This window comes from Micromonospora sp. NPDC005163 (assembly GCF_053599835.1).
Genome location: NZ_JBSFYP010000009.1, coordinates 57,672 through 142,199, shown reverse-complemented (window position 1 = coordinate 142,199; position 84,528 = coordinate 57,672). Strand labels below are relative to the sequence as shown.

General features: G+C 72.7%; 80 protein-coding genes, 4 pseudogenes and 1 riboswitch (1 of these 85 cut by a window edge). Of the genes and pseudogenes, 40 read left to right on the top strand and 44 right to left on the bottom strand.

The annotated features are described in order from the left end of the window. Positions 1–400: pseudogene (locus ACWD6N_RS09820) on the top strand (SWIM zinc finger family protein); the annotation flags it as partial. A gap of 66 nt (positions 401–466) precedes the next feature. Here the strand turns inward: ACWD6N_RS09820 and ACWD6N_RS09815 are convergent. After that, on the bottom strand, positions 467–2,077 hold the full coding sequence (locus ACWD6N_RS09815) for a metallopeptidase domain-containing protein (protein ID WP_387327107.1): 1,611 nt from the start codon (positions 2,075–2,077) through the stop codon (positions 467–469). Positions 2,078–2,223: 146 nt separating this feature from the next. Between ACWD6N_RS09815 and ACWD6N_RS09810 the strand changes: the two genes are divergently transcribed. After that, the gene (locus tag ACWD6N_RS09810) at positions 2,224–3,312 is read left to right on the top strand and encodes a DNA glycosylase AlkZ-like family protein (protein WP_354966032.1); all 1,089 of its coding nucleotides are present in this window, start codon (positions 2,224–2,226) and stop codon (positions 3,310–3,312) included. 44 nt (positions 3,313–3,356) lie between these two features. On the opposite strand, the gene ACWD6N_RS09805 is transcribed toward ACWD6N_RS09810, so the two are convergent. Genes ACWD6N_RS09805 through ACWD6N_RS09795 form a run of 3 tightly spaced genes read right to left on the bottom strand, consistent with a single transcriptional unit; the run spans position 3,357 to position 5,661 of the window. Next, complete coding sequence (locus ACWD6N_RS09805; protein ID WP_354966031.1) at positions 3,357–4,346, bottom strand: transporter; 990 nt, start codon at positions 4,344–4,346, stop codon at positions 3,357–3,359. Then, a complete protein-coding gene (locus ACWD6N_RS09800; protein WP_354966030.1) occupies positions 4,343–5,233 on the bottom strand; it encodes an ABC transporter ATP-binding protein in 891 nt (296 codons plus the stop codon). Before ACWD6N_RS09800 ends, ACWD6N_RS09805 begins: the two co-directional genes overlap by 4 nt. 20 nt (positions 5,234–5,253) lie before the next feature. Next, on the bottom strand, positions 5,254–5,661 hold the full coding sequence (locus tag ACWD6N_RS09795; protein ID WP_354966029.1) for a GntR family transcriptional regulator: 408 nt from the start codon (positions 5,659–5,661) through the stop codon (positions 5,254–5,256). Positions 5,662–5,881: 220 nt separating this feature from the next. On the opposite strand from ACWD6N_RS09795, the gene ACWD6N_RS09790 reads away from it, so the two are divergent. Both ACWD6N_RS09790 and ACWD6N_RS09785 read left to right on the top strand, forming a co-directional pair. Next, the gene (locus tag ACWD6N_RS09790) at positions 5,882–7,150 is read left to right on the top strand and encodes an Nramp family divalent metal transporter (RefSeq protein ID WP_354966028.1); all 1,269 of its coding nucleotides are present in this window, start codon (positions 5,882–5,884) and stop codon (positions 7,148–7,150) included. 82 nt (positions 7,151–7,232) lie between these two features. Then, on the top strand, positions 7,233–7,856 hold the full coding sequence (locus ACWD6N_RS09785; RefSeq protein ID WP_354966027.1) for a hypothetical protein: 624 nt from the start codon (positions 7,233–7,235) through the stop codon (positions 7,854–7,856). 41 nt (positions 7,857–7,897) lie between these two features. Here ACWD6N_RS09785 and ACWD6N_RS09780 read toward each other — a convergent pair whose 3' ends face one another. Next, complete coding sequence (locus tag ACWD6N_RS09780) at positions 7,898–8,170, bottom strand: hypothetical protein (RefSeq protein ID WP_354966026.1); 273 nt, start codon at positions 8,168–8,170, stop codon at positions 7,898–7,900. 192 nt (positions 8,171–8,362) lie between these two features. Between ACWD6N_RS09780 and ACWD6N_RS09775 the strand changes: the two genes are divergently transcribed. Beyond that, positions 8,363–8,884, top strand: a complete 522-nt coding sequence (locus tag ACWD6N_RS09775) for a SigE family RNA polymerase sigma factor (RefSeq protein WP_354966025.1) — start codon at positions 8,363–8,365, stop codon at positions 8,882–8,884. Then, positions 8,884–9,792 carry a hypothetical protein gene (locus ACWD6N_RS09770; protein WP_354966024.1) on the top strand — a complete coding sequence of 303 codons (909 nt, stop codon included), beginning with the start codon at positions 8,884–8,886 and terminating at the stop codon, positions 9,790–9,792. Before ACWD6N_RS09775 ends, ACWD6N_RS09770 begins: the two co-directional genes overlap by 1 nt. Before the next feature lie 105 nt (positions 9,793–9,897). Here the strand turns inward: ACWD6N_RS09770 and ACWD6N_RS09765 are convergent, their stop codons facing one another. After that, positions 9,898–10,416 (bottom strand): hypothetical protein, encoded by a 519-nt coding sequence (locus ACWD6N_RS09765; RefSeq protein ID WP_387327115.1) that lies wholly within the window; start codon positions 10,414–10,416, stop codon positions 9,898–9,900. An 18-nt stretch (positions 10,417–10,434) separates the two neighbouring features. After that, complete coding sequence (locus tag ACWD6N_RS09760) at positions 10,435–10,860, bottom strand: hypothetical protein (protein WP_387327117.1); 426 nt, start codon at positions 10,858–10,860, stop codon at positions 10,435–10,437. 224 nt (positions 10,861–11,084) lie between these two features. Between ACWD6N_RS09760 and ACWD6N_RS09755 the strand changes: the two genes are divergently transcribed. The 5 genes from ACWD6N_RS09755 to ACWD6N_RS09735 all read left to right on the top strand — a co-directional run bounded on the left by ACWD6N_RS09755 (position 11,085) and on the right by ACWD6N_RS09735 (position 15,542). After that, positions 11,085–12,206: an SMP-30/gluconolactonase/LRE family protein gene (locus ACWD6N_RS09755; protein ID WP_354966022.1), complete on the top strand. Its 1,122-nt coding sequence runs from the start codon at positions 11,085–11,087 to the stop codon at positions 12,204–12,206. Between the two features lie 4 nt (positions 12,207–12,210). Further along, on the top strand, positions 12,211–13,260 hold the full coding sequence (locus ACWD6N_RS09750) for an NAD(P)H-dependent flavin oxidoreductase (RefSeq protein WP_387327120.1): 1,050 nt from the start codon (positions 12,211–12,213) through the stop codon (positions 13,258–13,260). Between the two features lie 54 nt (positions 13,261–13,314). Continuing rightward, positions 13,315–14,409, top strand: coding sequence for an SRPBCC domain-containing protein (locus ACWD6N_RS09745; RefSeq protein ID WP_387327123.1), 1,095 nt, complete (start codon positions 13,315–13,317; stop codon positions 14,407–14,409). Positions 14,410–14,537: 128 nt separating this feature from the next. Continuing rightward, the gene (locus ACWD6N_RS09740; protein WP_354966019.1) at positions 14,538–15,164 is read left to right on the top strand and encodes a CG0192-related protein; all 627 of its coding nucleotides are present in this window, start codon (positions 14,538–14,540) and stop codon (positions 15,162–15,164) included. 36 nt (positions 15,165–15,200) lie between these two features. Further along, complete coding sequence (locus ACWD6N_RS09735; protein ID WP_089016864.1) at positions 15,201–15,542, top strand: MmcQ/YjbR family DNA-binding protein; 342 nt, start codon at positions 15,201–15,203, stop codon at positions 15,540–15,542. Between the two features lie 51 nt (positions 15,543–15,593). Here ACWD6N_RS09735 and ACWD6N_RS09730 read toward each other — a convergent pair whose 3' ends face one another. Continuing rightward, positions 15,594–17,624 (bottom strand): glycosyl hydrolase family 28-related protein, encoded by a 2,031-nt coding sequence (locus ACWD6N_RS09730; protein WP_387327128.1) that lies wholly within the window; start codon positions 17,622–17,624, stop codon positions 15,594–15,596. 205 nt (positions 17,625–17,829) lie between these two features. Here ACWD6N_RS09730 and ACWD6N_RS09725 point away from each other — a divergent pair, with 205 nt between their 5' ends. Beyond that, positions 17,830–18,921 carry a PIN domain-containing protein gene (locus ACWD6N_RS09725; protein ID WP_354966017.1) on the top strand — a complete coding sequence of 364 codons (1,092 nt, stop codon included), beginning with the start codon at positions 17,830–17,832 and terminating at the stop codon, positions 18,919–18,921. Positions 18,922–19,119: 198 nt separating this feature from the next. After that, complete coding sequence (locus ACWD6N_RS09720) at positions 19,120–19,338, top strand: hypothetical protein (protein ID WP_074318338.1); 219 nt, start codon at positions 19,120–19,122, stop codon at positions 19,336–19,338. Between the two features lie 100 nt (positions 19,339–19,438). On the opposite strand, the gene ACWD6N_RS09715 is transcribed toward ACWD6N_RS09720, so the two are convergent. Together ACWD6N_RS09715 and ACWD6N_RS09710 are read right to left on the bottom strand one after the other, a co-directional pair. Further along, positions 19,439–19,636: a DUF397 domain-containing protein gene (locus ACWD6N_RS09715; RefSeq protein ID WP_354966016.1), complete on the bottom strand. Its 198-nt coding sequence runs from the start codon at positions 19,634–19,636 to the stop codon at positions 19,439–19,441. Next, positions 19,629–20,495, bottom strand: a complete 867-nt coding sequence (locus tag ACWD6N_RS09710) for a helix-turn-helix domain-containing protein (protein ID WP_387327132.1) — start codon at positions 20,493–20,495, stop codon at positions 19,629–19,631. The genes ACWD6N_RS09715 and ACWD6N_RS09710 overlap by 8 nt, the downstream gene beginning before the upstream one ends. A 212-nt stretch (positions 20,496–20,707) precedes the next feature. Here ACWD6N_RS09710 and ACWD6N_RS09705 point away from each other — a divergent pair, with 212 nt between their 5' ends. From ACWD6N_RS09705 to ACWD6N_RS09695, 3 genes are all read left to right on the top strand, one after another. Further along, on the top strand, positions 20,708–20,884 hold the full coding sequence (locus ACWD6N_RS09705) for a hypothetical protein (RefSeq protein WP_354966014.1): 177 nt from the start codon (positions 20,708–20,710) through the stop codon (positions 20,882–20,884). Continuing rightward, complete coding sequence (locus ACWD6N_RS09700) at positions 20,881–21,135, top strand: hypothetical protein (RefSeq protein WP_354966013.1); 255 nt, start codon at positions 20,881–20,883, stop codon at positions 21,133–21,135. The genes ACWD6N_RS09705 and ACWD6N_RS09700 overlap by 4 nt, the downstream gene beginning before the upstream one ends. A 150-nt stretch (positions 21,136–21,285) precedes the next feature. Further along, a complete protein-coding gene (locus tag ACWD6N_RS09695) occupies positions 21,286–21,444 on the top strand; it encodes a hypothetical protein (RefSeq protein ID WP_354966012.1) in 159 nt (52 codons plus the stop codon). A gap of 69 nt (positions 21,445–21,513) precedes the next feature. Here the strand turns inward: ACWD6N_RS09695 and ACWD6N_RS09690 are convergent, their stop codons facing one another. The 3 genes from ACWD6N_RS09690 to ACWD6N_RS09680 all read right to left on the bottom strand — a co-directional run bounded on the left by ACWD6N_RS09690 (position 21,514) and on the right by ACWD6N_RS09680 (position 24,628). Further along, positions 21,514–22,584, bottom strand: a complete 1,071-nt coding sequence (locus tag ACWD6N_RS09690) for a Gfo/Idh/MocA family oxidoreductase (protein WP_387327136.1) — start codon at positions 22,582–22,584, stop codon at positions 21,514–21,516. Positions 22,585–22,682: 98 nt separating this feature from the next. Next, positions 22,683–23,348 (bottom strand): response regulator transcription factor, encoded by a 666-nt coding sequence (locus ACWD6N_RS09685; protein WP_354966010.1) that lies wholly within the window; start codon positions 23,346–23,348, stop codon positions 22,683–22,685. After that, positions 23,336–24,628: a sensor histidine kinase gene (locus ACWD6N_RS09680; RefSeq protein ID WP_354966009.1), complete on the bottom strand. Its 1,293-nt coding sequence runs from the start codon at positions 24,626–24,628 to the stop codon at positions 23,336–23,338. Before ACWD6N_RS09680 ends, ACWD6N_RS09685 begins: the two co-directional genes overlap by 13 nt. A gap of 185 nt (positions 24,629–24,813) precedes the next feature. On the opposite strand from ACWD6N_RS09680, the gene ACWD6N_RS09675 reads away from it, so the two are divergent. From ACWD6N_RS09675 to ACWD6N_RS09660, 4 genes are all read left to right on the top strand, one after another. Continuing rightward, a complete protein-coding gene (locus tag ACWD6N_RS09675; RefSeq protein ID WP_354966008.1) occupies positions 24,814–25,509 on the top strand; it encodes an SDR family NAD(P)-dependent oxidoreductase in 696 nt (231 codons plus the stop codon). A gap of 35 nt (positions 25,510–25,544) precedes the next feature. After that, on the top strand, positions 25,545–27,137 hold the full coding sequence (locus ACWD6N_RS09670; RefSeq protein ID WP_387327141.1) for an MFS transporter: 1,593 nt from the start codon (positions 25,545–25,547) through the stop codon (positions 27,135–27,137). Positions 27,138–27,198: 61 nt separating this feature from the next. Continuing rightward, on the top strand, positions 27,199–27,963 hold the full coding sequence (locus tag ACWD6N_RS09665; RefSeq protein ID WP_354966006.1) for a TetR/AcrR family transcriptional regulator: 765 nt from the start codon (positions 27,199–27,201) through the stop codon (positions 27,961–27,963). Between the two features lie 118 nt (positions 27,964–28,081). Then, the gene (locus ACWD6N_RS09660) at positions 28,082–30,238 is read left to right on the top strand and encodes a hypothetical protein (protein WP_354966005.1); all 2,157 of its coding nucleotides are present in this window, start codon (positions 28,082–28,084) and stop codon (positions 30,236–30,238) included. A 38-nt stretch (positions 30,239–30,276) separates the two neighbouring features. Here the strand turns inward: ACWD6N_RS09660 and ACWD6N_RS09655 are convergent, their stop codons facing one another. From ACWD6N_RS09655 to ACWD6N_RS09645, 3 genes are all read right to left on the bottom strand, one after another. Then, entirely contained in the window at positions 30,277–30,672 is a 396-nt protein-coding gene (locus ACWD6N_RS09655; protein WP_387327145.1) for a hypothetical protein, read from the bottom strand. Next, a complete protein-coding gene (locus ACWD6N_RS09650; RefSeq protein ID WP_354966003.1) occupies positions 30,669–31,118 on the bottom strand; it encodes a hypothetical protein in 450 nt (149 codons plus the stop codon). The genes ACWD6N_RS09655 and ACWD6N_RS09650 overlap by 4 nt, the downstream gene beginning before the upstream one ends. A 364-nt stretch (positions 31,119–31,482) precedes the next feature. Next, the gene (locus tag ACWD6N_RS09645; RefSeq protein WP_354966002.1) at positions 31,483–32,361 is read right to left on the bottom strand and encodes an alpha/beta fold hydrolase; all 879 of its coding nucleotides are present in this window, start codon (positions 32,359–32,361) and stop codon (positions 31,483–31,485) included. 174 nt (positions 32,362–32,535) lie between these two features. Here ACWD6N_RS09645 and ACWD6N_RS09640 point away from each other — a divergent pair, with 174 nt between their 5' ends. The 3 genes from ACWD6N_RS09640 to ACWD6N_RS09630 all read left to right on the top strand — a co-directional run bounded on the left by ACWD6N_RS09640 (position 32,536) and on the right by ACWD6N_RS09630 (position 39,013). Continuing rightward, positions 32,536–35,862 carry a BTAD domain-containing putative transcriptional regulator gene (locus ACWD6N_RS09640; protein WP_387327149.1) on the top strand — a complete coding sequence of 1,109 codons (3,327 nt, stop codon included), beginning with the start codon at positions 32,536–32,538 and terminating at the stop codon, positions 35,860–35,862. A 125-nt stretch (positions 35,863–35,987) separates the two neighbouring features. Next, the gene (locus tag ACWD6N_RS09635) at positions 35,988–37,565 is read left to right on the top strand and encodes a Na+/H+ antiporter (RefSeq protein WP_354966000.1); all 1,578 of its coding nucleotides are present in this window, start codon (positions 35,988–35,990) and stop codon (positions 37,563–37,565) included. Positions 37,566–37,939: 374 nt separating this feature from the next. Continuing rightward, the gene (locus ACWD6N_RS09630) at positions 37,940–39,013 is read left to right on the top strand and encodes a hypothetical protein (RefSeq protein WP_387327152.1); all 1,074 of its coding nucleotides are present in this window, start codon (positions 37,940–37,942) and stop codon (positions 39,011–39,013) included. A 59-nt stretch (positions 39,014–39,072) separates the two neighbouring features. Here the strand turns inward: ACWD6N_RS09630 and ACWD6N_RS09625 are convergent, their stop codons facing one another. The 4 genes from ACWD6N_RS09625 to ACWD6N_RS09610 form a co-directional block, all read right to left on the bottom strand. Continuing rightward, positions 39,073–39,816 carry an amino acid ABC transporter ATP-binding protein gene (locus tag ACWD6N_RS09625; RefSeq protein WP_354965998.1) on the bottom strand — a complete coding sequence of 248 codons (744 nt, stop codon included), beginning with the start codon at positions 39,814–39,816 and terminating at the stop codon, positions 39,073–39,075. After that, a complete protein-coding gene (locus ACWD6N_RS09620; RefSeq protein WP_354965997.1) occupies positions 39,813–40,589 on the bottom strand; it encodes an amino acid ABC transporter permease in 777 nt (258 codons plus the stop codon). Before ACWD6N_RS09620 ends, ACWD6N_RS09625 begins: the two co-directional genes overlap by 4 nt. Before the next feature lie 43 nt (positions 40,590–40,632). Beyond that, complete coding sequence (locus ACWD6N_RS09615; protein ID WP_387327157.1) at positions 40,633–41,535, bottom strand: ABC transporter substrate-binding protein; 903 nt, start codon at positions 41,533–41,535, stop codon at positions 40,633–40,635. A 268-nt stretch (positions 41,536–41,803) separates the two neighbouring features. Next, a riboswitch (SAM riboswitch) is annotated at positions 41,804–41,915 on the bottom strand. Between the two features lie 86 nt (positions 41,916–42,001). Beyond that, positions 42,002–43,954, bottom strand: a complete 1,953-nt coding sequence (locus ACWD6N_RS09610) for an APC family permease (RefSeq protein WP_354965995.1) — start codon at positions 43,952–43,954, stop codon at positions 42,002–42,004. 229 nt (positions 43,955–44,183) lie between these two features. On the opposite strand from ACWD6N_RS09610, the gene corA reads away from it, so the two are divergent. Further along, positions 44,184–45,314, top strand: a complete 1,131-nt coding sequence (corA, locus tag ACWD6N_RS09605) for a magnesium/cobalt transporter CorA (protein WP_387327160.1) — start codon at positions 44,184–44,186, stop codon at positions 45,312–45,314. A 15-nt stretch (positions 45,315–45,329) separates the two neighbouring features. On the opposite strand, the gene ACWD6N_RS09600 is transcribed toward corA, so the two are convergent. The 4 genes from ACWD6N_RS09600 to ACWD6N_RS09585 form a co-directional block, all read right to left on the bottom strand. Continuing rightward, positions 45,330–45,521: a hypothetical protein gene (locus tag ACWD6N_RS09600; RefSeq protein WP_354965993.1), complete on the bottom strand. Its 192-nt coding sequence runs from the start codon at positions 45,519–45,521 to the stop codon at positions 45,330–45,332. Positions 45,522–45,747: 226 nt separating this feature from the next. Further along, complete coding sequence (locus tag ACWD6N_RS09595) at positions 45,748–46,074, bottom strand: hypothetical protein (protein WP_354965992.1); 327 nt, start codon at positions 46,072–46,074, stop codon at positions 45,748–45,750. A gap of 10 nt (positions 46,075–46,084) precedes the next feature. Further along, positions 46,085–48,463 carry a CHAT domain-containing protein gene (locus tag ACWD6N_RS09590; protein ID WP_354965991.1) on the bottom strand — a complete coding sequence of 793 codons (2,379 nt, stop codon included), beginning with the start codon at positions 48,461–48,463 and terminating at the stop codon, positions 46,085–46,087. A gap of 183 nt (positions 48,464–48,646) precedes the next feature. After that, the gene (locus ACWD6N_RS09585; protein WP_354965990.1) at positions 48,647–49,162 is read right to left on the bottom strand and encodes a 2'-5' RNA ligase family protein; all 516 of its coding nucleotides are present in this window, start codon (positions 49,160–49,162) and stop codon (positions 48,647–48,649) included. Positions 49,163–49,239: 77 nt separating this feature from the next. On the opposite strand from ACWD6N_RS09585, the gene ACWD6N_RS09580 reads away from it, so the two are divergent. After that, positions 49,240–49,749 (top strand): mycothiol transferase, encoded by a 510-nt coding sequence (locus ACWD6N_RS09580; RefSeq protein ID WP_354965989.1) that lies wholly within the window; start codon positions 49,240–49,242, stop codon positions 49,747–49,749. A 19-nt stretch (positions 49,750–49,768) separates the two neighbouring features. Here ACWD6N_RS09580 and ACWD6N_RS09575 read toward each other — a convergent pair whose 3' ends face one another. Beyond that, positions 49,769–49,936 (bottom strand): hypothetical protein, encoded by a 168-nt coding sequence (locus ACWD6N_RS09575; RefSeq protein WP_354965988.1) that lies wholly within the window; start codon positions 49,934–49,936, stop codon positions 49,769–49,771. Positions 49,937–50,003: 67 nt separating this feature from the next. On the opposite strand from ACWD6N_RS09575, the gene ACWD6N_RS09570 reads away from it, so the two are divergent. Both ACWD6N_RS09570 and ACWD6N_RS09565 read left to right on the top strand, forming a co-directional pair. After that, positions 50,004–50,393: an SCP2 sterol-binding domain-containing protein gene (locus ACWD6N_RS09570; RefSeq protein ID WP_354965987.1), complete on the top strand. Its 390-nt coding sequence runs from the start codon at positions 50,004–50,006 to the stop codon at positions 50,391–50,393. Next, complete coding sequence (locus ACWD6N_RS09565) at positions 50,390–52,471, top strand: amylo-alpha-1,6-glucosidase (protein ID WP_354965986.1); 2,082 nt, start codon at positions 50,390–50,392, stop codon at positions 52,469–52,471. Before ACWD6N_RS09570 ends, ACWD6N_RS09565 begins: the two co-directional genes overlap by 4 nt. 14 nt (positions 52,472–52,485) lie before the next feature. Here the strand turns inward: ACWD6N_RS09565 and ACWD6N_RS09560 are convergent, their stop codons facing one another. The 3 genes from ACWD6N_RS09560 to ACWD6N_RS09550 all read right to left on the bottom strand — a co-directional run bounded on the left by ACWD6N_RS09560 (position 52,486) and on the right by ACWD6N_RS09550 (position 54,703). Continuing rightward, a complete protein-coding gene (locus ACWD6N_RS09560) occupies positions 52,486–53,181 on the bottom strand; it encodes a Pr6Pr family membrane protein (RefSeq protein ID WP_354965985.1) in 696 nt (231 codons plus the stop codon). A gap of 88 nt (positions 53,182–53,269) precedes the next feature. Then, a complete protein-coding gene (locus ACWD6N_RS09555) occupies positions 53,270–54,076 on the bottom strand; it encodes a hypothetical protein (protein ID WP_354965984.1) in 807 nt (268 codons plus the stop codon). 123 nt (positions 54,077–54,199) lie between these two features. Beyond that, positions 54,200–54,703, bottom strand: coding sequence for a DinB family protein (locus ACWD6N_RS09550; RefSeq protein WP_354965983.1), 504 nt, complete (start codon positions 54,701–54,703; stop codon positions 54,200–54,202). Between the two features lie 132 nt (positions 54,704–54,835). Here ACWD6N_RS09550 and ACWD6N_RS09545 point away from each other — a divergent pair, with 132 nt between their 5' ends. Then, positions 54,836–55,765 (top strand): DUF72 domain-containing protein, encoded by a 930-nt coding sequence (locus ACWD6N_RS09545; protein WP_354965982.1) that lies wholly within the window; start codon positions 54,836–54,838, stop codon positions 55,763–55,765. 54 nt (positions 55,766–55,819) lie between these two features. On the opposite strand, the gene ACWD6N_RS09540 is transcribed toward ACWD6N_RS09545, so the two are convergent. After that, positions 55,820–56,191 carry a hypothetical protein gene (locus ACWD6N_RS09540; protein ID WP_354965981.1) on the bottom strand — a complete coding sequence of 124 codons (372 nt, stop codon included), beginning with the start codon at positions 56,189–56,191 and terminating at the stop codon, positions 55,820–55,822. A gap of 166 nt (positions 56,192–56,357) precedes the next feature. Further along, on the bottom strand, positions 56,358–56,987 hold the full coding sequence (locus ACWD6N_RS09535; RefSeq protein WP_354965980.1) for a hypothetical protein: 630 nt from the start codon (positions 56,985–56,987) through the stop codon (positions 56,358–56,360). Between the two features lie 196 nt (positions 56,988–57,183). On the opposite strand from ACWD6N_RS09535, the gene ACWD6N_RS09530 reads away from it, so the two are divergent. Next, a complete protein-coding gene (locus ACWD6N_RS09530; protein ID WP_354965979.1) occupies positions 57,184–57,354 on the top strand; it encodes a hypothetical protein in 171 nt (56 codons plus the stop codon). Positions 57,355–57,393: 39 nt separating this feature from the next. On the opposite strand, the gene ACWD6N_RS09525 is transcribed toward ACWD6N_RS09530, so the two are convergent. Together ACWD6N_RS09525 and ACWD6N_RS09520 are read right to left on the bottom strand one after the other, a co-directional pair. Then, entirely contained in the window at positions 57,394–58,257 is an 864-nt protein-coding gene (locus ACWD6N_RS09525; protein ID WP_354965978.1) for an alpha/beta hydrolase family protein, read from the bottom strand. A gap of 112 nt (positions 58,258–58,369) precedes the next feature. Next, positions 58,370–59,626, bottom strand: coding sequence for an SGNH/GDSL hydrolase family protein (locus ACWD6N_RS09520; RefSeq protein ID WP_387327170.1), 1,257 nt, complete (start codon positions 59,624–59,626; stop codon positions 58,370–58,372). A gap of 96 nt (positions 59,627–59,722) precedes the next feature. On the opposite strand from ACWD6N_RS09520, the gene ACWD6N_RS09515 reads away from it, so the two are divergent. Next, on the top strand, positions 59,723–60,340 hold the full coding sequence (locus ACWD6N_RS09515; RefSeq protein ID WP_354965976.1) for a nucleoside/nucleotide kinase family protein: 618 nt from the start codon (positions 59,723–59,725) through the stop codon (positions 60,338–60,340). A 108-nt stretch (positions 60,341–60,448) separates the two neighbouring features. On the opposite strand, the gene ACWD6N_RS09510 is transcribed toward ACWD6N_RS09515, so the two are convergent. After that, positions 60,449–61,042: a hypothetical protein gene (locus tag ACWD6N_RS09510; protein ID WP_387327174.1), complete on the bottom strand. Its 594-nt coding sequence runs from the start codon at positions 61,040–61,042 to the stop codon at positions 60,449–60,451. A gap of 274 nt (positions 61,043–61,316) precedes the next feature. On the opposite strand from ACWD6N_RS09510, the gene ACWD6N_RS09505 reads away from it, so the two are divergent. The 4 genes and pseudogenes from ACWD6N_RS09505 to ACWD6N_RS09490 form a co-directional block, all read left to right on the top strand. Then, positions 61,317–63,374 (top strand): DNA gyrase/topoisomerase IV subunit B, encoded by a 2,058-nt coding sequence (locus ACWD6N_RS09505; protein WP_354965974.1) that lies wholly within the window; start codon positions 61,317–61,319, stop codon positions 63,372–63,374. Positions 63,375–63,406: 32 nt separating this feature from the next. After that, positions 63,407–63,808 (top strand): annotated as a pseudogene (locus ACWD6N_RS09500) (DNA gyrase subunit A); the annotation flags it as partial. A gap of 3 nt (positions 63,809–63,811) precedes the next feature. Further along, positions 63,812–64,702, top strand: a pseudogene (locus ACWD6N_RS09495) (LAGLIDADG family homing endonuclease); the annotation flags it as partial. Between the two features lie 393 nt (positions 64,703–65,095). Continuing rightward, a pseudogene (locus ACWD6N_RS09490) lies at positions 65,096–67,177 on the top strand (DNA gyrase subunit A); the annotation flags it as partial. A 55-nt stretch (positions 67,178–67,232) separates the two neighbouring features. Here the strand turns inward: ACWD6N_RS09490 and ACWD6N_RS09485 are convergent. Continuing rightward, positions 67,233–67,391: a hypothetical protein gene (locus tag ACWD6N_RS09485; protein WP_450004653.1), complete on the bottom strand. Its 159-nt coding sequence runs from the start codon at positions 67,389–67,391 to the stop codon at positions 67,233–67,235. Between the two features lie 104 nt (positions 67,392–67,495). Further along, positions 67,496–68,104, bottom strand: coding sequence for an alpha-ketoglutarate-dependent dioxygenase AlkB (locus tag ACWD6N_RS09480; RefSeq protein ID WP_354966130.1), 609 nt, complete (start codon positions 68,102–68,104; stop codon positions 67,496–67,498). Positions 68,105–68,295: 191 nt separating this feature from the next. Between ACWD6N_RS09480 and ACWD6N_RS09475 the strand changes: the two genes are divergently transcribed. Next, entirely contained in the window at positions 68,296–70,269 is a 1,974-nt protein-coding gene (locus ACWD6N_RS09475) for a hypothetical protein (RefSeq protein WP_354965972.1), read from the top strand. Positions 70,270–70,326: 57 nt separating this feature from the next. Here the strand turns inward: ACWD6N_RS09475 and ACWD6N_RS09470 are convergent, their stop codons facing one another. Genes ACWD6N_RS09470 through pseB form a run of 6 tightly spaced genes read right to left on the bottom strand, consistent with a single transcriptional unit; the run spans position 70,327 to position 76,975 of the window. After that, a complete protein-coding gene (locus tag ACWD6N_RS09470) occupies positions 70,327–71,379 on the bottom strand; it encodes a PseG/SpsG family protein (RefSeq protein WP_354966129.1) in 1,053 nt (350 codons plus the stop codon). Beyond that, positions 71,376–72,107 carry a glycosyltransferase family protein gene (locus ACWD6N_RS09465; protein ID WP_354965971.1) on the bottom strand — a complete coding sequence of 244 codons (732 nt, stop codon included), beginning with the start codon at positions 72,105–72,107 and terminating at the stop codon, positions 71,376–71,378. The genes ACWD6N_RS09470 and ACWD6N_RS09465 overlap by 4 nt, the downstream gene beginning before the upstream one ends. Before the next feature lie 31 nt (positions 72,108–72,138). After that, on the bottom strand, positions 72,139–73,953 hold the full coding sequence (locus tag ACWD6N_RS09460) for a class I SAM-dependent methyltransferase (RefSeq protein ID WP_387327179.1): 1,815 nt from the start codon (positions 73,951–73,953) through the stop codon (positions 72,139–72,141). Then, positions 73,943–74,785: a hypothetical protein gene (locus tag ACWD6N_RS09455; RefSeq protein WP_354965970.1), complete on the bottom strand. Its 843-nt coding sequence runs from the start codon at positions 74,783–74,785 to the stop codon at positions 73,943–73,945. Before ACWD6N_RS09455 ends, ACWD6N_RS09460 begins: the two co-directional genes overlap by 11 nt. A gap of 10 nt (positions 74,786–74,795) precedes the next feature. Continuing rightward, positions 74,796–75,956 carry a DegT/DnrJ/EryC1/StrS family aminotransferase gene (locus ACWD6N_RS09450; RefSeq protein WP_354965969.1) on the bottom strand — a complete coding sequence of 387 codons (1,161 nt, stop codon included), beginning with the start codon at positions 75,954–75,956 and terminating at the stop codon, positions 74,796–74,798. Then, entirely contained in the window at positions 75,953–76,975 is a 1,023-nt protein-coding gene (pseB, locus tag ACWD6N_RS09445; RefSeq protein ID WP_354965968.1) for a UDP-N-acetylglucosamine 4,6-dehydratase (inverting), read from the bottom strand. Before pseB ends, ACWD6N_RS09450 begins: the two co-directional genes overlap by 4 nt. Positions 76,976–77,182: 207 nt before the next feature. Between pseB and ACWD6N_RS09440 the strand changes: the two genes are divergently transcribed. The 5 genes from ACWD6N_RS09440 to ACWD6N_RS09420 are packed head-to-tail and all read left to right on the top strand — an operon-like array spanning position 77,183 to position 81,809. Beyond that, entirely contained in the window at positions 77,183–77,425 is a 243-nt protein-coding gene (locus ACWD6N_RS09440) for an acyl carrier protein (protein WP_354965967.1), read from the top strand. Then, positions 77,406–78,155, top strand: coding sequence for an SDR family NAD(P)-dependent oxidoreductase (locus ACWD6N_RS09435; protein WP_354965966.1), 750 nt, complete (start codon positions 77,406–77,408; stop codon positions 78,153–78,155). Before ACWD6N_RS09440 ends, ACWD6N_RS09435 begins: the two co-directional genes overlap by 20 nt. Then, the gene (locus tag ACWD6N_RS09430; protein ID WP_354965965.1) at positions 78,152–79,546 is read left to right on the top strand and encodes an AMP-binding protein; all 1,395 of its coding nucleotides are present in this window, start codon (positions 78,152–78,154) and stop codon (positions 79,544–79,546) included. The genes ACWD6N_RS09435 and ACWD6N_RS09430 overlap by 4 nt, the downstream gene beginning before the upstream one ends. Then, complete coding sequence (locus ACWD6N_RS09425) at positions 79,540–80,589, top strand: LuxE/PaaK family acyltransferase (RefSeq protein WP_354965964.1); 1,050 nt, start codon at positions 79,540–79,542, stop codon at positions 80,587–80,589. The genes ACWD6N_RS09430 and ACWD6N_RS09425 overlap by 7 nt, the downstream gene beginning before the upstream one ends. Next, complete coding sequence (locus tag ACWD6N_RS09420; protein WP_354965963.1) at positions 80,586–81,809, top strand: acyl-CoA reductase; 1,224 nt, start codon at positions 80,586–80,588, stop codon at positions 81,807–81,809. Before ACWD6N_RS09425 ends, ACWD6N_RS09420 begins: the two co-directional genes overlap by 4 nt. A 63-nt stretch (positions 81,810–81,872) precedes the next feature. Here ACWD6N_RS09420 and pseI read toward each other — a convergent pair whose 3' ends face one another. The 3 genes in view from pseI to ACWD6N_RS09405 are tightly spaced (each overlapping or abutting the next) and all read right to left on the bottom strand, a layout consistent with a single transcriptional unit that may run on beyond the window. Next, complete coding sequence (gene pseI, locus ACWD6N_RS09415) at positions 81,873–82,919, bottom strand: pseudaminic acid synthase (RefSeq protein WP_354965962.1); 1,047 nt, start codon at positions 82,917–82,919, stop codon at positions 81,873–81,875. Beyond that, complete coding sequence (locus ACWD6N_RS09410; protein ID WP_354965961.1) at positions 82,916–83,419, bottom strand: GNAT family N-acetyltransferase; 504 nt, start codon at positions 83,417–83,419, stop codon at positions 82,916–82,918. The genes pseI and ACWD6N_RS09410 overlap by 4 nt, the downstream gene beginning before the upstream one ends. Next, positions 83,416–84,528 carry the 3' portion of a glycosyltransferase family 2 protein gene (locus ACWD6N_RS09405; RefSeq protein WP_450004652.1) on the bottom strand. 12 nt of this gene lie beyond the right edge of the window, so 1,113 of the gene's 1,125 nt are visible here — the last part of the coding sequence; the start codon falls outside the window, past its right edge; the stop codon is at positions 83,416–83,418. Before ACWD6N_RS09405 ends, ACWD6N_RS09410 begins: the two co-directional genes overlap by 4 nt.

Sequence of the window (84,528 nt, the reverse complement as noted above, 5' to 3'; positions counted from 1 at the left end):
GCCGGACGCCGCCCGGTTGGCGGCCCGCGCGCCGCGTTCGCCGGCGGTCGAACGCCTGGCCGAGGCCACCGGCCGGGCGGCCGACCTGCCCCGGGCCATTCGAGCCTGGGAGTACGGCGGCACGGCCGGCGTCAACGTCCTGGACGCGGTGTTCACCCCGCCACCCGAGGTCACCGCCCGGGTCACCGAGACGCTGCGTGCGACGGGCAACGACGAGGTGAAGACCTGGCGCAACCGGTGGACCGTCGGCCGGGACGTCCAGGTGCGCTACGGCCGGGACGGGCACTGGTATCCGTTCCGGCGCCACGGCGGTGCCTGGTGGCCGGCGGGTCCGCCCCGCACCGACCCGGCTGACGCCCTGCTCGACCTGCCACCGGACCGGCCCAGCGGCCTCCGGTGACCGGCTCAGTGTTCGTGCCGGCACCCGATCGGGCGGGGGATGCCCGCCCGATCGGGACGCCAGCGGTCAGCCCGCGGGGCGCAGCACCCGGCCGGGCCCGGCGGCGTTGTCGGCCGCGGCCTGGCTGCGCTGGGTGCCGGTGACGCAGATGTCGTCGCCGAGGAACGCCTCGCGCCACACGTAGCCGGCGACGCAGGTGTGCGGACCGTACGGGCCGCTGACCCAGCGGCTCGCGGCGACCGCGTTGTCCGCGAGCACCTGGGAACGGGTCGTGCCGGTCACGCAGACGTAGTCCGACTGGTCGGCGTCGCGCCAGACGTACCCGCTGACGCAGGTGTTCGGGCCGGACACCAACCGGGCGGGGTTGCGCCGGGACGCGGCGGCGGCGTTGTCCGCGGCGGCCTGGCTGCGCTGGGTGCCGGTGACGCAGACGTCGTCCCCGGCGTACGCCTCGCGCCACACGTAGCCGGCGACGCAGGTGTGCGGACCGTACGGGCCGTTCACCCAGCGGCTCGGCGCGGCGGCGTTGTCCGCCCACACCTGGCTGCGGGTTGCGCCGGTGACGCAGACCAGGTCACCGGGGCGGGCCTCCCGCCAGACGTACCCCTGCAGGCAGCGGTTGACCACGTCGGTGGTCACCGTCACCGACGCGTTGTTGCCGGACACCCAGTTCACGCCGATCTGCACGCCGTTGGCGTTGAGCGACTGGGCCGGTCCGCCGCCGGGCCCGGTGCGCAGCAGGGTGGGGGTGCCGTTGCGGACCTCGTGCAGCAGCACCGTGTCCCCCGGGATGCCGGCGCTCCAGCCGGTCTTCCGGCGGAACTCGACGGTGTAGTAGTGGAACGCATCGGCCGGGTCGAACGGGATCCGGACCAGCTGCGGGCCGCTCGCCGCGGGCACCTCCAGCGGCGCCAGGGTGAGGGTGCGCGAGCCCACCCCGTCGGCGGCCATGGTGAACACCCGGTTCTTCGGCAGCCAGCCCAGCTCGTCACGGTGCGGCCCGTTGAGCCCGACCGCGCTGGTGCCGTAGTTCGCGGTGCCGAAGGCGTAGATGTGCATCGCGCTCATCTCGTCCCACGGGTCGTCGTACTCGCCGGGCTGGGACCACGGCGCGTTCTGGTACGTGGTGTCGTTGGAGAACGAGTGGCCCAGGTTGTAGCCGTGCAGCATCTCGTGCGCGGCGAAGCCGACGTTCCAGGCGCCCGGGTCGAGCAGCACCCGGCCGCCGGCCGCCCCGGAGTCCACCCAATCGTTGAGCATGACCGCGATCCGGTTGCCGGCGGGCACCCCGTAGCCGGCGGCCGCGGCGGTGTCCACGCAGCGTTGGATCCGGGTCCACCGGTCGATCGACTGGAACTGCGCGAGGGTGTACGGCATCGTGTACCAGCCCCGGACCACTGAGCCGACCAGCGAGACGCGCCCACCGGACTGGTCGGCCAGGTAGTCCGCCACCCCGCCGGTGCCAATCCCGGCGGCGGTGAGGAAGTTGGCGAAGTGCGCCGGCGTCTTCGGCTCGGCCGGCTTGTCGCTGAACTTGCACAGCAGCACCGACCAGGCGGTCGCGTTGCGGATCGGGCTGGCGGCCGCCGGGGCGGCCGGCAGTGCCACCGCGCCCAGCGCGGCGCAGGCGAGCGCCACGGCCGACGCGGCGACCCGACGGAGGATTCTGGACTTCACGCGTACGCTCCCATCCCTGCGGCCCGCGGGACGCGGGCCCTGCGGTCCACATCGGAGCACTGATCGTGATCGGACCGGCACGTTCAGTCGCGTTGGCGACGGGCCGGAATCCGACTTCGTCGGAGGGCGCCGCTAGGCTCGGCGGCGTGGTGGTACACCAACTCGACCGGGCGCAGGCGCGACGGATCGCCGTCCGGGCCCAGCTGCTCGCCGCGCCGCGGCCGACCGACCTGCTGGCCGTGGTGCGTCAGCTGACGCTGTTGCAGATCGACCCGACGGCTGCCGTGGCGCCGAACGCGGACCTGGTCGCCTGGAGCCGGCTCGGCTCGTCCTACCAGCCGGCCGAGTTGCCGCGGGCGCTGGAGCGGGACCGGTCGCTCTTCGAGCATCACGCGATGGTGCGGCCGATGGACGATCTGGGGCTCTACCTCGCCGCCATGGCGGCTTCGCCGAGTCACGAGCGGCAGCGTGAGTGGCTGCGCGCCAACGACTCGTTCCGCCGCGACGTGCTCGATCTGCTCGGCCGGTCCGGGCCGCTGCTCTCCCGTGACATCCCGGACACGTGCGTGGCGCCGTGGCCGTCGTCGGGGTGGACCAACAACCGCAACGTCACCCAGATGCTGGAGTTCCTGGTCCTGCGCGGGGAGGTCGCGATCGCCGGCCGTCAGGGTCGGCAGCGACTCTGGGACGTGGCGGAGCGGGTCTACCCGCCCGACACCCCCGTCGTCCCGCTGGAACAGGCGCTGCGGCTCCGCAACGAGCGGCGGCTGCGGGCGTTGGGCATCGCCCGGGGGCGGGCGGTGGTCGTCCCCGGCGAGCCGGCGGATGTCGGCGCGGCCGGTGAACAGGCGGTTGTCGAGGGTGTTCCGGGGGTCTGGCGGGTGGACCCGGCCGCGCTCGGGCAGCCCTTCACCGGGCGTACCGCGGTGCTGTCGCCCTTCGACCGGCTGGTGCACGACCGGGTCCGCCTCGCGGAGCTGTTCGAGTACGAGTACGTGCTGGAGATGTACAAGCCGAAGGCCAGCCGACGGTGGGGCTACTTCGCGTTGCCGATCCTGCACGGCGACCGGCTGGTCGGAAAGGTCGACGCCACGGCGGACCGCCGGCGCGGCGCCCTCACGGTGCACGCCATCCACGAGGACCTGCCGTTCAGCCGGGACGTGACCCGGGCCGTGCACGACGAGCTGCACGACCTCGCGGGCTGGCTCGAGCTGACCGCCGAGGGCCTGCGCTGACGGGTGGTCGCCGGCCCCGTGGCCCGGCGACCACCCGACCCGAGCTACGCGATGCGGCGCACCCGGCGGACGGCGAGGTAGAGCAGGAGCAGGGCCAGCGCCACGAAGATGCCGGTCTCGATGCCCTGGAACAGCCAGAACCGGTCCGCCGGCTGGTAGAGCTGCCAGTTGTACGCGCCCGGCTCGATGCCCAGCTCGGAGCCGCAGGCCCGCCCGTCCGGTCCCTTGCCACCCGGCGGGCACTGGATCCGGGTGTCCGGTGCCACCATCGTCCCGTCGGCGTTGCGGACGCCCTGGGCGAGGATCCAACCGCCGCGCTCGGTCTGCGGCTCGGTGACCCCTTCGATCGGGAAGGTGAGGGTCTTGGCGGGTTGGTAGTGCGGTCGTGCCAGGACCGCCACGGCTGCCCGTACGCCAATGAACCCGGCCAGGGTGATGCCCATGGCGGGCAGCATCCGCTTCCACACCGTGCCCGCGAAAATGCCGAGCGCCACGGCGAAGAGGGTGTACCCGATCGGGGCGACGCCCTGCAGGTCGAAGACGATCACGCCCAGCCGACCCTCGTGGGCGGTCTGGGTCAGCGGGTCGACCCACCACGACATGCCCAGGCCGTAGCAGACCGCCGCGAGCAACGTCGCCCCGCCGACCAGCCCGAACTTCACCAGCGCCCAGCGGATCCGGCCGACGCCCTGGGTCCAGACGAAGCGGTGGGTGCCGTGTTCCACCTCGCGTGCGACCAGCGGGGCGCCCCAGAACAGGCCGACCAGCACCGGCAGGGTGAGCAGCAGCACGGCCACCAGGTTCAGGCTGCCGTAGCGGTTGCTGAAGCGGTGGAAGCCCGCGTCGCAGCCGTCCCGGGTGGCCGCGGCCACGTTCGGGTCAGCCAGCTGGCGCGCGCAGTCGGCCAAGCCGAGGTCGGCGTATGTGTGCCGCATCGACAGGCCGATGGGCACCATCAGGGCGGCGAGCGCCGCGAAGCCCAGCAGGGTGAAGAACGCCTGCTTGCGGTGTTGCCGCCAGGTCAGCCAGATCATGCCGGCACCCCCCACTCGCTGTGACTGGTCTGCGTGTTGCCGTCGGCCAGGTAGGCCAGGACGACGTCCTCCAGGCCGACCTCGCGGACCGTCCAGGCCGGATCGGTGACCGGGCCGTCGGTGCGCACGAGCAGCGTGGACTGCCGGTCGGTGTGGCTGGCCCGGACGACGGCGGCGACGCCCCCGATCGGGCCGCCCTCGTGCCGGGGTCCGATCAGCTGCCGGTGGCCGGCCACCAGATCGTCGACCGTGTCGGCGAGCTGCACCTCGGCGGCGTTGAGCACGATCAGGTAGTCGCAGACGCGTTCCAGGTCGGCCAGCAGGTGTGAGGAGAGCAGGACGGTGGTGCCGGAGTCCGCGACGCTGCCCATCAGTGACTGGAGGAACTCCCGTCGGGCGAGGGGGTCGAGGCTGGCGACCGGCTCGTCGAGCAGCAGCAGCCGGGGCTGTTTGGCCAGCGCCAGGGCGAGCGCCACCTGGGCGCGTTGCCCGCCGGAGAGTTTCCCGACCGGCCGGTCCGGCGGTATGCCGAGTTGCGCCAGCCGGGTACGGGCCAGCGGCGCGTCCCACCGGCGGTTCAGCTTGCCGCCGGCGGTGACCAGTTCGGCGGCGGTGAAGTCCCGGTACAGCGGGGTGTCCTGAGCGACGAACCCGATGTCCGCCAGGCCCTCCGTGTCTCCGTACGGCGATCTGCCGAACACCCGTACCGTGCCCGCGTCGGGCTTGAGCAGCCCGACGGCCAGGTGCAGCAGCGTGCTCTTGCCCGCCCCGTTCGGCCCGACCAGTGCGGCGATGCGGCCGGCCGGCAGGTGCAGCGAGCAGTCCCGCAGCGCCCAGGTGCTGCCGTACCGCTTGCCCAGCCGGTCGGCCTCCAAGACCATGTCCATCCTCTGTCCTCTCGTTCCTCTCACGCGGGCTCCTTCTGAGGGGCGTCGTCGGCGAGGGTGGCTCGCAGCGTGGTCTCCACCAGGGCGACGACGTCCTCGGCCGTGAGGCCGGCCGACTGCGCCCGGTGCAGCCACGCGACGAGGTCTTCGCGCAGCTCGGCCTGGTTGGGCAGGGACGCGCCGGCCAGGGTGCGCTGGACGAACGTGCCCACCCCGGGTCGGCCGCCGACCAGACCTTCGATCTCCAACTCCCGGTACGCCTTCAGCACCGTGTTCGGGTTGATCGCCAGCGACTGCGCGACGTCCCTGACCTTTGGCAACTGGTCGCCCGGCACCAGCAGGCCGACCCGCAGCGCCTGTTTCACCTGCTGCACGAGCTGCATGTAGGTGTTCACCTTCGACCGGCTGTCCAGCACAAACTCGATCACTCGAGACGATCCTCCCTGTTGTCCTACGACAGTAGGACTAATAGACAGCTTCACCGGGAGCCGGACCGCTGTCAAGAGAGGCCCGCGGAGTTGCCCCGAACGCGTGGGTCGCCGGGCTGGTCGGGGGGTGTTGGCACCGGAAGGCCAGCAGGTGGCACCGACGGGTCAACCGGCCGGGAAGGGAACGGGCACGTGATCCGTCTGGATGAGGAGGTGTTCGATGGTCACCAGCGAACTGACGACGTCGAGACCGACGCCGCTCCAGGTAGCCCGCGCTCGGGGCCGGCTACGCGGACGGCTCATCCTGCTCGGCCCGGCCTTCGTCGCCGCCGTCGCCTACGTCGACCCCGGCAACTTCGCCACCAACTCGGCCGCCGGCGCCCGCTACGGCTACCTGCTGGTCTGGGTCGTGGTGGTGGCCAACCTCATGGCGATGCTCGTGCAGACGCTCACCGCCAAGCTCGGCCTGGCCACCGGGCGCAGCCTGCCCGAGCTGTGCCGGGAACGCCTGCCGAAGCCGGTGAACCGGGTCATGTGGGTGCAGGCCGAGCTGGTTGCCATGGCCACCGACCTGGCCGAGGTGATCGGCGGCGCCGTCGCCCTGTACCTGCTCTTCGGCATCCCCCTGCTGCCCGGTGGGATCATCATCGGCACCGCCGCGTTCGCCGTGCTCGCCCTGCGCTCGCGTGGATTCCGCGCCTTCGAGATCGCCATCGCCGTGGGGCTCGGCGTCATCGTCCTGGCCTTCGCGGCGAACCTGCTCGCCGCCGGCTCCGACCCGGGCTCCGCCGTGGCCGGCCTGGTGCCCCGGCTCCAGGGCACCGACAGCGTGCTGCTGGCCGCCGGCATCCTCGGCGCCACCGTCATGCCGCACGTCATCTACGTGCACTCCGCGCTCACCCGTGACCGCATCCCGGCCACCGACGACACCGAGCGTCGTACGCTCTTCCGCGGTCAACGCGCCGACGTGCTGCTCGCGCTGACCGCCGCCGGCGCGGTCAACCTCGCCATGCTGCTGATCGCCGCGGCCAGCTTCCGCGGCGGCGGCCCGGTCGGCGCCGACAGCCTGGAGGGCGTGCACGCCGGCCTCGGCCAGACCATCGGCACCGCCGCGGCGTTCGGCTTCGCCATCGCCCTGCTGGTCTCCGGGCTCGCGTCCACCAGTGTCGGCACCTACGCGGGTGAGGTGATCATGCAGGGCTTCCTGCGCCGCCGGATCCCGCTGCTGCTGCGCCGGCTGGTCACCCTGCTGCCCGCGCTGGCCGTGCTCGCCATCGGCCTCGACCCGACCCAGGCCCTGGTGCTGTCCCAGGTCATCCTCAGCTTCGGCATCCCGTTCGCGCTGATCCCGGTGGTCGCCTTCACCCGCCGCCGGGACCTGATGGGCAACCTGGTCAACCATCCGCTCACCACCGCCGCCGCGTCCCTGGTGGCCGCCCTGGTCGTCGCACTCAACGCCTTCCTGCTCTGGCAGGTCGTCACCGGCTGAGCCGGTCGGGCGGGTGCCGACCGTGGCGTGTAGGCCGGGTCGGAGCGGGTACCGCGATCGGGCTGGTCCGGGGGAGTGACCGGTGACGAGCCGAGCCGCCGTACTGGGGAAGGGTCCTGCCGTGGGGTCGTACCGGATCGGGTGGACGGGCGGAGGCCGGGTACGACCGGATCGGGCGGCCCGGCGGCCGCTGACCAGGCTCGCCACGGCGGGGCTGGCGGCGCACGTCTTCTTCGAGTTGGGCTCCGGTGTCGGCATGCCGGCGGCCTCCGTCCTGGGCCCGGTGCCCGCCGCCGGGCTGTGGACCCTTGGCGCCGGGACGCTGTGGCGGGCGGCCGGTACCCGCCCGGCGTCCAGCGACCGGATCTTCGCCGTCGGCAACGGCGTCGGGCTGGCCGCGGTGATCGCCCACCTGCGCGGCTGGCCCGGCCGGCGGACCCGCCTCGGCGTGCCCTGGCTGCGCGAGTGCGAGGGGATGGGGCCGGAGCTGATGCGGTACTACAACCCGATCCTGTACGTGTCGGGCGCGGCCGCCCTGGGCGCGCTGCTGCGGGAGAACCGTTCGGCCCCGCGCTACCTGCCGCTGCTGGCGCTCGGCCTGGTGCCGCTGCTCATCGTCACGCAGCACGCCGAGCACTGGCGGCTGCGTGCGATCGCCGGCCAGCGGCCGGGCTGGTGGAACCGCAGGCTGCGGGCACTCGGCTGAGCCGCGACCGGGCGGGGCTCAACCGGCCACGGCCGGCCCGGTCACGTCCGCCGACCCTCGTCGCGGGTGGGGATCGCCTGACGCTGTTCGAGGGCGTCCGCCGCGTTGGCATCGGCCGGAAGCGACGTCGCCTCGTCGAGCGTGCCCGCCGGTAGCGCGCCCTGCTCGGCCAGGTCGGCCTCGGACGCCTCCGGGTCCACATCACCCGACATGCGGTCCGGTGGCCCCGTGTCGATCGCGTCCTGCCGTTGCTCGAGGGCGTCCGCCTCGGGCGGGGGAATTGGATCACTCTGCTCGTCCCGGTACGTGCTCATCGCGGTCTCCTACCCGGCGGGTGTCGACATGCCGCCGGGCCGCTGCCTACCCGTCACCGTCCGATTCACGCCACATCGCTGCGCGGTGGCCGACACCCGGCGTGGGCCGACACCCGGCGTGCGGAAAGTTGCGGACGGCAGTCAACCTGTGCCCCGGAGCCGTCGTCCTTGGTTGCGACGGAAGGAGAGCCCGTGCGGTGGAAGAAACGCTTCGAGGGGTTGGACACGCTCGTCGCCGATCGCGGCAGTGCCCTGCTCGCGACGGCGGTACTGCTGACCGGCAACCGAGCCGCCGGCGAGGACCTGGTGCAGGCGGCGCTGGAACGGCTGATGCGGCACTGGAGCCGGGTGCACGGTGACAAGGAGGGCTACCTGCGCCGGACGCTGTACCACCTCGCGGTGGACCAGTGGCGCAGCCGCCGACGCCGCCCGGAGGTGCTGGCCCAGGTGGAGCCGCCCGGCGAGCCGGACGGCACCGAGGCGCTGCACCTGCGCCAGGCGCTGATGCAGGCGCTGGCCACGCTGCCGCCCCGGCAGCGGGCGGTGCTGGTGCTGCGGTACTGGGAGCAGTGCAGCGAGGCGGAGGCCGCCGAGATCCTCGGTTGCTCGATCGGCACCGTCAAGTCCACCGCCTCCCGGGGGTTGTCCCGCCTCCGCGAGGTGACCGCCGCCTGGACGGTCGACGACGTCCCGGCCTCGAACGGAGCGAAATGATGACCAGCGACATCGAAGAGCAGTTGACCATCGGAATGCGCCAGGAGGTGGCGGGCCTCGCGCTCGACACGGACGTGCTGGGCGCGGCGACCCGGCGGCACGGGCGACGGGTCACCGTGCGGCGAGCCTCGTACGCCGCTGGCGTGATGGGCCTGGCCGGGGCGCTCGCCGCGGTGGTGGCGATCGGTGGGCCCGGCGCCTCGGCGCCGGGAGGCAACGCCCCGGGTGCCTCGGCGCCGGGTGGCAACCCGCCGCCGGTGGCCAGCGCCGACTCGCCACAGCTCCAGCTGGCCTCGGCGATCACCGCCAGCGAGGCCGTCAGCTACCGCCTGAAGATCACCGTCGGCAGCAGGGAGGACCCGGACGCCGGGGGGACCGCGGAGGCAGCCTGGGACCCGGACCGTTCCACCGGCTGGCTGACCTCCTCCATACCCGGTGGAGGGGCCTACTACCAGCGGATGATCAACGGGACGTTCTATGTCGGATCGAGTGGCTCGGCGACCTGGAAGCAGGAGCCGAACAACGGCTATCTGGAGTACGGCGACGTCCTCGGTGGCGCGGCCGGCGCGTCGGCCGATCCGAAGGAGTTGTTCGCGGCGCTACGGGAGGCGCACGCCAAGATCACCCGAACCGGCGACGGCCGGTACCACTTCGAGAGCACCCGCTCCTACGACGACGAGCACAGCGCCGGCACCCGAACGCTGGTCGGGGACGTGACCGTCGGCGCGGACGGCCGCGTCGCGACGGTGACCTACCTGTCGTCGAACAAGGCCCGGATCAAGGCTGGGGTGAAGAGCCCCAAGAGTGGGCTCACCATGGAATCGCATCAGCGGCTGACCCTGGAGCTGTCCGACTACGGCGTCCCGGTGCGGGTGCAGAAGCCGACGAACGTGATCGTCGCCCGCTGACCGAAAGGCCTTAGGTCACGGCCCCGCACTGCCCGCCGCACCGCGCGGCGGGCAGTGCGTCAGCCGGCATTGGCCGGTCGGGTCCTCAGTGGATGTCGCGGCGGATCAGTCGGTGAGCGTCACCGGGGACCGGTCGCGGCGGGATGCGGCGGCCAGCCCCAGCGCCAGCAGCGCGCACACCGCGCCGACCAGGAAGAGCAGCGAGGCCGCCAGTTGGCCCAGCCACTCCCACAGCGGGTGCCACGCCGGGTGCGGCTCGTCGAGGTGGTGCTTGAGCAGTTGGGGCGCGGCGAGGAGCACCGGCAGCCACCACAGCACCATGGTGACGCCGAACAGGAATTTCGCCGTGCCGCCGCCCAGGCGTTCCTCGGTGCGTCGGCTGGCCCAACCGAAGACCAGCCACCCGGCCAGCGCGCCCAGCAGCGCGCCGATCACCCCGGCGGGGACCACCGCCGGCGGCGGCGCGCGGTGCAGTTCGACCGACAGGTACGTGCCGTCACCGGTGGTCTGTGAGGGGATGGAGGCGTTCAGGATGGTGTCGCCGCGCCGAGCCAGCATGGTGGTCGTGGTGCTCACCATCGGGGTAGCGCACAGCTTGTCCGAGCAGATCGTGTCCTCGACCACCACGGGGTCGTACAGCCGTCAGCCGGTTTCGCGCAGGCGCTGCCGGGCCACCGTGACGATCTGCTCGGCCGGCACCGATGGTGCGCCGACGGAGGTGACGCCGGTGGCGCTCTCCTGGTACTCGCCGCCGTCGCCGAGCAGCACGGTTTTGAGGTTGCTCAGCCGCAGGGGGTGCCCGTACACGACGAAGAGCGCGGGTGGGGTGTCGATCTCGCCCAGGTCATGTCCGGGAAAGACCTCGGTCAGGATGGCGCCGGCCTCGGCGCGGTCGGGCTGCGGTCGGGAAGTCTCCCAGGCGACCCGGCTGGCCAGCGCGCCGGCGAAGAGGCCGCAGATGAGCGCGGCCAGCGTGGCCCAGGCGACGACGCTGTAACTGGCGGGGCGGCCGAGCCGGCGGCGCAGCAGCCGCCAGTACCGGCGGGCCAACAGGTCGGTCGTCGGCATGGCCATCCTTCGGGTCCGGCGTCAGGCGGGGCGGGAGGCGTAGGTGCCGCAGTCGCGCCTCGGCGGCGGTGGTGAGCCGGCGCAGCCGGTGCCGGCACTATAGATAGATCGTTTATGGATGGGCAAGGATGTGGGTGTCATCCCCGCGATAGCCACCACCGGTGGCCGGGATCGGCCAGGATGGGCGAGGCGGCCGGCCACGGCCGTGGCGAGGAGGGCGGGCGATGCGGGTGCGGGCGCGGGTGACCCGGGGGCGGCACGCCCGGGCGGGAACAGCGCTGGCCACCCTGCTCGTCTGGGCGGTGCCGCTGGCACTGGTGCTCGCGCCGGGCGCGGCGCTGGCCGGCGCGCCGGGCGCCGGAACGGCGGTCTGCCAGGTGCGCGACGATCGGCTCCGGGAGATGTCCGGGATGGTCGCCACGGACGACGGGTACGTGGTGGTCAACGACGGCGCCGACGACGAGGCCCGCCGCCGGATCTTCTTTCTCGACCGCCGTTGCGCGGTGGTGCGGACGGTCGCCTACCCGTCCCAACCACGCGACACGGAGGACCTGGCCGTCGGCCCGGATGGCACCATCTGGGTCGCCGACATCGGCGACAACGACCGCACGCGGGAGACGATCGCGCTGTGGCGGCTCGCGCCGGACGCGGACCAGCCGGTGCTGCACCGGATGACGTACCCGGACCGCCCGCACGACGCGGAGGCGTTGCTGCTCGACGCGGATGGCCGGCCGCTGATCGTGACCAAGGGGGGCAGCGGCACGGTCTTCCTGTACGCGCCGACCACCGCGCTGCGTCCCGCGGCGACGACGCCGCTGGCCTCGGTCGGTCAGGTGGCCCTGCCGGCCTCCACGACCAGCAACCCGTTCTCCTTTCTCGGCCGGGGTGTGGTCACCGGCGCGGCGAGCGCGCCGGACGGGCGTCGGGTGGTGCTGCGCAGCTACGCCGACGCCTTCGAGTACGACGTGCCCGACGGCGACCTGGTCGCCGCGCTGACCAAGGGCGTCCCGCGGGTCACCCCGCTGCCGGACGAGCCCCAGGGCGAGTCGATCACCTACAGCCGGGACGGCCGGTCGTTGCTCACCGTCTCCGAGTCCGCCGGCCAGCCGCAGGGCACCTACCCGGCGATCCTGCGGTATCCCGCCACGACGGGGACGGCCGCCACCCCAAGCCCGATGGAGTCCACCACCGCCGGCCCGCTGGCGCCCAGCGCGGTCCGCCCGGCGGCGGCGGACGTGGGCGGCGCGGGCGATCGGACCTGGCCGCTGGTGGCCGTCGCCGGGACGCTGCTGGCGCTGGTCGGGCTTGCCGGTGTGCTGTGGCGGCGACACACGGCCCGGCGGTGACGGGATGTCCGTGCTGTCCGCGTTGCGCCACCCGATCGTCGCCGCCCCGATGGCCGGCGGCCCGTCCACGCCGGCGCTCGTGTCGGCCGTCTCCTCCGCCGGCGGGTTGGGCTTCCTGGCCGCTGGGATGATCGACACCGGCCGGCTGGCCGCCGACATCGCGGAGGTCCGTGCCCACACCGACCGGCCGTTCGGTGTCAACGTCTTCCTGCCCGGCTCCGGCACCGTCGACGAGGCCGCCATCCGGGCGTACGCCGACCGGCTCGCCCCGCACGCCGGCCAGCGCGGGGTGGCCCTGGGCGAGCCGGTGGGCGGCGACGACGGATACCCGGACAAGCTGGCCATGCTGCTCGCCGACCCGGTCCCGGTGGTGTCCTTCGCCTTCGGGTTGCCCGACCGGGCCGCGGTGGCCGCCCTGCGGGAGCGGGGCACCGAGGTGTGGGCCACGATCACCCGGCCGGACGCCGCCACGGCTGCCGCCGAGATCGGCGTGGACGCCGTGGTGGTGCAGGGCACCGAGGCTGGTGGACATCGCGGTGGCCTGCCGGACGACGACGACTACGCGCTGCTGCCGCTGCTCCGGCTGGTCGCCGCCGGTGGTGACCGCCCGCTGGTGGCCGCCGGAGGCGTCGTCGACGGCCCCGGGGTGGCCGCGGTGCTGGCCGCCGGCGCCGCCGCCGCGCAGCTCGGCACGGCGTTCCTGCGCTGCCCGGAGGCGGGGAGTTCGCCGATGCACCGGTCGGCGGTGGCCAGCTCCGCGCCGACCGCTCTGACCCGGGCGTACACCGGCAAGCGGGCTCGCGGCGTGGTCAACGACTTCCTGCGCCGCCACGATGCCGCGGCGCCCGCCGGCTACCCGCAGGTGCTGCACCTGACCCGTCCGTTGCTGTCAGCCGCCCGGCGCGAGGGGGACGCGTCGGTGCCGAACCTGTGGGCTGGGCAGGCTCATCCCCTGGCCCGGGACCTGCCGGCCGCCGAGCTGGTTGGCGAGGTCAGCGCCGGGGCCCGGACCGCGTTGGCGGCGGCGGCGGAGCGGGCGACCCGCTGGGGTTGACCGGATCGCCGGCCGGCCCGGACGGGATGGCGGCGGAAGCCGTAGAGTCTCGCCGTGATCGAGATCGGCGCGCAGGTCGACCTGTCCCACCCGCCGGACCGGGTGTGGCTCGCATTGACGGACCGGGAGCTGCTCGGCCGGTGGTTCGCCGAGGCCGACGTGGCGGAAGTCCCGGACCGGCTGGTGCTGCACACGGCCGGGTTGCCCGGCTTCGACGCCAACGTCGAGGTCGAGGTGATCGAACGGCGTGTGCCCGAGCTGCTCACGATGCGCTGCGACGAGGCGGGCCGGCTCACCGAGGTGACCTGTGCCGTCACCGCCACGAAGCAGGGCTGCCGGCTGGCGGTCCGCGAGGTGACGACGCACGGCACCTGGTCCGCCGAGCAGCACGACCCACGCGAGCAGCAGCTCCGGCAGGCGCTGACCGTGCGCCTGCCGGCCATTCTCGACTGGCTCGCTTTCCAACAGGTCGACCTGCGGCGCGGTGAGGCCGGGATGACGGCCGAACTCCCGACGATCGGCGCGCTCCGGGAGGGCCCCGCCCGGGCCCGCCGCCGTCGCCGCACGGTGGTCGCGGTGCTGACCGGCGCCGTACTGGTCGCGGGGCTGGCGGCGTGGGTCGCGTTGCCGGGCGAGCCGGACACCGCTGCCGCCCCACCCCCGGCGACACCGTCACCGACGCAGGCGTCGGCGTCCGAGGCGGCCGTCGTGCCCACCGGCTCACCGAGGGCGACGCCCTCGGCGCGCCCCTCGCGGACCGCCGCGTCGGCGACCGCCCGCCCGAGCCGCACCCCGACGGTCAAGCCGTCGCCCACCCTCGCCTCGGTCCCGGCATCACCGCCGCTGACCGCCAGCTACCGCACCGACTCCAGCCGGCTGTTCGGCTACACGGGCGAGGTGGTGGTCGAGAACCCGGGCGGTGCACCGGTGGCGGACTGGGTCGTGGTGGTGACCCTCGCCGAGAGCAGCACCTTCGACGACGTCGACGGCGCCGACGTGAAGCGGGACGGGCGGACGCTCACCTTCAGCGGGCCGGCCGTGCCGGCCGGCGGGTCGAAGACGTTCCAGTTCGACGTCCGCGACAGTCGGCCGAAGGCCAGGGAGCCGGAGGGCTGCACGGTGGACGGCAATCGGTGCGCGGGCACGTGAACGCGGGCCGCGACGGGCGGCCCGAGCGCGGGGAGGGCCATCGTGCCGCGTCCACCGGTTCTCGCGGTCGTCCGGCAACGGCCCGACCCGGGAGCATGCGGGCGGGCGGTCGTCCCTAGGCTGGCGGCATGGCACTGCTGCACCGGGCGACCCTGCGCCCCTCGAAGCTCGACCTGCTGGCGACCTGGCTGCCCGCTCGACCGTGGTACCGGGGGCCGGCCGGCGCCGACGTGGTGACCCTGGGCGCCTACCGCTTCGACGACCCCGCTGGCGCGGTCGGCATCGAGACGATCCTGGTCGGCGCCGGCGACGGGCCGGTCCACCAGGTCCCGCTCACCTACCGCGCCGCGCCGCTCGACGGCGCCGACGACTGGCTCGTCGGCACCACCGAGCACTCGGTGCTCGGCCCGCGCTGGGTGTACGACGGCTGCGCGGACCCGGTGTACGCGACGGCGCTGGCCGACGCGATCCTCGCCGGCACCGGTCAGGCGGAGCAGTACTTCGAGGTCGACGGCCGACGCGAGCTGCGTGAGCCGAACATGACGATCCTCGGCAGTGGTGCCGCGCCGCTTCCGGTCGACGCCGCGGTACCGGTGGTCGATGAGGACGCCTCGCTGATCGTCACCGATTCCGTCGAGTTGGTCGTCGTACGTCGGCCCGGCGCCGGCGCGGTCGATGCCGCCGTGGCGGTCCTCAGTGGCAGCTGGAACGGCCAGCCGACGACCGTGCCGCTGGCGTACGCCCGAGCGCGCTGACGCCACGGCGGGCCGGCAGGGCGTTACGGTCGTGGTGTGATTACCGTCGCCGACGTGCGGGCCCTCGCCCGGACGCTGCCCCGCAGCAGCGAGCATCTGATCCGGGATCGGGTGAAGTTCCGGGTCGGGTCCATCGTGTACGTCGCGTTCTCCCGTGACGAGGCGACGATGGGCTTCGGGTTCCCCAAGCAGGAGCGGGCCGGGCTGGTCGCCGCCGAGCCGGATCTGTTCTTCCTGCCCGGCGAGTCGGACCTGCGCTTTCACTGGGTGTGCTGCCACACCGCCCGGCTGGAGCACGGGTACATGACCGAGCTGGTCACCGAGGCGTGGCGGATGGTGGTGCCGAAGTTCCTGGCCCGGCAGCGGCTGGGCGGCTGACAGGCGGCGAACTACGACGACGGGGGCCTGGTAGCGGGCCCCCGTCGCGTTTCACCACCGAGTCGGTGGGGGTGGCGGCGATACGGGCGGTCGGTCGTCGCAGGTGATGGTGTTCGGCAACAGCCACGGGGCCAACCAGCCGCCGTCGTTGCCGCCGAGGTCGGTCAGCGCGAACTCCGAGCCGGCCGGGGTGAAGTGGAACGACCCGCAGTTGTTGACGCCGACCGCACCCACGTTGCGGGCGTCCACGTTGGCGAACGAGGCCGAGCCGGAAGAGCGGGCGCTGACCACGGAGGTGCCGGTGCCGTCGACCCGGACGTTCCGGAAGTGCACGTTGGTGATCGAGTAGAGGTCCTTCACCGGCCAGTCGCTGACCACCATGATCGCGTTGTAGGTGTTGTCGAGGTATGCGTCGCCGACCACCTCGATGGCCGCGTCGATGCTCCGGTCCAGGGCGAAGATCCAGATCGCGCCCAACCCGATGTTCCAGTTCAGCTCGTACGTGCCGGCGCGGGCGGTGGTGTTGTTGGTGATCCGCAGGTGACCGGTGAACGGCTCCGCGCCGAAGCGCGAACCGGCGTGGATGCCGCTGCCCTCGCGCACCGGATCGGCGATGAGGTTGTGCGAGACGGTGTTGTCCCTGCCGCCGTAGATGGCGATGCCGTTGGCCAACGTCGGCGACTGCACGGTGTTGTGGTCGAACGTGTTCCGCGCGTTGGCCGTCGTCTCCGACCACATCGCCAGGCCGTCGTCGCCGGTGTTGCGGACGAAGTTGTGGGCGACGAGCGAGTTCGTGACGCCGGTGTGGAAGTTGAGCGCGTCCGCGATCTGGTCGACGATGATGTTGTTGGTGACGCGGACGTTCGTCATCGGCCCGTCGAACCACAGGCCCACCTTGGTGTGGTGCAGGTAGAGCCCGTCGATGGTCGAGTCACTCATCGCCCCACCGATCGCGTTGACCTGGTCGGTGTCGATGCGTTCCCGCACGTCCCCCTCGATGGCGAAGCCGGAGAGGTGGACGTTGCGGCTGCCGCCGTCAGCGGCGTCGCGGCCGTAGAAGCCGACGCCGGTGTGCACCGAGCCGTCCGGGGCCGGCGTCGGCAGGGCGACCTCGCGGCCCTTGATGATGGTGTACCAGCTGCCGGCGCCCTCGATGGTCACGTCGTCGACGGTGATGTGCCGGTTGACCTGGTAGGTGCCCGGCGGGATGTACACCTTCAGGTGGGCCCGCCGGGCGAAGGCGATGGCCCGGTCCAGGGCGGCGGCGGAGTCCCGCCGGCCGGTGGGGTCGGCGCCGAAGGCCAGCACGTTCGCGGCGAGAAGCCGGACGTGCGGCGGCGCGACCAGTTCGGAGTCGAGCAGGTCGATGACGGTCCAGGCGGCCGCGCTGCCGGGTGGCGCGGTGAGCCGGACCCGGTCGCCGGCCCGGTAGGTGCGCCCGAGCAGGAGCCGCTGCTCGTCGTAGAAGTGGGTGGGCCGGAACGGCGTGCTGATGGTCGGGTACGGCGTGGTGGCCGACGGCACGCACGAGCACTCGGTGATCCACCAGTCCGGGTTCAGCAGCCCGGCCTGGGGGTCGTTGGAGAACGGGTACTGGTTGTAGAGCCATGAGTACTGCGAGGTCAGCGTCATGCTGCGGACGTGCTTGCCGTTGACCGCGACGCCCAGCGGGGCGGTGATCCCGCCGCCGCGCGGCGCGTCCGGGATGCTGTACCGCACGGTGATCGCGTTGGCCGCGCTGGGCAGGGCGAACTCGACGTACTCCCCGGGGGTGAGCCGCACCGCCCGGCGGCCGGAGGCCTCCGCGGGCAGCGTGTAGGCGGACCGGTCGGGGCCGATGATCTCGCCGTTGGTGTGGGCGTTCTCCGCCTCCTGCTCGAGAAAGCCGACGTTCGCGCCGCGCCCGGCGACCAGCGCCGGGTCGAGGGCGGCCCGGGTGACCACCGGCTGCACGCCGGATGCTCGGGTGGCGGCTGCGGCGGGCCCACCGCCCAGCAGTGCGAGGGCGGTCACGGCCACGACCGCGCCCGCGGTCAGTGGCCGGTGGGGGCGTCGCCGCGCCGGGATCGTGCTCCGGGACATGGACTCTCCTCTGTGGTCCGCGGGCGCTCTCACCGGCGCTCAGCATCGACCGCCATGATGCCAGTGGCGTGCGTAACGTTGCAAGAGGAAGATGAAAACATGAAAAGTGACGACCGAGAAGCAGAAAGAAACCGACAACACGCTTCAATGCGCGCCGTCGGCCAGCTCCACCGGAGCGGCTCCCGACGGGCGTAGGCTGAACCGCGTGGATCAAGAAGACCGGATCGCCCTGTTCCTCGACTACGAGAACCTCGCGCTGGGGGCTCGCGACAACCGCGGCGGCATGGCCTTCGACTTCCGGCCCATCGCCGACGCCCTGGCCGAGCGGGGGCGCGTGGTGGTGCGCCGGGCGTACGCCGACTGGTCCTACTTCGACGAGGACCGCCGGATGCTCACCCGGTCCCATGTCGAGCTGATCGAGATCCCGCAGCGGATGGGCGCCTCCCGCAAGAACGCGGCCGACATCAAGATGGCCGTGGATGCCATCGAGCTGGCCTTCGAACGCGACTACATCTCCACCTTCGTGATCTGTAGCGGCGACAGCGACTTCACCCCGCTGGTGCACAAGCTCCGCGAGCTGAACAAGCGGGTCATCGGCGTCGGCGTCGAGGGGTCCACGTCAGCGCTGCTCCCGCCGGCGTGCGACGAGTTCCTCTACTACGACCGGCTGGAGGGTGTGGACATCCCGCCGACCCACGGCCGGCGTGGCCGTCCGGTGCGGCAGCCGGGCCCGGAGCTGCGTGCACCCGAGCCGGAGCGGGAGCAGGAGCCGGAGGAGGAGCGGCAGCCGACGGGGGAGGAGCCCGGCCGGGACGTGGACGCCCTCGCCGTGCTGGTGGCCCAGACGGTGGCCGGGCTCCAGGGCAGCGCCAGCGGCGAGGTGACCGCCTCCCGGCTCAAGCGCACCCTGCTGCGCAAGGACCCGACGTTCAGCGAGTCCGACTACGGGTTCCGCACCTTCGGCGAGTTGCTGCGTCACCTCGCCGCGCAGAGCGTGATCGAGCTGGCCGAGGGCCCCGCGAAGGGCGACCCGGAGGTCTCGTTGCCGGAGCATGGCGATCGTGAGGTGGCCTTCGGTCTGCTCCGTGGCGTTGTGGCGGACCTGGGCAGCGCGGGCAACCCGGTCGCCCTGTCCGGGCTGAAGAACCAGCTGCGCCGGGCCCGGCCCGACTTCAGCGAGAAGAAGCTCGGCTACCGCAGCTTCCTCCAGTTCTGCAAGGCCGCCGCCACCGGCGGTGTGGTCGACCTGCGCTGGAGTCCCGAAGCGGACGACTACCTGCTCACCGCGCAGGGGTGAGTGCCAGCCGGCTCCCTGGCCGGCATGCCCGAAGGCGCCTCGTCCCGGTTCTGATCCGCTGCTCAGGACGGGAGAAGTGCCGCGGCGGCTCCTCCATGTCTCGAGTTGACCCGAACTGCGCCCGAATCGCGGCTCTTGTCACGCTCTGAGCCCACCTGCGCCGTACCCCTTGCCGGGGAATTGCTATACGGTCGGCGAATGATGGTGGAGGAACACTGGTGGAACGGTGACACGACCCCGCGCGGGCGCCGGGACGTGTACATCCGTACTGACGGGCAGGGTTGGGAGGTCCGCGCCCAGATCGGTGGGGCGTCGGGTCGTGAGCGGGTGCAGCAGTGCCCCAGCCGGGCCTCGGCGGCCATCCTCGCCGACGCCTGGCGCGGCACCCACCCTTCCTGGCGCGAACTGACGCGCTGATCCGGCACCGGGCCGGGCCGGCAACGCTCCAGGGCTCCAGCCCGGCGCGGTCACCGGCCGGCCCGGCGCACGGCTCACCCGGCGGCGGCCGGAGACGGGGTCACGTCAGCCGGTCACTGCGCGTCGCTTCGACGAAGGTGCGCCACTGCTCGGGGCGGAACCGCAGTGCGGGGCCGGTCGCGTCCTTGCTGTCCCGAACGCCGATGACATCGGGCAGGTTGTCCGCCACCTCGACACAGTTGCCTTGAGCGCTGCTCCGGATGCTCTTGCGCCAAGCGGCGCCGGTCAGATCAACCATCGTGTCTCTCCTTGATGTCCTGCACGAGCTTGCGGGATTCCTGCACGCTCAGCGCCTCTGACGTGAGCGTCTTCCAGACCTCGGCGTACGCGCGGACCTCTTCGATCCGGTCGAGGTACAGAGCTCCCGACAGTCCCTCGCTGTAGACCGTCGTGGGCTCTGCGGACCTGGCACCGGTGGTGGGGAAGTCCAGGATGACGAAATTCCCTGCCACCGCCACCTGACTCAGCCTGCTGCCGAGCGGCAGAAGCCTGATGGACACGTTGGACGCGTTGCCGGCCTCGATGAGCCGATCTAGCTGCCCAGCCATGCCGGGAACGGCGCGGTGTAGTAGTGCCTCCTCAAGAATGACGTCCAACGTGGGCGCGGCCGGGCGCTTCCTGACCAGGATTCGCTGACGCTCGGTCCGCAGTTCCACCAGCTTGGCCACCTCGTCGTCCGAGGTTTCTGGTCGAGTCCGTCCTACCTCAGCCGCGTACTCCGGCGTCTGCAACAGGCCGGGTACCAGGGCATGTTCATAGGTTCGTATCCGGCTGGCCGCTGACTCCAGCCCCACGTACAGCTCGAACCACCTCGGGATGATCTCGCCGTAGGCGTGATACCAGCCCTTGCTTTTGGACTCGCTGGCCAGGCTCACGAGGACTTCGGTCATGTCCGCGGCGGCGCCGTAGAGGCGGCACATCTGGTCGACGTCCAGCGCCCGCACGGGGGTCTGCCCGGACTCGATGCGGTACATCTTGGCGCGGGACCACTCAAGGTCGGACGCAGCCGCCTCCAGCCCGATGCCTGCCTGCTCTCTGGTCTGGCGCAGCAGCCGGCCGAGCTGCCGCCGCGGCACCGTCGAACCAGCCTCGGTCATTCGCGCCGTCCTCTCCGTCTCGTCTTGACACGTCATCCGGCGTCGATTGGGACGCCACACGCATCATCACCCGAAACGTGCCGTGCGTAGTGAACATCTCACGGCGAGTGTTGCAGGAGGATTCACCGGCCCGGGATCGTGACAGGTATCAGGGCTGGTGGACGGGCCTCTACTGGCCGATCGAGCCCTCTCAGCCGGACGACCAGGAGGGGATGACGATGATTGAGCAGTACCGGCCCGAGCCGCCGTTCCTCGTGATCATGGCCGGTTACGTGATCGACCTCCATCACCGCAACGTCTGCCGCCTGTGCCGGCCTGACGGGACGTGCCCGAAGCTCGCCGAGGCCGCCGAACGCCTGACAGCCTGGCGGCAACGGACGATCAGATGAGGCTCCATGCGGCCGACCTCGTGCTGGTTGACCGGTCCGCGAGCCCGCAGTTCGTGGTGCCCATCAGATTCCGGCTGATCCGGGTCCTGGACCGCACCACCACCTACGACGGCTGGGCGTGGCTCGACGGGTACCAGGTGAACCGGACCGGCCAGGCGTTCGCCCGTCGGGAGATCTACGTGCAGCCGGAGAATCTCCGCAAGCTCACGGACCCGGCCGCGGTCGGCCGTTCGTCCCTGATCGGCGGCTGAGCCCAGATCCTCTCGATCGCCTGATGCTGTGTAGTCGTCGACGGGTCGATGCGACTACTCACCTGATCAAGCGGTTCCGTGCGATTCCGTGTCCCCCGCGTCAGGCGGGGTACACCGGGGCGGCCGGTTCGCGCGTGATGGAGGTCGCCCATGTCGCAGGGTCCCGACGAGGAGAACCTGAGGATCGAGGAGGAGGCGCGGGAGGCCGAGCACCGGCTGGCCGCGCTCGGCGACCGGTCCGAGGACGCGCTGACCGACGAGGAGGCCCGGGTGTCGGATAACGCCCGCACCGAGCAGGACGCCGGCTAGGGCCGGCCCGAGCAGAACGCCGGCAGAGAAGCCGGCCCGAGCCGGGCCGGCCCCTCTCGACGGCAGGGGTCAGGCGGCCTGGTCCTTCGGGACCGGGAGCACCACGCCCTCGGCAGCCGACCGGTGCGCCAGCTCGATCAACTCGACGGTGGCGACCGAGTCCCGCGGATCCACCGGCATCGGGGTGCCGTCCCGCAGCGCCGCGGCCACCTGCTGGTAGAAGCTCTGGTACGAGCCGGGCTCGGTGGGCACCGGCCGCAGGTCACCGTCGACGCCGAGCAGGCCGTACCGCTCCGGCGGAACCTCGCCCCAGCCCGGCTGGTCCGGCCGGCCACCGTCGTGCAGCGCCGCTTCCTGCACGTCCAGCCCGTACGTCGTGTAGCCGGCCCGGTCACCGAGCACCCGCAGCCGGGGCCCGAGCTGAGCGGTGATCGCGCCCATCCAGAGGTGCGAGTGCACCCCGTTGGCGTGGGTCAACGCCACGAACGCGTCGTCGTCGACCGCGGCGCCCTCGCGGCGGCGGTCGACCTCGGCGTAGACGCGGTCGACGGCACCGAAGAGCTGTAAGGCCTGGTCGATGAGGTGGGCGCCGAGGTCGAAGAGGGCGCCTCCGGCCTCCTCGGGGCCGGCAAGCTCCCGCCAGCCCGGCTTGATGGTCGGGCGGAACCGCTCGAACCGGGACTCGAAGCGGAGCACCCGCCCCAACTCGCCCTGCTCCACGAGGCGGCGTGCGGTCAGGAAGTCGCCGTCCCACCGGCGGTTCTGGAACACCGTCAGCGGCACTCCCCGGCGGTCGGCGTCCTCGACCAGCGCCCGACTGTCGGCGGCGGTGGGTGCCAGCGGCTTGTCGACGACGACCGGCAGGCCGGCCGCCACCGCCGCCCGGGCCATCGGCACGTGCAGCCGGTTCGGCGTCGCCACCACGACCAGGTCCAGCGCGTCGGGCGTACGCCACAACTCGTCGGCGTCGTCGACCAGGCGGGCGTCCGGGTGGTGCTGCCGGGCCTGCTCACGCTTCTGCGGATCGCGGGTCATGATGGCGTCCAGCCGCAGCCCGGGCGTCGCGGCGATCAGCGGTGCGTGGAACACCCGGCCCGCCAGCCCGTACCCCAGCAGACCGACCCGCAGCGCCTCCGCCATGCCGTGCTCCCGTCTCCCGGTCCGCGCCCTGGTGGCGGCGGTCCCGGTGATCGAATCTACGCCCCGGTCGGCCCGGTCCGGCCCGCGCCCGGCGCTGCTCAGCTGGCCGGGTCGGCGCGCAGGTAGGTGAGCACCGCGAGCACCCGGCGGTTGGTGTCGTCGCTGGGCGGCAGGTCGAGCTTCAGCAGGATGTTGCCGACGTGCTTGCCGACCGCCGCCTCCGTGACGTGCAGCCGGGCGGCGATCGACGCGTTGGACCGGCCCTCGGCCAGCAGCGCCAGCACCTCACGTTCCCGGGCGGAGAGCGCGGCGAGCGGGTCACGCGGGCGGTGCAGCAGCTGCCGGACGACGTCCGGGTCGATGGCGGTGCCGCCGGCCGTGACCCGGTGCAGCGTGTCGACGAACTCGGCGACCTCGGCCACCCGGTCCTTGAGCAGGTAACCCACCCGCTGGCCGTCGCCGCTGTCCAGCAGCGCCGCGGCGTACCCGGTCTGCACGTACTGGCTCAGGACCACGACCGGGAGCTGGGGTCGCTCGGCGCGCAACGCCACGGCGGCCCGCAACCCGTCGTCTCGCCGGCCGGGCGGCATCCGGATGTCGGTCAGCACCAGGTCCGGCCGGTGCGTGCGGGCCGCGTCCAGCAGCTCCGGAGCCGAGCCGACGGCGGCACACACCGTGAAGTCGAATCGGGTGAGCAGCCCGACCAGCCCCTCGCGCAGCAGCACCTCGTCCTCGGCGAGCACCACCCGGGTCAAGGACGACATGGCAGCTCCACCCGGACCAGGGTAGGCCCGCCGGGTGGGCTGGAGAGCAGCAGCCGGCCGTCGGCGGCGGCGACCCGGTCGGCGAGGCCGGTCAGGCCGGTGCCCCGGGTGGGGTCGGCGCCGCCGCGGCCGTCGTCGGACACCTCGACGACGAGGTCTCCGCCGGTCCGGGCGAGGCGTACCTCGGCGCGGGTCGCCCGGGCGTGCCGCGCCACGTTGCCCAGCGCCTCCGACACCACGAAGTAGGCGGTGGTCTCGACGATCTCCGGTAGCTCGCCGTCGAGATCGGCCCGTACGGTGACCGCGACGGTGGTCGCGTCGGCCAGCTCGCGTGCCGCACCGGCGAGACCGAGGTCGGTGAGGCTCTGCGGCCGGATGCCGTGCACCAACTGCCGGAGCATCACCATCAGGCCCCGGGCCTGGTCGTGCGCGACGGCCAGGGGCCGGGCCGCGGGGGAGTCCTCGGGCACGTCCAGCCGGGCCAGGCCCAGCTGGAGGGTGAGGCTGGTCAACCGGGGTTGGGCGCCGTCGTGCAGGTCGCGCTCGATCCGCCGCCGTTCGGCCTCGTACGCGCCGACCAGCCGGGTCCGGGACCGGGCGACCTCGCGAAGCGCCGCCGCGTCGACCGGCCAAGCCAGCGCCCATCGGGTCACGGCGGCCTGGGCGGCGGCGAGCAGCCCGGCCGCGTACCAGAGCACCGGGATGAGGAGCACACCCACGATCGCGTACGGGACCGCCTCGCCGGGGCTGTCCACCGTGCGCCAGATGACGACGGGCTGGTTGGCGTCACCGGCCAGCCAGGGGCTGGTGACCATCCCGAGGTCGAGCAGCACCACCAGCAGCAGCACCCAGTACGCGATCGGCACGAACCCGCCCAGCCAGAACAGGTACGCCACCTCCCGCCACCCGGCGGCGGTGCGGTAGCGGGCGGCCAGGCCCGGCCACGGCGACGCGGGCAGCGGGCGGCCGTCCACGAGGCCGAGCCGCCATCGCTCGACGGCGGCCACCGGGAAGCTCACAAGCGGCGCCAGCGTCAGCAGGACGAGGCTGCCGACCGTCAGGAACAGCAGGAGCGGGACCTCCGGCGGCCGGCCCTGCAGTCGTACGCCGTTGACGGCTGCCAGCAGGGGCGCGACGACGACGAGCAGCCCGACGGCGAGCACACCGGCGACCGGCACGGTGCTGACCAGGTAGACCAGCGCGCGCCAGGGCCAGGCGGAGACCAGCCAGCCGCGGCGGCGCAGCGCCTCGGCCAGGTGGCAGGGGTGTTCCGGGGTCATGACGCAGACGCTAATCGCCGCGCCCGGGTCGACCCAGCCGTCCAGATCCACTCCTGGGGTATGCCCAGCCCTACCGTCGCCGCCCGGACCGAGGCGGGCTGCGACGGGGTGTGGTGTGGCCGGAAACGGGAAGAACGCGCCGTCGCGCGATCCGCGTGACGTGTGCTGGCGGTGGCTGGAGAGACATGGGTGCCAGAACCTTCGTGGTGGTCGGCGCTACCAGCGGGCTCGGCCTCGCGGTGGCCCGGCTGCTGGTCGACGAGCACCGGGTGGTGGTGCTCGGTGACGTCGCGGCCGAGATCGCCACGGTGACCGACGAGCTGGGCTGCGCCGGGGCGGTGTGTGACGTCTCCTCCCACGAGCAGGTTCGCGACACGTTCGCCGAGGTTGTCGAGCGTTACGGCACGATCGACGGGGTGGCGGCCTGTGCGTCGATGTGGGCGGGTGGCGACCTGGCGGACCTCTCCGTGGAGCACATCCGGCGGGCCGTGGAGATCAACGTTCTGGGCGTCACGTACGTACTCCGGGAGGCGTTGCAGCACCTGCACCGGCAGGGCCACGGGAACATCGTGTACATCGGCGCGATGGCGGTGACGTCCCCCCGGCCCGGCATCCCGGTCTACCGGGCGACCAAGAGCTACGGCAGCAGCCTGGTCGAGTCGCTGGCCGAGGCCCAGCACAGCAACCAGATCAAGGTGATGCAGCTGCATCCCGGGCCGATGCCGACCCGGCTGCAGGAACGGGTCGGCGCCGAGTTCCTGGACGAGGTGTACGCCCGTCCCGATCAGGTCGCCACCGAAGTCGTCCGGCTGCTGCTGCTCGAACCCGGCGATCTCTACGTCTCGGGAGAGCGCGTGCTGCGCGCGGACGGGCGGTGGTGACGGCGGCGGCCGGACCCGCCGACCGTCCGACCTCGGTGTGGGCGCCCCTGCGGACCGCCGTCTACCGCAACCTGTGGCTGGCTCTGCTCGCCGCCAACATCGGCACCTGGATGCAGACGGTCGGCGCGCAGTGGCTGCTGATCCACCACTCCAACGCCTCCACCCTGGTCGCCCTGGTCCAGACCGCGAGCCTGCTGCCGGTGCTGCTGCTGGCACTGCCCGCCGGCGTGCTGGCCGACAACTTCGACCGCCGGCACCTGCTGATCGCCGTACAGCTGTTCCTGGTGGTGGTGGCGGTGGCGTTGACCCTGCTCACCGTCACCGACCGGATGCCGCCCGCGCTGCTGCTCACCCTCACGTTCGCGTTCGGGGTCGGGCAGGCGCTCACCCTGCCGGCCTGGGCGGCGGTGATCCCGGAGCTGGTGCCGCAGGACCAGCTCCGGGCGGCCTCCGCGCTCGGTTCGATCAGCGTGAACATGGCGCGGGCGGTCGGGCCGGCGGTGGCCGGCGTGTTGATCGCCCAGACCGGCGTCGCCCCGGTCTTCGCGCTCAACGCCATCGCGTTTCTGATCTTCACGTACGCGTTGGCGCGCTGGAAACCGGGCAACGCCCGCGCGGTCGAGGTGCCCGAGCGGTTCACCGCGGCGCTGCGTGCCGGCAGCCGCTACGTACGGCACTCGCCGACTGTCCGCCGGTTGCTGCGCCGCGCGCTGGTCTTCGTGATCCCGGCCAGCGCACTGTGGGCGCTGCTTCCGCTGGTGGCCAACCGCCGACTCGGGCTGGGTTCCGGTGGGTACGGTCTGCTGCTGGCAGCCCTCGGGGTGGGAGCCATCGCGGGTGGCGTGCTGCTGGCTGTGATCCGGACCCGGCTGTCGGCCAACCAGTTGCTGTTCATCGCCGGGGTGCTGTTCACCGCCGCGCTGACGGTGGTCGGCACGGTGCGGGTGGTGCCGCTGGTGCTCATCGCCCTGCTGCCCGCCGGGTTGGCCTGGGTGACGGTGCTGGCCAACGTCAACGCCGAGATGCAGGTCTTCCTGCCGAGCTGGGTGCGAGCCCGAGGGTTGGCCGTCTACCAGATCTTCTTCGCCGGCGGGCAGGCGGTGGGCGCGTTCGTCTGGGGTCTGGTGGCCGACCTGGCCGGGCTGGTGGCGGCCTTCGTCGCCGCGGCGGTGTTCATGCTGGTCGGCACCGTGACCAGTCGGGTCTGGCCGCTGCCGGACCTGCCGACGGTGAACCGGGATCCGGCCAGCTACTGGCCCCAGCTGCACCTGGCGCACGACCCGGACCCCCGGGTCGGGCCGGTGCTGGTGATCGTGGAGTACACCGTCCGGCCGGAGCGGACACAGCCGTTCCTGGCGGCGATGGATCTGGTGCGCGGCGCCCGCCAGCGGACCGGCGCGATGCGTTGGGGGCTGTTCCGGCCGGCCGAGACCACGGACCGGTTCGTCGAGGTGTACATGGTGCCGTCCTGGGGCGAGCACCTGCGTCAGCACGGCGGCCGGTTGACGAGCGAGGACCGCGAGGCCGAGGAGCGGGCCCGGGAGCTGACCGACGGCGAACCGGAGGTGCGTCACCTGGTGCCGGCCGCAGCCGGCCCGACGCTGACCGACGACCGGCAGGCGCTCTGACGTTGGCAGCGGTCGGCAGGTGGCGTACGACGTACGGCCGCGTTGCTAGGATGGCCGCACCATGGCGAGTGAGCGCAAGGCGACCGCGGATCCGGCCCGCAGCCTGGCCATCCTGTGGCGCACCGGCGAGCCGACCAGCCGCAGCGCGGGGCCGGGGCTCAGTGTCGACCGGATCGTCCGGGCCGCCGTCGCCATCGCGGACGCCGAGGGCCTCGACGCGCTGACCATGCGCCGGGTCGCCGAGGCGCTGGGCGTCGGCACGATGTCCGTCTACACCTACGTGCCGGGCAAGGCCGAACTCGTCGACGTCATGATCGACACCGTGTACGGCGAGATGCCCCGCGCCGCCGTCGCCGGCGACTGGCGGGCCCGGCTGGAGCGGATCGCCCGGGACAATCTCGCCCTCTACCGGCGACACCTCTGGATGCTGCGGGCCGAGACGACCCGACCCGTGCTCGGCCCCCACCTGGTGGGCAAGTACGACCACGAGCTTAGCGCCGTCGCCGACATCGGGCTGACCGACGTGGAGATGGACGCGGTGCTCACCCTCGTCCTCGGGCACGTGAAGAGTGCCGCGCGCGCCGCGTCCGAGGTGGTCGACCTGGAGCGGGAGACCGGCATGACCGACGGCCAGTGGTGGCAGTCGCACGCGCCCTTCCTGGAGAGGGTCATGACGGCCGGCAGCTACCCGACCGCCGCCCGGGTCGGCACCGCGGCGGGCCAGCAGCACGGCGCCGCGTACGGGCCGGAGTACGCCTTCGAGTTCGGCCTGCAAAGGGTCCTGGACGGCATCTCGGTGGTGGTCGGCGAGCGGGCGGCCGGCTGACCCAGGCAGCCCGACCCGCCGCGACAGACGGACTGGCGGGCCCGGGAAACCGACCCGGCTCCGGCCCTGCGGGTGGTACGACTGGAGGCGGCGACACCGGGGGCCTGGAAGGATGGCGATGGCGAACGGGCTTCCGGGGCGGCGGCACGACGACGTCGTGGAGTTGCGGGTGCATGGCGTCTCCGGGGCGGGACCGGAGCGGGTGCTCGACCAGGCACACGTGCGGCAGGTCGCCGGTGACCGCAGTGGCGGGTTCCACCGTCGGGCCCCCCAGGCCGACGACACCGACCCGGACGGGGTCACGCTGGAGGCGTACCGGTGGGGCGATCTGCCCTCGGGCACCGTGGCCCGGACGCTCTCCCTGGTCTTCCTGCTGCCGTTCATGCTCAGCAACCTGGCGGTCTGGATGAGGCCGACGGGTCGGTGGAGCGGCCCCGGCGTCACCGTCCTGTGCCGGCTCGTCGCGCTCGACCTCACGGTGCTCTACGTGCTGTCGACGGCCGGTGTCGCGCTCGACCTGCTCGCTTGGCGCTGTCTCGGCATGGCCCGCTGCCCGGCGGGGCGTGGAGGGCTCGCCGGGCTCGACGACTGGTCGATCGGGCAGCGACTGGCGGTGCTGGCTCTGCTGCCGATTGCCGCCGTCGGACTTCTCCGGCTGCTCGGCGCCCGTCGGCGCCGTCCCGTCGACAACTCGCTGTGGGCCGTCGAGCCACTCGTCGGACGGCTGCGGGCGACCCACGTCGCCGCCGCGCTCGCCGTGGTCGACCTGGTGCTGCTCGTCGCCCGGTCGGCCGGCGGCCGGACGACCGCGACGACCGTGCTGCTCGCGCTCACCGGGGCGGTGCTGCTCGCCTCCGTCGTTCTGCTCGGCGTGCCGGGGCTGGTGGACGGCTCGGCGACCGCCCTGCCCGCCGGCCGGGTCGCCGGCGCGCTGCGCCTGGTGGCGTACGGCCTGAGCGTGGCCACCCTCGCCATCGTGGCCCTGGATTCGCGGGGCTGGCCGTCGTCGACCGGGCTGCCGGGGTACGGGCGGATCCTCGGCTCGGTGTCGCTCGTCCAGATGTCGCTGCTCGTGGCGCTGGGCGGGCTGGTGCTGTGGGACCACGGTCGAGGGGTCCCTCGCGGCGCACCGCGGCACGGGCTGGGCGCGGCGGTCATCGCGGCCATCGCGGTCGGCCTGGCCGGAGCGTTCTCCGCAGCCCTGGTCTACTGGGCCGGGAACTTGCTTGGCGGCATCGCCGGTCAGCCGCTGGCGTACAACTGGACCATCCTGGCCTTCTTCCTGCACGTCGTCGCGGCGGTGGTGCTGTGTGGTGCGATGACGCTGCTCTCGCGTGGCCGCCGGTGGCGTGCCGCGGCGACGATCACCGCCCGGGACTTCCCGACGGCACCGCCGGGAGCAGCCGATTATCTACACAGGGTGACGAAGATGATTGCCCGGGCCCGCTTCACCGAGTGGCTGGGGCTGCTCGCCGCGACCTATGCGGCGCTGGCGGTCATCGGTCTGACCACCAGCCTGCTGGGACAGTTCCGGCTCGAACCGGACCAGCTGGGGCGGGAGCTCCTCGGGCTGCCAGCCGGGTCCGTCGGCGTCGGCCTCGCCGTGGGCAGCTACTTCGTCGCCGCCCTGCTGCTCGCCCTGCTTTTGGGCGGGCTGTTCGCGTACCGGACGGCGTGGTTCCGCCGGTACGTCGGGGTGCTGTGGGACCTGGGCACGTTCTGGCCCCGGGCCGCCCACCCGTTCGCGCCCGCGAGCTACGCCGACCGCGCGGTGCCCGAGCTGGTCGACCGGATCACCCAGCTCACGCAGCGGCACGCCGGGGTGGTGCTCTGCGGGCACAGCCACGGCTCCGCGCTGCTGGCCCTCGCGGTGCTGCGGCTCCCGCCGGGCGTGCGTCAGCGGGTCGCGCTGCTCACCTACGGGTCCCCGCTGGACCGCCTGTACGCCCGGCTGTTCCCGGCGTACCTGAGCGAGGAGGTGCTGCGCCAGGTGGGGGAGCGGGTCGGGTGGCGGTGGTTGAACCTGTGGCGGGACACCGACCCGATCGGTGGCTGGATCTTCGCCGCGCACCGGCCCGGCGATCCGCCGCTCGACGTGACCAACCCCGCCACGCGGGTCGATCGGCGGCTGCGGGATCCTCGGGACCTGCCGGCGCGGCCAGGGGAGCGCCGGGCGCCGCCGCTGCGGGGGCACCACCCGGGCGAGTCCGACCCCGAGTTCCGGGCAGCGGTGCGCGAACTCGCCGGTCGACTACGCGACCAGGACGGTGACTGAGCGGTCGCCGATGGATCCGGGCCGTTCGGGGTCGGCCCTCACCGGTCCTCCGGCAGCCGTTCGGACTCCGCGACCACGGCACGGACCTTGCGCAGGGTGGCGTCGGGGGAGCGGATCGCGGCACGCCACCGGTCCAGCGTCCGGGTGAGCACCCGGACCACGAACTGCAACTGGTTGACCTGCTCGCGCAGCACCCCCAGCTCCGACCGGGCGCTCAGCGCCTCCTCCTCCAGCTCGGTGATCCGGGTCTGTAGTGGCTGTACCAGGGTGAGGGCGGCCTCGGTGAGGGTGTCGGCGGCGTCGGCCTTGAACTTGCCCCGCTGCACCACGACGGTGGCGATGGCGACCAGGCCGGTGCTTCCGCCGAGGATGCCGAACACGCTGAGCGCCACCTGCAGCCACGGGGGTGCGTCGGGCGCCGGTGTGGAGATCACGTGACACCGCCTTCTGCCGGTTCGACAGCGACGCACTGGCTGGCCTGGGCCAGCCGGCGCAGGTCGATGGCGATCTGAGCGGCCCGCCACAGCGACCCGACGGCGAGCGCGGTGATGAACGACGCCGCGGCGATGGCCTGCCGGCCCGACACGACCAGCAGCGCCATCGTGTACATGCCGCTGATGGTGCCGAACACCACGACCGACGCGAGCTCGATGCCGAGCCCGGTGGCGAGCCGGCCGGGCCACAGGATGCCCAGCAGGCCTCCGACGCCGACCAGGACCAGACCGAGCTCCCAACCGATCTGGATCGGGACCGGCATGGCCATCCGGACCGAGGTCGGCCGGCCCCCGAGCAGGAGCAGCAGAACACCGCAGACGGGAGCCATGGCCAGGGCGGCCACCTCGAAGGGTTGGTGCCGGGGCCGGATACGCAGGTACCCCACGGCGACTCCTTGGTCGATAACCGTCGTCAACCACCAGCGGCCGTTGGGTGCCGGTGGATCGATGGTGACCGCGCTGCGGTCCGTGCGGCGAAGCCCGACGGTGGTGAGGGTGCGTGTGGACGGTCGATGGTCGAGGAGGTGAGCGACTCGCCGTCGTTGGCTGGCCGATATCTGCCTGTGTAGCACCGATGAACCGCTGGCGTCCACTTTGTGTAACGTCATATATCCGCAGGTCAGAGCCCATTTCGGTGGCTGTCGGCCCGGGTGGCGCGGTGCGGGCCCCCGGTCGACCGGGCCATGTCGACGAGTGACGATAAGTGTCGAATATCTTACGTTCCGTCACATGGCTGCGGTCGACCCGTCGCTACCGTGCGAGCAGCGCGCGTAGCGCCCGGACCACCTCCGCGGGCGCCTCCTCGGCCATGAAGTGCCCGCAGGTGACGGTCTGGTGTGACAGGTTCGGCGCCCAGGCCCGCCACAAGCCGGCCGCGTCGTAGCCGAGCGCCGCGCCCCAGTCCTGCTGCAGCACCGTCACCGGCATCCGCAGCCGGTTGCCGGCCGCCCGGTCGGCGGTGTCGTGGGCGACGTCGATCCCGGCGGACGCCCGGTAGTCGGCGACGATCGAGGTGACCGCGGCCCGGGACGCGCCCAGGTACGCGGCCCGCACGTCCGCCGGCAGGGCCCCGGGATCGCGGGTCCAGGCGTCCAGGAAGTGGCCGAAGAAGGCGTCCGGGCTGCCGCCGATCAGCTCCTCCGGCAGGCCGGGCGGCTGCGCCATCAGATACAGGTGGAAGGCGACGGCGGCGGTGGCGCCGTGCAGCACGTCCCACATGTCCAGGGTGGGCAGCACGTCGAGCAGGGCCAGCTGGCTGACCGCGTCCGGATGGTCGAGACCGGCGCGGAACGCGACCAGGGCGCCCCGGTCGTGCCCGGCCAGCGCGAAACGCTCGTGGCCGAGCGCCCGGGCCAGCGCCACGATGTCGGCGGCCATGGTGCGTTTGGCGTACCCGCTGCCGTCGACGTCGACGGGTTTGTCGCTGTCGCCGTAGCCGCGCAGGTCCGGGCAGATGACCGTGTGGTCGGCGGCCAGGTCGGCCGCGACGTGCCGCCACATCAGGTGGGTCTGCGGGAAACCGTGCAGCAGCACGATCGCGGGCCCGGAGCCGCCCACGGCGACGTTGAGCGTGACGCCCTCGGCGACGTTGACCCGCCGGTAGTCGAATCCGTTGATCCTCAGGTCCACGGTGAACCTCTCTGGTGAGCAGGGGCCGGCGGGGGCGGTGGCCCGACGCCGTCGTACCTGGTCGAGCCTGCCCCCGGGTGATCAGCAGGCGGTCAGCGGCGAATCAGTGCCGACAGGCCGGGGCCGGCCGGGTCGACCCACCTAGATTGGTGCCATGACCAGGCGGCGGCACCCGTGGCGGTGACCTTCGGCGTCCTCGGGCCGGTGACCGCCGCGACCGAGAGTGGCCCGGTCCCGCTCAAGGGGCCCCGCCAGCGCACGGTGCTGGGCCGGCTGCTGATCGCCCGGGGCCGGGTCGTGCCGGTGGACCGGCTCGTCGACGACCTGTGGGAGGTACCCCCGGAGGGCGCGGTCGGCGCGATCCGGACCTTCGTCGCCGACCTGCGCCGGGCACTGGAGCCCGACCGGCCGCCCCGGCAACCGCCCCGGCTCCTGGTCACCGAACCACCGGGGTACGTGCTGCGAGCCGCCCCGGACGCGGTGGACGCCGGACGGTTCGAGGCGGCGGTCAGCGAGGCGGGCCAGCTGCTGGCGGCGGGACTGCCCGCACCGGCTCTGACCGCGCTGGACGCGGCGCTCGGGCTCTGGCGGGGGCCCGCGTACGCCGACTGCGCGGGTGAGGTCTGGGCGGTCGCGGAGATCAACCGGCTGGAGGAGCTGCGGATGCTCGCCGTCGAGCGGCGGGCGGAGGCGCTGTTGGCGCTCGGTCGGCCGGACGAAGCCGCCGCCGAACTGCCGGCCCACCTCGCCAGCCATCCGCTGCGCGAGGACGCCTGGCGGCTGCTCGCGGTGGCCCGGTACCGCTCCGGTCGACAGGGCGACGCGCTGGCCGCGCTGCGCCAGGCCCGGGACGTCCTGGTGACCGAACTGGGCGTGGACCCCGGGCCCGAGCTGCGGCGGCTTGAGGCCGACATCCTGGCCCAGGCGCCGCACCTCACCCCGCCCAACCTGGAGGTGGCCGTCCCCGTTCGACCCGGCGGCCCGGGACCGGTGTGGGAGCGTCCGTTCGTCGGCCGCGACACCGAGCTGGACCGGCTGCGCCGGGCCGCTGAGACCGCCGCCCTGCGCGGCCAGCCGACCCTCGTCCTGCTCAGCGGGGACCCGGGCGCCGGCAAGACGGCACTGGCCGAGACGCTGACCCGACGGCTCGCCGCCGAGGGTTGGGCGACGGCGTGGGGCCGCAGCCCGGAGTACGAGGGCGCCCCGGCAGCCTGGCCGTGGACCCAGATCACGGATGCGCTCGCCGGACCGACCGACCCCAGCGGGGGCGCTGGCTCCGGCGGCGCGGTCGATGGCACCGGGGCGGCGAGCGATCCCGCCGTCGCCCGGTTCCGCCGGCACCGCGCGGTGGCGTCGCTGGTCTCGGCGGTCGCCGACCGGCGGCCGGTGCTGCTGGTCCTCGACGACCTGCACCGCGCGGACGGGGACACCCTGGACCTGCTGACCGCGCTGCTCACCGGCCCGCAACCGGCCACCGGACCGGTGCTGATCCTCGGCACCTACCGGGCCACCGAGATCAGCCCGGAGCTGACCGCCGCACTGGCCCGGGCGGCCCGGCTGGAGCCGGTACGGGAATACCTCGCCGGCCTGTCCACGTCGGCGACCGGTGAACTGGCCCGCGTCGTCGCCGGGACCGAGCTGGACCCGCCCACCGTGCGGTTGATCCACCACCGCAGCGGCGGCAACCCCTTCTTCGTGCGGGAGCTGGCCCAGCTGTACGCGGCCGAGGGCGGCGGAGCCCTCGCTGCGGTGCCGCCCGGGGTGCGCGACGTCATCCGGCATCGGCTGGCGCAGCTACCCGCGCCGACCCGCACGGTGCTGCGGCAGGCGGCGGTGCTCGGCCGGGACCTCGACCCGGAGGTGCTCGGCGCGCTGGCCGGCGACCCCGCGACCCTGCTGGACGCCGTGGACCGTGCGTTGCAGGCCGGCTTCCTCAGCGAACAGGACCCCGACGGGCGGCTGCGGTTCACCCACATTCTCGTCCGCGACACGCTCTACGCCGACCTGTCCGCGCCGCGCCGCGCAGCCCTGCACGCGGCCGTGGCGGAGGCGCTGCGAACGCGCCAACCCACTGATCCCGCCGCGCTGGCGCACCACCTGCTGCACGCCGGTGGACCGGCAGCCGCCCGGCGGGCCGCCGGCTACGCCCGTACCGCCGCGGAACACGCCGAGCGGGCCGGCAACCCGCACGAGGCGGTCCGGCTGTGGACGCAGGTGGTCGACGCGTACGACCGCGCCGGCGGGAGCAAGCGACGCGAGCGGCTGGGCGCCGTGCTCGGCCTGGGTCGCGCGCTGGCCGTGACGGGCCGGCTGGCCGAGGCGCGACGGCGCCGGGCCGAGGCGATCGCCGACGCCGAGTCGGTCGGCGACCCTCGCCTGGTCGCGGAGGTGCTGGCCGGCTTCGACGTGCCCGCCATCTGGACCCGCAACGACGACGACCGGCTCTCCGGGCGGATCGTCCAGGCCGCCGAGCACGCCCTGACCGCCCTCGGCCCGACCGGCTCGACGCAGCGTAGCCGGCTGCTCAGCACCCTCGCGCTGGAGCTGCGCGGCACCACCACCGACCGTGGCCGCCGGGCAGCCCAGGAGGCCGAGGGGATCGCCCGGGCCGCCGCGGACCCGGGGCTGTTGGCCTTCGCGCTCAATGCCCGCTTCATGCACGCCTTCCACCGCGCCGGCCTGGCCGGTGAGCGGGCCCGGATCGGCGCCGAGCTGGTCGACCTGGCCGCGCGGCACCAGCTGGTGACCTTCGAGGTGCTGGGCCACCTCGTCCTCGTGCAGGCCCGCTGCGCGCTGGCCGACCGCGCCGGCGCCGACGCGCACGCCCGCGCCGCCGACCGCCTCGCGGAGCGGTACGAGCTACCGCTGGTCGGTGTCTTCACCCGGTGGTACGCCGCGCTGCGGTTGGCGCTGGCCGGCGAGTATGCCGAGGCGGCGGACGCGTACCGGGCGGCGGTCGACCGGCTGCCCACCGACGCGATGCCGGGCCTGACCCGGGGGCTGCTCCCGCTCGCCCTGCTCGGGCTGCGCCTCACCGCCGCCGTCGACGCCGAGCGGTCAGCAGCCGGGCCGGACGGCGTCGTCGACCGGCCCGTCCCCGGGCTCCAGGGCGAGGACTGGGCGGGCCTGGACTGGGGCCCCCACGAGCCGTGGGTCCGACCGCTGCTGCTCGTCGCCGCCGGTGACCGGGACGCCGCCGGAGCGGCCCTGCGGGCCCTCCCGGACGGACCGCACGACCTGCTGCGGGAGGCACGGCTCTGCGTCACCGCCCGCGCGGCGCTCGCCCTGGGCGACCGGGCCACGATGGAGCGCGTCGCCGCCGAACTCCGGCCGGCCGCCGAGGAACTGGCCGCCGGCAGCGGGGTGCTCACCGTCGGCCCGGTGGCCGGGTACCTCGCCGACCTGGCCGCCGCGTTGGGCCGCGACGACGAGGCGGCCGGGCACCGCCGTACCGCCCGCGCGGTCACCGCCCGGGCCCGCGCCGCCACCTCCCCGGCCTGACCACGGGCGGCGGAGTCACCGCCGGCCGGGGCGACTTGGCGGTTCCCCGGGAACCGACCGGCAGGGTGCGGTCAGATGGAAACCAGCGGCGCCGCCGCCGTCCGCCGTGGATCAAGGGGGTACGCGTGGAGGTGCTCGTCCTGATCGTGGTGCTGGGCGTCACCGTCCTGGTCGGCACCACGCTCGGCGGCCGGTACAGGGTCGCGCCACCGGTCCTGCTCATCGCGTTCGGGGTGCTGCTCGGGCTGGCGCCGCCGCTGTCCGAGCTGACCCTGGAGCCGGACCTGGTACTGCTGATCTTCCTGCCGGCGATCCTCTACCGGGAGAGTCTCACCATCAGCCTGCGCGAGATCCGGGCCAACTTCCCGGTGATCGGGCTGCTCGCCGTGGTGCTGGTGGTGCTCACCATGGTCACGGTGTCGCTGACCGCGCAGGCGTTCGGCGTGAACCCCGCCGCCGCCTGGGTGCTCGGGGCGGTCCTCGCGCCGACCGACGCCGCCGCGGTCACCGGGCTGGCCAAGCGGCTGCCCCGGAAGCTCCTGACCACGCTGCACGCGGAGAGCCTGATCAACGACGGCACCGCGCTGGTGCTCTTCGCGGTGACCGTGGGCCTGCTCACCAAGGAAGCGGAACCCGGCGCGCTCGGGATCGGCGAGGAGTTCGTCGGGGCCAGCGCCGGGGGAGTGATCGCCGGCCTGCTGGTCGGCGCCGCCGTGGTGCTGATCCGCAAACGGCTCGACGATCCCCTGCGCGAGGGCGCGCTCAGCGTGCTGACGCCGTTCGCCGCGTTCCTGCTCGCCGACGCGGTGCACGCCAGCGGGGTGCTGGCGGTCGTGGTCGCCGGCCTGATGCTGGCCTACGCCGGCCCCCGGGTGATCCGCGCCCGGTCGCGGGTGCTGGCGTACGCGTTCTGGGACCTGTCCACGTTCCTGATCAACGGTGGGCTGTTCGTCCTGCTCGGCACCCAGATCCCCCGGGCGGTGAGGAGCATCACCAGCGCCTCGCCGCAGCGCGCGTTGACGATCGTGCTGCTGGTCACCGTGGTCGTCCTCGTCACCCGGCTGCTCTTCGTCTACCTGACGGCGGAATCGGTGAAGCTCGTAAACCGGCGAGTGGTGATGAACGTGAGCCAGGGTCGGGGCGGCTGGCGGGTCGGCACCGTCGCCGGCTGGTCGGGTTTCCGGGGTGCCGTCTCGCTCGCCGCCGCCCTGGCGGTCCCGGCGACGACGGTCTCCGGTCAACCGGTGGCCGAACGCGACCTGATCATCTTCGTCACCTCGCTGGTGATCGTGCTGATCATGCTCGTTCAGGGCACCACCCTGCCGGTGGTGGTGCGCTGGGCGGGGCTCGCCGGCGATCCCGAGCGGGCCGACGAGTTGCGGCAGGCACGCGTGCGGGCCACCGAGGTGGGCCTGGCCGCGCTGCCCCAGGCCGCCGCCGAGGTCGGCGCCGACGAGGAGGCGGTCCGCCGGCTACAGGACGAGTACCAGCGGCACCTGGAGGACGCCAACGAGGGCTCTGGGCGTACCGCGGAGGAACTCCGTCTGGAACGCCAACTGCGCCTCGCCGTCCTCGACCACAAACGGCGGGAGATCACCCGGTTGCGCGACCGTCGGGAGATCGACGACCTTGTGCTGCTCGACCTTCAGGCCGCGCTGGACAACGAAGAGATCCGGCTGCTGGGCCGCGAGTCCACAGAATGATCGCGGCCGCCGCGATGGGCGGCGGAGCGACGGATTGGCGACACTTCCCGGGCCGCGCACGGGGCGGGTGGCCACCCCGCCGCCGGGTACGGTGGAACCGATTCGGCGTTCGTCGATGCGTTCGGCCCGCGAGGGGGTGCTCATGACCAGCGGGGGGACGGAGGCCGACCTGCGGGTGGTCACCGAACGGGAGTTCCTCGACGAGCTGACCTCGGTCACCCGGGAGCGCGGCGGCACAGAATTCCTCTACCTGATGGCGCAGGGTGACGGCGTCATCGGGGTGCAGTGGGAGCAGCCCGGCGTCGACCATCTGCGCCGCTACCGGGTGCGCGACCCCGGCGGCCCGGCCTGCCCGCACTGCCATCTTCGAAGCGGTGCTGGCGCTGTCGCCCGTGCTGCCACTGGACCTGATGCGGACCGCCCGCACCCGACCGCACTACGAGACGGTGCTACGCACCGGCCGGCTGCCCCACCTGGCGTTCGCCCGGCCGGTTGGCCAGCCCGGGGGGAGCTGGCTCGCCGACTGCCACGCGGTCACCGGCGACCCGCACACCGACGCCGACTGCTCGCGGCACGCCGTGCCCGCACCGAGCGGCGACCCGCTGGATCTGCGCCTCGAGTCGCTGCCCCGGTCGATCCGGCAGCTGTACCCGCACGACGCCGCCGCGACGGCGGACCTCCAGCAGCGGCTGCGGATCGCCCAGGACTGGCGGGCCGACGCGCAGGCCGTCGCGAGCGGGGTCCGTGCGGCGGCGGCGACCTGGGCGTTCCTGCGCAACTCCTGCGTCCTGGGCGTGCCGGTGCCCGGTGCCAAGGGTCTCGTCCTCACCCTCCCGCCGGGCCGGACCCCGGACGACCGACCGCTGGCCGAGCTGCACGCCGCGGCGGTACGCGCGCTGCCAACCGGCGGACGGGTGGCGTATCAGGAGCGGGCCTGCCTGGTGCCGGAGCCGGCACCGGGGGCGCAGCGGATGCCGTCGTACTCCGGCGCGCTGGACCTGACCGGTGCGGCGCCGGTGCGCACGCTGCGGCTGCCGGCGCCACGCCGGCCGCTGAGCACCACCGGCCGGGGCGTGCTGCTGCTCTACGAGGCCCGGCACGCGATGGGCCGGCACGTCGCCAGCGCGCCGGAGCGGGACGACGCCTACTGGGAATCCGAGGCGGCGTTGAACGTCTTCGAGTTCACCCTGTTAAAGCGGGTGGCCGGCCGGCACTACCAGGAGGCGGTGGCCGCCTACCTGCAGGTCCTGCGCCGGGAGGGTGACCTGCTCGCCCGCCCGCACAAGGTGCTCGACCGGCGTCACCGCAAGGCGTTGTCGCTGGCTTTCGGCGGGCTGGACGACGAGGAGCTGCACCTGTGGGCGTCGGTCGCCTACCGCAACGCCATCCTGGTGCTGCTCGGCGACCTGAAGGCGTTCGCCGCACACCTGCGCCGCCAGGCCGCCTGACGCGAAGGAAGGGCACCTTGTTAACGCCTCGTGTATAGGAAGGGCCCCTTCCTAACGGTTCAGAGCACCTGGGCGAGGAACCGGCGCAGCCGGGGATGCTCGGCCCGCTCGAAGATCGCCTCCGGCGGCCCCGACTCCAGCACCACGCCCCGGTCCATGAAGGCCACGGTGTCGGCGACCTGCCGGGCGAAGCCCATTTCGTGGGTGACCACCACCATGGTCATGCCCCCGGCGGACAGGTCGGCCATCACCCCGAGCACCCCCTTGACCAGCTCCGGGTCGAGCGCCGAGGTGGCCTCGTCGAAGAGCATCACCTCCGGCCGCAGGGCCAGCGCCCGGGCGATCGCCACCCGCTGCTGCTGGCCGCCGGAGAGTTGCGCCGGCCGGGCGTCGGCCTTGCCGGCCAGCCCCACCAGCTCCAGCTGGGCCCGCGCGACGGCCTCCGCCTCGTCCTCCCCGAGCTTGCGCAGCCGGCGCAACGCCAGGGTGACGTTGCGCACCACGCTCATGTGCGGGAAGAGGTTGAACTGCTGGAAGACCATGCCCACCCGCTGCCGCAGCGCGTCCGGGTCGTCGCGTAGCACGCTGCGCCCGTCCAGCAGCACGTCGCCGCGGTCCGGCTCGATCAGCCGGTTGATGGTGCGCAGCAGAGTGGACTTGCCCGACCCGGACGGCCCGATCACGCAGGCCGTCGCGCCCCGTGGCACGGCCAGGTCGACGCCGCGCAGCACCCGGTTCGGTCCGAACGCGAGGTGCACGTCGCGTACGTCGAGGCTGACCGAGGTGGTCGTGCTGGCGGTCATCGCCGGTCCCCTTCCGTCGCGCCGGTCAGCGCCGACTCGGTGTCGTCCTCGTCGGCCGGCGCGGTGGCCGGCCGGCCGTGGCGCAGCCGCCGGTCGATCCAGTTGACCGCGTGCGTCAGCGGAACGGTCAGCGCCAGGTAGCAGAGCCCGGCCAGCAGCAGCGCGGACTCGTTGCCGGTGGTGGCCGCGTAGTCCTGCCCGATCCGGAACAGCTCCCGCTGGCTGGCCACCAGGCCGAGGAAGTAGACGAGGCTGGAGTCCTTGATCAGCGCGATGAGCTGGTTCACCCAGGCCGGGAGCACCCGCCGGATGCCCTGCGGAATGATCACCATCCGCATCGCCTCGCCCCAGGAGAAACCGAGCGCCCGGGCTCCCTCCAACTGTGCGGCCTCCACCGACTGGATGCCGGAGCGGAAGATCTCCCCGATGTACGCCGCCGCGATCAGCGACAGCGCCAGAATGCCCAGCGGGTAGGGGTCAGGTCCCCAGACCTGCATGCCCAGCGGCGCGAGCCCGACGCCGATCAGCAGGATCGTCGCCGCGGCCGGCAGCCCCCGGAACACGTCGGTGTAGACCCGCGCCGGCCAGCGCAGCCACCGGCTGCGGGAGATGCCGGCGACGGCCAGCAGCAGGCCCAGCACCGAGCCGAGCAGGGCGGCGGAGACCGCCAGGATCAGCGTGTTGGGCAACCCGACGGTCAGCATCTCGGGCAGCGCCTCGCGCATCGCGTCCCAGTCGAAGAAGGTCTCCCACAGGGTGCTCAACGGATCCATTGGTCGCCTCTCCTACCGCCCCGCTCGCTCGTCACCGGGTGTCTCAGGACGCGGCCGACGCCGACGCCGACGCCGACGCCGACGCCGACGCCGACGCCGACGGTGCGGCCGGCACGGTCACCGTGCCGCTGCCCGGGCGGAAGTCCGCCGGTACGGGCCGACCCGGGTAGTACTGCGCCTGCAACCGGCTCCAGGTGCCGTCCGCGATCACCTCGTCGAGGCCCTTGTTCAGCGCCTCCCGCAGTTTGTCGCCGCCCTTGGCGACGGCGTACGCGGTCGGTGCCGGGCTGAGCTGCTTGGCCGCCACAGTGATCTTGCCGTTGCTGTCGGCCGCCGACGTCTCGCCGATCTCGGCCGGGGCGATCCACGCGTCGGCGGTGCCCGCCTTGAGCTGGTTGATCGCGCCGTTGTAGTCCGGCACCCGGACCGGGTTGAGCTGCTCGCCGGTGGCGTAGTCGTCCTGGACGGTGCCCTGCACCACCACGACCCGCTTGCCGGCGAGCTGGTCGAAGCCGGTGATCGGCGAGCCGGCCGGCACGTCCAGGCCGAAGTAGCCGAAGTCGTAGCCGTTGCCGAAGTCGACCGTCTTCTTGCGCGCCTCGGTGATGGTGATCGAGGAGCTGCCGACGTCGAACTTGTGGTTGTTGACCTGGGAGAGCAGCGCGGAGAAGTCGGTGCCGACGAACTCCACCTTCAGGCCGAGCTTGCTGGCCACTGCGGTCAGCAGGTCGTTGTCGAAGCCGGTGAACTTGCCGTCCTTGAGGTACACGTTCGGTGGCGCGTCGGTCAGCGTGCCGGCGCGCAGCACGCCCGGCTGCGCCAGACCGTACGGGTTGGCGGCGGCGTCGGACGAGGTGTCGTCGCCGCACGCGGTGAGCGCGGTGGCGGCCAGGATCGTGGACGCGCCGAGGGCCGCGGCGCGGGTCAGGGCAGGAAGGAATCGCACAGGTGTCTCCGAAGTTTGCGCAGCGGCGGACGCAGATGTGCGCCGCCGACGGTGCGCCCGGTGGGCGTACCGCTGGGATGGGTTCGGGAAGGGGTGCGCTAGTACGCGCGGCCGCGACAGGCGGCGCTGCACACCCGCATCAGGTCCACGTGCCGCCTGCGGGTCAGTGCCGGTGTCGGCCAGCCGGTGCGGGAATCCGCGGCGTCGGCTGATGGTGTGGTGCTGAGGATGCGCATGGCTCTCCCGGGTCTGTGCTGACCTGGGTGCCAGGCCACGCTTGCACCGACGTCGTGCCGGTGCCTGGTCTTCACCCGGGGCACCCCACCGCGGAGGAGGGTTGCCGGCCAGCGAGCCGGGGCTTCGCGCTGGCGCTCATGACCTGCGCCGAGGCTAGCAGCCCGGGGAGGCGGATCGTCCAGTCGTTATGACCACGCTCACCGTCCGCGACTGGCGTCCGGTCGGCAGGTCAGCTGGCGTGCACGTGCGGACGGCGGCGCGGGTCGGGTTCCTGGCGGCGCAGGATCTCCCGGGTGACCGGGGCGATCTCGCCGTGGCCGAACGCCAGGTAGCGCAGCAAGTTGCCGCCCGGGTTGCCCTCGGTCCACTCGAAGTAGATGTGCGGGCACCGCCCCGCCCGGTCGCGGATATCCAGCAGCAGGGCGGCCACCGCGCTGGGCACCGCGGAACTGGCGAGGCTCAGCACCGGGTACCGGTCGTGCTCCACGCTGCCACGGATCAGCAGCTCGGTCTCGAAGTCCGACGGGTCGGTCACCGTCACCTCGACGAAGATCACCGCGCTGTCGGCCGGGAAGTCGTTGTCCGCCACGGTCTGGGCGAGCTTGTCGCGGTACTCCGCACGGTCCCGGGTGGCCGGCTCGTGCGCGATGAGGCGGACGCGGCGCCCGCTGCACTCGTCGATCAACCGGGTGGCCTCGGCGTCCAGCTCCACCCGGTCGACCCGCAACTCGAAGGCGCGGAACAACCGGGACAGCAGCGACACCACGATCATCCCGCCGATGAAGCAGGCCGCGATCTTCACGCCGTCGGGACGTTCCACCACGTTCGCCGCGGTGGTGTAGACGAAGGCGATCGCGATGATCCCGAACGCGACCGTCCGGCCACGCTGGCGCCGCCGCCGCGCCGCGAGGGTCACCGCCGTCGCCGCCGAGGTGATCAACACCAGGACCCCGGTGGCATACGCGCCGCCCTGCGCGTCCACGCTCGCCCCGAAGGCGACCGTGATCAGAAACGCCACCCCGGTGAAGACCAGCACCAGTGGCCGTACGGCCCGGGCCCAGGTCGGCGCCATGCCGTAGCGGGGCAGGTAGCGGGGTACGAGGTTGAGCAGCCCGGCCATCGCCGAGGCCCCCGCGAACCAGAGGATGCCGATGGTGGACAGGTCGTAGACCGTGCCGAACACCTCACCGAGGTTCTCGTGCGCCAGGTAGGACAGCGCCCGGCCGTTCGCCGGCCCGCCCGGCTGGAACGCCTCGGGCGGGATCAGGACGGCGGTGGTCACGCTGCTGGTGATCAGGAAGACACTCATGATCGCGGCCGCGGTGGTGAGCAGCCGGCGGGCGCCGCGGATGCGGCCCAGCGGGCGGTCCTCCGAGTCCCGCCGGTCCCCGCGGATGTGCGGCATGACCGCCACCCCGGTCTCGAAGCCGGACAGGCCCAGCGCCAACTTCGGGAACACCAGCAGCGAGAACCCGATCACCAGCAGGGGATCCCCGTGGCTGGTGGTCAGCGCGCTGGTCCAGTCCGCGACCGCGCTCGGGTGCGTCACCACCCGCCACAGACCGTCGGCGATCACCACCGCGTTCAGTGCCAGGTAGACCGCGACCAGGACGACGGCGATCCCGATGGCCTCACCGAACCCCTTGAGGAACACCGCGCCGAGCAGCGCCACCAGCAGCAGCGTGACCAGGACCTCGTGTCCCCTGAGCGCGCTGGGCCAGAACGGGTTCTCGTCGATGTGCGCGGTCGCGTCGGCCGCCGAGAGGGTGATGGTGATGATGAAGTCGGTGGCCGCGAAACCGAGCAGCACCAGCACGAACAGCTTGCCCGGCCAGTAGCTCAGCAGGCGTACCAGCATCGCGATGGAGCCCTCGCCGTGCGGGCTCTCCACCGCCACCCGCCGGTAGACCGGCAGCGCACCCAGCAGGGTCACCAGCACCAGCACCAGGGTCGCCACCGGGGAGAGCGCGCCGGCGGCCAGCGCGGCGATGCCCGGTTGGTAGCCGAGCGTCGAGAAGTAGTCGACGCCGGTCAGGCACATCACCTTCCACCACGAGTGGTGGCGATGTTCCGGCGGGCGCCCGTGCGGGCCGTGCCGCTGCGCCGCCTGCTCCGAACCGCCGTCGATCAGCCAGGCCCGCAGTCGACCGGCCCGGCGGCCGGCGCGCCTGTCGACCTCCATCGGCGCTTCCCCCGTCGTCCGCCCACGGTCACCGCGAGTATCCGCCAGCGGACCCGGGCCAGTCCGCCAGTGCGGGGAACTCGCCCGCCCGGGCACCCGGGCGGACGGCGCGTCGCGGGGTTTCGGGTCGTGGTCACGGGGGAAGCAGCGCCTCCCGGCGTCCCGCCCCGAACATGCCCCGGGCGGTTCGGGCAGTCGCCGGTTGGTGCGTCCGGGGAGGGAGCGGGTCATGGTCGGCGGCCGTCGGTTCCGCCCGGGCGGTGGCTTCGGCCGCCGGCTCGACGAGCACGAGGTCCGCGTCGGCCAGCCGCCGCGGGTAGAGCCGCCCACGCCGCCCACCGGCGGCCTGGTGGACAGTGCCGTCTACATCCGCGGGCACCGGTTCGCGTCGCCGGGCGGCCTCGCCGAGACGTACCGCTGCCTGCAGGAGCAGAGCGACGCGATGGCCTGGATCGGGTTGTACCGGCCCGACATCGACCAGATCACCTCGCTGGCCCGGGAGTTCCGGCTGCACGACCTGGCGGTGGAGGACGCGATCAACGCCCACCAACGGCCCAAGCTGGAACGGTACGGGCACACGCTCTTCGTGGTGCTGCGCGCCGCCCGTTACGACGACCTGCGGGAAGAGGTCGAGTTCTCCGAGCTGCACCTGTTCATCGGGCCCGGGTTCGTGGTCACCGTCCGGCACGGTGAGGCACCGGACCTGGCCGCGGTGCGGCGGCGGCTGGAGGCGGACGCGCAGATGCTCGCCCAGGGCCCGGAGGTGATCCTGTACGCGATCCTCGACCAGGTGGTCGACGGGTACGCACCGGTGGTGGCCGGGTTGGAGAACGACATCGACGAGATCGAGACCGAGGTCTTCGGCGGCGACCCGAACGCCAGCCGGCGCATCTACGGGCTCAGCCGCGAGGTCATCCAGTTCCAGCGGGCCGCCCGTCCGCTGCTCGCCGTGCTCGACGCGCTGGCGGCCGGCGCCGGCAGTTACGGCACCGACGAGGAACTGCGCCGCTACCTGCGGGACGTGACGGACCACCTCACCCAGGTGGTGGAGCGGGTGGACGGCTTCCGGCATCTGCTGCAGAACATCCTCACCGTCAACGCCACCCTCGTCTCGCAGCAGCAGAACGAGGAGATGCGCAGTCTCACCGCGGCCAGCTACGCGCAGAACGAGGAGCTGAAGAAGGTCTCCTCGTGGGCGGCGATCCTGTTCGCCCCCACGCTCATCGGCACGGTGTACGGGATGAACTTCGCGCACATGCCGGAGCTGAACTGGCGCTACGGCTACCTGTTCGCGCTCCTGCTGATGGCCCTGGTCTGCGGCAGCCTCTACCTGATCTTCAAGCGGCGCGGCTGGCTGTGACCGGACCGGCGAGGGTCACTCGATGCCGCGCAGGATGTGCCGTTCGTCCTCGCTGTCGTCGTCGCCGGCACTGATCCGGCCGAGCAGCACGGCGGCGGCCCAGATGGTCAGGGGCGTGGCCGCTCCGGTCATGCCGCCGCCGGTCTGGTCGTCCCGGGTCTGGTTCCGCTCCGTACGCGGTGGCCTGCGCTGAGCCTGCATGGGCACTGCCTCTCCTCGTCGAAGCCGCCCCGGGCGGCGCGACGTGCGCCCGCGCCTCCGGCCGGGCCGCCCGCGTGCGGGCAGATCTCCACCGGTACAGCAGCCATCTCGCACCATCCCACGCCCGGGCTCGTCCGTACCCCTGGTTTTCAATTTCCCGACTCTCGCCGCCCCGGGGGGAGGCTCACCAGTGGTGCGGCTGCGCCCGCCCCGAGGCCCGGCAGAACCACGGTCAGCCCAGGAGATCCCTCTTGACGAGTGCGGCCAGTTCCTCGAGTGGGGTGTCGCGGTCGCAGTCAAAAAGATGCACTTCGCCCTTCGGCCCCTTGATGTGAACTTCGATCCGCTTGTCCGGCCGCTTCAGCGCGACAGCGCGGAACGCGCGGGCGATCCGCAGCACAGTTTCTGGTCCCTGCAGGAGCGAGACGAATGTCGCCGCGCCGGTGGCGCCCGTCACGATGAGTTCGACGATGCTGCCCCTCGGCTTGGGCCTCTGGCGGGCAGCCCCGGACGTGACCAGCTCGCTCGCCAACTCCGACGGCACGCAAAGGTAGATCATGTTTCGCTCCCTAGATCGCCTGATACATCGCCCAGACCATGGGGTGTGGATGAGTGATGTCCTCGTCCGAGGTGACACCGCCACGGACGGAGAAGATCCGCCACTCGTCGTACATCCGCAGCTGAAGTCGTCGCAGCGCAAGGTCATGGGGGAGCGGACAGGTCATCGCCTCCGCGAGAAGGTCGTCAAAGGCTGTCGCGAAGGAGCTGTCCGGAATGTCGTATCCGGTCGCGACGACCTCGCGTGCCCCGCCTCCGAGAATGCAGGCCGCGGCCAGGCCCACCGCTTCGCCGCCGAACAGTGACCGCCCTGCGCTCGAACAGCAGGACAGCACGACACGGGATGGCAGAGGCAGGTACGCGCTGCCATCCTCGAAGCGGCCGAAGAACTCGCCGGCGTAGATCGCGAGAGAGTCTTCCCCTGGTTCGAGCGATTTTGGTAGGTCGAGGCATGCGCGCGCGGGGTCGCTCCAGGAGTGGGCGTGCCCACGGTAGTAGAAAATTCCAGGCGGATGCCCGGCGCACTCCTCATGTAGTGCTTCCCGCAGCGCCGCCTTGGCGTCGCTGCGAGGGACGGACGTGGCTCCGAAGTATTGGCGTGCGTTGGAGGCGAGGAAAGCGCTTGATCCGCTGAGATCGCCCTGCGGGTCATCGACAGCCACGAGGAGGTCGAGTGGCGCGCTCGGCGATTGGGTCGCGCGTCGCTCGTCGACCTGCTGCGAGATCGAGTGTCGGATGCGTGCCCGTTCCACGAGCCGGAACCCGTCGCGATCCGTTCCGCCGACCTGCGCGATCGGCCACGGGACGCCGCTCAGCCCCGACCCGGCCGCGATGACGAGCTCAACGGGTTGCTCGACGGACGCCGCCGTCATTGCCGTGACGAGGGACGGTGGCAGCAGGCGGCCGAGCGACAACGACGCGATCCGTTCGTCGGCGGTCCCCCATTCGGAGAGGTGGTGTATCGGGTCGAAGGTTGGTGGAGCACCGTCCGACGTGACGCCGAAGGCGAACCCTCCCACATCTGCGTCGATGCCGAGGAGCACATCGTTGAGACTGTGGTCGCTGGTCAGGTCGATCACGCCACATTCGAGGGGAACGCCGTGCTGCAGTACGGACCAGTAGACGGATGATCCGTATCGGGAGATGCCGAACCACCACGGCACGCTGTCCTGGAAGTGATGTCCGCCTGCGGCGGCTGGCGGGACCAGCGTCGTGGCGTTCATGGCGTCCTCGAGCGCCGAGAAGAACGCAGCCGGTGCCGTGCTCTCCGATGGACCGGCGGCGGACGCCTCACCCGACCCTGCCGGGCTCGTCGCCTTGACCTCGGTCACCGGACCGGGCGAGCTGACCGTCTCAAGTGTCGCGGCGAGCGAGGCGCGGAGACGGTCCTTTTCGATGAACGCGGCGACCAATTCCGGCTTGCCTTTCCGCACCGCGCAGCCCAGCGCGATCTGGCGGGCCGGCAGGTAGCGCATCCACATCGACTCGCGCAGAGGATGATCACAGGCTCCATAACGGAGGTCCTCCGAAAGGTCCCACGCTGCCAGGGCCTCGCTCAGCGACTCCTCAACAGTACCTGTCCCGTAGAGCGCCCGCGCGCGCTGCTGCCGAATCGCTGCGTGTATCCACTGCTCGGAGGGAGTGTCCGCCAGGATTTCCTGGGTGATGTCGCAGTGGACCAGCGCCTCTTCATGGCGGCCCGCGTCGTTGAGAGCCATGATGGCCCGTTCGGTGATCAGCGACCCGGCCAGCCTGCCAAAGTTCCACAACGGCATGAACCAGTCAAGGTCGCTCGGCAGTTGATCGCCCATCTGAATGATGTCCATGGCGGCGATGACGCGGCGCAGGGCCTCGTTGATTTCCGCCGCCTCGTCCATCTGAGATCGCAGCTCTCGGTAGGTCCCCGGATCGTCGGAATTGTAGAGGCAGATCAACGCCAATGTCGCATTGCGGCTCGCGAGCTCGGGTTTGTTGGTCGCGGTGGTCGCGTGGTAGAAGAACTCCCCTGAGAGCGACCACTGGGCGTAACGAAGGTATTCGCGCCCGAATAGGAAGAGCGCGTTGGCGAGCAACGGATCCGGCCGCCCGTTGCCACTGCCGAAACCGCGCTCCACGTATCGCGCCGCCGCAGTGGGAAACAACCCCAACACGGCCTTGTGGTGGTCCCCGCGGTCCAGAGCGGTGAGCGCCTCGAGATAGCTCAGAAGTTGGAACGCGGGGGCGTTGTCGACTCGCGCATTTCCGTCTTTGTCGTTGAGGTGAGCGTCCAGCTTCTCGGCGACCGCGCGGCTGGCCTCGTTGGACGATGAGCCGATTTCGGGCACAGCGACACAGGCAATACGTTCCGCGCGCCTGACGGTGCGGGCGAGTGCGGTCGGGACCCAGGACATCTGCCCTCCGGGCTGCGTTGTCCGCGCGGGATATTGAGGAATGTGGGCGTACAGGAAGCCCGATGTTGCCACCCATGGGAAACAGCGATGCCAGACTGTCCGGCTTCGGTCAGTTGGGCCCCGACGGATTGCAGAGGGCTCGTGTCTCCAACGCCGGTGCGCCGGTGGCTTGTGGCAGCGGGGTCAGGGCAGCGGGTGGGCGATGCCGCGGGCGTGGTCGGTGAGCGCCGCGCCGACCACGGTCGCGGCAACCGGCAGCACCTCCAGGCAGCGGCGCACCGCGGCGGCCATCAGCACGTTCGGTACGCGCATGGAGAGCGTGCAGTGCGGAACCCAGCGTCCCGGCTGGTAGTGCTCGACCAGGGTGATGCCGGCAGCGGCCAGCCGGTCGTGCACCAGCCGGTGGTGCGCCAGCAGCTCCGGGGTGACCGTCGGGCCGAGCCACAGCACCCGGCCGACGAACTGGCCGGCGTGCTGGAAGTCGAGCCGCAGCGGTGCGGCCACGACCGTGCCGCGCAGCGCCGCGGCGACCTGCTCGGGGTCGAAGCGGGGCGCCACCGCGAGCGAGACGTGCGGGCGGTGGCGCTGCTCCAACAGCGAACGCATGCTCTGCACGCCCTCGGCCTCCAGCGCGTCCCAGAGCACCCGGATCCGCCGGGTGGCGTCCGGATCCAGATACAGCTCCAACGCGGCGACCACCTGATCACCGTAACGGCAGAGGTTTGCCCGACGACTCAGGCGGTACCTGATCGGAAACAGACCAGGAGGCGTGACCCGTGGACGTGAGTGATCTGCTGACCGAGGCGTACGACCGCCTGCCCGACCTCGTCCGCGCGGCGGTCGACGGCCTCACCCCCGAGCAGCTGCATCGGGCGCCCGGTCTCGGCGCCAACACGATCGGCTGGCTGGTCTGGCACCTGACCCGCATCCAGGACGATCACGTCGCCGACCTGCTCGACACCGACCAGATCTGGGTCAGTGGCGACTGGGCGGGCCGGTTCGGGCTCACCGCCGACCCGGACGACACCGGCTACGGCCACTCGCCCGCGCAGGTCGCCGCGGTGCGGCCGGAGAGCGCGCAGGCGCTGATCGACTACTACGAGGCGGTCTCGGGGCGGACCCGCCCGTTCCTGGCCGGTCTGCGCCCGGCGGACCTGGACCGCGTGGTCGACGAGGCGTGGGATCCACCGGTCACCCTCGGCGTCCGGCTGGTCAGCGTCGCCCACGACGACCTGCAACACGTCGGCCAGGCCAGCTATGTCCGCGGCCTGATCGGAGCCGACTGACCGGCGGCGACCGCCGGGCTCAGGGCACGATCACGGCCCGGCCGTCCAGCGTGCCATCGCGCATCTGCCGGTACGGGGTGAGCCCGGCGTCGGTCAGTGGCGCGGCGTCCACCGGATCCATCCCGGCCGGCAGCGGCACGATGTGCCGTGCGGCCGCTGCCCGGAGTCGCGCCGGTGTGGTCGTCACCCGGTCCGGGTGAGCCGGCCTCACCCCGTTGCGGGGGATCCTGCGGGGAAGCGAAGGAGGGGACGTGATGGGTGTGACGGTGGCGGAATACCTGCGACAGCTGGACTCCGGCCGGCGTACCGACCTGCCGGAGACGACCTCCGGGACACTCCGGCTGGACGCGCGCGAGGACGGCCGCACCGAGCACTGGTACCTGACCGTCGCCGACCAGCACGTGCGGGTGACCCAGTCGAGCGACGACGCGGACCTGGTCATCCGCGCCGACCCGGCGGTCTTCGACCGGTTGGCGAGCGGGGAGACCCACGTGGCGACGGCGCTGCTGCGCAACGAGCTGACCGTGCAGGGAAACCTGCAGCTGCTGCTGCTGCTGCGGCGCATCTTCCCCGGGCCGGCCGGTGCCCGCCATCCGCGCGAGCTGGGTCGGGCCGCGATGGCCGGGCGGAAGGGGCGACAGTGAGCCGCGAACGGGTGCACGTGATCGCGGGCAACGCCTTCGCGATCAGCGACGGGCAGGGCGACGTGGCGGAGGACCCGGGAAGTCCGGTCGGGCTCTTCTCGTTCGACACCCGCTTCCTGTCGCGCTGGGTGCTCAAGGTCGGCGGGGAAGAGCTGAACGTGCTCTCCCGCGACGACATGACGTACTTCGAGACCCGGTTCTTCCTGGTCCCGGGCGCGGCGAGTCACTACGTCGACGCCGACGTGTCGGTCATCCGGCACCGCTCGATCAACGACAGCTTCAACGAGCGCATCACGTTGCTGAACCACTCGGCGGAGCCGGCCGAGTTCACCGTGCGGATGGACATGGGCAACGACTTCGCCGACCTGGCCGACCTGGCCGACGTCGCTCAGGGCCTGGAGCTGCGGCGACGGGACGTCGGCGTCGCCGCCGACTCCGCGCGCGGGCAGCTCGTGCTGCGGTACGAGCGGGAGCGGTTCGTCCGCGCAACCACCATCAGCAGCACGGCTCCCGCCGACGTCGACGAGCGGGGAATGACGTTCCGGATCCGGATCGAGCCCGAGGGGAAGTGGGAGACCGACCTGCACGTCACCATGAACATCCAGGGCGAGGGCGGCCGGGACCTGCGCAAGGACCTGGAGTCACACCGGGAGCACGTACACGGAGGGATGCGTGAGGAGCTGGCGGCCTGGATGGACCGTGCCCCACAGTTGGTGGCCGAACGGGACGGCTTGGAGAAGACCTACCGGGGCAGCCTGGCCGACCTGGCGGCGCTGCGCTACCTGCCGCTGGCGCACGACACCCGGGTGCCGGTCGGCGGCCTGCCCTGGGCGATGGGGCTCTGCGGGCGGGACAGCATCTTCACCTGCCTGCAGACCATGGCGTTCACCCCCGAGCTGACCCCCGCGACGCTGCGGTTGCTGGCGCTGTTGCAGGGCGGCCAGCTCGACGACGAGCACGAGGAGGAGCCGGGCAAGATTGTCGCCCAGCTCCGCTACGGCGAGTCGGCCGCGTTCGCCGACCGGCCGGACGCGCTGTACTACGGCGCGGCGGACACCACTCCGCTGTTCGTCGTCCTGCTCGACGAGTACGAGCGCTGGTCCGGCGACGTGGACCTGGTCCGCGAGCTGCGCCACCCGACCCGGATGGCCCTGGACTGGATCGACGAGTACGGCGACCTGACCGGCGACGGGTACATGCGCTACCAGCGCCGCAACGAGCGGCACGGCCTGATCAACCAGTGTTGGAAGAACTCCCCGGACGCGATCACCGACGCCTGTGGCCGGCAACCGGCGCTTCCCCGGGCCACCTGCGAGTTGCAGGGCTACGCCTACGACGCGAAACGGCGCGGCGCGCGGCTGGCCCGGGAATTCTGGGGTGACCCCGGGTACGCCGACCGGCTGGAGCGGGAGGCGGCCGAGCTGAAGGACCGGTTCAACCGGGACTTCTGGTTGCCGGAACGGGAGTACTACGCGTTGGCGCTGGACCCGTACGGCGAGCCGACCGACGCGCTGTCATCCAACATCGGGCACCTGCTGTGGAGCGGGATCGTCGCGGACGACCGCGCCGAGGCGGTCGCCGAGCACCTGCTCGGCCCGCGACTGTTCAGCGGCTGGGGGGTGCGCACCTTCGCCACCGGGCAGCAGCCGTACAACCCGGTGGGCTCACACCTGGGGGCGGTGTGGCCGTCGGACAACGCCCTGATCGCGGCGGGGTTGCGGCATTACCGCTTCGACACGCACGCGGGCCGGATCGCGGCCGGCATCTTCGACATGGCGCAGACGCTCGGCGGGGCGGTGCCGGAGCTGATCGCCGGCTACGAGCGCAGCACCACGAAGTACCCCGTCCAGCTGCCGGCGGCCGGTCGTCCGCAGTCGTGGTCCTCGGGTGCGCTGCTGATGCTGCTGGGCACCCTGCTGGGGCTGCGGCCCACCGGCGACAACCTTCTGGTCAATCCGGCCCTGCCAGCGGGCTTCGGCAGGGTCGAGCTGCTGGACATCCCGGGCCGTTGGGGTCTCACCGACGCGTACGCCGGAGACCGTTCCCCCATGACCATCGCCCATCGCCGACTTCGGTGATCGCGGAAGGTGCATCAGGGCACGCCGTCGGCGGTGACGCCTACTTCCTGCGTACCGTGCACGGTCGGTGTGGGTCGGGTGGCGGTGCGCCGAGCGAATGTGCGGTCGATGCCGACGAAGAGCAGGCCGAGCAGCCAGAACGCGACGGCGAAGGAGAGCGCGCTGATCGCCACCCCGGCGTAGCCCAGCTCGCCCGCGTCCAGGAACGGGTACGGGTAGCCGTGCACGACCAGCCCCCGCAGGAGGGCGAAACCGAGGTAGCCCAGTGGAAACGCCAGCCACCAGGCCGCGTACCGCAGGCGCAGCCGGCCGCGCTGGTCGAAGAGCACCCAGTCGGCGACCGCCAGCAGCGGCACCACCGTGTGCAGCAACTGGTTGCCGAGTGCCTCGCCGGCGGCCCGGTCCGGCTGGGCCATCGCGAACGGGCTGGCCGGGTTGGCAAGCACCAGGTGGTAGACCACGCCGGTGATGGTGATGTAGAGCGTGACCGCGCCGCGTAGCGCCGACGGTGGATCGGGTCGGTCCCGCCATGCGCTGAGGCCTGCGTACGCCGCGAGAGCGCCGATCGCGACGTTGCTCTGGATGGTGAAGTACGGCAGGAGCCCGGTGAGGGTGGCCGGGCCGAGCGCGGTGAGTGCGATCCCGGCCAGCACGCTGAGCACCACCACCAGGCGCAGGACCGCCGCCGCGCGTCGCCGCCGCAGACTCATCGGGGCAAGTTATCAGTCCACGGGCGACCCGTGCTCAGCTGGACGAGCCGTACGAGGCGGGGGAGTCGCCAGCGGGCGTCCCGGCCGGTCAGGTCGGTGGGCCGCCCGGCGGGGAGTGCCGGCCGTTGCCCGGTGGGGTGCGGTCCGGTCCGGCAGCGGTGGGTCGGTTGTCCCGGGGGCCGGGCGGCTGTGGGCGCCGACTCGGCGTGGTCCCTGGTCGCTTGTCGGTCGCCCGGCCCGGCGCCGGCTCGGCGGCCAGGACCCGCACGCAGTAGTCGGCCACCCGCTGCCGGTCACCGGCGGCGGCGATCAGGCCGGAGAAGGCCGGGTTGTCGAGGGCCCGGCCGTGGTCGTCCCCGGCGCCCGCCTGGTACGCCCGGCACAGGCCCGCCACCTCAGCGGCGACCGAGGTGGGCGGCACCGGCCCGCTCGTGTCCGGTGCGCCCGATATGAGCTGCCCACCACCCGTGGCGGGGGCGGGCACGGCGGGTGGACCGGTGAGCGCCGGCACGGTGACCATGGGCGGGCGCGGTGGACGGGGCGCAGCGCCGTTGGTGGCCGCCAACGCCACCCCGCCGCCAACGGCCAGGGCGAGGGCCGCCACGGCGGCCCTGCCGCCGAACAGGGCGAGGCGGCGTGAACGGCCGGCGGTCGGTCGGGAACCGGCCGGTGCGACGCCCTCCCCGGCCTGCTGGGCGGACTCGCCACGGAGGCGGCCGTGGCGCTCCCGACGGAAGGCCAGCACGGCGACGTCCTCACCGGCCAGCTCCGCGGGGCGCGGCGCGGCGCGTGCCGCGGTCAGCAGCAGCACGACCGGTCGTGGCCCGGCCGATGGCTCGACGGACCCGCCGAGCAGCCGCTCGGCGGTCTCCTGGTTCATCCGGTCTGCGTTCATCTCGTGTCCCTCAGCGCCGCCCACCTGCGCGGTGTCACATCCGCCCGCGCGGGGCGGAACCGGGGTGACACGCGAGGTGGACGACGGGGACCGCTGGCGAACGCCGGTGGCCGGTCGGCCCGCTCAGCCCATGGTCTTGGTGCCGTCGATCGCCTCGCGCAGGATGTCGGCGTGCCCGGCGTGCTGAGACGTCTCGGCGATCAGGTGCAGCAGCACCCGACGGACCGTCCAGCTCGCCCCCGGCTCGAACCAGGGTGCCTGCGGCAGCGGGTGCGCCGCGTCCAGGTCGAGGGTGGCGATCAGCTCGTCGGTCTGGTCGGCAACCTGCCGGAACCGCTCGACGAGCCCGGCAAGGGTCTCGCCCTGCGTCGTCCGGAACTGGCCCGCCCAGTCGATCTCCTCGCGTTGCATCGCCTCCGCGCCGCCGACGGCGAAGAGCATCCACCGTTGCTCGGTGCCGGCCACGTGCTTGATGAGGCCGCCGAGGCAGAGCTCGCTGACCGTGCTGCAGGTGGACGCCTGTTCGTCGGTCAGCCCGTCGACGGTGTGCAGGAGGAAACCCCGGTGTCGGCGCAGTGTCTGCAGCAGGTCGGCCCGCTCCCCGGTCAGCTGCTCGGTGCTGGTCATGGTGCCACCTCTCCGTCGATGTCCGCTCGGCGCCAGCGTAGGAGTCGGCACCGACAATCCCGGATCCGAAACGACGGCGGCGCGGGCCGCCAGCGGTTGCCGATCCCGGCGCGGAGCGGTCCACTGAATGACATGGGTGTGATTAAGGTGGGCACGTCGTCCTGGGCCGATCAGTCGCTGCTGCGCTCCGGGTGGTACCCGCGCTCGGCCAACACCCCCGCCGGCCGACTCGCCTACTACGCCGGCCGGTTCCCACTGGTCGAGGTGGACACCTCCTACTACGCGATCCCCGCCCCGGAGGTCACGCAGGGCTGGGTCGACGCCACACCGGCCGAGTTCACCTTCGACGTCAAGGCGTTCAGCCTCTTCACCGGTCACCCGACGCCGGTCACCGCGCTGCCTCGCGACCTGCGCCCGGCCGCCGGCCCGAGCCGGATCCGTCGCCGCGACCTGCCGGAGCGGGCGTACGACGAGTTGTGGTCCCGGTTCCGGGCGGCGCTGGATCCGATCGCGGCGGCCGGCAAGCTGGGTGTCGTGCTGCTGCAGTTCCCGCCGTGGCTGGTACGCGGCGCTGCCGCCGAACGCCGCATCGCCGAGCTGGTGCGGCGATGCCGGCCGTGGCGGGTCGCCGTGGAGCTGCGGCACGGGTCCTGGTTCGACGAAGCGGCGGCACCGGCCACGATGGATCTGCTGCGCGCGCGCGACCTCTCGCTGGTCTGCGTCGACATGCCGCAGGGCCACCCGTCATCGGTGCCGCCGATCCTGACCACCACGGCGGAGCCGGCGATCGTCCGGTTCCACGGCCACAGCGATGCCTGGCGCGACGGCGACAAGCAGGACAAGTTCCGCTACGCGTACGCCGAGCAGGAGCTGCGGCACTGGGCCGGGCTGCTGGCCGAGCTGGCCGGCCCGGCCGACGAGCTGCACGTGCTGTTCAACAACTGCTGCGCGGGTCAGGCACAGCGCGACGCCACCCGGCTGGCGCAACTGCTCGCCGAGAACATTCTCGGAGCCGGGCCGGAACGCCAGACCGTCCCGGCCCGCGCCACGTCGACCGGCTGAGGGTCGGGCGCCGGCGCCCGGGGGTCCCGGTCCGGGCGACGTCAGGTGGTGCCGTCAGGAGCGCCGGCCTCGGGTCCGCAGCGCGTCCTGGGCCCGCTCGTCGATGTCCGCATCGTCCGGGAAGGAGCGGCGGCTGGGTGCCGGGTCCGGGGGCGCGCCGGGTCCGGCCTCGGTGGTACGGGTCGGTTCCACCGAGCCGAAGCCGTGCCGGCCGGCCGGGCCGGACCGACCCGCCGGGGCGCCGGCGCGGCGATCACCCCGCTGCCCCTCGGGCACCGCCGTCTCCTCGCTGCCCTCGTCCATCGGCGAGTGCTCATCCACGCCCCAGGGCGGCTCGGCGTCGAAGCCGTCCTCGGCCTTCCACGGCTCGACCGCCTCCGGCTCCAACCGGTCGCCGCTGCCACTGGGTCCCTCGTGCGCCGTCATGGCCACCCCGCTCGTCGGGTCCGCCGCTACCGGCGGACGATTGCCCTCCCCGGACCGTCCGGCTCGCCCGGTCGCGGCCGCCCGCCGTGCCCGGTCGTAACGGCGGCGCCGAGCCGGCCGGCGCCCCGCCGTCGAGGTGCCGGCGGGACGCCGGCCAGCCCGGCGCTCAGCGCCCGGCCATCGCCATCTGCCGCTTGCCGGCGTTCATGCCCGCCATCTTCGCCATCCCCTTCGGGGCGCTCATCAGCATGCCGGCCCGGCCGAGCATCCCCCGGAACACCTGGCCGGGTTTCTGCTGCTCACCCATGTACGAGGTGACCACCACCAGGGTCCCGGTCAGCGCCGGGATGGCCCACTGGAGCAGCCTCATCTGCCGCTGCGAGGCGGCAACTCTGGCCGGTGTCTGGTGGTTCGGCTCGGTGGCGCCGTTCACCGGTGGGGCGCCCGCCTTTTCCAACCGCATGCCGATCAACCGGCTGTAGCCGGTCACCGCGAGCGCGCCGATCGTCAGCGCGGTCTTGATGGTGCTGGCGCGGGCGACACCGGACTGACCGGCCACCCGTGGACTCTCCGTCACCAGTTCGCCGACCGCTCCGGCCAGGTGGGCGCCGATGGCGGCCGCGTTGACCGGGGTCCATTTGGACCATCCGGCCGAGGCGACCGGGAGCCGCTGTGTGGAGTCACTGATCTTCGCCGCCGCGCCGTTAACGCCGAGCGCTCCCATGAGGGAGCCGCCGAACCAGGCCGCGAGACCCAGATCGTGCATCGAGCGCAGTGCGGTATGCCGTTCGGACATCTGATCCCCTTCCGCCGTGTCGGGCGCTGCGGCTTACCCGCCGCCCGGGCGGCTAACCCCGTCCCTGGCCGGCCGGTCCGCGCCGAATCCGGTACTCCAAGGACGTCCGGGCCCTGGGTTGCCGCCTCGTCGCCGGCAGGAGTCGTTCGGTCCGTGGTGGGTAGATCTCGACCGACGCTGAGGAGAGGGGAACGGGATGTCGCAGCCGGAGGAGAGCCGGGAGAAGACCGCCAGTACCGACGCGGTGCTCATGCACCCCGACAACGATCCGCACAAGAGCACCGCGGAGGTGCCGCCGCGCAAGGACCACGGTGAGGTCCGGGTGGAGCGCGACGGCGACCTGGTGCCGCTGGATCAGGAGGAGTGAGCGGGCCGGCCGGGCCGCATGACGGCCGGCCGGCACCTCTCAGCGGCGCGGCAGTTCGCCGGCGAAGCGGGCAACCCGCTGTGCCAGCGGGTTGCCCGCGCGGACCCAGGTGAAGTGGTCCAGCGCCGCGCCGGCCTGGGCCACTGTGTACCGCTCGCGGGTCAGCGGCGCCGCGGTGAGCTTCGCGCAGAGGTGGTCCATGGACTCGTGCGGTGTGTACTGGTCGTCGTCCACGCTGACCGCCAGCACCGGTGTTCGTACCGCGCGCACCGCCGTCTCGGTGTCCGTGCCGTCCAGTTGGGGGAACCGGCCGGTCCGCGCGGTGTACGCCCAGTCTCTGATCACGCCGCGGGCCTGCCGGCCGCCGAAACCCCAGCCCGGCCAGACCCCGAGCAGCGCCGCGGTCGCGGCGATCCCCTGGGTGTACGGCAGCACGCCGAGGCCGCGCCGGCCCGGATAGCTTCGCCAGTAGGGGACGCCGACCGCGACCAGCGCCAGCCCGTCCACCGAGTCACCACCGTGCAGGGCGAGGTGCAGCAGTGCGGCCTGCCCGCCGAGCGAGTGCCCCAGCAGCAGTCGGGTACGCCCGTCCAGCCGCGGCTTGAGCGCGGCCAGTACGGTGCCGACGTCGCTGGCCAGCTCGCTGTAGCCGTGCCGGTCGGCGCGGCTCGGCGCGGGGGTGCTCGTCCCGGTGCCGCGAAGGTCGACGACGACCACCGCCAGCCCGGCGGCGCGCAGCGCGGCCGCGAACGGCCGGTAGTAGCGGGCCCGGACCCCCATCGCCGGCCAGATCACCACCACCGGCGCACCCGCCGGACCGGCCGGCTCCGGATACACCTGCACGCCGAGGCGACCGCCGTCGACGTCGACGAATTCCTGCGCGTACTCCGTGTCCCCGTTCACGGGCCCAGCTTACGGGCCGACATTACCGGCGGGTAGCCGCCGCTGCCGGCTCCCGTTCGTCCGACGCGACGGAGGCCCCGCCGGATGGCGGGGCCTCCGGGGACGATTCCGGTCAGGACACCGAGATCGTCCCGTTGCTCGCCCGCACGCAGGCCACCGCCCGGGCGCTGGTGGTGGCGGCGCCGCTGAGGCACTGGCCGAGCACCTGGTGCCCGGTGGCGTTCGGGTGCCACGACTCCTGGCAGGTCTGGAAGTAGCTGACGCAGGTGTTGGCGATTCGCTGGATCGCGATCTTGTCCTTGCCGGAGAGGCTGGTGACGAAGGTGCCGTTCGGGCTGTCCTGGAGCCGGATCGGGGTGGCCAGCGCGCCGGTCGGGCTGGTCGACGACTCACAGAGCCGCGCGCCGTCGAAGGCCCGCTGCACGTTGAGGTAGACCAGGTCGGCGGCGGGGAACTCGGCGGCCAGGGTGTCCCGGGTGGACTTCACCAGGGTGCCGAGGCCCTGCGAGAAGCGGTGTCCGGGCATCAGGCTGGCCCGGTGGATCGGGCAACCGGCCGCGTACCGCTCGGCTCCCAGGTCACGGAACTTCTCCCGGGTGTCGTCCCGGCCGTCCTCGGTGTGGAACGTCGGGTTCAGGTCCATCGGCAGCGGGTTGGTGTAGTCCTGGAACACGATCCGGTGCTGCCCGTCCGCGTCCACCTGGTCGAGGGTGGTCAGCAGCTGTCGTACCGCGGCGGTGGTCTCCGCGGTCGCGGCGCTGAGCTGCGCGGCGGTGGCCAGGTCGGCGTCGGTGCACGGCTTCTGCTCCGCCGGGCCGCCCAGGTACGCCCAGAACTCCCACCAGCCCGTCCAGGCGTCGGCGATGAAGCGGTTGGCGCACTTCTCCGCCACGCTGCCGAACGTGAACGAGCTGTTGTTGGAACCCAGGCCGATCAGCACCAGGTCGATGTCCTGGGTCTGCGCGACGGCACGGAGCTGGTTGAGCTGCGAGGCCACGGTACGGCCGCTGGCCCGTGCCTGGGAGGCGTTGGCGATGTCGTGTGGCTGCCCGCCGGAGCAGGCCAGGTTGAACCGGTTCTGGATGCCCGGCAGGTTGGCCTGGTTCAACGAGGCGTTCGCCGAACGGTGGCAGAAGAACGCGTTGTTGTTCGGCGCCGTCCAGCCGGGGAAGCCCTGGGCGACACCGTTGACGTCGACGACCGGGGTGTACGCCCCGGCGCCCTCGCCGCTGATGAAGCTGTCACCGAGCGCCACGGCGGCGGTGGGGAGCGCGGCGGACGCGGGGGCGGGCAGCGCGACGGCGGTCGACAGCGCCGCCGTGACAATCGTGAGTGCCGCGGCGAGCGCGGTACGCCGGAACCTGGCCATGGGGCTCCCTTCCATCGAAAGATGAAAGATTCTCTGAGAGCGCGATCAGATCACCCCCGTGCGATGGGCGTCAATGGCTCGTAGCGAAATCGCTCGATGAAAGACACGCCCGCCCCGGTGCACCGTTCGGTCTCCACCTGGCAGCAACCCCTACCGGCGCCCGCGTTGGCCACCCGGACCGCGCTGGTCGACGAGCTGACCGACCGGATCCTCGCCATCGGACCCGGTCGCCTCCGGGTCGGCGTCGACGGCCTGACCGCCGCCGGCAAGACCAGCCTCGGACACGAGCTGGCCCAGCGCGTCGCCGCCACTGGTCGACAGGTGCTGCGCGCCAGCCTGGACGACTTCAAACGCCCCTGGTCGGACCGGCACCGGTACGACCGGACCTCCGGGCCCGGCTACCACCGCAACGCGTTCGACCTGCCGGCGATCCGGGCCCTGCTGCTGGAACCCGCCGGGCCGGCCGGATCCGGAGCCTGCGTGCTCTGCCTGCGCGACCCACTCACGCAGCGCACGCACACCGACGTCGTCACCGAGGCGCCCCCCGACGCCGTGCTCATCGTGGACGGTGTGTTCGCGTTCCGCCCCGAGCTGGACGACCTCCGCTACCTTGCCGCCGCAAGCGTCTACCTCGCCGAAGCCGACCCGCTCTCACAGGTCGACGCGATCGTGGACAACACCAACCTCACCCGTCCCCGTCTGCTGCCGCACTGAGCGCACGGTCGGGCTGCTCGCGACGCCTCAGCGCCACCGCACCGACGGCGTTCAGACCGACACCCCACACCAGCAGTACGCAGAACCACTGCGCCCACCGCAGCACGCTCATCTCCCCGAGAGCAGGTTGCGCACGCTGCCGAACGGGGTGAGCCACACCTGCGCCGGACGGAGAGCGTCCACCGCGCCCAGCAGCCCGAACAGACCCAACGGCAGGACGATCGTGGCGAGGAACGCGACCACCGTCGACCGCAGCAGCAGGCCCAGCCCGGTGCCCACCAGCCCGGCGACGACCTGTACCAGCACGCTGCCCACCGCGATCGTTCCGACGTGCCGCCACGGGTCGTCGGCCACGTCGGCCGGGGTGAGAGCGAGCGTCGCCGCGCAGATCAGCACCCCGACGACGCCGATGACGACGGCCGGCAGCCCCACCGCGAGCACCGTGGGGATGACCCGGACGGCGTCGGGCGCCCGTCGCAGGTCGCGCACCAGGAGGATGCCGAAGAGCGGCGTCATGACCGACATCAGGCTCTGGACCGTGTCCGAGAGACCGGCGAACGTGCGGTCGGCGGGGTCCATCGCGGGGGTCACGGCCACGGCGGCGAGCAGCCCCGCCAGCAGGGTGCCCGCGAGCAGCCACCGTCGGGCCCGCGTGCCGATGGCGCGCCGGGAAGTGTCGCGAGTCGTCTTGTCCTCGTCCATGCGGCTCCCGCCCCGCGCCGGCGCGTGCCGGGCGCGATCGCCGGTCAGCGTACCGACCGAACGGCCCCTCCGTGGCCCCGCGACCGCCGCCGGCCGACCGGTCGGGACCACTGCGGGCTGTTCGTTGGCTCACGTCCGCGGCCCGAGGCACGGCGGGTCGCGTAGGTCCTCCGGGAGTTGTCCTAGCCTCGGGCTAGGCTCGCTGCGGCGCGCCACGCCGGCTGATGTCGCCGGTGACCGGCAGCACACCGCCGAGACCGGGGAGTACGACCAGTTGACCGCAGAGCCTGACACCCTGTACGGGGCCGATGACCTCACCCACCTTGAGGGGCTGGACGCCGTCCGCAAGCGGCCCGGCATGTACATCGGTTCCACCGACAGCCGTGGCGTGGGTCACCTCGTCAACGAGATCCTCGACAACTCCACCGACGAGGGTGTGGCCGGTCACGCCACCAACGTCGAGGTGACGCTGCACGCCGACGGCTCGGTGCAGGTCGACGACGACGGCCGGGGCATCCCCACCGACGTGCACGCCAAGTCCGGCATCTCCGGCGTCGAGCTGGTGCTCACCCGGCTGCATGCCGGGGGCAAGTTCGGCGGCTCCGGCTACAAGACCTCCGGCGGCCTGCACGGCGTCGGCGCGTCCGCGGTCAACGCGCTGTCCCGCCGGTTCGACGTGACCGTCCGCCGCGCCGGCAAGATCCACTCGATGTCCTTCCGGCACGGCGTGCCGGGGATCTTCGACGGCGACGGGCCGGACGCGCCGTTCACCGCCGGCCCTGGGCTCCAGGTGGTCGGCGCCATGAAGCGCAGGCAGTCCACCGGCACCTCGATCCGCTGGTGGCACGACACCCGCTACTTCGAGACCGGCGCGGCACTCGACGTCGACGCGGTCCGGATGAAGCTGCGCAACACCGCCTTCCTGGTCCCCGGCGTGCGATACCTGCTGCGCGACCTCACCGGCGAGGCGCCCGCCGAGGAGACGTTCCACTACCCCAACGGGCTCAGCGACATGGTGGAATTCCTCGCCCCGGCCGGCGACCGCCCGGTCTCCGGCACCCTGCTGGTCACCGGCGAGGGGACGTACCGGGAGAACGCCGCCGACGCCAACGGCGTCATGCAGTCCAACGTGCAGCGCCGCGCCGAGGTCGAGGTGGCGTTCCGTTGGGGCACCGGCTACGAGCGCACCGTCGAGTGCTTCACCAACACCATCCGCAACGCACACGGCGGCACGCACCGCAAGGGCTTCGAGCGGGCCCTGGCGCGCACCCTCGCCGACGCCGTCCGCAACACCCGCGGGCTGCTCAAGGCCAAGGAGGAGCCGCCCACCCTGGACGACGTCCTGGAGGGGATGACGGCGGTGGTGCACGTGCGGCTCCCCGAGCCGCAGTTCACCTCGCAGACCAAGGACGAGCTGTCCACCACCGGCATCACCAAGGTGATCCAGACCCTGGTCGACGCACACATCAAGGCGTGGCTGGAAGACAAGCGCACCAAGGCCGAGGCGCGCACCGTGCTGCAGAAGATCGTGGACGCGGCGCGGGTGCGGCTCACCCAGAAGCAGCAGAAGGACGCCGCGCGGCGCAAGACCGCCCTGGAGGGCGCGTCGATGCCGCCGAAGCTGGTCGACTGCCGGGCCATCGGCATCGACCGAAGCGAGCTCTTCATCGTCGAGGGCGACAGCGCCCTCGGGACGAGCCGGATGGCCCGCTCCTCGGAATACCAGGCGCTGCTGCCGATCCGGGGCAAGATCCTCAACGTACAGAAGGCCAACCTCCAGCAGGTGTTGGACAATGCCGAGTGCGCGGCGATCGTCCAGGTGCTCGGCGCCGGTTCGGGGCGCACCTTCGACCTGTCCGCACTGCGCTACGGCCGGGTGCTGATCATGGCCGACGCGGACGTGGACGGCGCGCACATCCGTACGCTCCTGATCACCCTCTTCGCCCGGTACATGCGGCCGTTGATCGAGGCCGGTCGGCTCTACGCCGCGATGCCACCCCTGCACAAGATCACCACCAAGGGGCGCAACCCGCAGACCACCTACACCTACACCCAGGCCGAGATGGAGGCGACGGTCCGCAAGCTGGAGAAGTCCGGCAAGCAGATCGTCACCCCGATCCCGCGGTTCAAGGGCCTCGGTGAGATGGACGCCGACGAACTGTGGGACACCACGATGAACCCGGCCACCCGCGCCGTCCGCCGGATCACCCTCGACGACGTGGACGCCGCCGAGCGGATCCTCGAACTGCTGATGGGGGAGAAGGTCGAGCCGCGCCGCAACTGGCTGATCGACTCCGCCGACCGGGTCGACCGTGAGGCGATCGACGCATGAGCACGCGTACCGTCCGAGGGGAAAGCTGAGTCATGGCACGCCGCAAGGAAAACAAGGTCGATCTCTCCTCGTTCGACCAGGCCGGCGCGCGGGTCTTCGACAATCCGCTGGTCACCGAGGTCTCGGACTCCTACCTGGAGTACGCGTTCTCGGTCATCCACTCCCGTGCCCTGCCCGACGCCCGCGACGGCCTCAAGCCGGTGCACCGGCGCATTCTCTGGTCGATGTACGAGCAGGGCTACCGCCCCGACCGCGCGCATGTGAAGTCTGCCCGAATTGTCGGTGATGCGATGGGCAAGTACCATCCACACGGCGACACGGCGATTTACGACGCCATGGTGCGTCTCGCGCAGGACTTCTCGCTCAACGTGCCGCTCATCGACGGGCATGGAAATTTTGGATCTCCAGACGATGGCCCGGCCGCCTCGAGATACTGCATTACCGGAGACACCCGCATCCGACTTGCGGACGGCACCAGCCCTCGGATCGCTGACCTGGTGAACCTCCCGTCAGACAGCGAAGCCGAAGCCGACTTCGAGGTGCTCGACAAGGACGGTAAAGCCGTCCATGTTGACAAGGTGTTCAACTCGGGCGTCCATCCGACGATCCGGATCGCCACGGAAGCCGGATTCTCGCTCCGAGGCAGCGAGAATCACCTGGTGCTCTGTCTTGAGTCACCCATGGGTGTTCCCCTCTTCCAGTGGCGACGGCTCGACGAACTCGCAGTTGACTCGATCGTCTGTGTGGCACGAAATGCCTGGTCCCAGGTCATTCCCACAGCTCGTGAGTATTCGCTGGGCGTTCTCGGCGGGGCGTGGGCGTCCGAGGGCTTCGCGAATGAGTCCAGAGCCGGATTCAACAACACCGACGAGCACTTCTTCGGTGAGGTCCTGCACGCGTACGACCAAGTGGTTGGTGGGCGGCGTTACGTCAGCGAGAGAGAGACCCGTCGCGACCGAAAGCGCATTCAGGAAATTGATGTTCAGCTTTATGCCGGCGGTATGGACGCGTTCCGCGCAAGTCCGTTGGCCGAGTTCATCGGGCATCAGGCCCGGGACAAGTTCGTCCCGCAGTTCGTCTGGAACGGTGGCTGGGGCGTCAAGCGTGCCTTCCTCATGGCCCTCTTCGAGGGGGACGGCGGGGTGCGCGTCGCCAAGGACAGCTTCACCGTCCAGTACACCAGCTACAGTGAGCGACTCACCAGGGAGGCCCAAGAGCTGCTCGCGGAATTCGGTGTCGTTGCCTGCTGGCGCCGCTACACACGTCCCAGCGGCTCGGTCGAGCACCGTTTGGTGATTTCCGGTCTGCGAAACATCAAAGCATTCGCCAACCGCGTGGGATTCCTCCGCACTAAGCAGGCAAAGCTGGACAAGGTTCTGCGACACGCACCGCTGCGTCCGCATCGGCTCAGCAAAGACCACGTTCCGTTCGTTGCCACGTACGTGCGAGACACCTTGGACTTCGACCGCCGCGGTAGCGGACGCAAGTGGCTTACGACCCACAACTTCGATCGCGTCGAGCGATGGGAGACCGAGCGCCTCCGCATCATCGATCGCATCAAGAATCCAGAGCTCCTGGCGACCATCCTTCCGATCATGGACTCTGGGTACCGGTTCGAGCGCGTCACCGAGGTGACGCCTAGCGAGCCGGCCGAGGTCTACTCGGTGCGTGTCAATTCCGAGGACCATTCCTTCATCGCCGGCGGTTTCGTAAACCACAACACGGAAGCGCGGATGTCGCGCGAGGCGATGCTGCTCGTCGGTGAGCTGGGCGAGGACACCGTCGACGTCGAGCCCAACTACGACGGCTCGCTGACCCAGCCGACCGTGCTGCCGGCCGCCTTCCCCAACCTGCTGGTCAACGGCGCGTCCGGGATCGCGGTCGGGATGGCCACCAACATGATCCCGCACAACCTGGCCGAGGTGGTCACCGCCGCCCGCTGGCTGATCAACCACCCGGACGCCACTCTGGACAAGCTCATGGAGTTCGTTCCCGGCCCCGACCTGCCCACCGGCGGCGTGCTGCTCGGCCTGGACGAGGTGCGCCGGGCGTACGAGACCGGGCGCGGTGTGGTGCGGATGCGCGGCAAGGTGGAGATCGGCCCCCTCGAGGGCAGCCGGGGGCGCCAGGCGATCACCGTGGTCGAGCTGCCGTACGGCGTCGGCGCGGAGAAGGTCATCGCGGCGATCACCAACGAGGTCACCAAGACCAAGCGGCTGACCGGCATCGCCGACGTCAAGGACCTCACCGACCGGGAGAGCGGCACCCGGCTCGTCGTCGAGTGCAAGGTGGGGGTCAACCCGCAGGCCCTGCTCGCCGACCTGTACCGACTCACCCCGCTGGAGCAGTCGTTCGGCGTCAACAACCTGGTGCTGGTGGACGGGCAGCCCCGCACCCTCGGGTTGAAGGCGCTGCTGGAGGTGTTCCTGGCCCACCGGTACGAGGTGGTCACCCGGCGCAGCTCGTACCGCCGCCGCAAGCGTCAGGAGCGGCTGCACCTGGTCGACGGCCTGCTGATCGCACTGCTGGACATCGACCGGGTGGTCCGGCTGATCCGGGGCAGTGACGACGCGCAGGCCGCCAAGGACGGTCTGATGAGCCAGTTCGGCCTCTCCGATATCCAGGCCACCTACATCCTGGACACTCCGCTGCGCCGCCTGACCAAGTTCGACCGGATCGAGCTGGAGACCGAGCAGGAGCGGCTGCGTACGGAGATCGCCGAGCTGTCCACGATCCTCGACGACGACAGGGTGCTCAAGAAGCTGGTCTCTGACGAGCTGGCGGCCGTGGTCAAGCAGTTCAGCACCGAGCGGCGGACCACGCTGGTCGACGGCGACCTCAAGGAGGTGCTGGCCGCGTCCGCGCCGGCCGGGCCGCTGGAGGTCGCCGACGACCCGTGTCAGGTGATCCTCTCCGCGACCGGGCTGGTCGCCCGCACCGCGGCCGAGTCGGAGGAGAGCGCCGAGCGGCGTCGCCGCAACGGCCGGGTCAAGCACGACACGGTCCGCGCGATCGTGCACTCCACCGCCCGTGGTCGGGTGTTGCTGGTGACCAGCGCCGGCCGGGCGTTCAAGATCGACGTACTGCCGTTGCCGGTGCTGCCCGAGCAGGCGGGCACGGTGTCGCTGCGGGGTGGGATGTCCGCCGCCGAGCTGGTGCCGCTGGAGGCGGGGGAGACGGTGGTCGGCCTGGCCCCGCTCGGCGGGCCGGCGGACGGTTCGCCGGGGTTGGCGCTCGGCACCCGGCAGGGCGTGGTGAAGATCTGTGCGCCGGAGTGGCCGGTGCGCTCCGACGAGTTCGAGGTGATCGGCCTGCGGGACGGCGACGAGGTGGTCGGGGCGACCTGGCTGACCGACGGCGCCGAGACGCTGACCTTCGTCACCTCGGAGGCGTCGCTGCTGCGTTTCGCCGTCGGGCTGGTCCGCCCGCAGGGCCTCAAGGGTGGCGGCATGGCCGGCATCAACCTGCCCGCCGGAGCCCGGGTGGTCTTCTTCAGCGCGGTGCGCACCGACGACCCGGGGCACGGTGAGCCGATGGTGGTCACCTCCACCGGGGCGACGGTCAAGGTGACGCCGTTCAAGGCGTACCCGGCGAAGGGTCGGGCGACCGGCGGCGTGCGCGCGCACCGTTTCCTCAAGGACGAGACGGACGTGGTCGTCGCCTGGGTGGGGCCGCGTCCGGTGGGCGCGACCGGCACCGGTGAACCGGTCGAGCTGCCCGCCGCCGACCCGCGCCGCGACGGCTCCGGCTTCGCCGTGATGCTCGGCCCGACGGTGGTCGGCCACCTGGTCGAACGCGACTGACCCGCCTCCTGCCTGACCCGACCCCCCACCCGAGGGGGGTCGGGGCGGGGGTGGATCAGGTGCCGCTGGGGACTCGCTCCCGCTCCCGCTCAGCCCCGGGCTGCCGGACGATTGTCGGCGCAGGGTAGGCCGGGCGGAGCGTGAGGAGACTGCCGACCAGCCCGGAGAAGAGCACCACCACGCCGAGCGCGATCGCGGTGGCCGGCGGGAGCACCACCCGCCCCTGGGGACCCCGGGCCGAACGGCTGGGCCGGGCGGCCGAGCGGACGATCTCGTCGATCCGCTCGGCCTGCCTCTCGCGCGCCGCCGCTGCGCGTCTCAGGCGACGCCGACGGGCCGGAACTGGACGCTGACCCGGGGGCCGACGGGCCGGGCGGTCTTGGGGATCGCATGTTCCCAGGTGCGCTGGCAGGAGCCGCCCATCACCACCAGGTCGCCGTGCCCGAGCGGGAACCGTAGGCTCGCGCCCCCGCCGCGCGGGCGCAGCAGCAGCGGCCGCGGCGCGCCGAAGGAGACGATGGCGACCATCGTGTCGGTGTGCGCGGAGCGGCCATGGGTGTCGCCGTGCCAGGCGACGCTGTCCCGACCCGAGCGGTAGAGGCACATGCCGGCGGTGACGAACGGCTCGCCCAACTCGGGGGCGTAGTGGCGGGTGAGCGCGGTGCGCGCCTCGGTCAGCAGCGGGTGCGGCAGCGGCCGGTCCGGCCCGTACCAGGAGAGCAGGCGGGGCACCGCCACCTCGGTGTCGTACATCGTCCGTCGTTCGCCCCGCCAGGGCACGTCCCGCAGCAGGGTGTCGAAGATGGCGTCCGAGCCGGAGACCCAGCCGGGCAGGTGGTCCACCCAGGCGCCCCGGGAGAGCTGTCGCCGACGCAGTTGCCCGGCCAGCGGGCCGAGCGACGGCTCCGCGGCGGCGAGATCCAGCATCGACGGCTGGTAGGCGGGCCCGGACACACGCTCACCCTACCCGCCGTGTTGGTACAGGTGTACGACCGGGGAGTCTTTTCGCCCGCTGGTCACCTCGCGCACATGTCGGTGTCGTCGGACATCGTCGGAGCGGCCCTAGCGTGAGGCGGCTCCGTCCGGTCCGGGCGGGCGGTGTCGCGAGGAGACGACCAGTGCAGAGCAGTTCCACCAGCCTGTCGGTGGCGGACCGATCGACGGCTTCGCCGGTGGAGCCGCCACCGGTCCCGGCCCGCCGGCGGGCGCTCCTGATCGCGGCGGGGCTCGCCGCCGCCTGGGTCGTCCCGGTGCTGGCGTACGCCCTCGGGCTCGCCGGGCTGCTGCCGCCGCTCGTGCTGCTGCTGACGGCCGGGTTGCTGCGCGTCGGGCGCACCCTGCTCGACCGGCTGGTGCTGGCCGTGGCGCTGCTGGTCGGCGCGGTCTGCGCCGCGGCGCTGCTCTTCTCGTTCTGGCCGTGGGGTCTGCACCCGGTGCCCGTCGCCGGCACGGCCCTGACCGCGCTGCTCGGGCTCGGCCTGCTCACCGGCCGCCGGCCGCGCCTTCCCCGGCCGGTCCCGGCCGACCTGGCGCCGGTGGCCGCCGCGGTGCTGTCCGGCCTGGCGCTGGCGTGGCCCTATCTGCGCGCCGACGGTCTGGCCGGCCGGCTGGCGTACGCCATGGTCGGCGAGGACAACAGCCGGCACCTGGCGGCCGTCGAGGGAATCCGGGCGGTGGGCGGCTACCTCTTCGCCGACCCCGACGCCGCGGCCCGGATCGCACCGGAGGCGATGGTCTACTACCCGCAGGGCTTCCACGTCACGGCCGCGTTGCTGGACACCTTCCTGCGCTCGTCGACCGCCGCCGGGGGACCGGCGAGCACCCTCGACCACTACCTGGGTTGGGCGATCTCCGCGTACGCGCTGCTGGTGCTGGCCGTGGTCTGGGCCGCCGGCCGGATCGCCGGCCGGCTGCTGAACCCGGTCCGCGCGTTCGGCCTGGCCGGCGCGGTCACCGCGCTCGCACTCGGCTCCGAGCTCACCCGGTTCGTGGTCTACGGCTACCCGGGCGAGAGCCTCGGCCTGGCGCTCACCGCGATCCTCATCGCGCTGGTCTGCCGGCCGGTGGCCCGGACCGGCACCCAGCTCTGCCTGCTCGGGGCGCTCTGCGTCGGCGTGGGCTTCGCGTACCTGATGTTCCTGCCGGTGGTCGGCGTGCTGGTGCTGGCCTGGCTGGTCCGGCACCGGCGGGCGGTGCGCCGGCGACCGTGGCTGCTCGTCACGGTCGCGGTGGTGACCGCCGTGCTCACCCCGCTGCCCAGTGTGGCCGGCCTCCTCTTCACCGACCAGGTCGACAACGTCGCCACCGGTGGCGGGGTGTTTCCGCGCTACGACGCCTACCTGGCGCTGACCGCGGTGATCGGCGCCGGGTTGTTCGCCGGCGGCCTGCGGTTGCCGGTGTGGCGCCGGTACGCGGGTGCGTTGGCCGCGGCGCTGGCCTTCGCCGTCGGTTTCCTCGTCTACTTCCGGGCGCTCGGCACCGATCCGCGCTACTACTACGGCAAGACCCTGCACCTGTTGCTGGTCGTCCTGCTCATCGGCGCGGGGGCGGGGCTGCTGCTGCGGCCACCGCCGGCGCGCGTCGCGGCGGCCCGCCGCCCCGGCGCCCTCCCGGTGGTCCTCGCCCGGGTGCTCGTCGCGCTCTCGCTGGTGGTCGGGACGGCGGGGATCGCCGGTCTGGCGCGCGGCGGCGGGATCTTCGCCCAGCCGTTCGGCAACCGCAGCACCACCTGGTCGGCCGCCTGGTGGTCGGGGCTGCTGGCGCGGCCCCGGCAGGCCGACGTGACGGCCCGCGCGCTGGCCCAGGCGCCGGTACGTGACGGCGAGGTGACCGTGGTGGTCAGCGACCACCGGCGGGAGGGCTACCTGGAGACACTCTTCCTCGCCACCCTGCAGGGCACCCACGGCGCGTCCGCGCCGGCGTTCTACAACCTGCCGCTCGCTGAACCGGCCCGCGCCGCGGCGGTGGTCGATCGGGAGCGGCGGCCGATCCGCTTCCTGACCACCGGGCCGGAGGCCGCGGCGGTGGTCGAGCGGCTGCTCGCCGAACGTCCGGAGCTGCGTTCCCGGGTGACACTCGAACCGCTGCGCTGACCCGGGTCGCCGCAACGAGAGCAGGTACGGCGACCCGGCGAGGTCGCGCGGTGCCGGTCAGGCCGGTGTGGCGGCGCGGGCCTGCAGCACGGCGTCGGCCACCCGGCGTCGGCCCAGCCCATCCACCGTGGACCAGGCCCGGGCGGAGAGGGTCGCACGGCGGGCCGGGGAGGTGAGCAGCGCGGTCAGGGTCCGCGCGGCGGCCGTCCGCGCCGCCCGCCCGGCCATCCCGCCGGCGGCCAGTTCCGGCAGCTCACCGAGGCCGGCGACCAGGCCGTGCTCCACCACCCGGCGGTACGACTCGCGCTGGTTGTCCACCACGCAGACCAGCGCGGCGGCCGCACCGAGGCAGCACAGCTCCCAGGTGGAGGTGCCGGCGGCGCTGACCACCAGGTCCGCCGCGCCGATCAGGGCCGGCAGCTCGTCGGTGGGCGGCACCGGGCGCAGCGACTGCCCCCGGCCCGTCGTCACGGTCGCCAGCTCGGCCTCCACCTCGGGCCGACCCACCACGACGGTCAGGTCCATCGGGTGTCCGGTGGACAGCAGCACCCTGGCGAGCACGGGTGCGGCGCCGACCGCGTCGGTGCCGCCGAAGAAGGCCAGCACCCGGGGACGGCTCACCGATGCCGCGGGCGGTGGCGCCGGCGGCCGGGCCGCCACCACCGAGTCCCGCAGCAGCGTGTACCGGGCGCCGGCGAGCAGCCGCCGCGGAGGCACGGCGATGTCCGTGCCGAAGTTCTGGTCGAGGTACAGGTCGGCGTCCTGACCCCGGGTGTCGCCGTCGACCACGGCGAGGGTCAGGACACCCGCCGCGCGCAGCGCGCCCGCCGCGGTTGGTTCGAGGTCGTAAGAGTCGACGACCATGACGTCGAGCTGGTGCCGGCGGGCCGTCTCGACCAGGTCGGCGACAGTCCGCGGACCCGGGTGCAGTGGGATGCCCCGCGCCGCGAGCTGTGCGGCGGCCCAGCCGACCCCCTCGACGGCGCCGAACATGTCGACGCGGCTGCCGCGGGCCAGGAACTCCTCGCCCAACGCCAGCGAGCGGACCAGGTGGCCGACGCCGCGCCGCGGCCCGGCGTCGCAGCGCAACCCGACGCGTAACGTGCTCAGGACTCCTCCAGTCGCTTCTGTCGTACGCCCGCGTTGAGCGCGCGCAGCGCCGGCTGCTCGTCGAGCCAGTCGGCGAGCTTGGCCAGCGGCACGCTGACGTCGCCGAAATGGTCGGTCACCGCGCGCACCAGCGTCCAGTCCTGCTCGGTGTCGAGGGTGAGCCGGAGTCCGGACCGGTCCGGTGTGAGCGTCACCCCGAGCACCCGGAACAGCTCCGGGTGGGTGTACGCGTACGAGGTGACGTGCACCCGGTGGTGCTCGGTGGCGAGCCGGTCCAGCGTCCGCAGCGCGTCGGCGCGGATGATCTCGACGTCCAGTCCGCGTGGCAGTGTGCGCGCGATCGACGTGCTCGCGTAGTCCAGCCCGGGTACCGCCCGGTAGACCGAGGCCACCAGCGTGATGATCTCCGGGTCGAGCAGCGGGCAGTCGGCGGTGAACCGCATGACCGCGTCCCCGGGGTGCGCGTCCAGCGCGCCGATGAACCGGCTCAGCACGTCGTCGACCGGGCCGCGGTGGCACGGCACGCCGAGCCGGTCGCACTCGGCGGCCACCGCGTCGTCGACCGTGTCCGTGCTGGTCGCCACCACCAGGTCGGCGAGCACCCCGCTGTCCCGGGCGGCCCGGACCACCCGGCCCAGCACGCTGCGGCCGGCGAGCGGTCGCAGCACCTTGCCCGGCAACCGGGACGAGCCCATCCGGGCCTGCACGATCCCAACGATCCGCATCACCGGCACCCCCGTCCGGTGCCGCCACGGCCGCTCACTGCTGCTCCTGCCGCTTCGGCGCCAGCGCCTGGCGGGCCCGCCGCTTGGCCACGCGGGCCCCGCGCCGGGCCAGCCGCGCCGGGGTGAGAGCCAGCCGTCCGACCCGGTAGCTCAGCGATCCGCTGAGCAGGTTGATGGTCGCGTCGGCCCGGCGTAGCGCCCGCTCCCGCGAGGTGAGCAGGTCCTCGGTCCACCTCAGCGACGCGGACATCCGGGTCAGCTCGTCGCGCTGGCGCAGCCACGCCTCGTGCAGTTGCTGGTAGCCGCCCGGCCCGGCCGGCGGGTCGGTCGGCTCGACCGACCGCAGCTCGGCGACGAGGGTGACCCGCCCGTCGGCGTCCAGCCCCCGGAGCGCGGCGGTGACCGCCGCCTCCGCCTCCACCGCGGCCGACACCGTCGCCCGGTCGAGGTCGTGGCCGGCGAGGCCGCCCAGCACCACGGTCAGTCCCGCGACGTCCAGCGTGGACGCCCAGGGATGGGCGTACCCGCCGGTGAGCAGCGCGACGGCGAACCGCCACAGACCCCGGGCGAGCACCACGTCGCGGGGGAGCGCCTCGGTGGCCCGCCAGCTGAGGTCGAGCACGGCGTACCGGCCGGCGGAGACCACCACGTTGTCGGTGCCGGCCAGCGCGGCGGCGCCGGCGATCCGGCCGTCGTCACCGGCCTGCCCGGCGAGCCAGTCCGCGTACCCGTGCAGCAGCGCCCGCAGCGTTTCCAGGTCCCGCCGCAGGGCGGCGTCGAGCAGCAGGGTGCGCAGCAGCCGCCCGTCGGGCACCGGTTGCCCGATGAGCGCGGACGGGTCCCGATACGCCGCCTTGCGGCTGGCGAACGGCGCGGCGGCCGTGCCGGTGCGGTCGGCGCCGGCGGTGGCCTGCCACCGCCAGCCGTCCGGCCCGTCGACCACCTCCACCACGTCGGAGCCGGGCGGGCCGGTCTGCAGCAGCGCCACCGGAAGGTCGCCCGGCGACCCGAGGGCCGGGGCGGCGTCGGATGCCGGGGCCTTGCGGGCCAGCACCAGCCAGCCCGGGGCCAGCGCGGCGCCGTGCCCGGCGTGCAGCGCGTCCACGGCCAGCCGGGCGGGGTCCTGGAGCACCGTCGCGGCGGTGAAGCCTCCCGTGCAGGCGTGGTGCAGGACCGCGTCGAAGAACCCGGAGGTGGTACGCCGGTCGAGTTGGTCGGCGTCGAGCAGCGCGGTCGGGTAGGCGGCGAAGCAGGCGCCCGGGCGCAGCCCGACGTCGGTCAGGCGGGCGCGCACCTGCTCCCGGTTCGCGGGACGGTCGGTGTCGAGGACGCCGCCGATGGTCCAGGCGGCGTCGTCGCGTCGGGCGTACCAGGGGGCGGTGTCGACCAGCCGGTGCAGCCCGAGCGGGTTGTCCACCCGCAGCAGCAGAGTGCCGCCGGGGGACAGCGCGTCGGCCAGTCGGCCCAGCACGCCATCCCAGCCTTGCCGGGCGCCCTCCACCGACTCCACCGGATCCAGGCCCGCGCCGGCGATGACCACGTCGAACCGCTCGTCCTGCGGCAGGCCGGCCGGCCCGCCCACCACTACCCGGGCGGTACGCGCGGCCATCGCCACCGCGTCCGGGTAGCTGCGCAGCAGGCAGGTGACCTCGGCGTGCGCGAGCCGGTCGAGCATCCCCGGATCGTGCGGGCCGGCCAGCAGCACCCGGGCGCCGGGCGGCACGATCCGCGCCGCCAGCGCGGCCAGGGCTCCACCGTCGGCGGGGCGCTGCTCCGGCAGGTCGGACCAGGCCAGCATCTCCCCGCCCGGCAGCGCGATCCGGTCGACGGGTGCCGTCTCAATGGTCAACTGGTTCCTCCTGGAGGTTCGCCCACCCGAGCAGCTCGCGCAGCTCGGCCGGCGTGCAGCGGTGGTCGGTGCCCAGCTCGGCGCGCGCGATCGCGACGGCGGTCGGCAGGTCCACCGACTCGCCGTGCAGCTCCGGCCACTGGCGGCGGATCCGGGCGGTCCCGCCGAAGGTCGGGTCCTCGTCGGCGAGCACCATCGGGTCGCCGTACACCGCCGGTTCGCAGCCGGCGGCGATGCCGTAGAAGATCGCGCTGGTCAGCCGGTTCGACGCCACCCGGCGGTGCCGACGCAGCTCGGTGAGCTGCTTGTCGAGAAAGAGCGGGTCGGTGTCCTTCCACCAGTGCCCGCGGTAGCCGTGGCAGATCACACGGAAGCCGGCGTTCTCGTAGAGCCGGCGGACCCGCCGCATGCCGTACTCGTGCCAGTAGAGGCAGACGGTCACCGGGCCCGGCTCGGTGTCGCGGATCCGGGCGATGAGCTCCCTGTGGTCGCCGCGGACGTGCTGACCCTCCCAGCCGTGGAACGGATACCAGATGGTGCCCTGCCGCTGCGACTCCGGCGGGTCCTCGGGCCGCAGGGCCAGCAGGTACTCGAAGGGCGCGCCGATGACGACGACGTTGCGCCGCCCGACCGACCAGGCCCGCCGCCGGGTCTGCTCCGACCAGAGCAGGCTCGGCGTGCCCTCGGCGTACGGGTGGCCGGGGGCGAGCCCGTCGCCGATGTTCCAGCCGTGCTGGACGTACCCGTTGATCCGCGGCGGGTGGTCGTCGCCCAGCCCGGCGTAGCGGGCCAGCACGTGGGCGTGGCCGTAGAAGTGGTTGGCGTGGTGCATCAGCGTCCCATCAGGCGGCGACGGGCCGCGCCGGGCGGCCCCGCAGCGCCGCACCGAGCGCGTCGATGACGCGGTCCTGGTCGGCGTCGCTCAACGTCGGGTAGAGCGGCAGCGAGAGTTGCTGACGGTAGAACGACTCGGCGACCGGGCAGGATCCGCGCCGGTAGCCCAGGTCGGCGAAGACCGGGTGCCAGTGCACGGGGATGTAGTTGACCTGCACGCCGACGCCGGCGGCGCGCATCGCGTCGTACACCTCGCGGCGGCGGCCGTCGAGCACCCGGATCGGGTAGAGGTGCCAGGCCGGTTCGGCCCACGACTTCTGGACCGGTAGCCGCACCCCGTCCAGATCGGCCAGCGCCTCGTTGTAGCGGGCGACCAGCTCGGCCCGCCGGGCGAGGAAGGCGTCGAGCTGGCGCAGCTGGCTGCGGCCCAGGGCGCAGAGCACGTCCGGCAGCCGGTAGTTCAGCCCGAACTCGTGCACCTCCTGGTGCCAGCCGCCCTCGTCCGGCCAGCGCTGCTCGTCGCGCTCGCGGACCAGCCCGATGTTGCGGAACCGGCGGGCCCGCTTGAGCAGCTCGGCGTCGGTGCTGGCGACCGCGCCACCCTCTCCGGTGGTGAGGTGCTTCGTCGGGAAGAACGAGAAGGTGGTCAGGTCGGCGAGCGAGCCGACCGGCCGGCCCTGGTAGGTGGCGCCGATGGAGTGCGCGGCGTCGGCCAGCAGCAGCGCGTCCGAGCCGCTCAGAGCGGTTCGCAGCGCGTCGTAGTCGGCCGGGTGGCCGGCGTAGTCCACGGCCGAGACGACCCTGGTGCGCGACGTCGTCGCGGCGGCCGCCGCGGCCGGGTCGAGGGTGAAGGTCTCCTCCTCGACGTCCGCGAAGACGATCTTCGCGCCGAGCAGCGCGGCGCTGCTCGCGGTGGCCACGAAGGTCATCGGCGGGACGACCACCTCGTCGCCAGGGCCGACACCGGCCGCCGCGTACGCCACGTGCAGCGCGGCGGTGCCGTTGGAGACCGCCGCGCAGCCGGCTCCACCGGTCACCTTGGCCAGGTCCGCCTCGAACCCGTCGACCTGGGGGCCGGTGGTGAGCCAGTCGCCGCGCAGCACGTCGGCGACGGCCGCGACGTCGTCCTCGCTGACCGAGTGCCGGCCGTAGGGGAGCATCGCCATCACGCGGTGAGGCCGAGCATGTCGCGCAACCGCTCGACGCTGAGCCACTCGTCGTTGGTGTCCGACTGGTAGGCGAAGCCGTCCGGCACCGGCTCGCAGTCGACCGGCGGCTGGTAGCCCCAGCCGGCGATGGTCGGCTGGACGATGTACCGGTCCGCGGCGCGCACCGTCCGGCGGCTGTCGTCCGGCGCGATCATCTCCTCGTGCAGCTTCTCGCCGGGGCGGATGCCGATCTCGTGCGTGGTGGCGTCCGGGGCGACCGCCTCGACCAGGTCGAGGATCCGCATGCTGGGGATCCGGGGCACGTACAGCTCGCCGCCCTGCATCTGGTCGAACGAGTCCATGACGAACTGGACGGCCTGGTCCAGGGTGATCCAGAAGCGGGTCATCCGCTTGTCGGTGACCGGCAGGCTCTTGCCCTCGGCGGCCAGCCGGCGGAACAGCGGGACCACCGAGCCGCGGCTGCCCACGACGTTGCCGTAGCGCACCACGGCGAACCGGGTCGGGTGATGGGCGGCGTAGTGGTTGGCCGAGACGAAGAGCTTGTCGCCGACCAGCTTCGTCGCGCCGTACAGGTTGATCGGGCTGGACGCCTTGTCGGTCGAGAGCGCGATGACCTTCTTGACGCCAGCCTCGATCGCCGCGTCGACGACGTGCTGGGAGCCGGTGATGTTGGTGGCGATGTACTCCGAGGGGTTGTACTCGGCGGTGTCCACCTGCTTGAGAGCCGCGGCGTGCACGACGTGGTCCACCCCGTGCATCGCCCGGGTCAGCCGGTGCCGGTCCCGGATGTCGCCGATGAACCAGCGCAGCCGGGGGTCGTCACCGAGCTGCTGGCGTAGCTCGTACTGCTTGAGCTCGTCGCGGGAGAACACCACGACCCTCGCCGGGTCGGCCTCGGCGAGGACGTGCCGGAGGAAGGTCCTGCCGAAGGAACCCGTTCCCCCGGTGACAAGAATGGAGGACCCATTCAGCTCGCTCAATTGGTGCTCCCATGGTCGTGGTTGTTTCCGCGGTGGCATTCGGCTGGCCAACCGGATCGAGACGCTAGACCCGGCGGGTTAACAACCCGACGCACCCTGGTGAACTGATGCCGCGTGGGAAGTGAATGCGGAATGCCTTGCAGGCAAACACTTTTCGCTCGTTCGGGGCCTGGCTGAGCAGTTCAGAACCTCGGCTACACTCGGCCGGCACGCCGGTCGTGCATACCAGTTACGGAGGAAAGACCAGTGGAACTGCAGCGACTGAGAGTCGTCTTCCGCACGGCGTTGGAACTGCCCGACAACGCCGCGGTGGACAGTCTCGAATATCGCGGGATCGAGAAGTGGGACTCACTCGCGCACATGTCCCTGGTGGCCGCGATCGAGGACGAGTTCGGTGTCATGTTGGACACCGACGAGGTCATTGATCTCAGTTCCTTCGACCGCGCTCGCCAGATCCTGGAGAAGCACGGTGTCGTCTTCACCGACTGATCCGCCGGCCCGCCGGGTGCTGGTCACCGGATCCACCCGGGGCATCGGTCTGGCCGTCGCCCGGCGGCTCGCCGAGCAGGGCTGCGTGGTCGCCGTGCACGGCCGGTCGCCCGGCTCCGCCGCCGAGGCGGTCGCCGTCCTGCCCGGTGGGCCGCACCTGGCGGTGCACGGCGACGTGGCCGACCCCGACCAGATCCGCGCCCTGACCCGCGTCCTGTTCGAGCGGTGGCGCGGCCTGGACGCCCTGGTCGTCAACGCCGGCGTGCACGCGGCGGGGCTGCTGGGCGGGGTGTCGGACGAGACCGTGACCAGGCTCTTCGCGGTGAACGCCGCCGGTGCGGCGCACACCCTGCAGCAGGGAGTCCGCCTGCTGCGCCGGGGCGAGCGCCCCGCGGTGGTGCTCACCGCCTCCCTGGTCGGCTCGGCCGGGGCCGCCGGCCAGACGGTCTACGCGGCCAGCAAGGCCGCGATCGAGGGGCTGACCCGGGCCGCCGCGAAGGAACTCGGTCCCGCCGGCATCCGGGTCAACGCGGTCGCGCCCGGCTTCATCCGCACCGATCTGCTCGCCGACCTGGACGACGCCGGCCGACAGGCCCGCGCCGCCGCCACCCCACTGCGCCGGCTCGGCGAGCCGGCCGAGGTGGCCGAGGTGGTCGCGTTCCTGCTCTCGCCGGCCGCGGCCTTCGTCACCGGCCAGGTGGTCGGGGTGGACGGCGGGTTGACGCTGTGAGCGACCTGCTGCACGCCGACGCCCGGCTGGTGGACGCGGGCACCGGACGGCAACTGGGTGGCCCGGACCTCGCCGCCCGGGTCGCCGACCTCGCGACGTCGCTCGACCGGGAACCTCCGGGCGTGGTCTTCGCCACCGTGCCCGCCGACATCGACGCCGTGGTGCGCGTCCTCGCCGCCTGGCAGGCGGGCCGCCCGGTGGCGCTGCTCGATCCACAGATCCCCGCGGCCACGCTGCGGGACCTGGTCGACCGGTTCCGCCCGGCCCTGCTGCTGACGCACCCGACATCGCCGGACGGCTACCGGGCGGCAGAGGTCGGGCCGGGCCCGGCCTGGCGGCGCACCGGGCCCTCCGGTCCCACCCCGCACCCCGACCTGGCGCTGCTGCTCACCACGTCGGGCTCGACCGGCAACCCCAAGCTGGTCCGGCTGTCCCGCTCGGCCGTGCGGGCCAACGCGGCGGCGATCGCCGCCGCGCTGGACCTCGACGGCGACGAGGTGGCGCCCACCACGCTGCCGCTGCACTACACCTACGGGCTCTCGGTGCTCACCAGCCACCTGCACGCCGGCGCCACCGTGCTGCTGGAACGCTCCGGCCTCACCTCCCGCGACTTCTGGTCCGCGGTCGACCGGCACCGGGTCACCTCGCTCGCCGCCGTGCCCTACCAGTACGAGATGCTGCGCCGGCTGCGCTTCGCGCCCGGCCGGTACGAGCGGCTGCGGACGCTCACCCAGGCCGGCGGCCGGCTGCACCCCGACCTGGTGACCGACTTCCACGGCCGGATGACCGAGGTCGAGGGCCGGTTCTTCGTGATGTACGGGCAGACCGAGGCGACCGCCCGGATGACCGTCCTGCCGTCCGACCGGCTGCCGGCGAAGCTCGGGTCGGTCGGCCTGGCGGTGCCCGGGGGCACAGTGTCGATCCGTACCGACGAGGGCGTGGAGACCACCGAGGCGGCCCGGGTGGGCGAGATCGTCTACCGCGGGCCGAACGTGATGATGGGCTACGCCGAGAGCGCCGCCGACCTGGCCCGCCCCGACGAGCTGGGCGGCACGCTGGCCACCGGCGACCTGGGGCGGCTGGACCCGGAGGGCTTCCTGTTCGTCACCGGCCGGATCAAGCGGATCGCCAAGGTGTTCGGCGTCCGGGTCAACCTCGACGACGTGGAACGGTCGCTCGGCCACCACGGTCCGCTCGCCGCGATCGCCGGGGCGGACCGGCTGGTGGTGGTGGCCGAGGGGGCCGACGCCGACCAGCTCGCCCGGATCCGCACCGAGGTCGCGGCGGCGCTGGGCACCCACTCGTCCGGCGTCCAGGTGCGCAGCGTCGACGCGCTGCCGCTGACGCCCGCCGGCAAGCCCGACTACCGCGCGCTGGAGGCACAGTGCTGACCGACGTGTTCACCCTCACCCAGCCGGAAAAGGAGGAACGGCTACGCGGCGAGCTGGTCGAGCTGCTCGGACACCACCGGCGCCACTGCCCGCCGTACGCCCGGATCCTGGACGCCCTCGACCAGGACGGTGAGCCGGCGACGCTGGCCGACCTGCCCTGGCTGCCGGTGCGGTTGTTCAAGACCCGCAAGCTGTCCAGCGTGCCCGACGACGAGGTGATCCGGGTGCTCACCTCCAGTGGCACCACCGGCGAGGTCAGCCGGATCCACCTGGACCGGGCGGCCGCGGCCACCCAGTCCCGGATGCTGGCCCGCACGCTCGGCACGGTGCTCGGACCGCGACGGCTGCCGATGGTCGTGGTGGACCGCTCCGGGGTGGTCGGCGACCGGCGCTCCTACTCCGCCCGCGGCGCGGGGGCGCTCGGCATGGTGAACTTCGGCCGTGACCACCTCTGGCTGCTCGACGCCGACGACCGGCCGGACGTGGCCGCCCTCAAGGAGTTCCTCGGCCGGCACGGGGATTCGCCGTTCCTCGTCTTCGGCTTCACGTTCATGGTCTGGCGATACCTCTACGAGGTGGCCCGCGACCATGGCCTCGACCTGTCCCAGGGGATCCTGGTGCACTCCGGCGGCTGGAAGAAGCTCGCCGACCAGGCCGTGGACAACGCGGAGTTCCGGCGCCGCCTCGGTGCGGACACCGGCCTGACCCGGATCCACAACTTCTACGGGATGGTCGAGCAGATCGGCACCGTCTTCCTGGAGGGGCCGGAGGGCGGCTCGCTCTACTGCCCGGACTTCGCCGACGTCATCGTCCGCGACCCGGTGACCTGGCGGGAGGCGCCGATCGGCACACCGGGCGTGATCGAGGTGCTGAGCACCCTGCCCACCTCGTACCCGGGCAACGTGCTGCTCACCGAGGACCTCGGGGTGGTGCACGGCGTCGACGACGGCCACTGGCCGGGCAAGCGGTTCAGCGTCCTGGGCCGGCTGCCCCGCGCCGAGGCCCGCGGTTGCAGCGACACCTACGTCGGAGGACGGTCATGACCGTACGGATGCGCTTCCCGGCGGGGCCGGAGCTGTCGGTGGACGAGTTGGTGCCGCCGCCCCCGGAGACGCCGCTGACGGTCGGTGACGAGCGGATCATGGACTTCCTGACCGCCGTGTCGCGCCGCCTGCTGACCCCGGCCCTGGCTCGGCGGCACCCGGAGCTCGGCTCGCTCGGCTTCTTCCTGCGCCGTCGGGAGCTGCTGCGCGGGGTGGAGCGGCTGCGCGCCGGCCTCGACGAGCGGGTGCTGGCCTTTCCCCGGGGCGTGGTGTTCCACGTCCCACCGGCCAACGTGGACACCATCTTCGTCTACTCCTGGGCGCTGGCCGCGCTGGCCGGCAACATCAACGTCGTCCGGGTGTCGCCCCGGTCGGCGGCGGCCGCCGACGCGATACTCGAGGTGTTGAACGACAGCCTCGCCGAGGCGGACCCGGTCGTCGCCCGGACCCAGCGCATGGTCACCTACGGCCACGACGACGCGGTGACCGCCCGGCTCAGCGCCGACTGCGACGTCCGGGTCATCTGGGGCGGCGACCGGGCGGTGACGGCCGTCCGGCGGCACCCGTTGGCTCCGGCGGCCCGCGACCTCACCTTCCCGGACCGGTCGTCCTTCGCGGTGCTGGCGGTGGCCGGCTGGGAGGCCGCCCCGGTCGCCGCCCGGCGGGACGCCGTCGCGAAGTTCGCCAACGACGCCTACTGGTTCGACCAGGCGGCGTGCTCGTCGCCCCGGGCGGTGTTCCTGGTCGGCGACGCCGCGCGCGCGGACGCCGTCCGGGCCGAGTTCGTCGCGCTGCTCAGCGTCGCGGCCCGGGATCGGGGCTCGGACGTGGACGCGGCGATGGCGGTCGAGAAGCGGGTCGGGTCGTACGGCCTGGCCGCCGACGGGGGAGTGTCCCGCATGGCCTTCCCCGACAACCTGGTGGCGACGCTGGAACTGGACACGCCGGCCGCGGCGCCTCGGGAGTGGCTCGGCACCGGCACGTTCGGCTTCGTCACGATCGCGGAGCTGGCCGAGCTGGTGCCGTTCCTGCGCCGGCGGGACCAGACGCTGACCCACTTCGGGTTCGACCCGACCGAGCTGGTCGGATTCGCCCGGGAGCTGGGGGGCCGGGGCATCGACCGGATCGTGCCGTTCGGCGCGGCGCTCAATTTCGCCCCGGTCTGGGACGGCTACGACCTGCTGCGCGAGTTCGTCCGGCTGGTCAGCGTCGACGGCTGAGCGTTCGCCACGACACAACGGGCCCGGTCCCTCAGGACCGGGCCCGCCGTCGCGGATCAGGGCTCAGATCAGATCCCAGGCCAGCGGCGTACCGCGCGGCACGTCACTGCTGAAGGTGCGACCGAGAACCCGGTCGAGGTCGGCCGGGGGGAGCCCGCCCGCCGGCCGGATGGAGCGGACGTTGGCGGCGGTGACCGTGTCGCCGGCGCGCACGTCGGCGACCACGAACAGGGACCGGCGGAACCGCAGCCCCTCCCGCTCGGTCGGGGTCGGCCCGATCGTCGTGCCGCCCAGCGCCGCGAAGGCCCGCTCCGACTCGACGGTGAGCGCGGCCAGCTCGTCCGGCTCCAGCGAGAAGTCGGAGTCGACGCCGCCATCGGCCCGGCGCAGCGTCACGTGCTTCTCGATCAGGCAGGCGCCGAGCGCCACCGAGGCGACCGGCACGCCGATGCCCGGAGTGTGGTCGGAGAGCCCCACCGGAAGACCGAAGGCATCGGCCAGCACGGGCAGCCGGCGCAGGTTGCTGTCCTGCGGCGGCGCCGGGTAGGACGCGGTGCAGGCCAGCAGCACGATGCCGCCGGCGCCACCCTCTCGGGCCGCTCGCACGGCGGCGTCGATCTCACCCACGGTGGCCATGCCGGTCGAGATGACCATCGGCTTGCCGGTGCTGGCCACGAGCCGGATCAGCGGCAGGTCCACCAGCTCCGAAGAGGCGATCTTGTACGCCGGCGCGCCCAGCTCCTCCAGCAGCTCCACGGCGGTGTGGTCGAAGGGGGAGGAGAAGACGGTCAGGCCGTGCTGGCGGGCCCGCTCGAAGATCGGCGCGTGCCACTCGTACGGCGTGTGGGCCCGCTCGAAGAGCTGCCAGAGGCGCTCACCGCCCCACAGGTCGTGCCCGTCGGAGATCCGGAACGCCGGCGCGTCGACGTCGATGGTGATGGTGTCCGGCCGGTACGTCTGGAGTTTCAACGCGTGCGCACCGCTCGCGGCCACCGCGTCCACGATGGCCAGCGCCCGGTCCAGGCTGCCGTTGTGGTTGCCGGACATCTCCGCGACCACGAGCGGCCGCTCCCCGACGCCGACCACGTGCGGTCCGATCTTGATTGTCATGTTCCTCTGCTCATTTCCGTCCACACCACCTGGTGCGGTCTGCCGTCGACGTCCTGCTCGTACTGCCGGACGACGCGAAATCCGAAGCGCCGGTGCAGGGCCAGCACCGGCCGGTTGGTGGTCAGCGTCTCGCCGCCGAGCGTCCGTGCCCCGAGGACGTCGAAGGCGTACGCGATCCCGGCCCGCTCCAACGACAGCCACGCCGGCAACAGCCCGTCCCGCGCGTCCAGCCCGGCGATGTCCAGGTAGAAACCCCAGGTGAGGGCCCGCTCGGGCGAGGCGACGCCGGAGAAGGTGACCACCCCGGACGGGACACCCTCGTGCAGGTGTACCAGCACCCGTCGGTCGGGGTCCGCGCGCACCCGCGCCCACCAGGCGGTGTGCTCCGCCAGGCTGATCTCGTGCCGGGTGAGGCTCACCGCGCGCACCTGCGGGTGGTTGCGCCAGCGCAGCATCAGGTGCAGGTCGCCGTCGTCGGCCGAGCGCAGCAGTGCCATCATCCGCGTCCCGCCAGCGCACGCGGCCGCTTCGGCGCCGCCAACGGATCGCCCGCCGGCGCGCCCTCGGCGGGCGCGTCGGACGACGTTCCGACCCGGGCGCCCCGCACCCGGCCGGCCACCCGGTGGGCCTGGCGCAGCGCCGCGTACGCGAGGTAGTCGTTCCGTCCGACCAGGCGGTGCTTGAGGCCGGCCACCCCGTCCGGCATGGGGTAGCCGCCGGCCGGCAGGTAGCGGCGGTAGTGCTGGGCGACCCGGCGGAAGAAGGCGCGCCGCAGGTGCGGATGCAGCCGGTCGTCGTTGCCGGCCACCACCAGGTAGTGGTTCACCATCAGCTGGAACAGCTCGGCCCGGAGCCGCTCGTCGGGGTGGCGGCGCCCTACCCACTCCATCAGTCGCTCGTACTGGTCGAAGGCGTCGAAGTGCCGGCCGCTGCGGGTGGAGGTGATGGCGCCGAGCCGGCCTCGGCGGTACAGGTAGCAGACCCGGTCCAGCACCGAGATCCGCTCGGCGCCGATCAGCAGCGGGTGGCTGAACGGGATGTCCTCGTACCAGCCGGGGTGAAAGCGCAGCTCCAGCTCGTCGAGGAAGGCGCGACGGACGACCTTGTTCCACGCGGTGTGCTGCACCCGCAGCAGCTGCGGCTGCTCGGCGAGGCGGACCGCGCCGGTCACGCCGCGCATCAGTTGGCTGCTGGCGTCGACCTCGCGCCGGCCGTCCTCGTGCACCCGGAGGTGGTCGAGCATCAGCACGTCGGGCTCGTGCTGGCGCAGCCGGTCGAGCACCGCGGAAATCGTCCCGGGCGGCAGCCAGTCGTCGCTGTCGACGAACCAGACGTACCGCCCGGTGGCCACGTCGAGACCGGCGTTGCGGGCCAGCCCCAGGCCCACGTTGTCGGTCAGGTGCACGATGCGTACGCCGGCGCGACCCGCGGCGTACGCGCGCAGCATCGCGGGGCAGCCGTCGGGGGAGGCGTCGTCGACGGCGATCAGCTCGACCGCCCCCGCCTCACCCGCCGGGATGTCGGCCCGGATCGACTCCAGGCACTGGTACAGGTACGCCTCGACGCCGTAGACCGGCACGACGATAGTCAGCAGCGGGGCGTGCGTCGG

Excerpts from the sequence above, each read along its gene's own strand:
- ACWD6N_RS09535 (WP_354965980.1), bottom strand. The coding sequence starts at position 56,987 with ATGTCCGAACGGCATACCGCACTGCGCTCGATGCACGATCTGGGTCTC.
- pseB (WP_354965968.1), bottom strand. The coding sequence starts at position 76,975 with ATGCCACCGCGGAAACAACCACGACCATGGGAGCACCAATTGAGCGAG.
- ACWD6N_RS09550 (WP_354965983.1), bottom strand. The coding sequence starts at position 54,703 with ATGACCAGCACCGAGCAGCTGACCGGGGAGCGGGCCGACCTGCTGCAG.
- ACWD6N_RS09760 (WP_387327117.1), bottom strand. The coding sequence starts at position 10,860 with ATGCCGACGACCGACCTGTTGGCCCGCCGGTACTGGCGGCTGCTGCGC.
- ACWD6N_RS09610 (WP_354965995.1), bottom strand. The coding sequence starts at position 43,954 with ATGGAGGTCGACAGGCGCGCCGGCCGCCGGGCCGGTCGACTGCGGGCC.
- ACWD6N_RS09410 (WP_354965961.1), bottom strand. The coding sequence starts at position 83,419 with ATGATGGCACTGCTGCGCTCGGCCGACGACGGCGACCTGCACCTGATG.
- ACWD6N_RS09590 (WP_354965991.1), bottom strand. The coding sequence starts at position 48,463 with ATGTCCTGGGTCCCGACCGCACTCGCCCGCACCGTCAGGCGCGCGGAA.
- ACWD6N_RS09520 (WP_387327170.1), bottom strand. The coding sequence starts at position 59,626 with ATGGCCAGGTTCCGGCGTACCGCGCTCGCCGCGGCACTCACGATTGTC.
- ACWD6N_RS09420 (WP_354965963.1), top strand. The coding sequence starts at position 80,586 with ATGACCGTACGGATGCGCTTCCCGGCGGGGCCGGAGCTGTCGGTGGAC.
- ACWD6N_RS09620 (WP_354965997.1), bottom strand. The coding sequence starts at position 40,589 with ATGGATCCGTTGAGCACCCTGTGGGAGACCTTCTTCGACTGGGACGCG.
- ACWD6N_RS09675 (WP_354966008.1), top strand. The coding sequence starts at position 24,814 with ATGGGTGCCAGAACCTTCGTGGTGGTCGGCGCTACCAGCGGGCTCGGC.
- ACWD6N_RS09755 (WP_354966022.1), top strand. The coding sequence starts at position 11,085 with ATGCGGGTGCGGGCGCGGGTGACCCGGGGGCGGCACGCCCGGGCGGGA.
- ACWD6N_RS09530 (WP_354965979.1), top strand. The coding sequence starts at position 57,184 with ATGTCGCAGCCGGAGGAGAGCCGGGAGAAGACCGCCAGTACCGACGCG.
- ACWD6N_RS09740 (WP_354966019.1), top strand. The coding sequence starts at position 14,538 with ATGGCACTGCTGCACCGGGCGACCCTGCGCCCCTCGAAGCTCGACCTG.
- ACWD6N_RS09560 (WP_354965985.1), bottom strand. The coding sequence starts at position 53,181 with ATGAGTCTGCGGCGGCGACGCGCGGCGGCGGTCCTGCGCCTGGTGGTG.
- ACWD6N_RS09545 (WP_354965982.1), top strand. The coding sequence starts at position 54,836 with ATGGGTGTGATTAAGGTGGGCACGTCGTCCTGGGCCGATCAGTCGCTG.
- ACWD6N_RS09595 (WP_354965992.1), bottom strand. The coding sequence starts at position 46,074 with ATGATCTACCTTTGCGTGCCGTCGGAGTTGGCGAGCGAGCTGGTCACG.
- ACWD6N_RS09780 (WP_354966026.1), bottom strand. The coding sequence starts at position 8,170 with ATGAGCACGTACCGGGACGAGCAGAGTGATCCAATTCCCCCGCCCGAG.
- ACWD6N_RS09455 (WP_354965970.1), bottom strand. The coding sequence starts at position 74,785 with ATGCACCACGCCAACCACTTCTACGGCCACGCCCACGTGCTGGCCCGC.
- ACWD6N_RS09660 (WP_354966005.1), top strand. The coding sequence starts at position 28,082 with ATGGCGAACGGGCTTCCGGGGCGGCGGCACGACGACGTCGTGGAGTTG.
- pseI (WP_354965962.1), bottom strand. The coding sequence starts at position 82,919 with ATGACAATCAAGATCGGACCGCACGTGGTCGGCGTCGGGGAGCGGCCG.
- ACWD6N_RS09800 (WP_354966030.1), bottom strand. The coding sequence starts at position 5,233 with ATGGACATGGTCTTGGAGGCCGACCGGCTGGGCAAGCGGTACGGCAGC.
- ACWD6N_RS09700 (WP_354966013.1), top strand. The coding sequence starts at position 20,881 with ATGAGGCTCCATGCGGCCGACCTCGTGCTGGTTGACCGGTCCGCGAGC.
- ACWD6N_RS09515 (WP_354965976.1), top strand. The coding sequence starts at position 59,723 with ATGAAAGACACGCCCGCCCCGGTGCACCGTTCGGTCTCCACCTGGCAG.
- corA (WP_387327160.1), top strand. The coding sequence starts at position 44,184 with ATGGTCGGCGGCCGTCGGTTCCGCCCGGGCGGTGGCTTCGGCCGCCGG.
- ACWD6N_RS09570 (WP_354965987.1), top strand. The coding sequence starts at position 50,004 with ATGGGTGTGACGGTGGCGGAATACCTGCGACAGCTGGACTCCGGCCGG.
- ACWD6N_RS09690 (WP_387327136.1), bottom strand. The coding sequence starts at position 22,584 with ATGGCGGAGGCGCTGCGGGTCGGTCTGCTGGGGTACGGGCTGGCGGGC.
- ACWD6N_RS09510 (WP_387327174.1), bottom strand. The coding sequence starts at position 61,042 with ATGGACGAGGACAAGACGACTCGCGACACTTCCCGGCGCGCCATCGGC.
- ACWD6N_RS09665 (WP_354966006.1), top strand. The coding sequence starts at position 27,199 with ATGGCGAGTGAGCGCAAGGCGACCGCGGATCCGGCCCGCAGCCTGGCC.
- ACWD6N_RS09720 (WP_074318338.1), top strand. The coding sequence starts at position 19,120 with ATGATGGTGGAGGAACACTGGTGGAACGGTGACACGACCCCGCGCGGG.
- ACWD6N_RS09705 (WP_354966014.1), top strand. The coding sequence starts at position 20,708 with ATGACGATGATTGAGCAGTACCGGCCCGAGCCGCCGTTCCTCGTGATC.
- ACWD6N_RS09680 (WP_354966009.1), bottom strand. The coding sequence starts at position 24,628 with ATGACCCCGGAACACCCCTGCCACCTGGCCGAGGCGCTGCGCCGCCGC.
- ACWD6N_RS09770 (WP_354966024.1), top strand. The coding sequence starts at position 8,884 with ATGACCAGCGACATCGAAGAGCAGTTGACCATCGGAATGCGCCAGGAG.
- ACWD6N_RS09555 (WP_354965984.1), bottom strand. The coding sequence starts at position 54,076 with ATGAACGCAGACCGGATGAACCAGGAGACCGCCGAGCGGCTGCTCGGC.
- ACWD6N_RS09730 (WP_387327128.1), bottom strand. The coding sequence starts at position 17,624 with ATGTCCCGGAGCACGATCCCGGCGCGGCGACGCCCCCACCGGCCACTG.
- ACWD6N_RS09750 (WP_387327120.1), top strand. The coding sequence starts at position 12,211 with ATGTCCGTGCTGTCCGCGTTGCGCCACCCGATCGTCGCCGCCCCGATG.
- ACWD6N_RS09790 (WP_354966028.1), top strand. The coding sequence starts at position 5,882 with ATGGTCACCAGCGAACTGACGACGTCGAGACCGACGCCGCTCCAGGTA.
- ACWD6N_RS09625 (WP_354965998.1), bottom strand. The coding sequence starts at position 39,816 with ATGACCGCCAGCACGACCACCTCGGTCAGCCTCGACGTACGCGACGTG.
- ACWD6N_RS09710 (WP_387327132.1), bottom strand. The coding sequence starts at position 20,495 with ATGACCGAGGCTGGTTCGACGGTGCCGCGGCGGCAGCTCGGCCGGCTG.
- ACWD6N_RS09805 (WP_354966031.1), bottom strand. The coding sequence starts at position 4,346 with ATGATCTGGCTGACCTGGCGGCAACACCGCAAGCAGGCGTTCTTCACC.
- ACWD6N_RS09715 (WP_354966016.1), bottom strand. The coding sequence starts at position 19,636 with ATGGTTGATCTGACCGGCGCCGCTTGGCGCAAGAGCATCCGGAGCAGC.
- ACWD6N_RS09695 (WP_354966012.1), top strand. The coding sequence starts at position 21,286 with ATGTCGCAGGGTCCCGACGAGGAGAACCTGAGGATCGAGGAGGAGGCG.
- ACWD6N_RS09685 (WP_354966010.1), bottom strand. The coding sequence starts at position 23,348 with ATGTCGTCCTTGACCCGGGTGGTGCTCGCCGAGGACGAGGTGCTGCTG.
- ACWD6N_RS09480 (WP_354966130.1), bottom strand. The coding sequence starts at position 68,104 with ATGCTGGATCTCGCCGCCGCGGAGCCGTCGCTCGGCCCGCTGGCCGGG.
- ACWD6N_RS09540 (WP_354965981.1), bottom strand. The coding sequence starts at position 56,191 with ATGACGGCGCACGAGGGACCCAGTGGCAGCGGCGACCGGTTGGAGCCG.